The following is a 112,590-nucleotide window of genomic DNA, read 5'->3' on the forward strand; positions in this document are numbered from 1 at the left end:
GTCTGCGCGAGTACCGCGAAGGAGCCGAGACGCGCATCTCCGACCTCGAGGCGAGACTTCGACAAGCGGAAGCCGCGCTCGCCGGACTGAACCAGGCCGTCGAGGCGGCTCGCCGGCATGCCGAGAACGTCGAGCAGCAGGCCGCCCAGCGCATCGCCCAGAGCGAGCAAAACGCCTGGGCCCGCATCACCGAACTGCAGCAGGAGCTGGCAACTGCGCGGGCAGCCGGCACTGACCGCACCACGTTCCGGGACCGCTGGCGCCGGACCTGAAGCGCGCACGGCCCACGTCCCCGTACCTCTGAAGGAACAGCATGGACCCCAGACAGGAACTCGTCGCCTACCTGCACAGACAGCTCGTCGGTCCGGTGGGAGGCGATGAGGAGACGCTCGACGCCCCGCCGGACCGGCAGTACCTGATGGGCACCCTGTATCCCCAGGACGCCGACCTGCAGCGCCAGTTGGACCTGGATGGCGAGGAACCCGACGGCGCCGGTACGGAGCGGGCGGCCGAGGACACCGCTCCCGCCGCCGACCCCGTCCCGGAGTCGAACTCGTGGCTGCCCTCCTCGCTCGGCCTCAGCTTCTACACCGACGCCGCCACCGTGGAGATCCGCTGTTCCGGCGCCCGCTATCAGACCCGCTCCGGTACGGTCGAACGGGGCCGGAGCTGGCAGCGCATCCCGCTGCCAGCCGAGACGCACACCCTCGGCCCCGACCGCGACCAGGTCACCGTCCTCGACGCGCGTGGAGAACTTCGTGTCAGGCGACGCGCGTTCGGCGCCGGACAGCTGGTGACCGTGGCTCTGGTCAACGCGGCCCGGCACGAGCCGGCCATCGGCAAGGCCGCCCAGTGGGACCGCATGTTGTTCCAAGTGGAACTGGAAGTACGGCCCGTCGACGGCAGGGTGCTCCAGTACCCGAGCGTCCGCCTCGCCAGCCGCGACCCGGAGGAGCAGGAACTGCGCCTGCAGTACCGGCACGTGCGCACCCACGCCGTGGGACACGGCTGCGCGGTCGCGGAACAGTACGACGACGCGGGGGACCAGGTCACGGCGCTGCGCGCAGCCGTCATGCCGGAGGCCGAGGTCACCGGTGTACGGGCTGCGGGCCCCAGCGGCACGCCGGTGCTGAACCTCGGGCACCTTGCCGACCCCGACATCTCCGTCGACCAACTTCGTGAGGAGCTGTGGGAGTTCGCAGCGGAGTACCGTGCGTGGTACGTGGGGCAGCTGAACGCGGACATCCCCGAGTGGGGACGGGCCGCCGCTGATCGCGTCCTGGGCCGTGTCGCCGCCGCCGTCGCCCGCATCGAGTCCGGCGTGCGCACCCTCTGCGATCCGTCCCGGCCCGAGCTGCTGCGCGCCTTCCGTACCGCCAACCACGTCATGGCGCTCCAGATGCGCCACTCCGCCCCGGATCTGGCGGGGACGCGCCGGTCCCGCCGCGACGCCGTACCCCCGGATCCCGAACCGGCTCCCGACGCCTCCTGGCGCCCCTTCCAGCTGGCGTTCTTCCTGCTGGCCCTGGACGGAGTGGCCGACCCCCGGCACCGGGACCGGGCCGTCACCGACCTCATCTGGTTCCCGACCGGCGGTGGCAAGACCGAGGCGTACCTGCTGCTCGCGGCCTTCACGATGGCGCTGCGCAGGCGTGAACCCGACGGGGGCGGCACGGCGGTCCTCAGCCGCTACACCCTGAGCCTGCTCACCACCCAGCAGTTCCAGCGCGCGGCCACCACCGTGTGCGCCCTCGAAACGCTCCGTCGGGCGGACCCGGCCGGCTACGGCGAGGAGCCCTTCTCGATCGGCCTGTGGGTGGGTGAGACGACCACACCGAACACGTACGAAAAGGCCCGTGCGGCCTTCGACGACGTACGCGCCGCCGCCCGGCCCGACGACGTGTTCATCCTCGACCGCTGCCCCTGGTGCGGCACCCGCATCCTGCCCGCCCACAAGTCTCCGGACATCGGTGACTACGGCGTGCGCGCCGGAGCGGACTCCTTCGCCTTCTTCTGCCCGCGCGAGGAGTGCGTCTTCCACGACGAACTGCCCGTCGCCGTGGTGGACGAGCACCTGTACGACCGGCCGCCCACGTTCGTTCTGGGCACCGTCGACAAGTTCGCCCGACTGGCCTGGGAGCCCCGTGCCGGACGGCTGTTCGCGGCGGGCGGTACGCAGCTGCCGCCGTCCCTTGTCATCCAGGACGAACTGCACCTGCTCACCGGCCCTCTCGGCACCACGGTCGGCCTGTACGAGGCGGCCGTGCTGGGGCTGTGCACCCGGCCCGACGGCATCGGGCCCAAGATCGTGGCCTCGACGGCCACCATCCGCCGCTCGGGGGAACAGGTCCGTGCCCTCTACGGCGGTGGCGTCCAGCTCTTCCCACCCGCCGGGCTCGACGCCCGCCACTCGTACTTCGCCGAACCGGAGACCTCACGGCCCGGCCGCCGCTACCTCGGCGTCATGGCCCAGGGACACACGGCGGGCCGCGCCGCCGTCGCCGTCGCCGCCGCCATGCTGCAGGGCGCGTGGGAGCTGCCCGAGGAACACCGGGACGCCTACTGGACACTCGTCGCCTACCACCACAGCCTGCGTGAACTCGGCCGGACCGTCACCGCCGCGGCCGATGACATTCCCGCCCAGCTCGCCGGCCTTGGATCCGGCCTGGACACACGGAAGTTGACGGATCACCAGGTGCAGGAGCTGACCAGCAACCTGCCGCGTGCGGAACAGCCCGTGCTGCTCGACCGGCTCGAGAAGCGATGGGACCATCCGGAGTCGGTGTCCTTCCTGCCCTGCACCAACATGCTGTCCGTCGGCGTCGACGTGAAGCGACTGGCACTGATGCTCATGCAGGGACAGCCCAAGACGACGGCCGAGTACATCCAGGCCACCAGCCGTGTCGGCCGCCACGCGGTGCCCGGCCTCGTCATCACGTTCTTCAACGCCACCCGGCCGCGGGACCGTTCGCACTACGAGACGTTCGACGTGTACCACCGCTCGCTGTACCGGCACGTCGAACCGACCAGCGTCACTCCGTGGTCCGTACCCTCGCGCCGTCGTGCCCTGCACGCCGCCTTCGTCATCCTCGTCCGGCATCGCCTCGGCCTCGCTGCGGAGAACCAGGCGGGGGCGATACTGCACCACCTGCCCGAAGCGGAGGCCCTCGTGGCGGAACTGTCGGCGCGCGCCGAGGCCTGCGAACCCGCCGCGGGCGACGCCGTGCGCAAGGAACTGGCGAACCTCCTCGCCGACTGGGAGGAAGCCGCCCGCGCAGCGCGCAAGGACGGCCGGGAGCTGTTCTACCGCAGTCAGGGCAAGGGCCAGTCCAACCTCATCAAGAGCTTCGAGCAGCGATACGGCCTGTGGGAGACACCCAACTCGATGCGCAACGTCGACCGGGAGTGCCAGGTGATGGTGAAGGGAGCCGACCTGTGAGCCGCACACTGCGGGTACGCCAGTCCCAGACGGTGGTGCCCTTCGGGGTCGGAGCCGTCTTCGACATCCAGGGCGAGTCGTTCGTCGCCACCGGGATCGGCGACTGGCCGGGCCGGGGCAGGCAGCACGTCGACTCGCCCCGGCTGGCCTCCCGGCTCGGGGTGACCGGTTTCTTCGCCGCCCCGGCGACGGCCAACGACCGGTTCGACACGCCGGACGCGCCCGGGGCGCCGTACATCCGCTTCCCGTCCTGGCTCTTCTGCGGGGCCTGCCGACGTATGACCAGGTGGCGCATCGCGGACGAGAAACCCGGCCGTCCGCCGCGCTGCCCGTCCTGCTCGCCGGGGCGGGCCCTCGCGCCCATGCGGTTCGTGCAGATCTGCCCGGCCGGACACCTCAGCGACGTCGACTGGTGGTTCTGGGCCCACTCCCGGCAGGACGCGGGCGAGCGCCGGCAATGCGGCGACCGCGAAAAGCTGCGCTTCCTGGTCTCCGAACGCGCCTCCGGTCTCGAGGCGCTTTCCGTGGCCTGCGCCGCCAAGGACTGCGGAGCTGCCCGGGACCTGCTCGACATCCTCGGCACGCATGGCATGCGCTGCTCGGGACGCAACCCCTGGCAGCGGGCGAGCGAGGCCGTGGAGTGCGAGAAGCCGGTGCAGGTGGTGCAGCGCACCGCGGGAAACCTGTACTACCCAATCGTTCACTCGGCGCTCGACATCCCCGAGACCGACGCACCCGCCGTCACCGACGACGCGCTCGCCGCACGAGTGCGCGGACACGATCTGTGGGTGTCGCTGTGCCGAGGCGCCGACTCACCGAGGGCCCAGGTCTTCCGTTCGATGATCCAGGAGGACACCGGCGCCGACGACCAGCTCCTCGACACCCTCCTCGCCGAGGAGACGGGCAGGCCCGCGCCATCGTCCTCCGCTGGGACCGGTACTCCCGACCGGCCAGACTTGAGCCGGGAGGAATGGGCGGCCTTCACCGCTCCGACACCGCCGGCCACCCGCGACTTCGCGCTGCGCGAGACCACCCTCGGTCTCGCCGACGAGACCGCCGAACCCTGGGCGGGTCTCAGCCGCCGGTTCGGCCGGATCGTCCTCGCCGACCGGCTGCGCGAGGTGCGCGCCCTGTCGGGCTTCACCCGAGTTTCCCCGGACGCCACGATCGTCCCCGCGGACACCGCGCGGCGCCTGAGGTGGCTGCCCGCCGTCGAGGTCTTCGGAGAGGGCATCTTCCTCACCCTGGACAAGAACGAACTCGCCGCCTGGGAAGCGGACACCAGGGTCGGACGCCGGGTCTCCGGCATGCGAGCCGACCTCGACCGCTCCTTCCAGAAGGACCGTCTGGAAACCCTGACCGGACCGGAGCTGTCCCCGCGATTCGTGCTCCTGCACACCCTCGCGCACCTGCTGATCCGCCAGCTCTCCTTCGAATCCGGATACACGACCGCGAGCCTGCGTGAACGTGTCTACGCACGCCCTGAGCAGGATCAGTACGGCATCCTCGTGTACACGGCCGCCGGAGACGCGGAGGGAACCCTCGGCGGTCTCGTCCGGCAAGGTGAACCGCCCCGGCTCGCCGAGACCCTGCTCCGGATGACGGAGGCAGCGGCCTGGTGCTCGGCCGACCCCCTCTGCGCCGAGCACACCGGCCAGGGCTTCGACAACCTCAACCGCGCGGCCTGCCACGCCTGCGCGCTGCTCCCCGAGACCAGTTGCGAGACCGGAAACACCCTCCTCGACCGCGCCCTCGTCGTCGGTGGCGAACAGGTGCCCGGTTACCTGGAGTCCATCGTCACCGCGGCCCGCACCGCGGCCGCAGACGCCGTGGAGGAGATGTGACCGTCGCCTATCTCGACCTCACCCAGGAGCAGCGCTCCTGCCTCGATGATCTGCCCTTCGACGGCAACCACCTCATCAGCGGTCCGCCGGGAAGCGGCAAAAGCCTCCTGGCGGCCCAGCGAGCCGTCATGCTCGCCCTCACGGGAACGCCGGTGGTCCTGCTGACCTATTCCAACCTGCTGCACCAGTCACTGGCCGGAGCCGTCCACGCGCTGGGACCCGCGGACCGCAGCGTGCGGGTACGGACCGTGCACGCCTGGCTCACCGATTGGTATGGCGGGAAGCCGCCCGGCGGGCCGGACGGCTGGTTCGACTGGCCCGCCCTGTACGAGCGGGCCGCGGCGACCGACCCGCCGCCCGGACTCACCCTGGTCGTGGACGAGGGCCAGGACCTGCCACCGGAGTTCTACCGCCTGTGCCGACTGCTGGGGGCCCGTACGACGGTGTACGCGGACGAGTGCCAGCGGTTGACCGACACCAACTCCACACTGGCCGAGATCGCCGAGCGCCTGGGCCGCTGCGCGCATCACGAACTCGACGGCAATCACCGCAACACCCGGCAGATCGCCTCCTTCGCGGCTCACTTCCACACCGGAGCCGGCCTGCCTCCGGTCCCCGACCGGGACGGCCCGCCTGCACGGCTGCACCGCCTCCCGCAGCGTGGCGCCGCCGACCTGGTGATGCTGCTGGCCCAGCAGCATCCGCAGCACACCATCGGAGTGATAGTCCACTCCAAGCACACTCAGTTCTCCTTGCTCGGCACCCTGCAGAACAAGGCGCCCAAGCTCAAACCGCAGCTCTACACCTCCGATGCCTGGAAGGGAGGCCGCTACCACCGCCTGGACCTCGGCCGTCCCGGCGTCGTCCTGGTCCATCGAAGAAGCGCCAAGGGCCTTGGCTTCGACACCGTCGTCATCCCTGACACGCACACCGACGCCGCCACCGATCCCACCTCGGCCGCGCTACGCATGGAGTACTACGTCATGGCCACGCGAGCCCGACGCGAGCTGCATCTCGCGTACGAAGGCGACTCCGAGCCACCGCTGTTGGCACAGGTAGGGCCAAGCGAGTTGCTACGTGGCTGACGGATGTCGTGATCGGCGTTGCGTCGTGGGTAGAGAAGACATTGTTGCCAGCGGTTATACGCGTACTCGTGCCCGGGGTGCGGTTCGACCATGGTGATGAGGGCGTGGGCCGGCCGGACGCCGTACGGCCCCACGGCGGCGAGTTCCGCGTACACCTGACTGCGCGTGTCGTTCTCCGTGTGCGTCGAGTCCCCTGTCATGACTCCGGCCTAGCCGACTGGGCGTCAGGTTACGAGAGGGCGATCGAGTGGGTTGATGGTGTGAAGATATTGTTTAACTGGCAAGAAATTGACGGGCGTCACCGGCGCTGGCGAGAATGCGGATCACCTCGCTGTGACCAGAGCGAGTGCAGTGACGCGGGGTCGAGCCACGCCGTCTTCCGTTGGCCTGTGCACACCCCTCACGCACGTCCACCTCCCACACCTAGCTTCCGCAAGGGCACACCGTGACGCGCTTCTCACGCTCCAGAACGTCGGCCACCCTCGCCGCGACGGCCTTCCTCGCCGCCGCGCCCCTCGCCGGGGCCACGACCGCGAGCGCCACCACCGCGAGTGACTGCCAGACGGCCACCGTGCAGTACCGCATCGTCGACGCCGACGGAAACCCGGTCGGCGCCGACTGGACCTCCCAGGGCGGCTTCCACCAGTGGGACTCCGCCCCCGGCACGGTCGAGGTGCGTCTCGCCCCCGGGCAGAACGTCGGCGCCGGCTGCACGTACCCGGTGTCGCTGGCCGAGTACACCACCGAGGGCTCCAACTGGTACACCTCCGGCCACCAGACGCTCGTCGACCACGCCACGGTGTACCTCACCGCCGACGACGTCGCGGGCAGCGACGACGCCAAGCGGACCTGGCAGAAGCTGGCCGTGAAAAGCCCCGACTGCTACGGGCAGATCGACCTGTACGGCGACGACGTCGTCTACGACGGCAAGCCGGGGGACGGGCACGGCCCCGCACCCTACGAACCCGGCAACGTCGTCACCCCGTACCACCTCATAGCCGCCTGGAACGGCGGCGACAAGGCGTGCACCCCGGCCCAGCCGGAGTCCCCCACGCCCTCCGCGTCGACACCGGCCAGTCAGCCGCCCGCCCCGGAGACCTCCGCACCGGCCACCCCGACGCCCTCCACCCCCGCGTCCTCCACCCCGCCGGCCTCCTCCTCCACCCCGCCCACCACCTCCCACGTCCCCCCGATGAAGACGCCGCCGCCCACCACCCCGGCGCCCTCCCCCAGCACCAGCACCCCGCCGCTGGCCGAGACCGGCGCCAGTTCCTCGACGCCTCTGATCGCCGGCGGCGCCGCCCTGGTGATCGCGCTCGGCGCCGGCACGCTCTACGCCACCCGCCGGACCCGCAAGTCCTGAGCCTCTCCGTGAGGCCGTGAACATCCGCCGGCTCCGCCCCTCAGGGCGGAGCCGGCGCCGTTTCGGTCCGCCGCCCCGGCCCCCTTCCACCCTTCCGCGCCCGCCCCTACTCTGACGACCCGTCAGGCGGAGCGGAAGAGCCGGAGGTCATCGATGTCACTGCTCGCGGGCAAGACGGTCGTCGTCTCGGGGGTCGGCGCCGGGCTCGGGCACCAGGTCGCGGCGGCCGTCGTACGGGACGGCGGGAACGCCGTGCTGGGTGCGCGGACCGAGGCGAACCTCGCGAAGAGCGCGGCCGGGATCGATCCGGAGGGCGCCCGGACGGCGTACCGGGTCACCGACATCACCGACGAGGGACAGTGCGAGGCGCTGGCGGGGCTGGCGCGGGAGCGGTTCGGGGGTATCGACGCGGTGGTGCACGTGGCCGCCTGGGACTCCTACTTCGGCGGGGTCGAGGACGCGGACTTCGCGACCTGGGCGTCGGTGATCGACGTGAACCTGCTGGGGACGCTGCGGATGACCCGGGCGTGCCTGCCGGGGCTGAGGGCGGCGGGGGGCGGCTCGGTGGTCTTCATCGGGACGCAGTCGGCGGTCGCCGCGCCCTCGCAGGTGAAGCAGGCCGCGTACGGCGCCTCGAAGGGCGCGCTGACCAGCGCGATGTACTCGCTGGCGCGGGAGCTGGGGCCGTACCGGATCCGGGTCAACACCGTGCTGCCGGGCTGGATGTGGGGGCCGCCGGTGCAGGCGTACGTGCAGTTCACGGCGCACACGGAGGGGGTGCCGGAGGACGAGGTGCTGGGGCGGCTGACCGGGCGGATGGCGCTGCCGGAGCTGGCGACGGACGGGGACGTGGCGGACGCGGCGGTGTTCCTGGCCTCGGACCGGGCGCGGGCCATCACGGGCCAGTCGCTGCTGGTCAACGCGGGGGAGCTGATGCGCTGACCCAGCGGATCCAGCCACTCCGGCCGTTCATGTACATAAATCAAGGTCAGCAAGACGAACGATTTTACCGCCCCTTGACCATACGTCGGCTTGTCGTGCCCTCGTAAACGAACCCACGATGAGCGGGCACTTCGCGGCCTTCCCCGTCCTCGCTCCGCTTATGCGAAGTGCCAGCCAGCTGAGCGGAGTTCAGTAGGCGGACCCTGGAAGGGGGGCGCATGAACGGGCTCGACTGGGCCGTGCTCATCGGCTACTTCGGTGTGATGGTCGCGATCGGCGTCTGGTCGCACAAGCGCGTGGACAACGTCAGCGACTTCTTCACGGCCGGCGGAAAGATGCCCTGGTGGCTGTCCGGCATCTCGCACCACATGTCGGGCTACAGCGCGGTGATGTTCACCGGGTACGCGGGCATCGCCTACACCTACGGCGTGACCTCGTTCGTCACCTGGTCCTTCCCGATCGCCCTCGGCATCGCGGTCGGCTCCAAGCTCTTCGCCCCGCGCATCAACCGCCTCCGCTCACGCCTGCACGTGGCGTCCCCCCTCGAATACCTGAAGAACCGCTACGACCTGAAGACCCAGCAGGCGCTGGCCTGGTCCGGCATGCTGCTGAAGATCGTGGACGTGGGCGCGAAGTGGGCCGCGATCGCGACCCTGCTGTCGGTGTTCACGGGGGTGTCCCTGAACCAGGGCATCCTCATCACCGGCGCGATCACGGCGGTCTACTGCACGATCGGCGGCCTGTGGGCGGACGCGCTGACCGAACTCGGCCAGTTCGTCATCCAGTTGCTGGCCGGCGTGTCGATGTTCGTCGCCGTCGTCCTGAAGCTGAACGACAAGGGCATCGGCATCTTCGACGCCTTCGACCAGCCGGCCCTGCACGGCCACGGCAAGCCGCTGGTCGGCCCCTACGGAACCGTCTTCCTCCTGGCCTTCCTCTTCATCAAGCTCTTCGAGTACAACGGCGGCATGCTCAACCAGGCCCAGCGCTACATGGCGACGGGCAGCCCGCGCGAGGCCGAACGCTCGGCCCGCCTCTCCGCCGCCCTCTGGCTGGTCTGGCCGGTGGTCCTGTTCTTCCCCATGTGGATGTCCCCGCTCCTGGTGCACGCCCAGAAGCCGGACGGCTCCGACTCCTACGGCCTGATGACCGAACAGCTCCTCCCGCACGGCCTGCTGGGCCTGGTCATCGTCGGCTTCTTCTCCCACACGATGGCCATGTGCTCCTCCGACGCCAACGCGATCGCGGCCGTCTTCACCCGTGACGTGGCCCCGGTGATCTCGCGGCAGGCGCGGGCGTGGAACGAGCGCTCGGGCCTGATCGCGGCCCGCGTCACCACGGTCGTCTTCCTCGGCCTGTCCATGGCGGTGGCCACCCAGGTCAACTCCCCCGCCTTCAAGGACATCATCACCGTCGTCATCAAGTGGGTGGCCGGTCTGATGGGCCCGATCGCCATCCCGATGATGCTCGGCCTGCTCCGCCCGTTCCGCCGCTCCGGCCCGACCGCCGCCCTCACCAGCTGGGCGATGGGCCTGCTCGCCTTCTGGCTGGTCAACTACCCCATCAACTGGAACGTCGACGGCGGAGTCCCCCTCCAGTACCAGGTCTCGATCCCGCTGGCCGTCTCCCTGGTCCTCTACATCCTCATCGGCTTCCTGAAGCCCGAGGACAGCCCGGAACGCCTGGCCATCATCGAGACGGTCAACACGGACGGCGACAGCGCGTCGGCGGCGGTGCCGGTCCCGGCCCAGGCGGGCGGGGGCGGCGACGAGGTGCTGCGCGACTGACCGCGTCCCCGGCCGACGAGTGCGCCCCGTTCCACGCCGTCCGTGGAACCGGGCGCACAGCTCCATCATCCTGATTAATCCACTCATATCACTGGTGCGTCGCGACGGTGTCGGCCGGGGCGACTCCTTGCGGTGGCGTGCGCTGCCCGCGTACGGACCACAGAAGGAGTGAGTGTGAAGGCTTGCCACGGGATGAAGAGAAAGATGGCGCTCGGGGCCACGGTGCCGGCCGCGGTCGCCGCCGCGGCCGTCCCGGCGTCGGCCTCGACCGGCCCCGACGGCGGCCGGGGAAGCTCGGACCACTGGGGCGTCATCGCCCGCAACACGATCGGCTCCCCCGTCGCCGCCCTGCGGAGCGGCCCGTGAGTCTCCCCCTCCGTCGCCGTACCGCCCGAGGCCGCGAGGCCGTCCACTTCGGCAACGAGGTCGACTTCTACGGCGCCCCGGTGCCGGGTACTGCACGAGGTCGGTTTCCACGTCTTCCAGACCGGCGAGAACGTCTCCTACGGCGGAACCAGGAACCTGCCGAACATCAAGGCTGAGATCAACCCGAACCTCACCGCGAACCCCACCACGTACTCCTCGTTGGTGTGGAACCCGCCCGCCGTGCCGACGGTGAACCAGTGGAGCCCCTTCCTGGACGCCACCACGACCGGCACGTGGTACCTCACCGGCTCCGCCGGCACCACGACCGGCTGCAACCTGACCACCCAGTGCACCTTCCAGGCCGTGCTGGCCGCACTCGACGACGGCGGCGCGGAGCCGGTCATCTACACCGCCGGGGTGAGCAAGGGCCGCGACTTCCTGTGGGCCGGGGCCGTCGACGGCCTGCGGATCAACCGTCGCGTCCACGACTTCGAACCCGACGGGGTCAGAATCAGCCGAGCCCGCTGAGGACACGGGGACGCGGCCCCGGGCCGACTACCTCGGGTAGCGCGCCAGCCACCCCGGGGCCGCTCCGGCGGGGTTGTGCAGGGCCGGCCCCTGGGTCATCTCCATCGCGAAGTCGTCGGCCAGTTCCAGGATCGTCTGGCGGCCCTCCAGTTCGGCCACCCAGGCCGGCGGGAGGGCCGTCTCGCCGTGCAGGGCGCCCAGCAGGCCGCCGGTGAGGGCCCCGGCGACGGCCGAGGGGCCGGCCTGGTTCACGGCCAGACACAGCCCGTGCCGTACGTCCTCGCCGACCAGCGCGCAGTACACGGCCGCCGCCAGCATCCCGTCCGCCGCTCCGTCCCCGGTCAGCTCCTCCACCCGCCCCGGGGAGGGCATCCCCTGCCGCACGGCACCGAGCGCGTGCTGCAACGCGTCCGACACCGGCTGGTGTCCGGGCCGGGTGGCGAGCAGCGCCAGCGTCCGCTGCACGGCACCGTCCAGCGAGTCCCCCCGGGCCAGCGCGTGCACGATCACCGCGTACGCACCGGCCGACAGGCAGGCGGTGGGATGCCCGTGCGTCTGCGCCGCGCACTCCACCGCCAGCTGTACGACGAGCTGCGGCTCCCAGCCCACCAGCAGCCCGAACGGCGCGGACCGGGCGACGGCCTCCGCCCCCATGTCACCGGGGTTCTTCGGCGACTCCAGCGTCCCCATGTTCTCGTCCCCGAGCCCGAGCAGCAGCGACCGCGTCGGATCCCGCCTGGCGTACAGCCACTCCTCCCGCGCCAGCCACCCGTCGTCCTTGCGCCGCTCGTCGGGCCCCCAGTCCCGCTGGGTGGCCGCCCACCGCAGATACGCCCGGTGCAGGTCGGTGGGCGGATGCCAGGCCCCGGTGTCCCTCCGTACCTGGGCTCTTATCAAGCCGTCCACGGTGAAGAGGGTCAGCTGCGTGTGATGGGTCACGGTCCCGCGCCGCCCGTACCCGAACCCGAGATCGACCAGCCCTTCGGGCCCGTAGGCCGCCCGGATCTCCTCCAGCGTCAGCCCGTCGACGGGCCCGCCCAGCGCATCCCCCACGGCGCCACCGAGAAGAGTCCCTCGCACCCTGCTCCGGAAGTCCTGCTGCTCGGCCCGGCCCCAGACGGCACCCAACGTCGCACTCACCACCATGACCTCCCCACGGGCACCGTCCGTACATACGAGCGCTCAGCACTGTAATCGACCGGGAACGGTCCGTTCAGGGGACAGTTAGGTATGCGAAGTGTGGGTTGTGTGGCCCCGGGTGGGCGGCTTTCGGCCAGGTAGGACCGGTCAGGACGAGAAAGGGATCAGTCGTGTCACAGCCCGGTGCTGGGTCAGCGCCGGGAGCCGAGCGGGCCCGAGGCGTTCGACCGCCGTGCGCACAGCCGCCGGTGTGAGGTCCGGCACGGGGACCGGCGGTTCTGACGAGTCGGCCGTCACGCCTTCGGCAGGAAGCCGCGATCCCGCAGTTCCTGGAGGGCGGCGGCGATCTCGAACTCGCTGTCTCCGAGCTGCCGCGCCAGCGCCTGAACGCTCGTGGGAGCGCCCTCGGGCAGCATCCGGAGGTGGACGCCGACTCCGATCGCCATGAGGGACAGCCCTGGGCAGCGGGCGAGGCCGTCATGGCCTGCGAAGATGCGCGCCTTGGCCGTGGGCCGGTACGTGTACCTGTACGTCATCGGGCAATGCCTCTCCTCTCCTGTAGGGGTCGTAGCCGGTCAGGCCGCTCTCTCGGGCCGCGCCCTGCAGTCACGGCAGCGGCCGGGACCAGCCGCCCGGAACGCCCGCTCGCAGCCCTCGCAGTTCTGGAGCGGATCCGCCCGCGCCGGCGCGGGCGTGTCCCTCGAGGGCGGAGCCGGAAGAGCGGGTGGCAGTTGGCCGGCGAGGCGATGGGCCAGGAACGCCGCCGGGTGTTTGATCGGATCCCGGGGCAGGTCGGCCGTGAGGACGCGTACGACGGCTGTGGGCGGTACACCACGCTCCAGCCACTCCGAGACGGCCGGCGTCAGACGGTGTACGTCCCGTTCGCTGAGGAGCAGGCGGGAGTCGTGCGCACGGAGCCCGGCCAGCAGATCGGCGGCCTTGCGGGGCCCCGCGGTGCCCTCGGCGGGACAGGGGCCTTCGGCTTGGGCTCGGGGGCTCGGGCGGCTTCGACCACCGCACGGCGCGGACCCGTACTTCTCCAACTCGCGCAGGGCCGAGGCGATCCTGATCTCATGGTCGGCGTTTGTCGGGGTCATCCAGCACTGAGTCGGCCGCGCACCCGGTCCCGTACCTCCAGGGCCCACGTGAAGTCGGGGGCCAGCGCGATGGCCTGGTCGAGGTCGGCCAGGGCCTCCTCGGTGCGGCCCAGTTCGTGGAGGGACGCGCCCCGGCCGGCGAGGGCGGACGGGTAGTCGGGCAGCAGCGTGGTGGCCCGGGTGAGTTCGGTGACCGCGTCCGCGAAGCGGCCCGCGCGCCGGTAGGCGTCACCGCGTTCGGAGGCGATCCAGGCCGAGTCGGGGGCGCGTCGGGCCGCCTCGTCGAGGTCGGCGAAGGCCTCGGCCCACTCGCCTCGGGCGCCGCGCAGCCGTGACCTGCGCACCCGCGCCCACAGGTGCCCCGGGTTGAGGCTCAGCGCATGGTCGAAGTCGCCGAGGGCCTCGTCGTACCGCTCCAGGGCATGCCGGCACACGCCCCGGCCGGCGAGGGCGTGGGCGTCGGACGGGTCCAGGGCGACGGCCCGGTCGAAGTCGGCGACCGCCTCGGTGAACCGGTGCGCCAGCCGGTGGGTCTCGCCCCGGGCGCCGATGAACAGCGCGGTGTCGGGGGCGAGTTCGTCGGCACGGTCCAGGTCGGCGAGGGCGCCGTCGAGGTCGTCCAGGGCCCGGCGGCACAGGCCACGGCCGTAGTGGGCCATCGGCCGGTCCGGGTCCAGTTCGATCGCGCGGTCGTACTCGGTCAGGGAGCGGTGGAAGTCTCCGGTGTCGCGGAGTTCCCGGCCCCGGACGACATGGGCCAGTGCCCGGCCGTCGCTGTCCAGGCCGGGCCAGGCGAGGAGCTGGTCCATGGCCCCGGTCACCCCGTCGGCGAGGGCCTGGCTCAGGCGCCGGCCCCAGTCCCGCACGGCCGGGGCGTCGGCGGTGACACCCGCCTCCGCCACGGTGACCGCCCAGCGGCGGCCGACCGCCGGATCCGCGACGCAGGCCAGCAGGACGGTGTTCAGCGCACCTGGCAGAGCGGTCCCCGGCCGGGCGCACAGCCGGTGGTACGTCTCCTCCAGCAGGAGCCGGCGCCAGGGCTCGTGGTCCCATTCGGTGCCGGGGCGCAGGCCGTTCGCGGCCTCCTCGCGCCAGCCGCCGTAGGCCTCCGCGAGCTTCTCGTGCTCCCGTGTCCAGCCGCGTGGCGAGTGCCGTCGGCGCAGCCGGAGCATGGCGTCGCGGACCAGGTCGTGGTAGGTCAGCCGGTCGGGGCGCTCGGTGACGAACGGCAGGCCGCGCAGCCAGTCGAAGAGCGCGTCGGCGTCCTCCGCGGGGCAGTCCACGGCGGTCCGGAAGACATCCAGGTCGAGGCGCCGGGGCAGCGCGCAGGCGAGGGCCACGGACCGGCGGGCCGGGTCGGGCTCCCATTTCAGGAAGCGTTCCACGGCGGTGGCGCTGGGGTCGCCCACGTCGTCCGGGTCGGTGGGACGCTGTTCGGCCAGGGCGGTGACGAGCACGGGCAGGCCGCCCGTCAGGCGCAGCACCTCGGCGACCACCGGCTCGTCCCGCACCCCCTTGTCCGCGAGCAGGCCCCGGGCCTCCGCCTCCGTGAAGGGGCCGAGCGGCAGGTCGGTTCTGAAGTCGGCGAAGCTGCCCCAGCGGGCCGTGTCGAAGGGGTGCTGGCCGGAGGTGACCACGACGACGTTGGCGGGGAGGGCGCCGTACCGGTCGGTGGTCATCACGTCGTGCAGCCAGGGGTCGAGGAACGGGCCGGTGCGCTCGTAGGTGTCGAGGAGGAGGACGATCCAGGGGGCGGTGTCGGCCGCGCCGGCCAGTTCGCCGAGCAGCACCGGGGTCAGCACTTGCTCCGGGGACAGCACCAGTTGGGCGTCCGCCTGGCTGCGGAAGCGGGCCCGGAGCCGGTCGGTGCCCTGAGCGAGGCGGTCCGGGTCCAGGGCGACCGCGAAGGCACCGGCCACCGGCACCATCCCCAGCCCCACCTGCGCCGCCCGTGCCACGGCCAGGCTCCCCGCCGACGGCCCCTCCCGGTCCGCCGGTCCGCCCATCGCCAGGGCGGCCTCCGCCTCGTGCCGCCGCTCCCGGTGCGCGGCCAGCAGCCGCTCCAGCTCCTTGAACCGCCGTCCCTGCGCGGCGAACTGCCGGGCCAGCACCGCCAGCGCCTCGGGCACACCGGCCACGCCCTCGTCTACGTACCCGGTCAGCGCCCCGGCCTCCCGGGCGATCTGCTCCAACTCCCGTACCAGACGGGTCTTCCCGACACCGGCGTCCCCGTGCACATGGAAGAGGAAGCGATGCCGCTCGTCCTCGGGCGCCAGGTCGAGGTTCCGCCGGAACGCCGCCCGCTCCTCGACCCGGCCGACGAATCCGGCCCTCCGCCGCCGCGCGATCAGCTCCTGCATCGACGGCCGCGTCGACCCCATCAGCTGCACCCCCGTAGCCGGTCCGTGCCAAGTCTGGCAGAGGCCCCGGCATCCGGCCCGTCGCCCCTGCGATCGACTTCGGAATACGTTCCGAAGTACCGTTGGGTCATGTCCACTCCCACGGTCGCCTTCTCCGAACTCTCGAAGAACTCGAAGCGGGTCGCGGAGACCCTCGACCGGGCCCAGCGAGTGCACATCACCCGCAGGGACGGCGAGGATCTCTATCTGACGACGGCCCGTCACGACCAGCAGCGCGAGGAGACCGCGGACATCACGGCCCGCCTTCTCGCCGCGCTGGTACGCAGCGACACCGGCGAGCGAGCCATACAGCGCGCGCTCCCGTCCGTCTTCCCGTGGGTCCGCCATCTGTCGGTGGACGAGCTGAAGCAGTTCGTGGCGGAGCTCATCGACGCCACCTACGACGCGGCCCAGCTCGACGTCCACACCAACCTGCACCGGGTCGTCGTCGAATGGCATGCGACGGCCCGCATCCTCGCCGACCCCGAGCTCACCGCCCAGCTCACCCGTCGGCTGCCGGACGAGGACCATGGCGAGGTGACCTCCCCGTGACTCCCAAGCGCGGTGACGACACCGCCCCACCGCCGGTGGGCGACGAATGGCGGCTGCGCTTCGCGACGAACGAAGCGGCGAAAGGCTGGGGCGAGCTGGGCGCGGAGGCACCGGGGAACACGCGACGCTGCTTCGAGGCCCTGCGGAGCAACCCCGAGTCCTGGGCGGACCCCGACCGGCAGCACCGGCTGCGGGGCCGGCCGTCCTCGGGCAACCTCGGCGGTCGCGAGTACCCGCAGTGGGAGTACGAGGTGACGGCAGGCGGTCGCGTGCGCCACCTCGTCGACGAGGCGCGCCGCACCGTCCATCTCGTGTACGCGTCCACCCGCCACCCCAAGGACACCGAATAGTCCCGCGCTTTTGGAACTCCCCCGCTTCCACGTCGGTTTCGGAGCATCGCCGGCCGGGGCCCTGGGCGGCCGACACCTGACATGCTGCCCCCATGCCGATACCGCCCCCGCACCCCGACGTATCCGCCGAGGCACTCCGTCCGTCCGTCAACGGCCTGCGGCTGCGGGCGCGTCGGGTGAGCCGGGAGGTTCGTGGGGCGGGGCGGGTGCTGAACGACGTGTCCGTGGAGGTCGTTCCGGGGCGGGTGACGGCGATCGCCGGGAGCAGCGGGGCGGGCAAGACCGTGCTGTTGCAGACGCTGGCGGGGCTGGTCGCGCCGACCGGGGGCGAGGTGCTGCACGACGGGGCGCGGCCCGGGCCGCCGGGGCCGGAGTTCGGGTTCGTGCCGCAGGAGGACATCATCCACCGCGAACTGCCGCTGCGCCGCACGCTGGTGTACGCGGCGGGGCTGCGGATGGAGCCGGGGACGTCCGCCGGGGAGGTGCTCGACGCCGTCGACCGGGTGCTGGAGACGCTCGGGCTGGCGGAGCGGGCGGAGACTCCGGTGCGGGCGCTGAGCGGCGGGGAGCGCAAACGGGCCGGTATCGCCGTGGAGTTGCTCACCCGGCCCCGGGTGCTCTTCCTCGACGAACCGACGTCCGGGCTGGACCCGGTCACCGGCGCGGCCCTGCTGCGCACCCTGCGGACGCTGGCCGAGGACGGCACCACGGTCGTGCTGACCACGCATGTGCTCGCCGACCTGCTCCGCGCCGATCAGGTCGTGTTCCTCTCCACGGGTGGCGAGGTCGCGTACGCGGGTGAACCGGGCACGCTGTGCCAGGCGTTCGGGGTCGGCACGGTGGAGGAGGTGTACGAGGCGGTGGCGGGCGGTGCGCGCGCCGAGCGGGTCGTGCCCGAGGACGACGCCGGCCGTCCGGACGGTCCGGCACCGGCCGTGCGGCCGCAGCGTGTCGGTGCCGTGCGGCAGTGGGCGCTGCTGACCCGGCGCGGTACCGCGCTGCTGCTGCACAACCGGCTCTCGGTGGCCGTCCTGGCGGGTTCGCCGGTGATGATCGTGGCGATGTTCGCGGTGCTGTTCCGGGCGGGCGCGTTCGATCCGGCGGCGCCGGATCCGGGCTCCACCGCGATGATCATGTTCTGGATCGCGTTCGGGGCGTTCTTCTTCGGGCTGACGTACGGCCTGCTGCAGATCTGCACCGAGCTGCCGGTCCTGCGCCGGGAGTGGCTCGCGGGGCTGCGGATCGGGCCGTACGTCGCCTCGAAGCTGACGACGATGCTGCCGGTGCTGGCGGTCGCGGACGCCTTGCTGCTGGTGGTGCTGCGCGCCCTTGACCGGCTGCCCGCGGCGGGCTGGGACACGTACGGATCGCTGTTCGCGTCGAGCGTGCTGGCCTCGGCCGCCGCCCTCGCGCTGGGGCTGCTCGCGTCGGCGGCGGTGTCGGAGCCGGGGCAGGCGACGCTGATGCTGCCGCTGCTCTGCTTCCCCCAGGTGCTGTTCTCGGGCGCCTTCGTGCCGGTGCCCCGGATGACGCCGGCCGGGAAGGCGATCAGCTGGGCGATGACCAACCGCTGGGCGTTCGAGGCGCTGGGCAGCGGGGTGGGGCTGGAGTCGCTGTGGCGGGCGGGCGGCTCACCGGCGGGGCCGCCGCTGCTGGCGTCGTACGGGGACTCGTTCGGGCATCCGGCGAGCCGCGGGTGGCTGGTCCTGGCGGGCTTCGCGCTGGTGTTCCTGGCCTGGACGTGGGTGGTGCTGGTGCGCAAGTGCCGGGACGGCGTGGCGCGGGACCGGGCGGGGCGGTGAGCCCGGTGGGGTGACGCGGGGGGGGTGACGCGAGGGGCTCAGCAGCCCTCCCGTGCGGCCAGTCCGGTCACGCCCGGCACCCGGTCGCGGTAGGTCTCGGTCACGAACGTCAGGAACGTGTCGATGTCCTCGGGCTGGGACGAGACGCCCAGGGAGACGCGGACGGCACCCGCCGAGGGCAGGCCCAGCAGCTCCAAGTAGTCCTCCAGCGAGCCGAGTTTGCGGCGGGCCGCCGAGCGCAGCCGGGTCAGCGGCAGGGCGAACGCCTCCTCTCCGGCGCCCGGATTGCAGAAGCAGCCGGTGCGCAGGGAGATGCCCCGGGCGGCACTGTCGCGGGTGACGACGCGTTCGTCGACGATCCGGCCGTCCGCGCCGAGCACGTTCAGCGCGACCGTGCCGCCGCGGGCCGCGTCGGCACGGTCGGGGCCGTACACCCGGATCAGCGGGGAGCCGTCGCTGTGCCGCACGGTCCGTAAGCCGGTGAGGAGCCGGTCGGTGAGGCCGGTGACATGGGCGTGGATGCGGTCCATGCCGATGCCGTCGATCCAGGCGAGTGCGGCGGTCACGTCCGGCAGGGACAGGAAGTTGACCGTGCCGTCCTCGAAGGCTGCCTCGTCGGCGGCGAGGACGTGCCACTGGGCGCGGGCGCTGACGGCGTAGATGGTGCCGCCCGAGAACCAGGGGCGGCGCAGCTTGGCGAGGGCCGCGCGGCGGGCGATCAGGCTGCCGACGCCGGTGGGGTGGCCGAAGACCTTGTACCAGCTGACAGCCGTGAAGTCCGGGTGGTGGCGGCTCAGGTCCAGGACGTTGGTCGGTGCGAAGGCGGCCGCGTCGAGCAGGACGTCGTAGCCCTGCGCCTGGGCGGTGGCGATCCAGTCCAGGGAGTGCTGGACGCCGGTGAAGTTGCTCTGCGCGGGGTAGGCGAGCAGGCCGCCGGTCCGCCGGCGCAGCCGGGGCGGGGCCAGGGCTGCGCGCAGCCGGCCCTCGTCGAGGTGGAGGCCGGGCACGTACAGGGTGCTGGCTCCGCGGGCCCGGGCGTACTCCCGCAGGCCGTTGACCGAGTTGTGGTTGTCGAGCGACATCACGAGCCTGCCGCCGCGGGTGAACGGGTACGCCTCGCCGACCAGGCGCAGGGCGCCGGTCGCGTTGGGGGTGAAGATCACGGCGTACTCGTCGGGGTCCGCGTTGAAGTGCCGGAGCACCGCCCGGCGGGCCTCGGCCAGCAGCAGGCCGGAGGCGCGGGAGGCCGGGCTCTCGGAGTGCGGGTTGCCGAACAGTCCGCCGGTGATCCGCCGGGCGCTGCCCGTGACGAGGGAGCGCGGGGGGAGTCCGGCGCCGGTGTGGTCGAGGTAGGTGTGCCCGCCCTCGTCGAGGTAGCCGAACTCCCGGGCTCTCAACTCCGCGAAACCGTCGGGCTCTTCGGTTCCTCCGCCGGGTATGTGTCCGGTGGCGTCCGCCGTGTCCATGAGACCCCCTTCGCATGAAACTTCGACCAAGGTACCGGCGTACGAGGGCCGCACCGCCGCGGCGCGACGCGAGGGATGCGAACGGCGGAGAGCGGGAAGGACCGTGACATGTCCACCTCCCACGCGCCTCGTGCGCTCCCGCTCGCCGCTGCCGTGCTCACCGGCACGGTGGCTCTCTACATCGCCCTCGTCGCCCTCGGGAACATCACCGACTTCGGCACCAACCAGGCCTTCGTCCAGCATGTTCTGGCCATGGACACCACGTTCAAGGACGACGACCTGATGTGGCGGGCCATCACGAACAAGGGGCTCGAGAACACCGCCTACGTCGCGATCATCGTCTGGGAGACCGTCGCCGCGCTCGTGCTGATCGCCGGGACGGTGCTGTGGTTCCGGCGCGACCACGCGCGGGCGCGCCGACTCTCCACCTACGGACTGCTGATGCTCGTGCTGCTCTTCGGCGCCGGGTTCATCGCCGTCGGCGGCGAGTGGTTCGCCATGTGGCAGTCGAAGACCTGGAACGGGCTCGACGCCGCGACCCGGGTGCTGGTGCTCACCGGGGTCGCGCTCGTCGTCGTACAGCTGAGCCCTTCGGATCAGGACGGGTAGGGCACGGTCTCGCGGCCGGTGCGCAACGTCCGTGCCCACCAGGCCAGTTGGTCCAGCACCGTCTTCGCGTGCCCCTCCGTCCCGGGGTCGAGCGGGCGGCCGTCCTGCCACGCGGTGAAGTAGTTCGGGAAGGCCAGGCCGTCCCGGACGGTCACCGCGTGCAGCTCGGTGAGCACGTTCTCCAGATGCAGCACCGCGTGCCGTCCGCCCGCCGCCCCGCCGTAGCTGACGAAGGCGACCGGCTTGGCCGTCCACTGGTCGAAGTGCCAGTCGACGGCGGCCTTCAGCGACGCCGGATAGCTGTGGTTGTACTCCGGGGTGACGACGACGAACGCGTCCGCCGACGCCAGCGCCGCCGTCAGGCCCGCCATACCGGACGGGCGGGGGTAGGCGTCGCCCGCGTACTTCGGTGACTGGGCCGGGAGCGTCAACGGGATGTCGTACGCCGCCAGGTCGACGATCTCCACGTCGAACGCGCCGTGCGCGCCCGCCTGTTCGGCGACCCACCGTGCCACCACCGGGCCGAAACGGCCCTCCCGGACGCTTCCCACCAGAATCACGAGCCTGTACCTGTTGTCATCCATACCGCCCACGATCGGATCACTGCCGGCCGCCGAGCCAGACCGGGCCCAGGCTGGCCCCGGCAGGGCCACGCTGCGTCGGGCCGGGCCTCGTGCGGCGTGCCTATCCTCGACGGCATGGGGACACCACTGGGGGACTTCGTCCGGGCGAAGCGGGACAGCATCCAGCCGGAGGCGCTCGGGCTGCCGGAGCGCGGCCGGCGCCGGTCGCCGGGGCTGCGGCGGCTCGACCTGGCGGGCCGGGCCGGGATCAGCGTCGAGTACCTGACCCGGATCGAGCAGGGCCGGGACCGCCGTCCGTCGGTGGCCGTCCTCAACGCCCTCGCCGACGCCCTCAGCCTCGGTCCCGCGGAACGTGCCCATCTGCGCTACCTCGCGAAGATCACCGGCGGTGAGTGCGTCACGCACCCGCGGCCGGCGCCGCCGCCGCGCGCGGTCCGCCCGGCCGTCCTGGAGAGCCTGCGCCTGCTCGAACCCGGCCTCGCCCTCGTCACCAACCGGCTCGGCGACATCCTCGCCCGCACGAGGTCGTACGAGGCCGTGATGGGCGCGACCGGGCTCCTGGACGCCGAGGTCCCCAATCTCACCCGGTACGTCTTCACCGACGCCCGCGCCCGGGACCTCTTCGCCGACTGGGACACCGTCGCCGACGAGCAGGCCTTCGACCTGTGGCTCGGGCCCTCCGCCGACAGCAGCGAGTGGTTCACGGCGGAACTCGCGCCGTCCGCCGGGACCGACTTCACCCGCCGGATGAACCGGCATGTGGTCCCGGCCCGCGGGGTCCTGCGGCTGCGGCACCCCTCGGGCGCCGCGCTCCGCCTGCGGCGCGTGACGTTCGACCTCACCGAGGAGGCCCAGCAGCTGGTCGTGCTGCTGCCGGCCGACGAGGAGACGGCCGCGGCCGTCGAGCGGCTGCGGCGGGCCCGGCGGCACCAGCGGGCTCAGCAGGCTCAGCCGCTGCGCGTCATCTCGTCCACGGCTACTTGACCACGGTCACCTTGGTGTCCGGCTCCGTGCCGAACGTCCACAGCGCCGCCCCGTCCGCCTTGTGCATGCGGATGCCACTGGTCTGCTTGCCGGCGGCGGGCGGCGGGGAGGAGCCGTCGACCGCGTTGGAGAAGGCGATCGACAGGCCGGACTTGGACGCGAAGTAGAGGATGTGCTCGATCTGGACGCCGTCCGAGCCCGTCGTGGACGCCAGGGTCCCCGAGATCGTGTAGGTGCCGGGGTCGGGGCTCACCGTCCCCGGCCACACCGTGAACGTGCGGGTCGCCTTGTCGGCGGCGTCGACCGTCCACACCCGCTTGGCGCCGAGCGAGTAGACGACCCGGCGGCCGGTGCCGGAGGCCGCCGGTACGGCGGGGGCCTTCGCCGGTGTCGGCGACGCGGAGGGGTGGGCGCCCGCCGACGCGCTCGCCGACGGGCGGACCGCCGCGGCCGTGGGGTGCGGCCCCTTGTCGGCCTGGAGGGCGAGGAAGACGACGGCGACCGTCGCCCCGGCCGTCAGGCCGGTGACCCAGACCCAGGAGGGCAGCAGTCGGGCAGCCACGGGTTCGCATCTCCTCCGCTATGGGCCCCTGTACAGATGACAGAGGTCGGATCATCGTACCGGGCCGCACCCTGTCGCCCTCCCGCTCCGAGCGGCTACTCCAGCACCGGCAGCAGCTCCGGAAGGTGCCCGTCGGAGACCTCCGCCGCCCGCTGCCGCTCCTCGGAGACCGGCCCGTACAGCGTCGTCCGCGGCTTGGCCGGACGTCCGGCGGCCTCGGCCACGGCGATCAGGTCCCGGACCGACTTGTACGAGCCGTACGACGACCCCGCCATCCGCGAGATCGTCTCCTCCATCAGCGTCCCGCCCAGGTCGTTCGCCCCCGAGCGGAGCATCTCCGCCGCACCCTCCGCACCCAGTTTCACCCAGCTTGTCTGGATGTTCGGGATGTAGGGGTGGAGGAGGAGACGGGCCATCGCCGTCACCGCCCGGTTGTCGCGCATGGTCGGGCCCGGGCGGGAGATGCCGGCCAGGTAGACGGGGGCGTTGGTGTGGATGAAGGGGAGCGTCACGAACTCCGTGAAGCCGCCGGTGCGCTGCTGGATGCCGGCCAGGGTGCGCAGGTGGCCCAGCCAGTGGCGGGGCTGGTCGACGTGGCCGTACATCATCGTGGAGGAGGAGCGGATGCCGAGTTCGTGGGCGGTGGTGATCACCTCGATCCAGGTGGCGGCGGGCAGCTTGCCCTTGGTGAGGATCCAGCGGACCTCGTCGTCGAGGATCTCCGCCGCCGTCCCCGGGATGGTGTCGAGCCCCGCCTCCTTCGCCGCGGTCAGCCACTCCCGGATGGACAGGCCGGTGCGGGTCGCGCCGTTGACGACCTCCATCGGCGAGAAGGCGTGCACATGCATGCCGGGGACGCGTTCCTTCACCGCCTTCGCGATGTCGAAGTACGCCGTGCCGGGCAGGTCCGGGTGGATGCCGCCCTGCATGCAGACCTCGACCGCGCCGACGTCCCAGGCCTGCTGGGCGCGGTCGGCGACCTGGTCGAGGGAGAGGGTGTAGGCGTCGGCGTCCGTGCGGCGCTGCGCGAAGGCGCAGAAGCGGCAGCCGGTGTAGCAGACGTTGGTGAAGTTGATGTTGCGGGTGACGATGTAGGTGACGTCGTCGCCGACCGCCGACTTCCGTACGTCGTCGGCGATCCGGGTCAGCGCGTCGAGGGCCGGGCCGTCGGCGTGGAAGAGGGCGAGGGCCTCGGCGTCCGTCAGCTTCGTGGGGTCGTCGGCGGCGGTCGCCAGGGCCGCGCGCACGTCCGTGTCGATGCGCTCCGGCGCCATCCCGGGGGCGGCGGCCTCCCGCAGCGCGCCCCAGTCGCCGTACACCTCGTCGAAGTCGTCGCGGCGGTCGGTCGTACGGCCCTCGGTGTCGATGGCGGTGTGCAGATCGGTACGGCCGCTCGCGACGAAGACCTCCTCCGGCTCCTGCCACGGATGCCCCTCCACGACCGCGTCCGCGACCGCCAGGCCCGTCTCCGGGTCGGCGAGCGCGGCCACGTGCGGGCGCAGCCGGGGGTCCAGCCAGGGCTCGCCGCGGCGGACGAACTCCGGGTACACACAGAGACGTTCCCGCAGCTCGAAGCCTGCCGCGGCCGACCTCTGGGTGAGTTCCTCGATCTGCGGCCAGGGGCGCTCGGGATTCACGTGGTCGATGGTGAGCGGGGAGACCCCGCCCCAGTCGTCGATGCCGGCCGCGATCAGCCGCTCGTACTCGCTGTCGACGAGGTTGGGCGGCGCCTGGATGTTGCCGGCCGGCCCCATGACCAGCCGCGCCACGGCCACCGCCGCGACCAGTTCGTCCAGCTCGGCGTCCGGCATACCGCGCATCGCCGTGTCGGGCTTGGCGCGGAAGTTCTGGATGATCAGTTCCTGGATGCCGTGGTACGACCGGGCCACGCGCCGCAGCGCGAAAAGCGACTCGGCCCGCTCCTCGTACGTCTCGCCGATGCCGATCAGGATGCCGGAGGTGAAGGGCACGGACGACCGGCCCGCGTCCTCGAGCACCCGCAGCCGGACGGCGGGTTCCTTGTCCGGGGAGCCGTGGTGCGGGCCGCCGGGCTCGGACCAGAGGCGGGTGGCGGTCGTCTCCAGCATCATGCCCATGGAGGGCGCGACGGGCTTCAGCCGCTGGAAGTCCGTCCAGGACATCACACCCGGGTTGAGGTGCGGCAGCAGCCCCGTCTCCTCCAGGATGCGGACGGAGATGGCCCGGACATAGGCGATCGTGTCGTCGTAACCGTGCGCGTCGAGCCACTCGCGCGCCTCCGGCCAGCGGTCCTCCGGCTTGTCGCCGAGGGTGATCAGGGCTTCCTTGCAGCCGAGGGCCGCGCCCTTGCGGGCGACGTCGAGCACCTCGTCCGGCGACATGAACATCCCGTGCCCGGCCCGGCGGAGCTTGCCGGGGACGGTGACGAACGTGCAGTAGTGGCACTTGTCACGGCACAGGCGGGTGAGGGGGATGAAGACGCTCTTCGAGTACGTGATGACACCGGGGCGGCCCGCCTCCGCGAGGCCCGCGTCCCGGACCCGGGCGGCGGAGGCGGCGAGATCGGTCAGCGCCTCGCCGCGCGCCTGGAGCAGGACCGCGGCCTCGGCGACGTCGAGGGCGACGCCGTCCCGGGCGCGTTTGAGGGCGCGACGCATGGAGTTCTCGGTGGGGCCGGTTCCGGGGGTCGCGGAAGTCGTCATTCTTTGAGCATACGTTCGGGTTCGGTGGGGTCGGTGAGGCGGCGGTGCGTGGGTATGTGCCGGTGCGTCGTGGCTGATCGCGCAGTTCCCCGCGCCCCTGAAAGCAAAAGGGGCGCTGCAGCAAGCGCCCCTTCAGGGGCGCGGGGAACTGCGCGAGCAACCCCCACGCACCCGCAGCCGACAACGCACCCACTCAGAGGTACTCCGCATACGCGTCCAACGCCCCCAGTACCTCCGCCTCCCCCGCCGGAGGCAACTGCACCACGACCTCCTCGATGCCCAACTCGGCGTAGTGCGTCAGCTTGCCCGGGGTCGGGAAGACGGCGTACGGGACCACCTGGAGCGCGCCCGCGTCCCGTCCCGCGTCGGCCCAGACCGAGCGGAGCACCGGCAGGGACTCGGTCAGCCCGCGTCCCCCGATCGGCATCCACCCGTCCGCGTACTCGGTGATGTGGGCGAAGAGCTTCGGCCCCGCCGCCCCGCCGACCAGCGTGCGGGGACCGGTGACCGGCCCGCGCGGCTTCTGGACGGGCTTGGGGAAGGCGGAGGAGGCGCGTACGCTCCCGAACTCCCCTTCGTAGGCGGTCGGTTCCTCGGCCCACAGCGCCCGCATGAGGGCCATCCGGTCCCGGCCCAGCTCGCGCCGCGTCCGCCACCGCACCCCGTGGTCCGCGGCCTCCTCCACGTTCCAGCCGAAGCCGACGCCGAGGGTGAAGCGGCCGCCGGAGAGGTGGTCGAGGGTGGCGATCTGCTTGGCGAGGTCGATCGGGTCGTGCTGGGCGACCAGGGTGATGCCGGTGCCGAGGCCGAGATTCTCGGTGACGGCGGCGGCCTGGCCGAGGGCGACGAAGGGGTCGAGGGTACGGCCGTACTCGCGCGGCAGGTCGCCGCCCGCCGGGTACGGGGTGGTCCGCTCGACGGGGATGTGGGTGTGCTCGGGCAGGTACAGGCCGGCGAAACCGCGCGCCTCCAGCTCACGGGCGAGCCGGACGGGGGCGATGGTCTCGTCGGTGAGGAAGATCGTGACGGCGATACGCATGACCCATCTGTACCGGGGGTGGCGTGATATGTCCATACCGACTGGTCGGCATCGCGCGCCCCGTCTTTCACACCGCTATGCACATGACATACGGACGCCTGTGGATTCCCTGTCCTTCCGGGGGAGTTCACGTCCAGAGGGGAGAGTGGGCAGCATGTGTGAGGACACGCACGGCATCGGCAGACGCGCGCTGATCGTGACGGGCGCGGCGGCGGCCCTTACGTTGGGACCCGTGAGCTTCGCAGCGGCGGACGACGGTCAGGACCAGGAAACCCGGACCGTGAGCGGCACCCTGCCGCCCGGTTGCCCGGACTTCGTGTACGTACCAGTCGAAGTACCCGCCGGCGTACGGGAGATCAAGGTCTCCTACACCTACGACAGGCCGAGCGTCCCGGCCGGCACCACGGGCAACGCGCTCGACATCGGCCTCTTCGACCAGCACGGCACCGAACTGGGGGGCAAGGGCTTCCGGGGCTGGTCCGGCGGCGCCCGCACGGAGTTCTTCGTCCGCGCCGACGACGCGACCCCCGGCTACATCCCCGGCCCGGTCCACCCCGGCACCTGGTTCGTCGCCCTCGGCCCCTACACGGTGGCCCCGCAGGGCCTGTCGTACGAGCTGACGATCACCCTCACGTACGGCGAACCCGGCACCCCCGTCCGCCCGGTGTACCCGCCCTCCCGTGCCAAGGGCCGGGGCCGGGACTGGTACCGCGGCGACTGCCACCTACACTCCTGGTACTCCGACGGCCGCCGCACCCCCGCGGAGATCGCGGCCCTCGCCCGTGCCGCCGGCCTGGACTTCATCAACTCCTCCGAGCACAACACCCACTCCTCGCACGCCCACTGGGCGGACCAGGCCGGCGACGACCTGCTGATCATGCTGGGCGAGGAGATCACCACGAGGAACGGCCACGTGGTCGCCCTCGGCACCGACCCCGGGACCTTCGTCGACTGGCGCTACCGGGCCCGGGACAACCGCTTCGGCCACTTCGCCCAGCAGATCCACAAGGCCGGCGGCCTGGTCGTACCCGCGCACCCGCACGCCACGTGTGTGGGCTGCGCCTGGAAGTTCGGTTTCGGTGACGCGGATGCCGTCGAGGTCTGGAACGGGCCGTACACCCCCGACGACGAGGTCGCCCTCGCCGCCTGGGACGCCACGCTCGTCGCCTCGGTACGGAACAACCGGCAGTGGCTGCCCGGCATGGGCAACAGCGACGCCCACCGCGATCCCGACGCCGTCGGCTCACCCCAGACCGTCGTCCTCGCCGACGACCTGAGCCGCGAGGCGATCCAGGCGGGGCTGCGCGCGGGCCGCTCCTACGTCGCCGAGTCGAAGAACGTGACGCTGAGCTTCACGGCGACGGGCGGCCGCGGCGAGCGGGCGGGCATCGGCGAACGCCTGGCCGTCGCCGCCGACACCCCGGTGACCGTCCGCCTGGAGGCCTCCGGCGTCCCCCGCTGCACGGTCCGCTTCGTCACCGACGAGGGCGTCCTGCTCACCAGCGACCCGCTCCCGGTGGCCGGCTCGGGCACGGTCGAATGGCAGACCACCCCCTCCTACGCCGCCTACGTCCGCGCCGAGATCCGCCACGAGACGGCAGCGGGCCCGGTCCCCGGCGCCCTCGCGGCCCTCACCAACCCGATCTTCCTGGGGCGGTGACGCAGCACGCCGATTCCGGGGGTGGTGGTCACCGGCGGCCACGGCAGCGCCCCGTAAGGGGCGCTGGGGGTACCCCCGGCCGAAGGCTGGGGGAGGAACTGCGCGACCAGCCACGACGGCGCCGCAGACGACAGACGGCAGACGGCAGATCGCGGCACTTCCCGCAGAGCCCTCAGCGGCGGCCGTCCCGTCCTCGCTCGCTGCGCCGCAACTCGCGCCGGAGGGCGCGCCGCTGCTTTCCCGGCAGGGTGGCGGCCAGCTCGCCCAGCGGGGCGACGTCGTGGCAGGCGCCGTCCGGGCCGCCCCGGCACCACCACACCGGTGGCCCGGCCGCGTCCGTCGCACCCCCGTACCAGTCGCCGGAGGTCCCCGCGGGACGCGGGTGCATGCCGAGCTTGTGTTCCCCGCAGACCGGCCAGACCTGCCAGAGCAGCTCCGCGACGGTCTCCTGCGCCGCGCCCGCGACCACGGTCAGCACCGTCATCTCGTCGTCCGGCTCCAGCGGGTCGCCCTCCTCGGGGTCGTACGCGTTCACCTGGTTGCCGTGCCAACGGCCGTCGGGCATGGCCACGTAGACCTGCCCCCGGTCGATTCCGCCCGGGGGCAGGGACTGTCGCGGGTCGACCATCAGGATCAGCGCGTCCTGCCCCGGCAGGGTCGCCGTCACGTCGCGGTTGACCACGGCGAGCGCGGCCTCCAGCTTCGGCCACTCCCCGGGCTCGACAGGCCTGGGCTCCGGGAGCTGCGGCCGCTCATGGCCGGGACCGATGCGCGAGTACGAGAAGTAGTTCACGGGCGCATCGTGCCATCCACGACAAAACTCGCGTGCCCCGGCCGCCGCACCTCCCTACGCTTCCGGTCATGGACAGCGCCTGGGCCGAGGGGCTCGTCAACGTCGTGGACGTCGAGGCGACCTGCTGGGCCGGTTCCCCGCCGCCCGGCGAGGTCAGCGAGATCATCGAGGTCGGGCTGACCGTCGTCGACCTGGCGGCCGGTGAGCGTCTGGCCCGGCACCGGATCCTGGTGCGGCCCGCCCGGTCCACGGTGAGCGCGTTCTGCACGGAGCTGACCGGCCTCACGCAATCCGAGGCCGACCGGGGGGTCAGCTTCGCCGAGGCGTGCCGGCTGCTGGCCGCCGAGCACCGCGCGGACACCCGGCCCTGGGCCAGCTGGGGCGACTACGACCGCCACCAGTTCACCCGGCAGTGCCAGGCCACCCGGACGCCGTACCCCTTCAACCGCCGGCACACCAACGCCAAGGCCGCCTTCACCGAGGCGTACGGCCTGCGCAAGCGCCCGGGTATGGCACGGGCCCTGGAGATCGCCGGGCTACCCCTCGAAGGCCGCCACCACCGCGGCGAGGACGACGCCTGGAACATCGCGTCCCTCGTACTTCTCCTCTCCGCGCGCGGCCACTGGCCGGCTCCAGCGGAACACCTCGCCTGACGCCAGATCTTCCTCGGCGTCCGAACGCCAGGTGCGGGTGGCCGATCCGGCTCGGTGGAAGACGTCGCCATAGGCGATCACCCGTTTCCCTCCCGCGCTGATCACGTAGCCGGTGCGTCCTGCCTGTGGCTCCTCATGAGCATGACGTGCTCGTTCGACAAGACGACCGGCAGGTTCACCACGGGAGGTTCCCGGATCGGTCGATGAACTGTCCCGTCGGTCCGTCAGGGCCGATCGTCGCGAGGGTCACGATGGCCTGGGCGCCGTCGGCGATGCTCTGTCCGAGGCCGCCGGTGAAGTCGGTCGCGGTCTGCCCGGGGTCTGCGGCGTTGACCTTCACGTCCTTCAGTTCCTTGGCGTACTGGGTCGTGAGCATGGTGACCGCGGCCTTCGAGGCGGAATAGAGGGGCAGGGCATACTGCGCCTCGATCCGCGCCGGGTCCTGGGTCATGCCGAAGGAGCCCATCCCGCTGGACACGTTGACGATGACGGGGTTCGGCGACTTGCGCAGCAACGGGAGAAAAGCGTGCGTGACGCGTACGAGCCCGACGACGTTCACGTCGAGCACGGCGCTCATGTCGGCCGCGGTGTAGTCCTCGACGGGGCCGACCTTGCCGAGGACGCCGGCATTGTTGACCAGGACGTCGATCGTTCCCTCATGAGCGGCGACATCCGCGGCCGCGGCCTGGACCGAGGCGTCGTCGGTCACGTCGATCTGCACGAACCGGGCGCCGAGCGACCGGGCCGCGGCCCGGCCACGCTCACGGTCGCGGGCACCGAGGAGGACGGTGTGCCCTGCCTCGATGAGGCGACGAGCGGTTTCGAAACCGAGGGACTTGTTGGCGCCGGTGATGAATGTGGTGGTCATGCTGGCTCCTCCTGGCCCGAACAACGCGGTGGTGCGCCGTTCACGCACTCCATGCTGGGTGGCCGGGAGGGTTGGCGGGAGCTACGGCACTTCCTGGTACAGCGCGTACCACCCGGCAGCCTGGTCCACCGGACGAGGCGGAACACGGCCCTTCATCCCTGGGGAGACATCCTCTGGACCCCGATGGCGGCGAGGAGTTCGAGTTTGCTGCGGGCGTCGGTGCCCGGCTGCGGCGTGTACACCACCAGACGGAGGTTCGTGTCCTGGGTGTTGAGGATGTCGGAGTTCATGGTGATCTCGCCGACATCCGGGTGCTGGACGATTTTGTGCGCACTCGTGTGACCGCCCACCGCCCGGCGGCTCCACAACTCGCAGAACCGTGGGCTGAGGTTCAGCCTGGACACCAATGCCGCGAGGTCGGGATCGTCGGGGTACCGGCTCGTCGTCGCGCGCAGGTCGGCGACCAGGGACTCCTCGAACGCCGCCCGTTCAACCGCCGACTGCCGGACCCGGGGAAGTTCACCCAGGAACTGCCAGACCAGGACGTTGCGGTCTCCCACGCCGTGGACCGTGGGATCGCCGAACGTGGCCGCGAACAGCGGATTCCAGTGCAGCAACTGCCAGGTGGCGTCGTAGACCGCCAGCGGGTTGCCGGCGAGCTGGTCCACGATGCGGTACAGGCTCCCTGGGATCATGCGTGGCACCCGGCTCGGATCCGCTGCATGACCGGCCATGCGCAACAGGTGAGCATGCTCGTCGTCGGACAGGTGCAGGGCGCGAGCCAGGGCCGAGCAGACCTGCGCCGAGGGTGTCGCCACCCGTCCCTGCTCCAGCCGGACCACGTACTCGACCGAGATGCCGGCCAGCGTCGCCAGCTCCGCGCGTCGCAGACCGGGGACCCGACGCGGTGAGCCGTGCGCGAAGCCCACCGCCGCAGGGTCCAGCCGGTCCCGCCATGCCCGCAGCGCGGCACCGAGTTGATTCATGCACACCATCCTCCCGCGCCCCCCGCCCCGCTGGGTGGTACGCGCTGTACCACGAAGTCAGGGCTCGGCGGCGAGCCGTGAAGGACACCCAACAACCCATCCCCCTGATCCTGCTGGTGTCGCATTATGCGACGTTGTCCGGGCGGCGGTTGGACCAGGTAGTGGTGAGGACTCCGCCCACCGCTTCCTCGCAGGCTCGGCCTCCTCCAACGGGACTTCGTTCACCCGCCGCCTTCGACTCGCGCGTCTTCGAGAGCCGTCATGATCTCGGCCGAGTTCCTGATCAACACCCGGTGCCGGTAGGCCCGGACCACGGCCGCGGCACCGGCGAAGTCATTGGTCGGGGAAGCTCCTATGGCGGCCGCCAGCTCCGCTTCGAAGCGCTCACGATCGCCCGGGAAGCCGTAGCGGCTGAGCGCGCTGCGCAGGTCGTCCACGGTCCGGATATCCGGGAGGGGCATCGCTCCCCAGCCGTGCTCGGGCTGTGCGCTCATGATCAGCTCCTGAGGGACGGACATCGCTCCAGCTCCCAGTACGGCCCCGGTCACCACGCCTCCGCCCCGGCTCCGCACTCCGCCCACATCACCTTGCCGCCCTTCGACGCGCCCAGCTCACGGAGCACGGACGCGCCCCACCTGTCCGCGCAGGCCCGCACCAGGGGCAGGCCGCGGCCGTGCTCGGCGTCGGGTGGGGGCGGTGGGGCGGGGGCGGTCGAGAAGCCGGGCGGGACGTGCGGGTCCGTGTCCCATACGGTCACGCGGAGGCGGCCGGTGTCGGCCGAGCGGAGCCGCAGGGCGCACGGACCCTTCGTGTGACAGTGCGCGTTGGCCAGGAGCTCCGCCGCCACCAGCTCGGCGGTCGGGGCCAGCTCCGGGAGCCCGTGCGCGGCGAGGACCAGTCTCAGGGTGCCCCGTGCGATACGCGGTGCGCGTGGATCGTGCGGAAGGTGCAGGGTGTACGCCCAGGGCGGGGATACGGTGGCCATGGGAAGTCTCCGGTCGCAGAGGGGAGTTCGACAGGTGCCTGGTGTCTGTGCCGTGGCGTCCCACGGTGCGCTTCCAGGCGTGGCGCCTGAGACGAAGATAGGGGCTTCGCAAAGCAGCTTTGCGGGCATTCGAAGGATCTCGGCCTCATCTCCCTCGTGTGAGTGACAAGCTCGCTGTACGTCCGCTAGGAGGAAGCACTCATGACGCCAAGGCCCGCGCCAACGGCCCGACGCGTCCGGCTCGCCACAGAGCTGCGCAAACTCCGCGAGCGGGCGGGCCTGACCTCCACCGAGGCGGCCCAGATGCTCGGTACCAGCTCGGGTCAACTCAGCAACGTGGAGTCGGCCAGGTTCGGAGTGAGCCCTGACCGCGTCCGGGCCATGGCCAACCTCTACTCGTGCACGAACCAGCCCTACGTCGACGCCCTCGCCGACATGGCCGCGGAGAAGACACGCGGCTGGTGGTGGGAGACGTACCGCGAAGTGCTTCCCTCCGGACTGCTCACCCTCGCCGAACTGGAGCACCACGCGACAGCTGTCCGTACCGCCTTCACCGCTCACATCCCGGGCATGCTCCAGACCGCCGAGCACGCCCGGGAGATCTTCAGCAAGGCGATCCCGGCCCCTACCCCGCCGGAAGTCGAGCACCGCGTCTCACACCGCATCAAACGTCAGGACGTGGTGTTCCGGGAGGACCCGAATCCGTACAGCACCGTCATCCACGAAGCCGCCCTGCACATGCGGGTGGGGGGCCGGAGGGTAGCCCGCGACCAGCTCAAGCACCTGATCAGCATGAGCCTGCGGGATCACATCACCCTGCGGGTGCTTCCCTTCGACGTCGGAGCCTTCCCGGGATCAGGCCAGTCCATCAACTACCTGTGCGGGCCCGTGGCGGAGCTGGACACCGTACAACTCGACCAGTTCCACGGTCCCGTACTGCTCGACGCCGAGGCCCACCTGGAGAAGTACCGACGTCTCCTGGACGTCGTCGAAGCCACCGCCCTCAGCCCTGAGAAGTCCCGCGACCTGATCCACGCCATCATCCAGAACATGTGAGGAGTCGGCATGTCCACACACACCTGGCGGAAGTCGTCCTACTGCCAAGAAGGAGAGGCCTGCGTCCACATATCCACCACGCCCACCCTCGTCCACATAGCCGACGCCGACCCGCCCCGACGTGTCCTCACCGTCGGTGCCAGGGCCTTCGGCGGGCTGCTCGACATGGTGAAGTCGTCCGGCGGACGGTGACCGTGCCAGGCAGCCGCCGGGATGTGACCGAGATACGCGCCAAAGGAGCAACGGGAGTCGACGTTGGGCGCCTCCTCACCCACCATCATCCGATCCCTACGGAGAGCGTGCCGTGCGCCCTGTTCCCACCTGCGTCCTCAGCAGCGGGCAAGCCCCCCAGGTCCAGCATGGACACGCCCTGGACTCGTACGTCCAGATCGGCTCTCTGAGCAAGCCGCTCACCGGAACCGTGCTGGCCCGACTGGCTGCGACGGGGGTGCTTCAGTTGGACGCCCCGTTGGAGGAGTTCCTCCCGGTGCCGCGGGGTACCGGCATCACCTTGAGGCATCTCGCCCAGCACACCTCGGGACTGCCACGGCTGCCCCCGCACCTGAACCGGCGCGACCCTTACGCCGCCTTCGACGATGCCGCCCTGCACGCCGTACTCCACGGACTGGACACCCTCGCCACCACCGCCCCCGGCCGCACCGAGGAGTACTCCAACCTCGGGTACGCCATCCTCGGAGCCGCACTCACCTCCGCCACAGGGATGTCCTACCAGGACCTCCTGAACCACTACGTCCTTGCCCCTCTGGACATCACGGAGGTGACCGGCACTCCTCCGCCGGACAGACGCCTGCACAGCCGCGGGCTGTTCGGCCGCCCACGTCGCCCCTGGACCATGACCGGCGCCATCCTGCCCGCCGGAGGCCTCTGGGCCACCCCGCGGGCCGTCGCCGATCTGGTGGTCGCCCTCCTCGTCGACCGGAAACTGGGAGAGCCCGCCCTGTCCTGGCAGAAATCCGGCACCGTGCTCTGGCACAACGGCGCCACCGGTGACGCCTCCGTTTTCGCCGGCGCCGTGCCGGACGGCAGATGGGTAGTGGTGCACCGGCTCACCGGACAAGCAGACCGCACCGACCAACTGGGCATCGAGGTCCTGCAGCAGACCGCACCCGGCAGCACTGTCGAACTTCAGGACGAGTGAGTCCCACGCGCCGCCGACGGATGCTCAGCGCGGTTCGGGGAGCAGAACAGAAGCTCCTTCGGCGTACATCCCGGCACACCCCCACACCGTCGGCCGGGGCCGCAGCCGACGGTGCGGCCCCGGGCCTGGTCAGCGCACCGGCAGCGACCGGGTGTGCTCGATGCGGACGGCGGCCAGGTCGCGCGGGTTCAGGCCGAGCAGCCGCAGCATCGTCGGCGCGATCTGCGTGGTGCGCACCGGGGCGTTGACGCGCACGTCGTGCGGGGTGCCGGCGCCGTAGACGACGAGCGGCACGTCGAGGTCGTCGGCGGCTGCTCCGCCGTGCTCCGCGATCTTGCCCTTGCCGCCGGTGTAGACCACGCCGTACTGGCTGATGCCGAACACGTCGGGCACGCGCGAGTCACCGGGCCGCGCGTGGAAGTACCGGGCGGCCTCCGCACCGGCGTACACGGTCTTCAGGCCGCTCGCCGTGAACGTCTTGGCGGCTCCGTCGATGCCGTTGCCGGTGCCGGATCGGGCGAGCAGGTAGACCTTGGCGAACTCGGCGGCGGCCTGGGAACGGTCGCTGAGCCACAGCAGCATGGCGTCGTCGTCCACGGCGTGGGCGACCAGGTCACCGGCACCGGGGTGGGCGGCCTTCCAGGCGGCGTTCAGCCCGTCGAGCAGCGGCCCGTCGTCGATGCGGGTCAGTGCCTTCGGGTCGGTGGGCGACTGGCCGTGCTTGGAGGACAGGATGACGGTCGTGCTGCCGTCGAGGCCCCGCTTGTGGATCTCGTCGAGGAACGCCCCGACCTCCTGGTCGACGAAGTCGAGGTTCTTCGCGAGCAGCGGGCCGGGGGTGCCGGGCGTGGTGTAACCGCCCGTCAGGCCGTCGGAGACCGGCAGCTTCTGGGCGGTGGACACGGACTGGAAGTTCATCCCGAAGACCGCCGGGACGCCGGTCCTGCGGGCGCCGCTGTGGTCGTGTCCGTCGATCTCGTTGAGGACCGCCTTCACCTTGTACGCGTCGTACTGCTCGGTGGCCGCGTTGTCCTTCGTCCAGTCCTGGCCGGCCGGGTAGCCGATGGCCTGGCTGTTGATCTCGGGGGCGAACAGGTCCTGGATGCCGTCGCCGGACGGCCCGTCGAGGATTTCGTAGGCGACGTGCTTGTCCGACCACGCGGTGCGCAGCCCCGCCTTGCGGGCGACGTCGAAGACCGTGTTCACCTTGAGGTAGGAGTGCGGGTAGACCGGCTTGCAGGTCTTCGGGTCGACGGGCAGCTTCGCCGGGTCGATGAGGCCGGCGGCGTCACCGGTCATGTTCAGGATGCTGCCGGGCAGGCCGGACAGGCCCTGGCCCGCGTCGATGGAGTTCTGGTCCTTGTCGAGGTCCTCGGTGAGGTCGACCTCGGCGCCCGGCCTGACGCCCGCGCAGTCGGTGGTACCGGCCGGGAGCAGGGCGTTGCTGTAGGTGTCGTCGTAGTAGACGCCCGTGACACCCGGGTCCCCGCCGGTCAGCTGTCCCACCATGCCGGGGAAGGAGTCGGAGGGGACGGTGGTTCTGGCGTGGGTGTACTCCACGCCCCCGCCGGCCAGCCGGGCGAGCGCGGAACGCGGGTGCCGGGCCACGTACCAGGCCAGGTCGGACTGGTGCAGGCCGTCGACCGACAGCAGCAGGACGTGCCGGGAGCGGGACGTGGGGGAGGCCGAGGCGGGACCTGCTGTCGCGGCGGTCAGACCGCCGACGGCGGCAAGCGCGGCGGCGGCAGCCGCGACAGGACGGAGGGGGTGTCGGAACACGGTGGTTCTCCTCGAAACTGTGCGGAGCTTGTGACCCTGGCGGGTGACGCACCGACATTCGAGAAGGAGAACGTGTACGGAACCGGACCTGCGTGCCCGATTCTGTCAAAGAACGTCATGTCGGCGCGCAAAGCCCACCGCGCGGGACCACGAAGTCCGACGACCTGTAACTCACCTCGGGAACAGAGGAACCATGTCCGACCGCAGATTCCGGATCACCACCGCCTTCCAGCGGCACGTCGCCAACCCGCTGACCCGGCTCATGCCCTTCCAGACGCTGCTGGAGACCACCGGGCGGGTCTCCGGGCAGCCGCGGCGGACGCCGTTGGGCGGGAAGCGGGTCGGGGACAGTTTCTGGCTGGTGTCGGAGTTCGGGACGAAGTCGCAGTACGTGCGGAACATCCAGGCCGACCCGCGGGTGCGGGTGCGGATCGGCGGGCGGTGGCACCACGGCACCGCCCACCTGCTGCCCGACGACGACCCGGTCGCCCGGCTGCGCACCCTGCCCAAGGGCAACAGCGCCGCGGTGAAGGCGCTGGGCACGCAGCTCCTGACGATCCGGGTCGATCTCACCGACTAGTTCAGCTGGCGGCCTTGTAGAACGCGTACGTCGCCGAGTAAGGAACCGACACCTGGTCCGTGCCGGTGCACGCCGCCGCCGGGGCCACGCCGCCCTCGGTGTCGAGGCGCTGGACGTAGGTGACGCCCTCGAAGGTGCCGGCGCCGCGGGTGGCCGTGGCCTTCAGGAGCAGCTCGGGTACGGCGCCGCCCTTCGCGGAGGTGGCGACCGCGGAGGCGTTGACGGCGCTGCCGTCGACCGTGGAGACCCAGACCGGGCCACGGGAGTGCAGGGCGACCGGGCGGTGGGCGCGGTCCCGCTTGTCGGAGAGGGTGGCGGCGGGCTCCAGGAGCTTCCAGGCACCGTCGGTGCAGGTGTACGTCTGCACGCCGTGCGCGGAGTAGACGCCGGTCAGCTTGTTGCCGTCGGGCACGGCGAGCGCGGCGGGGGCGTGGACGGCCGGGAGGCGGGTGGGCTGCGCGGAGTAGGCCTGGACGGCGGTCGTACCCAGCAGGGTGGCGGCGGCCGCGGCGGCGACGGCCGTGGTGGTCAGAGCGATTCTCTTGGCGAGCTTCATGGAGTGGGCTCCAAGGATGTCGTGCGTGTTCCGGGAAGGGAGAGCGGCCGGACATCGACGATCCGGAAACCGGCCGTCCCCCTTGTCGTGTCCGGACGCTACGGATCCGCCGCCCCTTCCGGAGCCGGTTTCACGATCTCTGCCCGCCCGGGTCACCTCACTGATCCCCAAAGGGCAAGCAGAAGGCCCCGGTTGCCCCCTCACCCCGGCCAGACGATCGCCTGCACCTCGCTGTAGGCGTGCAGCGCGTACGAGCCCACGTCCCGGCCGACCCCGCTCTTCTTGAAGCCACCGAAGGGTGCCTCCATGTTGCGGCCCACCGTGTTGATGCCGACCCCGCCCGCCCGCAGCCGCCGCGCCACCCGGAAGGCCCGGGCCACGTCACCGGACCAGACGTAGTCGATGAGGCCGTAGTCGGAGTCGTTGGCGAGGGCGATGCCCTCCTCCTCGTCGTCGAAGGGGACGACGGAGACGACCGGGCCGAAGATCTCCTCCCGGGCCGCGCGCATGTCGTTCGTGCAGTCGGCGAGGACGGTGGGGGGTACGTAGAACCCCCGTTCCAGCGGCGGGCGTTCGCCGCCGGCCACCACCGTCGCGCCCTCCTTCCTGCCGAGTTCGACGTACGACTCGACGCGCGCCCGGTGCTCGGCGGTGATCAACGGCCCGACCACCGTGTCCGGCGCGGCCGGGTCGCCCACCCTCAACCGCCCCGCGTACGCGACCAGTCCGTCCACCAGCCGGTCGTACAGCCCGCGCTGCACCAGCACCCGCGTCGGCGCCGTGCAGATCTGCCCGCTGTAGAAGGAGAAGGTGGTGCCGATCCCGGCCACCGCCGACCCGACGTCCGCGTCCTCGAAGACGACCGCCGCGCCCTTGCCGCCCAGCTCCATCAACTGGCGTTTCATGTCCCGCCCGCACACCTCGGCGATGCGCTGCCCGACGGCCGTGGACCCGGTGAAGCTCACCATGTCGACGTCGGCCGAGGCCACGGCGGCCTCGCCGACCCCGGTCGACCGGCCGGAGACGACGTTCACCACACCCGGCGGGGCGCCCGCCGCCGCCAGCGCCTCCGCCATCCGGTACACGGACAGCGGATCCTGCGGGGCGGGCTTCACGACCACCGTGTTGCCCATCGCCAGCGCCGGCGCGACCTTGCCCGCCGGGTTGGCCCACGGGTTGTTGTACGACGTGATGCAGCTGACGACCCCGACCGGCTGGCGTACCGCCAGCGCGCCCATCACACCGGCCTTGCCCGCCCCCACTGCCCGAAAGGCGTGGGAGGTGCCCCCAGGCCCGGCCTCGTTGATCTGCGGCGGGATCGCCCACTCGGCCGGTTCGACGGTGGCGTACCGGCGGAACCGGGCCGCCGCCACCCCCACCTGCATCGCCCGGGCGGTGGCCGTGGTCGCGCCCGTCTCGGCGCGGGAGAGGTCCGCGTACTCGGCCAGCCGCCCGCGGATGATGTCGGCGGCCCGCCCGAGGACCGCCGCCCGCTCCCCCGCCGGCGTCCGCGACCACGCCCCGAACGCCTCCCGGGCGGCGGCGCAGGCGGCCAGCACCTGGCCTTCGGAGGCCTCCGGAGCCCAGCCGACGGTCTCCTCGGTCGCCGGGTCGACGACCGCGTAGTGCCCGCCGTCGGGCTCCGTCCACCGCCCGCCGACGAACAGTCGCTGCCCGTCCGCCACGTCACTCACCGGGTGCTCACCGTCCTGGTGTCCCGCCCGGAGCGCAGCACCCTGCCCGGTACGGCCCCGCTCACCACGTCGTCCCGGATGGCCTCGACGCCGTTGACCCAGACCGCCCGCACCCCGATCGCCTTCGCGTCCAGCCGGGGACTGTCTCCCGGCAGGTCGTGCACCAGGGTGGCCTGGCCGGCGGCGATCCGCTCCGGGTCGAAGAGCACGAGGTCCGCATGCCAGCCCTCCGCGATCCGCCCCCGCTCGCGCAGCCCGAAGAGCCGGGCGGGATCGTCGGTCAGCATCTTCACGGCCTGCTCGAGGCCGAGCAGCTTGCGGCCGCGCAGACAGTCCCCGAGGAACCGGGTGGTGTACGGCGCCCCGCACATCCGGTCCAGATGGGCGCCCGCGTCCGACCCGCCGAGCATGACGTCCTCGTGCTGCCAGGTCTCGGCGCGCAGCGCCCAGGAGGCGGGGTCGTTGTCCGTGGGCATGGGCCACAGGACGGTACGGAGTTCGTCGGCGGCGCAGATCTCGACCAGGCAGTGGAAGGGGTCCTGGCCGCGCTCCTGTGCTATGTCACGCACCACCCGCCCCGACAGCCCGGCGTTCGCCTCGCTGTACGTGTCCCCGATGACGTACCGCCCGAAGTTCGCCAGCCGCCGGAACACCCCGGCCTCCTTGGACTGGGCGCGCGCCAGCATCTCCGCCCGTACGTCCGGGTCGCGCAGCTTCTCGATCCGCGCCGGGACCGGCAGCCCGAGTATGGGCCCCCACCCGGGGATGAGGTTCAGCGCGCAGAAGGTCCCGAGCGACATGTTCATGGGCGTGAGGATCGGCATGGTCAGCGCCACGACCCTGCCGCCCGCCTTCCGTGCCCGCTCGCTCGCCTGGAGCTGCCGCGGCACCCGCTCCGGCACGGCCGCGTCCACGGTCAGCACGTTCCAGTTCAGGGGCCGCCCGGCCACCGCGCTCATCTCGGCGAACAGTTCGATCTCGGCGTCGCTGAACTGGTCGAGGCAGCCGGCGACGATCGCCTCGATCTGCGTCCCCTCGTGCTCGCCGACGGCCTTCGACAGGGCCAGCAGCTCGGCGGGGAGCGCGTGCCGCGAGGCGACCGGCTGCCCGTCGCCGTCGGAGTGGGTGCTGGACTGGGTGGTGGAGAAGCCCCACGCCCCCGCGTCCATGGCCTCGTGCAGCAGCCGGACGATCTCGGCGAGCTGCTCCTCACTCGGCTGCCCACCCACCGCGTCCGCCCCCATCACGTACCGGCGCAGCGCACAGTGCCCCACCATGAACCCGGCGTTGACGGCGATCCGCCCTTCGAGCGCGTCCAGGTACTCCCCGAAGGAGTTCCAGCTCCAGGGCGCCCCCTCCTCCAGGGCGACCAGGGACATGCCCTCGACCTTGGACATCATGCGGCGGGTGTAGTCCGCGTCGCCCGGCCGGGCGGGGTTCAACGGGGCGAGCGTGAACCCGCAGTTCCCCCCGGCGACCGTCGTCACCCCGTGATTGAGCGAGGGCGTCGCGTACGGGTCCCAGAAGAGCTGCGCGTCGTAGTGCGTGTGCGGATCGACGAACCCGGGAGCGAGGACGAGCCCCGTGGCGTCCTCGCTGGTCCGGGATTCCTCGGTGACGGCGCCGATGACGGCGATCCGGCCGTCGCGAATGCCGACGTCGGCGGTGAAGGCGGGCGCGCCGGTACCGTCGACGACCTTCGCCCCTTTGATGACGTGATCGAGCATGAACCTTGCCTCCTCAGCATGCGCCGCGGTGACCGACCTGTCTTTTAGGGGCGCGGGGCTGTATCGATTTGCGGCTCCGCCGCGTGGGCGCGACCAGCCACAACGCACCCGCACCCCGCAACGGCGATTACGCGGCACCCCGGAACCGCGTCGTCCGATGCACCGGATCCGTATCGATCTTCGGAATCACGTGCTCCCCGATCAACCGAATCGTCTGCAACGTCTCCTCCTTCGGCACCCCCACCGGCAGCCCGAAGCTCAACTGGTCGGCCCCCGCCTGCTCCCACCGCTTGCACTGCCGCAGCACCTCGTCCGGGTCGCCGCAGATCAGCAGTTCCTCCTCGACCAGCAGCTCCACGAACTCCGGCGTGTACTCGGGCAGCGTCTCCGGCCAGACCGGGAACCCCTCGGGCCGCGGGAACGTGTCGTGGTACCGGAAGACCAGCGAGGGCAGATAGTGCAGCCCGCCGCTCGCCGCGATCCGGATCGCCTCGTCGTGCGTCGGCGCGCAGATCGCGGTGGTGGTCACCATGACGTTGTCGTTGACGAAGTCCCCCACCGGCTCCGCGTTCACGATCGCCGTCTTGTACTGCTCGAGGACCCACTCCATGTCGGAGACCTTCTGGATGCTGAACCCGAGCACCCCCAGCCCCTTCTTCGCCGCCATGGCGTACGACGGCGGCGACCCGGCCGCGTACCACATCGCCGGGTGCGACTTGCCGTACGGCTTCGGCAGCACCTTCCGCGGCGGCAGCTGCCAGTGCTTGCCCTGGAAGCCGACGTACTCGTCCTGGAGCCACATCTTGGGGAACTCGGCGATCGTCTCCTCCCAGATCTCCTTGGTGTAGTTCATGTCGGTCACCCCGGGGATGAACCCGAGGATCTCGTGCGAGCCGGCGCCGCGTCCGCTGCCGAACTCGAAGCGGTTGCCGGTGAGGTGGTCGAGCATGGCGACCTTCTCGGCCACCTTCACGGGGTGGTTGACCTGGGCCAGCGGGTTGAAGATCCCGGAGCCCAGGTGGATCCGCTCCGTCGCGTGGGCCAGGTAGCCCAGGTAGACGTCGTTGGCCGACAGGTGCGAGTACTCGTCGAGGAAGTGGTGCTCGGAGGCCCAGGCGTACTTGAAGCCGGACTGGTCCGCCTGGATGACGTACTCGGTCTCCTCCATCAGTGCCTTGTGCTCGGCCAGCGGGTCGGTCTCGGCTCGCTTGCCCACGTATCCCTGTACAAAGAGCCCGAATTCCAAGGCGGTTCACCGTCCCAAGTCCAGGTGGTCCCTATGAGCCCTGCTGAGTCCTACGACTTTCTGACGTAGCGTCAGAAAGGTCAATAGCTGACGAGCCGTCAGATGACACTGACCCCCGCCAGCCACCCCCCGTCGATCACGAACGGCTGCCCGGTGATGTACGACGAGTCGTCCGAGGTCAGGAAGAGCGCCAGCCGGGCCACCTCCTCCGCCCGCCCGATCCGGCCCAGCGGCACGAGCTTGCGGTACAGCTCGTCCAGGGCCCGGCTCATCTCCTCCGGGTCGACGGTGGGGTCGAGCCGCGCCGGGTTGGACATCGCGGTGTCGATGGCGCCCGGGCAGATCGCGTTGACGCGTATCCCCCGGTCGGCCAGCTCCAGCGCGGCGACCCGGGTGAGCCCGAGCACCGCGTGTTTGGTGGCGGCGTAGGTCCCCACGGCCGCCATCCCGGTCAGGGCCGTGTAGGAGGCCGTGTTCACGATGGTCCCGCCGTCGGCCAGCTCCGGCGCGGCCGTCTTCATCCCCAGGAAACAGCCGACCTGGTTGACCTGCACGACCTGCATGAACTCGTCGAGGGGAGTGTCCACGAGCGCGTTGAACCGCAGGATGCCCGCGTTGTTCACCAGCCCGTCGAGCCGCCCGTACGCCTCCTTCGCGGCGGCGACGGCGGCCCGCCACTCCTCCTCCACGCCCACGTCCAGGTGGACGTACTTCGCCCCGATCTCCTTGGCGAGCGCCTCGCCCTGGTCGTCCAGCACGTCCGCCACGACCACCCGCGCGCCCTCCGCCACGAAGAGCCGCGCCTCCTGCTCACCCTGTCCGCGCGCCGCCCCGGTGACGATGACGACGCGCCCGTCCAGCTTGCCCATGCCGCTCCTCAGGTCAGACGGGGCGCGACCTCCGCCCCGAACGCGTGGATCTGGTCGATGAGTTCGGCCCGGCTCCGGCTGCGGAACCGCACCTGGATCTGGTGCACGCCCATCGCGCCGTAGGCGCGCAGCGACTCGGCGAGGGCGTCCGGGGCTCCGCTGAGCGTGCGGCGGCCCACCTCCCACTCCGGTGTGCCGACGTACAGCGGCTCGGTGATGGCGCCGACGGTCATCGGCGCGTCGACGCCCGCCTCCTCCCGCATCCGCAACAGCCGTTCGATCTGGGCCGGGAGCCGGTCGCGCGGATCGCCCTGCGGCAGCCAGCCGTCGCCCTTCAGCGCGGCCCGGCGTACGGCGGCGGGCGAGGACCCGCCGACCCACACCGGCACCCGCTCCTGGGCCGGCCGGGGCCGCTGCCCGAGCCCCTCGAAGTCGTAGAACTTCCCATGATGGGAAGGGAACTCGTCCGCCCCCAGGGCCGCCCGCAGCGCGTCGATCGCCTCGTCGAGCAGCGGCCCGCGCTGCCGGAAGTCCACCCCCAGCACCTCGAACTCCTCCGCCACATGCCCGGCGCCGACGCCCAGGATCAGGCGGCCGCCGGAGAGGTGGTCGAGGGTCGCGTACTGCTTGGCGGTCAGGAGGGGGTGGCGCAGCCCGACGACGGCGACATGGCTGAGCAGCCGGACCCGCTCGGTCACGGCGGCCAGGTGGGCGAGGGTGGCGACCGGGTCGTACCAGACCGTGCTCATGGCGGGGGCGAGCCGGTGCGGGATCGCCACGTGGTCGCAGACGGCGAGGTAGGCGAAGCCGGCCCGGTCCACGGCGCGGGCGATCTCGACGAGGTCCGCGGCGCCCGCCCCGTCCTCCCAGCCCTCGGCGTAGATCGTGGACTGGGACTGGACGGGGAGCTGGATGCCGTAGGCGAGGCTCACCGCGGACCGCCCCAGAGGCCGTCCTCCGTCAGCCCCAGCAGCTCGATCGCGTTCCCGCGGACGATCCGGTCCACCACGTCCGGGGCCAGGTGGCCCATCTGGGACTCGCCGACCTCACGGGACTTCGGCCAGGTGGAGTCGGAGTGCGGGTAGTCGGTCTCGTAGAGGACGTTGCCGAGGCCGATCGCGTCGAGGTTCTTCAGGCCGAAGGCGTCGTCGAAGAAGCAGCCGTAGACGTGCTCGGCGAAGAGTTCGGAGGGCGGGCGGTGCACCTTGTCGGCGACTCCGCCCCAGCCCCGGTTCTCCTCCCACACCACGTCGGCGCGTTCCAGGATGTAGGGGATCCAGCCGATCTGGCCCTCCGCGTACATCACCTTCAGGTTCGGGAAGCGTTCGAACTTGCCGCTCATCAGCCAGTCGACCATCGAGAAGCAGCAGTTGGCGAAGGTGATGGTGGAGCCGACGGCGGGTGGGGCGTCGGCGGAGGTGGAGGGCATCCGGCTGCTGGAGCCGATGTGCATGGCGACGACCGTGCCGGTCTCGTCGCAGGCGGCGAGGAAGGGGTCCCAGTCGTCGGTGTGGACGGAGGGCAGCCCCAGGTGCGGGGGTATCTCGGAGAAGGCGACGGCGCGCACCCCGCGGGCGGCGTTGCGGCGGACCTCGGCGGCGGCCAGCTCCGCGTCCCAGAGGGGGATGAGGATGAGGGGTATCAGGCGGCCCTGCGCGAGCGGGCCGCACCACTCCTCCACCATCCAGTCGTTGTAGGCCTGGACGCAGAGCAGGGCCAGTTCGCGGTCCTTGGCCTCGGTGAAGGTCTGCCCGCAGAAGCGCGGGAAGGTGGGGAAGCAGAGGGCGGACTGGACGTGGTTGACGTCCATGTCGGCGAGCCGCTGCGGCACGTCGAACGATCCGGGCCGCATCTGCTCGTACGTGATCACTTCGAGCTTGATCTCGTCCCTGCTGTAGCCCACGGCGGTGTCGAGGCGGGTGAGGGGGCGGTGCAGGTCCTCGTAGATCCACCAGTCGCCGATGGGGCCGTCCTCACCCGGCCTGCCCATGACGGGCTTGAAGCGGCCACCGAGGAAGCTCATCTCCCTCAGCGGGGCCCGGACGATGCGTGGCCCGGTGTCCAGGTACTTCTTCGGGAGCCGGGACTGCCAGACGTCCGGCGGCTCCACGGTGTGGTCGTCGACGGAGATGATCAGCGGAAAGGTGCCGTCCTGGGTGTCCATGGCGCTCACGGTAGCGCCGATCTGACGAACCGTCAGCTAGTGGGATGACGGTTCGTCAGCAGTCGCAGGCCGCGTGTCCGGCCAGCACGGCCAGTTCGTCGTCCTCCAGCCTGCGGGTGCGGCGGGCGGTGGGGTCGTAGGCGACACAGGTGCTCACACAAACGCGTTCTGCAACGTCCGGCTGCCCGCGCCGGTGGACCTGTCCGACCCCGCCGCCCGGCTGCGGGCCTGCGCCGGCCTGCTGACGACCGTCACCCGCCCCCCGGGCCGGGCGGAGAGACTCCTCGAAGCGGCCGTCACCGCCCTGCCCGGACCCGCCCAGACGCTGGCCCGCGGCCGTCTCTTCGCCCCGGCCTACGCACCCGCCGCCTGCACCTACGTCCACCTCCGCGAGACCGGCCGGACGCCGGCCGGACGTCCGCTGCGCCGGATCACCCTCGTCCCCATGGTGCCGCCCGACGACACGGTCACCTTCGCCCTCGGCGGCTGCGCCCGCGGCCACACCGTGAGCGTGTGCACCAACTCCGGTGCCGAGGACGCGGACCTGCTCGCGGAGTCCTTCCGGCACGAACTCGCCCTGCTCACGGAGGCCGTCGGCGTGTGAAGAGTGTGTGGACCACCGCGTGTCGCTCTGTGATCGGTGTCTCGCCAGGCTGACGGGACTCCGCCGAACAAGGCAGACTGACGGGGTGAATCGGGATGTCTAGGGGGACGGGCATGGACGGTGGACCGCGGGTACCGGAGCAGCGGCGCCCCCCCTCCTCCGCGGAGGCGGCGGCGCTGCGCTTCAGTGTGCTCGGTCCGGTGCGCGCCTGGCGCGGGGAGGAGCCGCTCAGCACCGGCTCCCCTCAGCAACGCGCGCTGCTCGCGGCCCTGTTGCTGCGCGAGGGCCGGACGGCGACCGCGGCCGAGCTGATCGACGCGCTGTGGGGCGCCGAGCCGCCGTCGCAGGCGCTGGCGGCGGTACGGACGTACGCCTCCCGGCTGCGGAAGGTGCTGGACCCCGGGGTCCTGGTCAGCGAGTCGGGCGGGTACGCGGTGCGGGGGCTCGGCGACGGCGCCCTGGACCTGGCGGCGGCGCAGGACCTGGCGGCGGAGGCGGAGAAGGCGAAGACCGGCGGGGACCTGTGCCACGCCCGGGACCTGCTGAACCGCGCGCTGTCCCTGTGGGACGGCGAACCCCTGGCCGGCGTCCCCGGCCCCTACGCCGACGCCCAGCGGGTCCGCCTGGACGAGTGGCGCCTCCAACTCCTGGAGTCCCGCCTGGACATGGACCTGGAGCAGGGCTGCCACGCGGAGGCGGTCTCCGAACTGACCGCCCTCACCGCCTCCCACCCGCTGCGCGAACGCCTCCGTGAACTCCTCATGCTCGCCCTGTACCGCAGCGGCCGGCAGGCGGAGGCCCTCGCGGTGTACGCCGACACCCGCCGGCTGCTCGCCGAGGAACTCGGCGTGGACCCGCGTCCGGGCCTGCGCGAACTGCAGCAGCGCATCCTCCAGGCCGACCCGGCCCTGGCGGAGCCCTCCTCCCCCGCGGCGGAACCCGCTCCCGTCCCGGTCCGCCCGGCCCAGCTCCCGGCGACGGTCCCCGACTTCACCGGGCGCTCCGCGTTCGTCACCGAGCTGAGCGAGGTGCTGGCCTCGGCGGAGGGCCGGGTGATGGCCGTGTCCGCGCTGGCGGGCATCGGCGGCGTCGGCAAGACGACCCTCGCGGTCCATGTGGCCCACCAGGCGCGGTCGGCGTTCCCGGACGGCCAGTTGTACGTCGACCTGCAGGGCGCCGGGGCGCGGTCGGCGGAGCCGGAGACGGTCCTCGGCTCCTTCCTGCGCGCGCTCGGCACGCCGGAGTCCGCCATCCCCGACTCGCTGCACGACCGGGCGGCCCTGTACCGCTCGGTCCTGGACGGCCGCCGGGTGCTCGTGCTGCTGGACAACGCGAAGGACGCGGCCCAGGTGCGCCCGCTGCTGCCGGGGACCGAGGGCTGCGCGGCCCTCGTGACCTCCCGGGTGCGGATGGTCGACCTGGCCGGGGCCCATCTGGTCGACCTGGACGTGATGTCCCCCGACGAGGCGTTGCAGCTCTTCACGAAGATCGTCGGCGCGGAGCGGGTGGCCTCGGAGCGCGAGGCGGCCCTCGATGTCGTCGCCGCCTGCGGCTTCCTCCCCCTCGCCATCCGCATCGCGGCGTCCCGCCTGGCGGCCCGCCGCACCTGGACGGTCTCCGTCCTCGCGGCGAAGCTCGCCGACGAACGCCGCCGCCTGGACGAACTCCAGGCCGGCGACCTCGCCGTGAAGGCCACCTTCGAACTCGGCTACGGCCAACTCGAACCCGCCCAGGCCCGCGCCTTCCGCCTCCTCGGCCTCGCCGACGGCCCCGACATCTCGCTGGCCGCGGCAGCGGCCGTACTCGACCTGCCGCCGGAGGCGACCGAGGACGTACTGGAGTCCCTGGTCGACACCTCACTCGTGGAATCAGCCGCTCCGGGCCGCTACCGCTTCCACGACCTGGTCCGGCTCTACGCGCGTGCGTGCGCGGAACGGGACGAACAGCCGCCGAGCGAGCGGGAAGCCGCCATGTCGCGGTTGCTGGACTTCTATCTGGCGACGGCGGCGGCGGTGTACGCGATCGAGCGGCCGGCGGAACGCGTTCTGGACCATCTGAGCCGGAGTGCCTACCCGGGCCTCTCCTTCACCGACCGGGACAAGGCGCTGGACTGGCTGTTCACCGAGGCGAGCGGGCTGCTGGCCGCCGTGCAGCAGGCCGGCGCGGCGAGCAGGCTGCGCCGGGCCGCCGACCTCCTCGTCGCGGCCGTCGACCTCGGCGAGTCAGGGATCAGCGCACGCCAGTACGCCCAGGCGGCCACCGCGGTGGTCACGGCGGCCCAGCGGCACGGCGACGCCTACGCCGAGGGCCGGGCCCGCCTCATGCACAGCCATCTGCTCGGCGTCTCGGGCCAGTTCACGGAGTCGGACCGGGAGGCGGGGGCCGCGTTGCGGCTCGGTCTCGCCGCCGGGGATCCCGTGGTCTGTGCGCAGGCACCCAACCAGCAGGGCATCATCGCCCTCTACAACGGGCGGCACGACGAGGCCGAGCAGCACCTCACGCAGGCCCTGGCCGCCTTCCGGGCGGACCGGAACCGGCCCGGTGAGGCCAGCGCCCTGTGCAACCTGTCCCGGGTGCACCTCGCGAGCGGCCGCACCGAGAGCGCCGTCTCCCTGGCCCGTCAGGGGGTGACCATCTACGAACGTGCCGACACCGGCGTGGCGCTGCGGCTCGCCAACGGCAAGTACGCACTGGGGCTCGCGCTGACCAGTGCGGGAGAGCCGCAGTCGGCGCTGGCGGCCCTGACCGACGCCCTGGCCAAGTTCCAGGACGCGCGGCAGCAGTTGTGGCACGGCATGACGCTCTTCCGGCTCGCCGAACTCCACCTGACCGACGACAGCCCCGCCCAGGCGGCGGCCTGCGCGGAGCAGGCGCTGGCCGTGCTGCACGGCATCGGCGGGGAGTGGCGGCGCGCCAACATCCTCACGGCCCTGGGCCGTGGCCTGCACGGCATCGGGCAGACCGACCGCGCCAAGGTCTGCTGGCAGGAGGCGCTGTCCGTCTTCGAGGAGACGGGGGCACCGGAGGCGGCGGACGTACGCGGGCTGCTGGCGTCCGCCCCCGTGGGCTAGGCCGCTTCGAGACCCGTACCTGCGTTCATCATTCGTTTATCGCCGCCCGGCACTCTCAGTGGTGCCGGACCGTCGCGTCGGGGGGCAGACGGCTCGGTGCGCCGGCCTCACCACTAGGGTGAACGGCCGTGCGATGCCCGCCCGGTGACACTCGGGGGAGTGACCGGGCGGGCATACCCCACTTCGTTCTGTCCTGTTCTCAAGGAGCACCTCATGGCCGACACCACCGGGACCGTCAAGCCCGACGACTTCCACGCCACGAGCGGGCCGGCCGACGCTGCCGCCGCTCTCGTCGTCGACCCGAAGCCGGACTTCGACCCGGCGGCCGCTCCGGCCGCCGCCACGAAGCCGGCCACGGACGCCACGACCACGCCGGTCACCGGCAAGGACGACGTCACCAGCAAGGACTTCCACGCCACGTCGGAGCCCCTGAACTCGCCCGACGACTTCCACGCCACGGACGAGAAGGCCTGACCAGACCACACCCGGACGGGGAACGGCCGCGGCGGCGCGGAGGGGGAGCCGCCGCGGCCGAGGTGTGTCCAGGGTGAGGGGGGCCGCCCCTCATACCTCCATGACACGCACGTCGTACTGCGGGATCCACTTGTCGCGCGTCACCAGGGTCATGCCCTCGATCTGGGCCTGGGCGACCAGTATCCGGTCGAAGGGATCCCGGTGATGCGCGGGCAGCCGCCCGGCACGCACTCCGTGGCCGGCCGTCACGGGCAGCCCGGTGAACTGGCTGTCGCGTACCCGCTCGGCCAGGTCCTCGGGACCGTCGAGCTTCCCGAGCGACTGCTTGATCGCGATCTCCCACGGGGTGACGGCGCTCACATAGACGGCGGGCTCGGTGTCGAGCAGGTCCTTGACCTCGCCGGACAGCTCCGGGGAGTCGTCCAGCCACCACAGCACCACGTGGGTGTCGAGCAGGAGCCGCATCACTGCATCCCGAAGGCGTCGGCGATGTCGTCCGGCAGCTCGTCGAAGTCCTCCGGGATGTGGATCCGCCCGCGGAGGGAGCCCCGGCCGGTCCGCCTCACCTTGGGCCGGAGCGGGACCACCTTGGCGACCGGTTCCCCGGCCTTGCTGATCACGACTTCCTCGCCCGTGGCGACCTGTTCCAGGATGCGGGAGAAGTGCGTCTTGGCCTCGTGCACGTTGTACTGGCGGACTGGATCCACGGCGGCCTCACACTCCGGTCAGCGAACCAGGCAAGTGGACTAACTACTGGACTAACCATAACGGACGCGCCCCGGCCCGTGCCAACGGATCCCGCAGCATCCGCGAACGCGCTCCGTCCCGTTCGCCCCGCCGCCACCCGGGCGTCGTGGCCGGCGGCCAGGCTCGGGTGTCATGGGTTCCGACCGGAAAGCACCCGCTGTGGTGGTGAAGGTCGTTCGGTTCGTGCCGCTCGCCGCGCTGGCGGTGCTGTTGCTCGACTCGGCGACCGACTTCTTCCCCGACGACCCGATCGCGGGGATCCTCACGCCGGCCCGGCTCACGCTGCTGCTCGGGCTGGTGGCGCTGCTCGTCCCGCCGGGCCGGGCCCGGTTGCGGGACTTCCGGACGCGGCTGGACCTGCCGGTGGCGCTGCTCGTCGGGGCGGCGGTGGCGGCGACGTACCGCGGCGGGCATCCGACCGCCCCGCTGCGCGGACTGCTGACGGTCGTGGCGACGTACTACCTCGTCGTGGGCGTGCGCCGCACCCGGCCGGAGTCCTGGCGCGCGGTCGGGCTGCTGGCCCTCGCCGGGGTCACCGCGGCGAGCACCAGCGCGTTCTCGCAGGTCACGAACGGCACCTCGACCGGGTTCTGCCGGACCGGCCTGCTCACCGACGTCGCCTGCGACGCGGGCGGCGGTGATGTGCTGATCCGCGCCACCGGCACCTTCGCCAACCCCAACCTGCTCGGCGCCTGCCTGGTGCTGCTGCTGCCGTTCGCGCTGCTCGCCGCGGTCGCCGTGGACGAGAGCACGGCACGGACGGCGATCGTCGTGATGGTCCTCATCGGGTACGGGGCGCTGGTCACCACCTTCTCCCGTGCCGAGTACGTCGCGGCCGCCGCCGGGCTGCTCGTGCTCGGCGGCGCCTACTGGCTGGCGCCCCGGCTCGCCGACCGGGCGCGGCGGCGGGTGCTCGCGGTGGTCGGCGGGCTGGGTCTGCTCGCCGCGGCCGGGGTGATCTGGGGAGTGTCCCGGGCCGGGGACTCGCTGGGGGTGCGGGGGCAGGCCTGGTGGGCCGCGCTGCAGGTGGCCCGGCAGAATCCGCTGGGGGTGGGGCTCGGGCGGTCCGGCGACGCCATCTCCGCGGCCGCGCCCGGCGAGCGGGTGTTCGTGCACGCGCACAACCTGTGGCTCAACTGGCTGGTGGAGACCGGTCCCCTCGGGCTGCTGGCCGTCGTCGCGGTGACCGTCGTCGCGTGGGCGAGCGCGGGCCGGGCCGCGCGCGACAAGTCCGTGCTGGGTACGTTCGGACTGGCCTCGCTGACCGGGTTCTTCCTCGCCGGCATGCTGGACGACCCGGCGAACCTGGACCGGATCAGCATGCTGTTCTGGCTGGTGCTGGGTGTGGTGATGGCCGAGGCTCCGACGGGGTGGCGTCGTCGTCCCGCCGCGCCCGTGGTCCTGGACGACGACACCATCGTCCTCAACGTGCCCCGGCCCCACCTACGGCAGCAGCCCTCGCACGGCCGGCACCGGCCCGTGGCCGCCGCCGCGCGTACGGAGCCGGCCCGGGCCCGGGGGCCGCGCTAGTGCTGCGACCGGAAAGGTTCACCGGCTCGCGACGCCCGGCACGGCACCTCGCCGCGTTGTCGCATCACCCGAGTACGTCCAGTACGCGGGCGATGCTCCGCCTTGCGATGCACCGCACCGGACGCCGCGAGCTTCCCGGCAAACCTTTCCGGTCACAGCACTAGGCGGTGCGCCGGCCGCGCAGTTCGCCCTTGACCACCTTCCCGCTCGCGTTCCGCGGCAGCTCCGCCACGAACTCCACCGTGCGCGGCACCTTGTAGTTGGCCATCTCGCGGCGGGCCCAGGCGATCAGGTCGTCCCCCGTGAGGACCGAGGCCGCCCGGCGCACCACGTACGCCTTGCCGACCTCGCCCAGCCGGGCGTCCGGGACGCCGATCACCGCGACGTCGGCCACCTCCGGGTGCAGGCCGAGCAGTTGCTCGATCTCCGCCGGGTAGGCGTTGAAGCCGCCGACGATGAACATGTCCTTCAGGCGGTCGGTGATCCGGAGGTTCCCGGCCGCGTCCAGGACGCCGACGTCGCCGGTGCGCAGCCAGCCGTCCGGGGTCAGGGCGCCGGCCGTCGCCGCCGGGTCCTCGTAGTAGCCGCGCATCACGTTGAAGCCCCGGACCAGCACCTCCCCGCTCTCGTCCACGCGCACCTCGGTCCCGGGTATCGCCCGGCCCGACGTCGACGCGATCACCGTCGGGTCGTCGCCCCGGCGGCACATCGTCACGATTCCGCTCGCCTCCGAGAGGCCGTAGGCGGTGAGGACCGTCTCGACACCGAGTTCGCCGCGCAGGCGTTCCACGAGCCGCAGGGGTACGACGGCGGCTCCCGTCACCACCAGGCGCAGCGCGGACAGGTCGTGGGCGTCGCGCGCCGGGTGGTCCAGGAGGGACTGGTGGAGGGTCGGCGGGCCGGGGAGCACCGACACCCGTTCCGCCGCCACGTTGGCCAGGACCGTCGCCACGTTGAACACCGGCTGCGGGATCATCGTCGCGCCCCGCATCAGGCAGGCGATCACCCCGGCCTTGTAGCCGAAGGTGTGGAAGAACGGGTTGACGATCAGGTAGCGGTCGTCGCCGCGCAGGCCCGCCAGGTCCGCCCAGACCTCGTAGGCGCGGAGGGTCTGCGCGTGCGTGATCATCGCGCCCTTGGGGCGGCCGGTCGTGCCCGAGGTGAAGACGATATCGGAGAGGCAGTCGCCGTCCAGCCCGGCCGCGCGGGCGGCGACCTCCCGTGCCCCGACCCCCTCCCCGGTCGCCAGGAAGTCCTTCCAGGTGCGGAAGTCGACCGGTGCGTCCTCCGACAGCACCACCACCTCCCGCAGCGCGGGCAGCCCGGGCAGCGGCCCCGGGCCGTCCCCGGTCCCCTCCCCGGCAGCCCTGCGCAGTGACGCCACGTACGAGGTCCCCAGGAAGGTGCCCGTGACGAGCAGCAGCCGGGCCCCGCTCCTGCGCAGCACGTCCGCCGCCTCCGCCCCCTTGAAGCGGGTGTTCAGCGGGACCAGCACCCCGCCCGCCGAGACCGCGCCCAGCGCCGCGACGATCCAGTCCAGGGAGTTGGGTGCCCAGATCCCCACCCGGTCGCCCGTCTCCACGCCGGCGGCCAGGCAGGCGGCCGCCGCCCGTTCCACGCGGGCGCCCAGTTCGGCGTACGTGATCCGGGTACGGCCGTCCACCACCGCCTCGGCGTCCGCGTACCGCTCCGCCGCCGACCGCACCAGTCCCGGAACGGTCCCCCACTCCATGTCACCGCGCACAACCGGCCTCCCCTCACGCATAGCTGACTGTCCGTCAGATTAGCTGTAGCCTGACGCCCTGTCAGCAAGCCGCGAGAGCCGTGGAGGTGCGGGCACATGGCCGGTCCGAAGGGCTTCAAGGGCATCAAGGACGCCACCGCCATCGTCGGGATCGGACAGACCCGCTTCGCGAAACGGCTCGACGAGGACGAGAAGACCCTGGCCTGCCGGGCCGTCCTCGCCGCCCTCGACGACGCCGGGATCGCCCCCGGCGAGGTCGACGCGCTCGCCTCCTTCACCATGGAGGAGACGGACGAGGTGGAGCTGGCGAAGGCGGTCGGCCTCGGGGACCTCACCTTCTTCAGCAAGGTGGGGTACGGCGGGGGCGGCTCCTGTGCCACGGTCGCGCACCTCGCCGGCGCGATAGCCAGCGGCCAGGCGACGGTCGGGGTCGCCTGGCGGTCCCGCAAGCGCGGCTCCGGCCCCCGCCCCTGGACCAACACCACCGTCCAGCTGCCCACCCCCGCCCAGTGGACCCGCCCCTTCGGTCTCCTCCGGCCCGCCGACGAGATCGCCATGCTCACCCGCCGCTACATGCACGAGTACGGCGCCACCCGCGACCACCTCTTCAACGTCGCCCTCGCCTGCCGCAACCGCGCCAACCAGAACCCGGCCGCCGTCATGTACGACCGCCCCCTCACCCGCGAGATGTACATGAACGCGCGCTGGATCAGCGAACCCCTCTGCCTCTTCGACAACTGCCTGGAGACGGACGGCGCGCTGGCCTGTGTGATCGTCAGCAGCGAACGCGCCCGGGACTGCCGGCGGACCCCCGTCTACGTCCACTCCGCCGCCCAGGGCCTGCCCGCCCAGCACCACGGCATGGTCAACTACTGGAACGACGACCCCCTCACCGGCCCCGCCTGGACCGCCGCCCGGCACCTGTGGAAGCACGCCGACCTCACCCCGGAGGACGTCGACGTCGCCCAGATCTACGACGCCTTCACCGCCCTCATACCGCTCTCCCTGGAGGGCTACGGCTTCTGCGGGAGAGGGGAGGGCGGGGCGTTCACCGAGGGGGGCGCCCTGGAGATCGGCGGGCGGCTGCCGGTCAACACCGGCGGCGGAGGGCTCAGCGAGGCCTACGTCCACGGCTTCAACCTCATCACCGAGGGCGTCAAGCAGCTGCGCGGCACCAGTACCGCCCAGGTTCCCGGCGCCGCCACCTGCCTGGTCACCGCCGGCGAAGGCGTCCCGACCTCCGCCCTCCTCCTCACCAACCGGAGCTGAGATGCTGCGACCGGCCATCGACACCGACGGCGCCCCCTTCTGGGAGTACGCGGCGCTCGGCGAACTCCGCGTCCAGGCCTGCGCCGACTGCCACGAACCCCGTTTCCCGCCCCGCCCCTGCTGCCCGCACTGCCAGTCCTTCGCGAGCGAGTGGCGGCCGACGAACGGGCGCGGCCGGATCTGGTCGTACGTCGTCCCGCACCCGCCGCTGCTGCCCGACTACGCGGCCCAGGCGCCGTACAACGTCGTCGTCGTGGAACTCGACGACGCGCCCCGGGTGCGGCTGGTGGGCAACGTCGTCGCCGCGGCCGGGGCGCCGCTCGACTCGACCGGGCCCGAACGGATCCGGATCGGGGCGCGGGTGCAGGCCGTCTTCCCGGACGGGCTGGTGCAGTGGGTCCTGGAGCGGCCGTGAGTCCGCGCCTGGACGTGGACAAGGAGACCGGGGTCGCCGTCGTCACCCTCGACCGGCCCGAGCGGCTCAACGCGATCGACCTGGCGACGGCGGACGAACTGGCGGCCCTCTGGCGGGCGTTGCGCTTCGACGACACCGTGCGGGCCGTCGTCCTCACCGGGGCCGGCACCCGCGCCTTCAGCACCGGCCTCGACCGGGACGCCGTGGTGCCGCAGCCCTCCTCGCCGTACAGCCAGGACGATCCGCTGATCGCCGTCGGCCCCAAGGCGAACGACCTGTGGAAGCCGGTGATCGCCGCGGTGGCCGGGATGGCCTGCGGCGGTGCCTTCTACCTCCTCGGCGAGGCGGACTTCGTCATCGCCGAGGAGGACGCGACCTTCTTCGACCCGCACACCTCGTACGGCATGGTCAGCGCGTACGAGTCCGTGCTGCTGGCCCAGCGGATGCCGTACGGCGAGGTGGCCCGGATGGTGCTCATGGGCAACGCCGAGCGGGTCTCCGCCCGGCGGGCGTACGAGGTGGGGCTGGTCTCCGAAGTGACCCCACCCGGGCGGGCGTTGGAGGCCGCCGTGCGCTGCGCGACCGTCATCGCCGGGTATCCGGCGGCGGGGGTGCAGGGCAGCGTGCGAGCCCTGTGGGCGGCGAAGGAGGCGGCACGGGAGCGGGGCTGGGCGCAGGCACCGCACCTGATCGCCCTGGGCAACCTGCCCGGCGACCGCCAGGCGGAACTCTTCGGCAACCGGGCCCGCACCGCCCCCCGCGTCCGCTGAGCCACACGTGGCGGGGCGAACCACTCGGGCGTAACGTTCGCTGCGGGAGCCGACTCCCGCTCCGAGCGACGGCCGCCGTGCACAGCCCTTCCGTGCGAGTGGTACGACGGCCGTCCCGGTGTACGGAAGTCTTTCGGGTGCGGGTGCGTGGGGGTTGCTCGCGCACGCGCCGCTCAGCCGTCGGCGGCACTCACGTCGTGCGCGCCGTCCCCGTCCCCTTCTCCGCGTCCAGCGCGTACACGCACCGGTCCTTGCTGCACGCGTACACGACCCCGTCCCGCACCACCGGCGACCCGGTGATCTCCCCGCCGGTGGCGAGCTTCCACCGCAGCCGGCCGTCGTCGGCCTTCAGCGTGTACAGCAGATGGTCGGTGGAGCCGAAGTGGATGCGGCCCTCGGCCACCGCCGGCGCCCCCACCACGTCGCCGCCCGCCTGGAAGCGCCACTTGGGCGTCCCGGTGACCGCGTCCAGGGTGTACAGCCCCTTGCCGCTGCCGACGTGGACATGGCCCGCGGCCACCAGCACCGGCTCGATCGACGCGCGGGCCTCCGTCGCGATGCGCCAGCGGTCACGGCCGTCGGTGGCGTCGAGGGCGTAGACGGTGCCGAGGTAGTCGGCCAGGTAGATACCGCCGCCCGTGACCGCGGGTCCCGGCACGAAGGCCGGCGGGGAGAGGAACACCGCCGGCGCCTCGAAGTGCCAGCGCACGCGCCCCGTCGCGGTGTCGAGGGCGATGACCCGGGTGCCCGCGGAGGCGTACACGAAGCCGTCGTCGGCGTGGGTGAGACGGACCGGGACGCCGCCGCAGGAGGCCGCGTCGCCGATCGGGTAGGACCAGCGTTCGTCGCCGGACCGGGCGTCCAGCGCGCGCAGCCGCGCGTCCTGCCAGACGAAGACCGTGCCGTCGTGCAGGGACGGCCCGGACTCGGGGGACTCGAAGTCGGTCTGGGCGCCGGACAGCTCCCAGAGTTTCTGCCCGTTGGAGGCCTCCCAGGCCTGGACCCCGCCGCCCCGGGTACCGGTGACGAGCGTGCCGCGGCCGGCCTTGAGGGAGTACACCCAGGCGTCGGTGGACAGCCGCCACAGGTCGCCGCCCTCGCGGGCCTCCAGGGCGAACAGGGTGGGGCCGTCGGAGGCGTGGATCCGGCCGTCGGCGACCGCCATGGACCAGGCGACGTCGCGGGTCTTGAAGCGGCGGCGGCCGGTGGCCACGTCGAGGGCGTGCACCTCGAAGGAGGTGACGTAGACGAGGTCGCCGTCGACGGACGGGGTGCCCCAGACGTCGTTGGACATCCGGAACCGCCAGGGGCGCCAGCCGGACGCCGTCTCCGGCGGCAGGGCGGGCACCGGCGGTACGGCGGGGTCGACGCCGTTGACGCCGGGGTGCGGGCGGGACCAGCTGGCCACCAGGCCGGCCTCGGGCGGCGGCGCCTTGACGGCGGCGGCGCGGGTGTCGGCGACGCGCGGGCCGGGCCCGATGGGCACCTGGGCGCCGGCCAGGCGCACCGGGCCGGTGTCGGGGGCCGGGCCGGGGGCGCCGACGGGGACCGGGGCCGGGACCACGGGGTCGTAGGAGGGCGGCGGGGGGACGGCGAGACGGCCGCCGCTGCGCCCGCCGGAGGGGTGCGCGGAGGGCTTCACGGCCGGCCGGCCGCCGCGGCGGGACTCGATCAGCCCGACCGCCTTCTCGGGCAGCCAGGCCGAGGCCGTACCGCTGTCGTCGGAGCCGGAGCCGAACAGGTGCGGTGCCAGCTGCGCCTGGAGGTCGGCAGGGTTGGGGCGGGCGGTGGCCTCCATCTGCATACAGGACTCGATGAGCGGACGCAGTTCGTCCGGGAGTCCTTCGAGGTCGGGTCCCTCGCGGAGCAGCATGAAGACGGTCTCGACCGGGTTGGCGCCGTGGAAGGGCGGGTGGCCGGTGGCGGCGAAGACGAGCATGGAGCCGAGGGAGAAGACGTCGCTCGCGCCGGTCACGGACCGGGAGTCCTTCGCCTGCTCGGGCGACATGTAGGCGGGCGTGCCGACCGCGACGTTCGTCATCGTCAAACGTGTGTTCGACACGCCGGACGCGATACCGAAGTCGATGACCCGGGGACCGTCCTCGACGACGAGGACGTTGGAGGGCTTGAGGTCCCGGTGGACCAGTCCGGCGCCGTGGATCGACTGGAGCGCCTCGGCGACGCCCGCGGCGAGCCAGCGCACCGCCTGGGCCGGCATCGGCCCGCAGTCGTTCACTATCTCTTCGAGGGACGGCGCGGGCACGTACGCGGTCGCGAGCCACGGCACGGCGGCGCGCGGGTCGGCGTCGACGACGGCGGCCGTGTAGAAGCCGGAGACCGCCCGGGCCGCCTCCACCTCGCGCGTGAAGCGGACCCGGAACAGCTGGTCCTCGGCGAGCTCGGTCCGGACCGTCTTGATCGCCACGCGCCGGCCGGACGCCGAGCGCGCGAGATAGACCAGCCCCATGCCGCCGGCCCCCAGCCGTCCCAGCACCTCGAACGGCCCGATCCGCCGCGGATCGTGCTGCGTCAGCTGATCCACCACTTGCCTGCCACCTCCCCGTACGGGCCTCGTCCACCCACATATGTACGCGACCCCGTGCAGCGTCTCACCACCGGCACCGCCGTGGCGGCACGCACCCCGATTCTTCCTGGCCCGGGCACAGGTTGCGAACCCGGAGATCAATCGGGGTGTCTTATGACAAAGTGAGACATTTACTCGCCGAGAGCCGTGGTTTCGTGGCTTCTGAGCCGTTGTTCCCTGGCTTCTAGCGTTGCAGCAGCGCGAAGGACGCCCCTTGATTGTCGGTGACGACGGCCACTTTTCCGTACGACGTCTCGAAAGGCGCCGCCTGGACCCGGCCGCCGAGTTCCTGCACGGCGCCGACCGCGGCCGCCACGTCCCCGGTGCGGAAGTGGACGACGAACTGCGGCGGCATCCCGGGATAGAAGACGTCGGAGACGGGGGCCCGGCCGAAGTCCGGGTCGGCGTCCGCGCCGAACAGGGCGTCGGCGAAGAGGTGCCCGTAGAAGGTGTTGGCCACGTCGATGTCCGTGGTGTACAGCTGCGCCCAGGCGAAGCTGCCGGGGGCGTGCCGGACGCCGAAGCCGGGGTGGCCCGCGGCCTGCCAGAGGCCGAAGACGGCACCCTGGGGGTCGGCGACGAGCGCGGCGGTGCCGAGGTCGCGGACGGGCGCGGGATCGCTCACCACCTGCCCGCCGGCCGCGAGGACGCGCCGGGCGAGGTCCCGGGCGTCCGGGGTCGCGAAGTACACCGTCCAGACGGTGGGCATCCGGCCGTCCCGCTTCCGCGCCAGCCTGGCCACCTCCGCGCCGCCGAGCCGGGCCCACACGGAGCCGGGGCCGCCCCCGGCGTCCTCGAAGGTCCACCCGAAGAGCCCGCCGTAGAACCGCTTGCCCGCCTCGAGGTCGGGCAGCTGTACGTCCACCCAGCACGGGACGCCCTCGGTGTATCCGGATGCCCTGTTTTCGGCCATGTCGTCAAAGTAACCGCCCGGCCCGCACCGCGCAGACCGTCCGCGCTCCGGGAGTGACCGGCGCTTTCCCCTCCGGGCAAGCACCCCACACATCCGTGCACCCCATTTGCAGTCGGCCGAATCGCGCTCCGATCACCCCTCGGTAAGCTGACGGCATGACAGGACAAGTGCGTACCGTCGACGGCCGCGTGGCCGGCCGGCGTGGGCAGGCGACCCGGCAGAAGCTGCTCGACTGCCTCAGCGAGATGCTCAGCTCCTCCCCTTACCGGGACGTCAAGGTCATCGATGTCGCCCGGAAGGCGGGTACTTCGCCCGCGACCTTCTACCAGTACTTCCCGGACGTCGAGGGCGCCGTCCTGGAGATCGCCGAGCACATGGCCACCGAGGGCGGCCAGTTGACCGAACTGGTCGCGGGGCGCTCCTGGGTCGGCAAGGCCGGCTGGGCGACCGCCCAGGAACTCGTGGACGGTTTCCTGGAGTTCTGGCGGAAGAACGACGCGATTCTGCGCGTGGTCGACCTCGGCGCGGCCGAGGGGGACAAACGGTTCTACAAGATCCGTATGAAGATCCTGAACTCGGTGAACAACTCCCTGACCGATTCCATCGCGGAGTTGCAGTCCAAGGGCAAGGTCGACAAGGACGTGAACCCGGCGGCCGTCGCCGGTTCGCTGGTCGCGATGCTCGCGGCGGTCGCCGGACACCAGAAGGGCTTCCAGACCTGGGGTGTGAAGCAGGCCGAACTCAAGCCGAACCTCGCGCTGTTGGTGCACCTGGGTGTGACCGGGAAGAAACCCACGAAGTAACCCGCACGGCAACACACCCTCCGGGTCCTGTCTGGCAGGCGGTGGTTCACACGCAGCGGTGAACCACCGCCTGTCGTCCTACGCCGGCAGCGGCCGGTCCCGCACCACGTGCTTCATCACCAGCGTCGAGTTGAGGCGCTGCACCCCCGGCAGGGTCGCGAGCCGTTCGTCGTACAGCCGCTGGAAGGCGGCGAGGTCGGCGGTGGCCACCCGCAGCAGGTAGTCGGGCTCGCCGAACAGCCGCTGCGCGTCCAGCACATGGGGGATCCGAGCGAGCTCCCGCTCGAAGTCGGCGACCGTGTCCCGGTCCTCCTGCCGCATGGACACGAAGACCAGCGCCTCGAAGGTCAGCCCGACGGCGGCCGGGTCCACCACCGCCCGGTACCCGCTGATCGCCCCCGACCGCTCCAGCTCGCGCAGCCGCCGGTGGCAGGGCGAGACACTCAGCCGCACCCGCCCGGCCAGCTCGGTCACGGTCAGCCGCCCGTCCTGCTGGAGCTCGGCAAGAATTTCCCGGTCCACGTCGTCCATGGGGCAGATCTTCCCCCGAAGCCGCCGTTCACGGGCAAACTTCGACAACACTTTCGGGCCATACGCGCTCTCATGTCCCCCTCATGGACACCGGGCGCCGACTGGGCCTACGTGATCGCCGCCGGGGTGCGCGGCCGCTCGGTGGTGCGGGCGGTGGCGGGCCTGATGGCCGGGTACGCGCCGCACACGGCGCCGACGGTGGCGGGGCTCGCGGTGCTGCTGGCGAACTCGCCCGCGCTGCTCACCGTGCTGACGGTGGCGGGCGCCGGGTATCTGGTGTGGCTGGGGTGGGGGGGTGCTGCGACGCCCGGCGGTACCCACGGAAGAGGCGGAGGAGGCGGGGGAGCCCGCCGGGCCGGAGGGCTTCTGGCGAGGCGCGGCGATCAGCGGCCTGAACCCCAAGGCCCTGCTGCTCTACCTGTCCGTGCTCCCCCAGTTCCTGGTCACCCGGTGCGGCCACCCGCCCATAGCCCTCCAGACGGCCGTGCTCGGCACCCTCCACATGGCCTGCCGCACCGCCGTCCACCTGACCGTCGGCACCCTCGGGGGCGGCGATGCCGGGCATCGGCGCCCTGCTGCTGACGCAGCACACCCTGTGATCACCGCGGGTCGAGCCGGAAGACCCGCAGCTCCCGCTCCACCCGCTCCTGGTACGTGGCGTACGGCGGCCAGAACGCCAGCAGCTCCCGCCAGGCGGCCGCCCGCTCCTCCCCCGCCAGCAACCGGGCGGTGACCGGGACGTCCCGCCCCTTCCAGCTGATCTCGGCGTCGGGGTGCCCAAGGAGGTTGTAGGTCCAGGCCGGGTGGTCGGCCCGGCCGTAGTTGGACCCCACGAGGAACCAGCCGTCGCCGTCGGGCATGCACGCGAGCGGCGTACGGCGGGACTGCCCGCTGCGCGCCCCGGTGGACGTGAGGATCACGCCCGGCAGCATCTGGGCGCTGAGCAGCACCCTGCCCCGGCTGAGCCGGTGGACGGCCCGGTCCAGGGCCGGGATCACATGCGGGGCGACCTTCAGGAACCCGCGGGTGCCCGCCACCTTCTGCACCAGCCGTTCGCCGATCACACCGCCACCGCCCCTCGCTCGAACAGCCCCGCCGAGGCGGCCGCGTGGCCGCGCAGCCGGTGCACGGGCCCGAAGAGCAGCTCGTCCCCGGCCGCGCGCTTGAAGTACAGATGCGCCTCGTGCTCCCAGGTGAACCCGATCCCGCCGTGCAGCTGGATCCCCTCCCCGGCGGCGACCCGCAGGGCCTCCAGCGCCTGCGCCAGGGCCAGCCCGCCCACCCGCTCCCCGTGCGCGGTCGCCCAGGCCGCGTAATAGGCGGCCGACCTGGCCGCCCGCACCGCCACATACACATCGGCCAGCCGGTGCTTGACGGCCTGGAAGGACCCGATCGCCCGCCCGAACTGCTCGCGCTGCTTCACGTACTCCACGGTCCGCTCCAGCGCCCGGCCGGCGGCTCCCACGGCCTCGCCCGCGAGGACGGCGGCGACGGAGTCGCCGAGGGCGGCGAGGGCGGGGCGGATGTCGGTGTCCTCGTCCGTCCCGAGCAATTCCGCCCGCACATCCCGTAGTTGCACCCGGGCCTGGCCGCGCGTGGCGTCGAGGGCGGTCCGCCGGGTCCGTACGACCCCCGCCGCGTCGCCCGCCACCAGGAAGAGAAGGACGCGCGAGCGGGCGTACCCACCCGCGTGGGCCGGGACGAGCAGCAGTCCGGCGCTGTGCCCGTCGAGGACCTGGTCGACCTCCCCGTACAGCCGCCATCCGTCGTCCCCGTGCCCGGCCTGGACCCCGCCGGCCCGTCCGCCGCCGGCCCAGTCGCCGCTCTGCGCGTCGGTGAGGGCGAGGGCCGCGCCGAGCCGGGCGCCGGGGACGGCGAGGGCGGCGGTGCGGCTGCCGTCGGCGATCCCCGGCAGCAGTCCGGCGCGCTGGGCGTCGGTGCCGAGGGCGAGCAGCAGCGGAGCGGCGAGGACCGCGGTGGCCAGGAACGGGGAGGGGGCGAGGGCGCGCCCCAGCTCCTCCGCGGCCAGCGCGACCTCGGTGACGGAGCAGCCGGCGCCGCCGTACCTCTCGGGGAGCGCGAGCCCCGGCAGTCCGAGCTGTTCGCCGAGGGCGGTCCAGAGGCCGGGGTCGTGGCCTTCCGCCCGGTCGACGGCGGCCCGCACGTCCTCCGTACCGCATCGCTTGTGGAGCAGTTCACGCAGGGCGCGCCGGATCTCGTCCTGCTCGTCGGTGAAGCGGGCGTCCATGACCGGACCTCCTGACGATCTGACGGCCCGTCATGCTAGGCCTGCCGGATGCAGATGCACAGAGGCGGAGTCCGGCAGATCTGATGTACCGTCAGATTCATGACTGGACCCCGCAAGGTCGCCGTCGTCGGTGTCGCCCTCTCGGACTGCGGTCGTGTGGACGACGCCACCCCCTACGCCCTGCACGCCCAGGCGGCCCGCCGCGCGCTGGCCGACGCGGGCCTCGGCCGGGAGGTGGTCGACGGCTTCGCGTCGGCGGGCCTCGGCACCCTGGCCCCGGTGGAGGTCGCCGAGTACCTGGGCCTGCGCCCCACCTGGGTGGACTCCACCTCCGTCGGCGGCTCGACCTGGGAGGTCATGGCGGCGCACGCGGCGGACGCGATCGCGGCGGGCCGGGCGAGCGCGGTCCTGCTGGTGTACGGCTCGACGGCCCGCGCCGACATCAGGGCGGGCCGCCGGACCGGGAACCTGTCCTTCGGCGCCCGCGGCCCCCTGCAGTTCGAGGTCCCCTACGGCCACACCCTCATCGCCAAGTACGCGATGGCGGCCCGCCGCCACATGATCGAACACGGTACGACCGTCGAGCAGTTGGCCGAGGTGGCGGTCCAGGCGCGGGCGAACGCGGCACTGAACCCGGAGGCGATGTTCCGCACCCCGGTCACGGTCGACGAGGTACTGTCCGGGCCGATGATCGCCGACCCCTTCACCAAGCTGCACTGCTGCATCCGCTCGGACGGCGGCGCGGCGGTGCTGCTGGCCGCCGAGGAGTACGCGCGGGACTGCCGTACAGCGCCGGTGTGGGTGCTCGGCAGCGGTGAGTGCGTCTCCCACGCGACGATGTCGGAGTGGCCGGACTTCACGGTCTCCCCGGCGAAGGTCAGCGGCGAACTGGCCTTCCGGCGGGCCGGGGTCGCCCCCTGCGACATCGACTTCGCCGAGATCTACGACGCGTTCACCTACATGACGCTGGTGACCCTGGAGGACCTGGGCTTCTGTGCCAAGGGCGAGGGCGGGGCGTTCGTGGAGAAGGGGCGGCTGCGCGTGGCCGGAGGGGAGCTTCCCGTGAACACGGACGGGGGCGGTCTTTCGGCCCAGCACCCGGGGATGCGGGGGCTGTTCCTGCTGGTGGAGGCGGTACGGCAGCTGCGCGGCGAGGCCGGTGACCGGCAGGTGCGGCGGCCCGGCGGGGGGCTGCCGGAGCTGGGAGTGGCCTCGGGCACGGGCGGCTGGTTCTGCTCGTCCGGCACGGTGGTGCTGGGACGGGACTGAGCAGAGGGCGACGGCAACCTTTCGCGGAACGGCGGCAACCTTTCAGGCTTCGGCGGCAACTGCCCACCGGTAGCTTCGAAGTTCGAAGGACGTGCACCGCCGACATCGCGTAAGGATTCCTCCGTGGCCTCCTCCTCACATCGCCGACGCCCGCGCCCGGAACAGGACTTCCAGTGGCGACCGGTCCGCGGCCCGCTGCTCGCGGTGGCCGCCGTCGCCGCCGTCGCCCTGGTCGTCACGCTGATCGTGGCCTTCCGGCCGGGCGACGCGTCCGGCGGCGGGCAGGACCGGGCGGTGTCCGACGCCGGGGCGGTGACGAGCGCGACGGTGTCGGATTCGGCGTCCCCGACCTCGCCGAAGCCCTCGGCGACGGCATCGACCCCGACGGCGGGCAAGCACACCACACCGCCCGCGTCCGCGACCCCGTCCACCACCGCCACCCGGCGAGCGACGAGCGGCACGGCCCGCACCCCGTCCACCACCACGGCCCCGGCGGCCGGCCGGATCCGCCCCGGGACGACGTACGACGGGGTCGCCACCTCCTACGACGTCGGCAACGGCGACGGCGCCTGCTTGTTCGGCCCGACCGACGACGTGATGACCGCGGCCATGAACACCGCGGACTACGAGACGGCGAAGGCCTGCGGGGCGTACGTGTCCGTCCGCGCGGCGAGCGGCAAGTCCGTCACGGTACGGATCACCAACGAGTGCCCGGCGCCCTGCGCGGTCGGCCAACTCGACCTCAGTCAGCAGGCGTTCGCGAAGCTCGCGCCCCTGTCGGCGGGCCGGATCCCGATCACCTGGAGCCTGCTCAGCCCCGCCACCTCCGACACCATCTCGATCCGCTACAAGACCGGCTCCACCCAGTACTGGTGCGGCATCCAGGCGATCGGCCACCGCAACCCGCTGGCCCGCCTGGAGGTCCGCACCGGCGGCGGCTGGCTGGCGCTGACCCGTACCGCGTACAACTACTTCCTCTCCGAACAGGGCACCGGCTGCGGCGCCGAGCTCCGGCTCACCGACATCTACGGGGAGCAGCTCGTCGTACCCGCCCTCGCGGTGCGCGCGGACGTGGTCCAGCGGACCGGGGTGCAGTTCGCCCGGCACTGAGCGGCCGTCAGCCGCGTACCGGCACGATCCGGTGGCCGCGGCGGGGTCCAGGGGCGTCGAGGAGGGTGACGCCGAGGTGGCCGCGGCCGATCAGCCACGCGGCGGGGGTGACGACCAGGGTCACACAGGCCACGGCCACGCTCACCGGGAAGAGCGGCGGCGACTGCCCCGCCGGGAGGGCCCGGCCGCTCTCGTGGACGGCGTAGGCGAGCGCGGCGGCGAAGGCGGCGAGGGAGAGCAGGGAGACGGCCCGCCAGGCCGCGCGGACCCGCCGAGTGCGGCCGTGGTCACGGACCTCGGCGAGGACCGCGACCACGCAGACGGGGCACTCCAGTTCGACCCGGTCACGGCCCACGGCCGGCCGGACCAGCCGGACGTCACGGGTGGCCCAGGCGGCGGACCGCGTCCTGGGCCGCCCGGTATCGCCCGCCCTATGGCGTACGGCCACTTTCACGGTCCTGGGTCCCTTCATGCCGGACAGTGTGATGCCGGGGCACAGGTGTGCGCAGCGGTTTGCCCGGTCGGGTTTGCGACCGGGTCCGGCGGGGAACGTCCGGCCGCCGTACGACCCCCTGATGACACGGCTGCCGGAGGTGCCCGAGTGATACTCGGCACATGGCAGCCACGGATCTCCACACGCTCCTGAAGTCGCTCCGCGTCTGGTCCCCCGAGACCACGGAGCTACGGCCGTTCGACCCGGCGTCGGCGCCCGACGCCCCGCTCCCGCTCTTCACCACCTGGTTCGCGGAGGCGGTGGCGGCCGGACAGCCCGAGCCGCACACCGTGTCGCTGGCGACGACGGACGAGGAGGGCCGGGCGGACGTACGGATCGTGATGCTGCACGGCGCGGACGCGGACGGCTGGTCCTTCGGATCGCACGTGACCAGCCGCAAGGGGCACCAGCTGAACGCCCGCCCGTACGCGGCCCTCGCCTTCTACTGGCCGGTGCTCGGCCGCCAGATCCGGCTCCGCGGCCCGGTCACCGCCGCCCCCTCCGAGGAGAGCCAGGCGGATCTGCACGCCCGCTCGACGGGCGCCCTGGCCGCCGCGCTCACCGGCCTGCAGAGCGGACCCCTGTCCTCGCTGGAGGAGCTGCGCGAGGCGTCCGACGCGGCCTGGGAACGCGCCCGCACCGACCCGGCCGCCCTCTCCCCGACCTGGACGCTCTACCGGCTGCGCCCGGAGGAGGCGGAGTTCTTCCAGGGCGACCCGGAACGGCGGCACGTACGCCTGCGGTACACCGGGCAGGCGGACGGGACCTGGCAGCGGCAGCTGCTGTGGCCGTGAGCGGCGGCGCTCACCCCGCCCGCTCCCCGAACGCGTACTCCGCCCAGTCGGCCACCCGCCGGTAGCCGATGCGCTGATACAGAGCGTTGCTCGTGGGGTTGGCGAGGTCCGTGAAGAGCAGGAGCTCGCCGACCCCCGAGGCCAGCGCCGCCCGGCTGACCTGCGCCGTCACCGCCCCCGCGTAACCACGGCCGCGCAGCTCCCGCGGGGTGTAGACGGGTGCGATCCGGGCCTGTCCTGCGACCGTCGGGGTGACACCGGCCATGGAGACGGGGGTGCCGTCGGGGGTCTCCCAGAGGGTGACGCCGCCGTACGAGAGCCGGAAGTCGGCCCAGTCCGCGCCGCCCCGGCCGCCGTGCGTGCCCGCGTCCTCGACGAACCCGCCGTACCAGCGGACCAGCAGCTCCCGGTCGGCCTCGCCCGCGACCCGGGCCCGGCCCTCGGGCATCGGCGACGGGTCCGTCAACTCGGCGAGCCGGTACAGCCGGTGCCGTTCACGGAGCGGTGCGGACGCCCCGGTCCGCCGCTGCCACGCCGCCGCGAACGCCTCCGCCGTGGCCCGCTCGGAGGCGAAGCCGGTGACAGGGTGGCCGAGGTCGAGGAGAACGGCGACCAGGGTCTCGGCCTCGTCGGCGGTGAGCCGGGTGGTGCGCACGGCGTACGGCGGGGTGTGCAGCAGCGTGGCGCTGACGCCGCCGTCCTCCCGGACCAGGTGTCCGAGGAGCGGCGGCCGGTCGCCGTAGGCCTGCGGGCCGCTCCGCCGGAGCCGCTCCGTCACCGTCAGCTGGACGGTGTGCAGGTCGGGGCGGGAGTGGAGGAAGTCCTGGGTGTGGGCGAGGAATTCGTCGACATCGGAGGTGAAGTGCCAGTCGGCCGAGCGTGTTTCGGGGTCCATGGTCGATGGTCCCGTCCGACCGCCTTGCCCGGCACCCGAATTAGGCCCCGGCGGCGGTCCCGGGGTCCGTCGCGAGACGGGCGTGCAGGTGGACGTCGCGGAACGCGTTCTGGCGGCCCGCCTCGAACATCGCGCCGCGCAGCGTTCCCTCGTAGAGGAAGCCGCACGTCTGCGCTATGCGGCAGGAGGCCTCGTGGCCGAGAGCGTGGCCCAGCTCCAGGCGGTACAGGCCCAGTTCGGTGAAGGCCCAGTCGGCGGCCAGGGCGAGGGCGCGGGTGGCGACCCGGCGGCCGCGCGCCTCGGGCAGCACCCAATAGCCGACCCGCGCCGACCGGAACACCCGGTCGATCACGTTGATGCCGATGTGCCCGAGGGTCGTATCGCTCTGCGCGTCCGCGATCCGGAACGGCGCGCAGGTGCCGTCGGTCGCCTGTGCCAGTTGCCTGACCATGGCGGCCCGGGCGCCGGCGAGGTCGATGTCCGGGGTGAGCGGGGTGTTCCAGCGGAGGAAGTCCGGGTCCGCGCGGCCGTGCCACCAGGCCTGGACGTGGGACTCCTGGTCCGGGTCCCAGCGGTCCAGCCGCAGGCCGTTCCCGTGGGGGACGGCGTCGGGGCGGTGGCTGGCGGGCTGTTCGTCGGTCTGGGCCATGAGGCCATTGAAACTCCTGTGCGGGGTGACGGCCCAGCCTGTTTCAGCGCACCTCGGGACGGAACACCGGCACGCCCTCCCGGAAGACGACCTCCAGCCGAAGCCCGGCGCGCGGCTCGGGGACGTCCACCAGCTCGGTCATCATGCGCGGGCCCTCCGCCAGGTCGACCACGGCGGCCACGTAGGGGACCCGGTCGCCGAACGGCGGGAGGTCGTTGCGGTGCACGACGGACCAGGTGTAGAGGGTCGCCCGGCCGGTCGCGGGCTCCCAGTCGACGTCCTCGCTCCAGCAGTGCGGGCAGAACTCCCGGGGGTAGTGGTGCGCCCGGCCGCAGGCACGGCAGCGGCGCAGCAGCAGCCGGCCCTCGGCCGCCGCCTCCCAGTAGGGGAGGGTGAAGGCGTCCGGTTCGGGGAGGTCGAAGCGGGGGGCATCCATGGATCTGACGGTACGTCAGGTGACTTGGAAAACCGAGAGCCGGATCGGACACAAACTGCGGGGCCCGTGGACAAGGAGCCACGAGCCGAGAAGTAGGTGAAGCACAGGTCATTGAATCCTCCCCTTCCCTGAGGGAGGGGATTCCTGGCTCAGGCCACCTCCTGGAGCGGCGCTCCAGGAGGTCTTGCGCCATCGGCACCAGCCGGGTTGAGACCAGCCCGGACGAGCATCACGCGTGCGGAGTTCTTGTCCCGTGGGGACGCAATTCCGCATGCGGTGCAGGTGTACGTACGCTCACCCAGCGGCAGTGCGTGCTTGGCTCTCGCTCCGCAGTGCGCGCAGTCCATCGTGGTGTACGCGGGGTGGACCAGGCGGATGTCCCGCCCGTGCTTGCGGCCCATCTCGATCAGGGCCGTCTTGGTGGCGCCGATGGCGGCGTCAGCGGCTTTGCGGGCCATCGTGGTCCCGCCATCGCCCGCCCCTGCCACCACGCGACCATACGAGCGAGATTCGCACACCCACACCCAACTCCCGCCACGCCCACCCCTACCAGCGAACATGGGAACACACGTTCCTTTTCGCCTTCGGTCGAACACGATGGCGCTCCGCACCCGGGGGCCGGATAGGCGAGACTCCGCATCAATGCGGTGCGATCCCTCCCCGGCGCGAACGCTGCGGCCGCCTCATAGGACCCCCACGTTCGATCCGGACACCCTCCTCGACTCCATCACCCCGACCGCCAAGGTCACCGACTTCAGCAAGGACAAGAAGGGCAAGCGGAATTAACAGGCCGCCGCGGAAGTAAGAAGCTCTCACAATCGAGAAAGAGCTCTAACAGCCGCGATAGCCTCACCGAACGCGGTGTTCTTTCCCGTCTGTCTAAGGACACCGCCCACCCGTGACGTCGGGCCCCAGCGCACCGGGGCCCGACGTCACGGGTCTTTCTTTTTCCGCCGGATGTGCTCCGGATGAGGTGGGCTACGTCACAGGTCCCACCCACTTCTCCTACCGGTGTGATCAATCCGCAACCAATTCCGGTCTTGACCGAGACCCATCAACGTGAAGCGTGATTACGCTCGCGCTCATGGCCGTGTTTCCCCCCACCGTTTCCCCCGTCTACGTCATCGGCGCAGGCCCGGGAGGGCTCGCCGCCGCGTATGCGCTGCGGGCCCGGGGCATCCGCGCCGTAGTCCTGGAGAAGTCGGACGAGGTCGGCGCGTCCTGGCGCCGGCACTACGACCGGCTCCACCTCCACACCACCCGCCGGCTCTCCGCGCTCCCCGGCCTGCCCATGCCGCGCCGCTTCGGCCGCTGGGTCTCCCGCGACAACGTGGTGCGCTACCTGGAGAAGTACGCCGAGCACCACGAACTGGAGATCGTCACCGGTGTCGAGGTCTCCCGCGTGGAGCGCTCGCCCGACGGCGAGGGCTGGCTGCTGCACGCCACCGGCGGCCGGGAGCTGACCGGCTCGGCGGTGGTGGTCGCCACCGGCTTCAACCACACGCCCCGCATCCCCGACTGGCCCGGCCGGGACGGCTTCGGCGGTGAGTTCCTGCACGCCGGCCGGTACCGGGACGCCGGGCCCTTCGCCGGCCGGGACGTCCTGGTCGTCGGCCCCGGCAACACCGGCGCCGAGATCGCCGTCGACCTGGTGGAGGGCGGCGCGGCCCGGGTCCGGCTGGCCGTCCGCACGGTCCCGCACATCGTGCGCCGCTCCACCGCCGGCTGGGCCGCCCAGTACAACTCCATCCTGGTACGACGGCTCCCGACCCGTCTGGTCGACCGGCTCGCCCGGACCATGGCCAAGGTCAGCGTGCCCGACCTGGCCGCCCAGGGCCTGCCCCGCCCCGACAGCGGGCTCTACAGCCGGGTCAAGCAGGGGGCCATCCCGATCCTGGACGTCGGCCTGATCGACGCGGTGCGCCAGGGCAGGGTCGAGATCGTGGCCGCCGTCGACGGGTTCGAGGACGGCAAGGTCGTCCTCGCCGACGGCACCCTCCTCTCCCCCGACGCGGTGATCGCCGCGACCGGGTACGCCCGCGGGCTGGAGGGCCTCGTCGGCCACCTCGACGTCCTCGACGAGCGCGGCCGCCCCACCGCCCACGGCCCCCGCACCCCGAAGAACGCCCCCGGCCTCTACTTCACCGGCTACACCAACCCCATCAGCGGCATGTTCCGCGAGATGGCGATCGACGCGGAGAAGATCGCCAAGGCGGTCGCCAAGCGGCAGCGGATAGCGTAGAAAACCTCAGCCTCCTTACGTACGGCCTCTGTTACGCATGTGACCGATGCGACGAGAGTTCTTTGTTACCTGCGGTAGCACTTCGCCCGTGTGCGAGACCAGAATGTGAGCCCTGCTCAACTTTCCGGCTCCACCCCTCTCGCTCATGACGGAGGACGCACGTGGCACGTGAAAGACAGCTCCGACCCGCCAAGCCCCTGTCCCGCCGCACCCTGCTCGGCGGTGCCGCCGCCGGGGCCGTGGGCCTCACCGCGGTCTCCGCGGGCACCGCGTCCGCGGCGAGCTCCCGGACCGTCGACGTCGCGATCGTCGGCGGCGGCCTCGCCGGGCTCACCGCGGCCCGCGACCTGGTGGCGGGCGGCAAGACGGTCGCCGTCCTGGAGGCCCGGGACCGGGTCGGCGGCCGGGTGGTGAACCTGAAGCTGGCCAACGGCGGATTCACCGAGGGCGGCGGCGAGTTCATCGGCCCCACCCAGGACCGCATCAAGGCGCTGGCCGACTCCCTGGGCGTGGCGACCTTCACCACCTACAACACGGGCGACAACCTCCTCTACAAGGACGGCACCCGCACCCCGTACGACACCAGCGGCCTGCTCGGCTCGGTCCCGCCGGTGGACGCGGCCGGGCTCGCCAACGCGGCGATCGTGCAGTCCGAGCTGGACAGCATGGCCACGAAGGTGCCGGTGGACGCGCCCTGGACCGCCGCCAAGGCCGCCGAGTGGGACAAGCAGACCTTCGAGAGCTGGCTGAACGCCCACGCGATCGTGCCCTCCGCCAAGTTCCTCCTGGACCTGGCCTGTACGTCGATCTTCTCGGCCCAGCCCCGCGAACTCTCCCTTCTCTATGTCCTCTACTACATCGCCGCCGCCGGCAACGCCTCCACCGCCGGCACCCTGGAACGCCTCACCGACACGGCCGGCGGCGCCCAGGAGTCCCGCTTCGTCGGCGGCTCCCAGCAGGTCCCGATCAAGCTCGCGGCGACCCTCGGCGACCGGGTGGTGCTGAGCGCGCCCGTCCGCTCCATCACCAAGTCCGGCGGTTCCTACGTCGTCACCGCGGACGGCGTCACGGTCAACGCAACCCGGGTCGTCGTCGCCGTACCGCCCCCGCTGGCCGCCCGGATCACCTACGACCCGCTGCTGCCGGCCGCCCGCGACCAGCTCACCCAGCGGATGCCGATGGGTTCGATCGGCAAGGCCATCGCCGTCTACGACAGCCCCTTCTGGCGGGCCGACGGCCTCAACGGGCAGGCCGTCAGCGACTCCGGCGTGGTCCGCTCCACCTTCGACAACTCCCCGCCGGACGCCTCCTACGGTGCGCTGATGGGCTTCATCGAGGCCGACGAGATGCGGGCCTACGACGCGGCGAGCACCGACGACGTCAAGGCCGCCGTCCTGGCCGACTACGTCAACTACTTCGGGGACAAGGCCAAATCCCCCACCTCCTTCGTGCTGCAACGCTGGGACAATGAAGGCTTCTCACGGGGCGGCCCGGTGGCCTACGCGCCGCCCGGTGTGCTGACCGAGTACGGTGCCGCGCTGCGCGAGCCGGCGGGCGGCATCCACTGGGCCGGCACGGAGACCTCGACGTTCTGGACGGGCTTCATGGACGGAGCGGTGCGCTCGGGCGAACGGGTGGCGAAGGAGGTGCTGGCGGCGCTCGGGTGACAGCGCGGGCACCTCCGGCTGTTTTCGGCCTCAACTTTGCGTGCACGGCCGTTCCTGACGCAGTGTCAGTTCAGTAATCTGACACTGCGTCAGTTAATGTTGCTGTCACACAGGAGCGGGCGGAACGATGCTTGGATCAACCCACGGCACCCTCACCACCGACTCCCGCCGGGCCAGGACCATCGCCTGCGGTGAGCAGCGTCCCGGGCCCGCCGTCCACGGACGGGCGGCCGATTCGGACGAGCTGGACGTCAGCGGACGGCCGCTGTACGCGGACGTACCGGATCTGGACAGGTTCTTCCGGCCCGAGTCCGTCGCCGTGGTCGGCGCCTCGGATACCGACGGGCGGCCCAACACCGGCATCACCCGGCAGATTCTCGACTGGGCCGGGCGGGTCGGGGCCCGGGTGCACCCGGTGCATCCGACCCGGCCGTCGGTCTTCGGCATCCCCTGCGCTCCTTCCGTCGCCGACCTGCCCGAGCAGGTCGATCTCGCCGTACTCCTGGTCGCCGACCCCCTTCCGGTGATCGAGGAACTGGCCGAGGCCAAGGTGAAGTTCGCCGTCGCCTTCGCCTCCGGGTTCGCGGAGACCGGCGAGGAGGGCGCGGCCGCCCAGACCCGGCTCGCGGCCGCCGTCCGCCGCTCCGGTCTCCGCCTGCTCGGCCCGAACACCAACCTCAACGCCTTCGAGCGGTTCCGGGACGACCTGGACGGCCCGGCGATCGCCCTGATCACCCAGTCCGGACACCAGGGCCGGCCGGTCTTCGCCGCGCAGGAACTCGGCATCCGCCTCTCGCACTGGGCCCCGACCGGCAACGAGGCCGACCTGGAGACCGCCGACTTCATCTCCTACTTCGCCGAACGCCCCGAGGTCGGCGCCATCGCCTGCTACGTCGAGGGACTGAAGGACGGCCGCGCCTTCCTGCTGGCCGCCGACCGCGCGGCCCGCCGCCAGGTGCCGGTGATCGCCGTGAAGGTCGGCCGCACCGAGGCCGGCGCCCGCACCGCCGCCTCCCACACCGGCAAGCTGACCGGCGCGGACGACGTGGTCGACGCGGCGCTACGGCAGTACGGGGTGATCCGCGTCGACGGCCTCGACGAACTCCAGGACACCGCCGCCCTGCTGGCCCGGGCCCGGGCACCGCGCGCCGACGGGGTCGTGGTCTATTCGATCTCGGGCGGCACGGGCGCGCACGCCGCCGACCTGGCGTCGGGCCTGGGGCTGCGGCTGCCGGTGCTGTCCGAGGCGCGCCAGGCCGAGCTGCACCAGTGGATACCGGAGTACCTGAGCGTGGCCAACCCGGTGGACAACGGCGGGCACCCGGTGGGCGACTGGCGCGGCCGGAAGATCATCGACTCGATCCTCGCCGACCCGGAGGTCGGGGTGCTGATCTGCCCGATCACCGGCCCCTTCCCGCCGCTGAGCGACCGGCTCGTCCAGGACCTGGTCGACGCGGCCGAGGCCAGCGACAAGCTGGTGTGCGTGGTGTGGGGCTCGCCGGTCGGCACCGAAGCCGCCTACCGCGAGGTCCTCCTCGGCTCCTCCCGGGTGGCCACCTTCCGCACGGTCGGCAACTGCCTCACCGCCGTCCGCGCCTACCTCGACCACCACCGCTTCGTGAGCACCTACCGCTCCCCCTTCGACGAGGCCCCGCGCACCCCCTCGCCCTCCTACCGCAAGGCGCTCGCGCTGATGCGGCCGGGGCAGCAGCTGAGCGAGCACGCGGCGAAGCAGCTGCTGCGCGCGTACGGCATACGGGTGCCGCGCGAGCAGTTGGTGACCAGCGCGGCGGCGGCGGTGCGCGCGGCGGGGCTGGTCGGCTACCCGGTGGTGATGAAGGCGTCCGGCGGGCAGATCGCCCACAAGACCGAGCTGGGCCTGGTGAAGATCGGCCTGACCTCCGCCAGCCAGGTCCGGGACGCGTACCGGGAGCTGACCGACATCGCCCGCTACGAGGGGGTGACCCTCGACGGGGTGCTGGTCTGCCAGATGGTCGAGCGGGGCGTGGAGATGGTCGTCGGGGTCACGCACGACGACCTGTTCGGGCCGACCGTGACCGTGGGTCTGGGCGGGGTGCTGGTGGAGGTGCTGCACGACGCGGCGGTGCGGGTGCCGCCGTTCGGCGAGGAGCAGGCCCGGGACATGCTCGCCGAGCTGCGCGGGCGGGCCCTGCTGGACGGGGTCCGGGGGCGGCCGCCGGCCGATCTCGATGCCCTCGTCGAGGTGATCCTCCGCGTCCAGCGCATGGCCCTGGAACTCGGCGGCCAGCTCGCCGAGCTCGACATCAACCCGCTGATGGTGCTGGACCAGGGGCAGGGCGCGGTGGCGCTGGACGCGTTGGCGGTGTGTCGCTGAGATGGCCGAGAAGACGACCGCTGAGATGAACATGCCCGATTCCCCCCGAGAGTCGGAAAAATCCGTTGAGTCATTGGTACTGCACGCCACTGACAACCGGGTCGCCCAGCTCACCCTCAACCGCCCCGAATCCCTCAACGCCATCACCCCTGACCAGCGAGAACGCATCATCCAACTGCTCGCCGAGGCCTCCGCCGACCCGGAGACGGGAGCCGTGGTCATCACCGGCACGGGCCGCGGTTTCTGTGCCGGCGCCGACCTCCGCGGCGGCGCCGGAGCGGCCGAACGCCTCCCCGGCGACGTGGCCCGCACCCTCCGCCTCGGCGCCCAGCGCCTGGTCTCCGCCGTCCTCGACTGCGAGAAACCGGTGATCGCGGCGGTCAACGGCACCGCCGCCGGCCTCGGCGCCCATCTCGCGCTCGCCTGCGACCTGGTCCTGGCCGCCGAATCGGCCCGCTTCATCGAGGTGTTCGTCCGCCGCGCCCTGGTCCCCGACGGCGGCGGCGCCTACCTCCTCCCGCGCCTGATCGGCCCGCACCGCACCAAGGAGCTGATGTTCTTCGGCGACGCCCTGTCGGCGCCGGACGCGGAACGCCTGGGCCTGGTCAACCGCGTCGTACCGGACGAGGAGCTGGCCAAGACGGCCCGCGACTGGGCCACCCGGCTGGCCGCCGGCCCGACCCGGGCCCTCGCCCTCACCAAACAGCTGGTCAACGCCTCCCTGGAGGCCGACCGCGGCACCGCGTTCGCGGCCGAGGCGGCGGCCCAGGAGATCAACATGACGACGCGGGACGCCCAGGAGGGTCTGCGGGCTTTCGTGGAGCGCAGAAGCCCGGACTTCCGGGGCCGGTGAGACCGCACGGGCCGGCCGTGCGGTGGGCCGGTCAGCCGTCGGTCCGTTCGAGGATGCGGAGGGTGCCCGCGTCCGGGTCGCCGAAGAGTACGAACAGCTGGGGGGACTTCTCACTGCCGCCGATGGACCAGTGGGTGTTCTCGCCGCAGTCGGCGTCGAGGCTGAGCAGTACGCCGTCACGGCCGGTGCCGGAGCTGTCGGCGTCGGGCCGCCAGGTACCGGACCCCTCGCACACGACGTAGTCACGGAACTCGCCGTCGCCGACGGGAGGCTGGGCGGGCAGCCCCACGGCCTCGGCGCTGCCGTCGGCGCGCAGCCGCAGCTCGGCTCCGTCGTCGCCCCGCCAGACCCCGGTCAGCTGGGCGGCGGTCAGCTTCGGCGGCTCGTACTGCCGGATCAGGCCGGCCTCGGTGGCCACCGCGCCGCCGCCGAGGGCCAGGAGGAACAGGGCGACCGAACCGGGCACCGCCCACCGCCAGACGGCCGCCGGCCGCCAGGAGCGCCTGCGGACGTACCCGACGCCGAGGGTGGGCAGCAGGCCCAGTGCGGCCAGGACCGGGACCATCGTGGTGAGCGGCCAGGACCACAGCAGCGCGGCCAGTCCGCCCCAGAGGACGGCGGGTGCCGCCGGGGCCGCCAGGTGCCACGCCCAGGACGGGCCGCCCGGGCGCCGGGATGCGAGCCGGGCGAGCACCACCGCGGGCCGGGTCAGGACAAACGCCTGCACCACGCCCAGCACCGGCAGCAGCAGCCACCCGAAGACCAGGAAGCACGCGGCGCCCAGGGCACCGCCGGACCCGGCGCCGTAGTCGTCGCCGGTGGCGCTCCCGGCCCACCACAGCACCGCCGCCGCGGGCAGCTGGGCCGCGCCGAGGGCCGCGGCCGCGCCCAGATCGTCGCGCGACCAGGACACCTCGCCACCGCACAGTCGTTCACGTATGTTTCCCCGCCCCATGAGCGCAGCGTAGGTGCACGTATCACGCCCCCTCACCACCCTTCCCATCTGACGATGCGTCAGCTTCAATGAAGAGGTGATGGGACACGCAGGGGCGGCGGCCGCCGCCGTCCGTTATCTCAGGTCGACTCCCGGGCCGGGCCCCGTGGAGGCGCTGCCACGCCCGGAGTTGCGGTGTGTACGCGCCGGCGAGCGGGCCCCGCTCGACCAGACGGAGTTCCGGCGCGTCCTCGGGAACTTCGCGACCGGGGTGACCGTTGTCACGGCATCGGCCGCCGAAGGCGAATCCTCCCCCGCCGGTTTCGCCTGCCAGTCCTTCTCCTCCCTCTCCCTCGACCCGCCCCTGATCTGCTTCATGGTCGGCCGTACGTCGGCCACCTGGCCGCGCATCGCCCGCGCGGGCGTGTTCTGTGTGAACGTACTGGGGGCGCACCAGGGCCAGTTGTGCCGCGGGTTCGCGGTGAGCGGGGCGGACAAGTTCGCCGGTGTCGTGTACGACGCGGCGCCCGTATCCGGTTCGCCGCGTCTCGCGGGCGTCGCCGCCTGGGTCGACTGCACGATCCAGGCGGTGCACACCGGCGGGGACCATCTGATCGTGGTGGGCCGGGTGGACGCGCTCGGCGCGAGCGCCGCTGACGACGTCGCGCCGCTGCTGTTCCACAAGGGGCGGTTCCTCTAGTTCCGCGGCAGGCGACGTTCGCCCGTAAAGGCGCGTGGTGGAGAGGCGTCCGGGTACCGTCGCGCTCACGTCACCCGAGGCCGGTCTGCTGCAGTGCCGTCGCGGAGACTGCCTGCTGCGCCTCCGTCGCGGCTTCGGCCTGTTCCGCCTCTCCCTTCGCGGCCAGGGCGTTGGTCGCGGAGTTGAAGCACTCCATGGAGGTGGGACGGTCGGGGCCCAGGACGTACTCCTTCAGGGTGCGGCGGTCGGGGACCATCGGGTCGGTGTGCGGAGCGCGGACCGAGTCGAGGATCTCCGGGAGGCGGGCGCACTGGCGGTCCAGGAGGTAGGCGCCGCCCGCTGTGGTGTAGGCGGCCCGGAACTCGTGGTCGGGCAGGTCGCGCGCGTTGGTGAGGACGTATGGCTTGAGGCTGGCCACGAAGTCGGCGACCACCGAGGAGACGTCGCTGATGAGGATGTCCGCCTGGTTGAAGCACTCGTAGAGGTTCGGCAGTTGCTTGAGGATCACGTTGTGGCGGACGGCTCCCTGGCTCTCCCAGAAGATCCGGTGCCACTCCGCGCGCAGTTCCTGCCACTCGGCCGCCGCGGCACGGTCGGGGACCCGGGCCTCGCGCATCTGCTCGGCGTCGTCGCCGCCGTGCCGGCCGGCCAGTTCGTCGAGGCGGGCCTGGATCTCCCGCAGCCGGGGCCGTGCGGCGGCGTTCGCGGCCTCCGCCGCCGCGGGGTCGCGCCGCTCGTTGTCGGCGCGCAGCAGCTCGCGGATCACCTTGTCTGCGGCCGCCGCCTCGGCCGAGCGCTTGCCGGTGAGCGGGTGCGGCTTGTAGACGATCCGTACGTTCTCCGCCAGGAGCTTCTCGATGAGGGGCACGCCCATCGGGATCAGAGAGGTGTGGCAGTCGTCGTCGCTCCAGCCCTCCCAGGTGGGCGCGTAGAGGACGACGGGCAAGGGGCCGGGGACGTGTTCGGCGTGCAGGCGGATCGGGGACAGCTGCGGGCGGCCCACCTCCACGATCGCGCTGTCGCTGATCGCGTGCCGCACCCGCTGGTAGCGGTCCCGGCCCGCGCGGCCGGCCACCCAGATCTCGTCATACACCTTGCTGACCCGGTTGCTGCTGGCGAGCTTGTCGCTGTCGCCGTGCCCGATGAAGACGTGCTTGGCCTCGGCCACGCGGAGCATGTGAACGTTCTTGCCCGCGTTGCCGGGATACAGCACGACCCGGACGCCGGACAGTTCGAGCTCGGCCAGGTCGTCGGCCTTCGGTACGCAGACCACCGGGATCCAGGTACGGCTCAGGTAGCGGAACGAGGCACGCTCCCGAAGGATGATCACCGGACGCAGGTCGAGCTGCTCGAGCGTCTCGATCCACATGTTGACCTGGTACATGAAGTCACGAGAGACGGCCGCGAAGCTGAAATAGAGCGCCACCTGCGGTCGGTATCCCTCCAGTTGGCGGTTGACCTCGGCGAACACGTCGTCCCGTGCGGGCACCCGGCGCGCCCTGCGGTACTGGCCCAGCAGCGCGAGGACGGCCGCCGCGGTCACACCGACGGTGAGCGCGAAACCCGCGTAGGCCGACTCCCAGGTACCGGCGATGAGCGCGGCGAGGAGCCCGGCGTGGGCCGGCAGGTCCAGGTGGAGGAGCTTGCGCAAGTGGCGTCTGTACAGGAGGGCGGGCGGCTGCTGCGGTATCCGCAGCTCGCTCAGGTCGAGGTTGCGCACCACCAGCGGCAGCACCCGGCGCCGGCGGATGGCGTGGTGCACCGCCGTGTACAGCATCATCATCGCGAAGTGACCGCTGAAGACGGCGAGGGCGGTGACCAGCACCACGTCCGGCGCGTCCATCCGGCTCGCCAGCGCGAGCAGCATCACCGTACGAACCGCGAACCGCATGGTGCGATCGAGATGCAGCGCCGCCAGCCGGCGCACGAAACTCGCGGCGCGCACATGCAGTACCTCGTCCACCGCATACGTCACGGCCGTGGCCGCCACGAAACCCCACAGGGACGGCAGCAGGGCGAAAACCGGCAGCGCGGCGAAACCGACGCCGAGCAGGAGCACAAGGAGCAGGTCGATCACCCTGTGCACACGTAGAACTCCACACAACCGACGGATCATCATGGGCACGGCTTCCCCCTACGAGACCGTCCACCCGGACAGGCGAACTGGTGTGTCCGCCGGTTCGACCCGGAAAGCAAGGAAAGAGTTGTACACCTGACTCACATGAAAAATTCACCTTCCGTACGGCCTGGTGGACACGTTCGGCGTGAACGACGGTGAGGACGCCGGGCCGCCCGGGGGGGTCCATATGTGGTTGTCAAGCCGCAGCTGCGGCGGGAGCTGGCTCGGGATGCCGGTAGTGGGTGCCGTTGCGCAGCATCGCGTAGAGGACGTCGCAGCGTCGGCGGGCCAGGCAGATCAGCGCGGCGTTGTGCTTCTTGCCTTCGGCGCGTTTGCGGTCGTAGTAGGTCCTGCTGGTCGGGTCCGACAGGGCGGCGAACTCGGCGAGGAAGAACGCGCGTTTGAGCTTGCGGTTGCCGGTGCGGGCGGGGTGCTCGCCTTTGATGCTGGAGCCGGAGCTGCGGGTGACCGGGGCGATGCCGGCGTAGGCCGCGAGATGTCCGGAGCTGGCGCGGCGGAACCGGGCGACCTGGTCCCGCAGGCGCGTCGGCAGTCCTGCCGGAGCCCATCGCGCCAACGGCGCCACGATGGCGTCGCTCGCGAACGCGCTCCGGACGGGCTCGCTGGTGAGCATGATCCCGGAAGGCACGACGTGGTGCGGCCTGGCATCCGGTCGTTTCACGACGGCGACGTTCCAGGCGGCCATCGACGGCGGCGTCCCGGTCCGCCCGATCGCGCCGAGGTACCGCCTGGCCGACGGCCGCGAGACGAACCGTCCCGCGTTCATCGGCCCGGAGTCGCTGATCGCGTCCCTGCACCGGGTCGCGGCCCTGCGCGGGCTGGTGCTCGAGATCCACATCTGCCCCGGAGATCGCCGCGGGCCGCGCGGAGAGCCGTCGTGAGCTGGCGGCGCTCGCCGAGGCTGCGGTGCATTCGGCGCTGGGGACGGTGCAGATCCCGGCCCAGCGGCGCCGGAGCACCCAGCGGGTCCCACTGGCTTCGCCTCCTGCGAAGTGATCCGGGCCTGTCGCCGCGATCCGGCGACAGGCCCGGGTTAGGAGGCTTTCGCGGTTTTGCGCGCGGGCCTGTCATCGTGATCCGATGACCGGCCCGTTCGCCGATCTTCCGCGTGGACTTCGACGGCGGCTGCGGCTCGCTTGGCCGGCTCGGCCTGGCTCGGCCCGTCCGGTCGGCTCGGCTTACCCGACCCCGTCCGAACTCGGTCCAACCCGATCGGCCGGCCCGTCCGGTCGGTTCGCCCGTCTGAGCTCGGTCCAACCCGGCTGGCTCGGACCGTCAGGCCGGACACGTCCCGCTGACTCGGCGCGCTGGACTGATCGGTCTGTCGCGCGCGCCCGGTTTGCGCCGGGCACGAAGCCGCGCTCTCGTTCAGCTGATGGCGAGCGTGAGCTTCCCGCCGGGGTGACCGTCCTCGCTCTCGATCTGCGCGGCGGCCGCGTCCTCGAGTGGGTAGCTCTTGCCTTGCGCGATCCGGACCCCGCGGTCGGTGACCCAGCCGACGATCGCGGTCAGCACCTCCCGCGACTGCTCGGGACCCGAGTACGGGATCCCCAGCTCGTAGGCGGCCTCATCGGCGATGGTGACGATCCGGTCCTTCGTGCCCCGCAGCTTGACCGACCCGGGCAGCACCCCGTGCCCGGCGGCGTCGAACACGGCGTCCACCGGTCCCGGCGTGGCCTCGCGAACCCGCTCCTCCCAGCCGTCGCCGTAGAGGACGGGCACGACCCCCAGCGACTTCAGGTCGTCGAGGTTCCGGCTGCCGGCGGTGCCGATGACGGTAGCGCCCTGCGCGACGGCCACCTGCGCGGCGAAGCGCCCGACCGTGCCGCTGGCGCCGTGGACCAGCAGCGTCTCGCCTTCGCGGACCTCGAGCAGTCCGAGGACGCGAAGCGCGGTCTCGCCGGCGACCGGCAGCGCCGCCGCGTCTGCCCACGAAATGCCTGCGGGCTTGGGCGCGAGCGCCTTCGCCAGCGCGTACTCGGCGTAGCCGCCGGTCTCGGGCCAGCCGAACACCTCGTCGCCGACAGCGAACTCCGCGCCCTCGCCTGCGGCGTCGACGACGCCGGCCACTTCGAAACCGGGGGTGTGTGGGAAGGAAACCTGGAAGTTCTGCCGCTTGGAGCCGTTGCGGATCTTCCAGTCGAGAGGGTTGATCCCGGCGGCCCGGACGGCCAGCCGCACCTGCCCCGGGCCGGGTTCCGGCACCGGGACCTCGGACAGCTGCAGGACTTCCGGCCCGCCGTAGGCGGAGAAGGTGATCGCTCGCATGGGTTCTCTGCGTTCCTCGAGTTGTGACTTCGAATGTCGGCGGATGCGTTGCCGTGCCCAGAGCGCCGAGACCGTGGGCACGATCGCGAGGCGTTCATCGCGGCCGGAGGCTCAGGAACCAGCCACGTTCGTGGGCGCGGTCCAGCCGGTGGATCGGATCCACTCGGCCAGGTCCAGGGTGGCCGGCTCGATCGCCCGCACAACCGCAAGATCCGACGGGTGTTCCGCCGCCTTCGCGAACTGGCGGAACATCGCCCTGTCGAGGTCGCTGGGAAGCACGCTCAACGGGAGGGCCTCGTAACGTGCCGGGAGCCCGGCGCGCGCGCCGAACGCCGCGGCGATCTGAGGGCCCGTGAGCTCGTCGCCGACGAGCTCGACGGCTCCGCCGGGTGCCTCCGCGGTGTCGAGCAGGAGCGCGGCGGCGACCCGGCCGACGTCCCTGAGCGAGATCATCTTCAGGGCGACGTCCTCCGGCAGCGGCAGCCTCAGCACGATCTCTCCGTGCTCCAGGCTCGGTGCCATCTCCTCCATGAAGGGGGCCGGGCGAACCATCGTGGCCCTGAGGCCGGACTTCCTCAGGTGCTCCTCGATCGAGTGCTTCGAGTCGTGGTGCGGCACACCCCACTCCCGGTCCGCGCCGATGACCGAGTTGAACACGACGTGCGGGACGCGTGCCGCGACCGCCGCGTCGACGAGCGCGGTGCCGATGCGGATCTCCGTCTCGACCTCTTCGAGGCTGTTCGCCTCCGGGGTCATGAAGTAGAACCCCTCGACCGCCGTCAGCGCGGCGGCCAACGACGCCGGGTCGTCGGTCCGGATGGCCGCCAGCTCGACGCCGCGGGCGGCCAGCGCCTGAGCCCGGTCGGACTGCGGGTTGCGGACCAGGGCCCGCACCGGGGCCTTGTGATCCAGCAGCGCGTCGACCACGAGCCCGCCCTGTCGCCCCGTCGCGCCGAAGACTGCGATCGTGCCGGTCGTCTGTGTGCTCATCGCTGCCACCCTTCACCAGCGGCCTCGACCTTGATCTTTTGTGACATGTCTCTACGGTGCGGTCCGCGGCGCCAGGCGCACCACCGGTATCACGCCAGGTTCTTCCGATAACCCGCCAGTGGCGGGTAGCCTCGATGGCGTGTCCGACTCCAGCGGCGAGCCGAGCTTCTGCACCGACGATGCGCCGTTGTCGGTGCCGCTGGCCCATGGCGCCGAGGTGGCCGCGCACTTCCACGACTACGGCCAGCTCCGCTACGCCGCGCGTGGGGCCCTGGTCACAGCGACCCAGGTGGGCACCTGGGTGGCGCCGGCCAGTCGGATCATGTGGGTGCCGCCCTTCTCGGTGCACAGCAGCAAGGCGTACGGCGAGACGGACATCCGGGTGCTGTCGCTGCCCGTGACGCTGACCGGACAGCTGCCGGCCGAGCCGTCGGTCTTCGTGGCGAGCGCGTTGCTGCGCGAGGCCTATCTGGCGCTGATGAGCGAGGGCGAGCCGCTGGAGAGCCCCCGTGCGCGGCTGCTGATCGACGTCGTACTCGCCGAGCTCGCCCGCGCCGCACAGGAGCCGCTGCGCCTCCCGGAGCCGAGCGACCGGCGTCTCAAGGCGGTCACCGACCTGCTCCACGTGGACCCAGCAAGCCCGGCGACCCTGGCCGAGCTGGGCCACCGCGCCGGCGCCAGCGAACGCACCCTGAGCCGACTGTTCGGCAGCGAGCTGTCGATGAGCTTCCACCAGTGGCGCACCCTGCTGCGCATCCAACGGGCGCTGATCGAGCTCAGCGACGGTGCCTCGGTCACCGCCACGGCGATCCGGCTGGGCTGGTCGAACCCCAGCAGCTTCATCGACGCCTTCACCGAGCTGGTCGGTCAGACACCCGGCCGCTATCGCTCGTCGGCTCGGTCCTCCGGCAGTCCTACTCAGCGATACCCATGGGCCCGCAGCTCCTCATCAGTGGTCGAGTCGTCGTGCGGCCCCGGGCGGCCAGGTGTCACAGGAACCATTGAAGGCAACCACCCCCAAGCCATACCCGGGGCCACTGGATCCTCCGGACCGTACGACAGCCCATCCGACCCATCAACAACGTAGGACCACCCCCCGGATCATGCCTTCGACTGGGGGCGTTAGTCATGCCGGGCCTGGCGACCACAGCTCCTTGAACAGGAGCTACGAAAAAGGTGACGGGGGCGGAGTGCCCGAGCGCCGGAGCCGTCAGGCCGTCGCGGGGAGCACGGGGGTGCCTGCGGCGGGGCGTCGCCGGATCAGCAGCGCCATCAGCGCCGCCGCCGCGCACAGGGTGCCGGAGGCGTACCAGACCATGTCGTAGGTGCCGAAGACATCGCGGGCGACACCGCCGAGGAAGGCGACGAGGGCCGCGCCGACCTGGTGGGAAGCGAGGACCCAGCCGAAGACGATGGCGCTGTCCTCGCCGTAGTGCTCCCGGCACAGGGCCAGGGTGGGCGGGACGGTGGCGACCCAGTCGAGGCCGTAGAAGACGATGAAGAAGATCATCGGGGGGTGGATCGAGGGGCCGAGGAGCATCGGGAGGAACAGCAGGGAAATGCCGCGCAGGGCGTAGTAGACGGCGAGCAGGCGGCGCGCTTCGAAGCGGTCGGTGAACCAGCCGGAGGCGATCGTGCCGACGACGTCGAAGACACCGATGACCGCGAGCAGCGAGGCCGCCGCCGTGATCGGCAGGCCGTGGTCGTGGGCGGCGGGCACGAAGTGGGTCTGGATCAGGCCGTTGGTGGAGGCCCCGCAGATCGCGAAGGTACCGGCGAGCAGCCAGAAGGGCCCGGTGCGGACGGCGGAGGACAGGACCGCGAGCGTCCGGCGGGCGGCCCCGGTGACCGGTGCCGGCTTCGGTACGAAGTCGACCGCGCCGTACGGCTTCAGGCCCACGTCGGCCGGGTGGTCGCGCAGCAGCAGCCAGACGAAGGGGACGACCGCGAGGGCGGCGAGGGCGACGGTGACGGCGGCCGGACGCCAGTCGTACGTCTCGACCATCCAGGAGAGGAGAGGGAGGAAGATCAGCTGACCCGAGGCGGAGGCCGCGGTGAGGATGCCGCTGACCAGGCCGCGGCGGGCGGTGAACCAGCGGTTGGTGACCGTGGCGGCGAAGGCGAGCGCCATCGAGCCCGAGCCGAGGCCGACCAGCAGGCCCCAGCACAGCAGCAGCTGCCAGGCCGCCGTCATCCACACGGTCAGGCCCGAGCCGACCGCGATCACGGTCAGGGCCACGGCGACCACCCGCCGGATGCCGAAACGGTCCATCAGCGCGGCCGCGAAGGGCGCGGTGAGCCCGTACAGCGCGAGGTTGACGGAGACGGCGGCACCGATCGTGCCACGCGACCAGCCGAACTCCCCGTGCAGCGGGTCGATGAGCAGGCCCGGCAGGGAACGGAAGGCGGCCGCGCCGATGATCGTGACGAAGGTGACGGCGGCGACGAACCAGGCACGGTGGATACGCGGGGAACGGGTCGGCTTCGGGCCCTCCGAGTCCTCGGCGGGGGTGGCTGCGGCTGCGCTTGTCTGGGTCACGCCACAAATATCCGGCCGGCCGGTTCATTCCATCGAGTGGCCGAGCGGACAGCATTCGCTAGGATCGGGCCATGAGCAGTGACCCCGGCTTCCGCCCGCACCGCGTCGTCGTCCTCGCCCTGGACGGCCTGCTCCCCTTCGAGCTGGGCATCCCGCACCGCATCTTCGGCCGCCCCAAGGACGCCCGGGGCCGGCATCTGTACGAGGTCGTGACCTGCTCCGTCCGGCCGCCGGGCCCGGTCGAGACCGACGCCGACTTCGCGATCCACGTACCCAACGGCCCGGAGACGCTGGGCACCGCCGACACCGTGATCATCCCGGCGTCGTACGAGCTCGGCCCGGTCTTCGAGGAGGGCGTCCTCACCCCCGAACTGGCCGCCGCCCTGGCCCACATCCGCCCCGGCACCCGGCTCGCCTCCATCTGCACCGGCGTCTACGTGCTGGCCGCCGCCGGCTACCTGGACGGCCGCCCGGCGACCACGCACTGGGCCGAGGCCGACCATCTCCAGCGGCTGTTCCCGCAGATCGAGGTGGACGCGGACGTCCTGTTCATCGACGACGGCGATGTGCTGACCTCCGCCGGGGTCGCCGCCGGCATCGACCTGTGCCTGCACATGGTCCGCCACGACCACGGCACGGCCGTCGCCAACGAGGTGGCCCGCCGCACCGTCGTCCCCCCGCACCGGGACGGCGGCCAGGCCCAGTACATCCACCGCCCGGTCCCCGACCTCCAGGTGGCCACCACCACGGCCGCCCGCGCCTGGGCGCTCGGCCGCCTCCACGAACCGATCCAGCTGCGCGACATGGCCGAGCAGGAGGCCATGTCGGTACGGACCTTCACGCGCCGCTTCCGCGAGGAGACCGGCGTCAGCCCCGGCCAGTGGCTCACCCAGCAGCGGGTGGAACGCGCCCGCCACCTCCTGGAGTCCACCGACCTCTCCGTCGACCAGGTGGCCCGGGACGCCGGTTTCGGCACCGCCCAGTCCATGCGCCAGCACCTGCAGACCGCGCTCGGCGTCACCCCGACCGCCTACCGCCGGACCTTCCGCACCTCACCGGCGCACGTCAGAACGTGAGCACCCCCCGGGCCACCCGCCCCGCCTCCGCGTCCGCGCGGGCCTTCTCGAAGTCCTCCACCGGGTAGGTCGCGGTCACCAGCTCGTCGAGCAGCAAGGTCCCCTGGCGGTACAGCTCGGCGTAGAGCGCGATGTCGTGCTGGGGGCGGGAGGAGCCGTAACGGCAGCCCAGGATGGACTTGTCGAGGAACATGGAGGCGACGACGAAGGACGCCTCGGCGGTGGCGGCGGGCATGCCGAGCAGGACGGCCTGGCCGTGCCGGTCGAGGAGGTCGACGGCCTGCCGGACCAGCTCGACCCGGCCGACGCACTCGAACGCGTGGTCCACCCCGGTCGGCAGCAGGTCCCTGACGCCCTCCGTCGAGGTCAGGAAGTCGGTCGCCCCGAACTGCCGGGCCGCCTCCTCCTTGGCCGGGTTGGCGTCCACGGCCACGATCCGGCGCGCGCCCGCGATCCGCGCGCCCTGGATGACGTTCAGCCCGATCCCGCCCGTGCCGATGACCGCCACCGTGTCGCCGCGGTCGACACGGGCGCGGTTCAGTACGGCGCCCACACCGGTGAGCACCCCGCACCCGATGAGGGCGGCCGAGGTCAGGGGGATGTCCTTCGGGATCCGCACCGCCTGCACGGCCTTGACGACCGTCCGTTCCGCGAAGGCCGAGTTGCACGCGAACTGGTAGACGGCCCCATCGCCGCGCGTGAACGGCTTCTGCGGCCGTCCTATGGCTTTGCGGCACATGGTGGGCCGCCCCCGGTCGCAGTCGGCGCAGGCACCGCAGTTGGCGAGGGTGGACAGCGCGACATGGTCTCCCGGCGCCACATGGGTCACGCCCACACCGACGGCCTCGACCACGCCCGCACCCTCATGTCCGAGCACCACAGGAACGGGGAAAGGTATGGTCCCGTCCACCACGGACAGATCGCTGTGGCAGAGCCCGGCCGCGGACACCGCGACCAGCACCTCACCCGGCCCCGGCTCCCGGATGTCCAGATCGTCGACGACCTGCACCTGTTTCCCGTCGAACACGACTCCACGCATCACGACTCGACCCCCTTCGGTTCCCTCGGCAGACCGAGCACCCGCTCGGCGATGATCGTGCGCTGCACCTGGTCCGAACCGCCGTAGACGGTGTCGGCCCGGGAGAAGAGGAAAAGGTGCTGGGCGGCGTCCAGTTCGTACGGCGCGGCGGCCGACCAGTCGGCCGGGCCCACGCTCGCCGCCGCGCCCCGCACCAGCACGGCGAGCTCACCGAGCCGCTGGTGCCAGCCGCCCCACAGCAGCTTGGCCACACTGGGCGCACCCGGCTCCGCCGCCGAACCCCCGAGCGTCCGCAGGGCGTTCCACCGCATCACCCGCAACTCGGCCCACTGTCGCACCAGCCGTTCCCGTACGACGGGATCGTCGACGGCCCCCGTCCGTACGGCGTCCCGGACCACCCGCCCCAGCTCCTCGGCGAACCCGATCTGCTGGGCGAGGGTCGACACCCCGCGCTCGAAGCCGAGCAGGCTCATGGCCACCCGCCATCCGTTGCCCTCACCCCCGACGACATGCTCCGCACGCGCGTGCGCCCCGTCGAAGAAGACCTCGTTGAAGTCGCTGGTGCCGGTCATCTGCCGAATAGGACGGACCTCGACACGCCCCGGCTGGTCCATCGGCACGAGCAGGAAACTCAGCCCGTGGTGGCGCCTGGAACCGGGCTCGGTCCGCGCCAGCACGAAACACCAGTCAGCCTCGTGCGCCAGCGAGGTCCAGATCTTCTGCCCGCTGACCCGGTAGCCGTCCGCCTCCCGCACGGCCGCGGTCCGCACACCGGCGAGGTCCGACCCGGCGCCCGGCTCGCTGTACCCCTGGCACCACAGCTCCTCGCCCGCGGCGACGGGCGGCAGAAAGCGGGCCTTCTGCTCACTGCTGCCGTGGGCGATGAGCGTCGGGGCCAGCAGGTTCTCCCCGATGTGCCCGGAGCGCGGCGGCGCGGCCGACCGCGCGTACTCCTCCGCCCACGCGACCTGCTGAGTCAGCGTCGCGGTCCGGTTCCCGTACCCGCCCTCCGCCCACCCCAGCCCGATCCACCCGGCGGCCCCGAGCGCACGCTCCCAACTGCGCCGGTCCACATCTGCTTTGGCGTGCGCACCGAGCCAGGCCCGGACTTCGCCGCGAAACGCCTCGTCCTCCGGCGCTGAGCCGAACTCCACGGTGACCTCCAAAGATGGTTCGCACTACGGCCGTACGGAAAACCGCCGGTCACCGCCGTGGGGGCCGATCGCCGTCGCGGCGGAGAGAAGAAGAGGGGCCGACAGGGTGCACGGCCGACGAAAGCGACTGCGCGGGTGGACCAGGGGGCCGGGAGAGACCGGAGGGTCTGAAGGGAGCGAAGGGGCGAACCCGTGAACGCCGGCGCGGACAGCCGACCCAGGGACGCTGGGGGTACCCCCGGCCGAAGGCTGGGGGAGGAACTGCGCGAGCAGCCACGACGGCGCCGCACCCGCAAACGCACCGCACCGCGCAACGGCGCCGCACCCGCAAACGCACCCCACCGTCCCCCTTCACGTGTTCGGCCGCTCCCCCGCCCGCGCAGCGACCTCCATCGCCGCCACCCGCGCCAGCATCGGCATCGGATCCGCCCCCACACTCCCGGGCAGCACCTCCGCGATCCGCTCCGGCGTCCAGGCCCCTTCCGACGCGTACGCGGCCCGCAACTCCCGCGGCTGCGCCCACACCGCGATCTTCGGCCCGGCCACCGTGTACACCTGCCCGGTGATCGCGGCGTCCCGCGCGGCGTCCGACAGCAGGTAGACGACGAACGCCGCCACGTCCTCCGGCTCGCCGATCTCCGTCAGTTCCGTCGGTACGCCCGCCGACATCCGGGTCCGGGCCACCGGCGCCACCGCGTTCGCGGTCACCCCGTACTTGTGCAGGCCCAGCGCAGCGCTCCGCACCAGCGAGATGATCCCGCCCTTGGCCGCGCTGTAGTTGGCCTGGGAGACCGAGCCCTGGTGGTTGCCGCTGGTGAAGCCGATCAGCGTGCCCGCGCGCTGCTTCCGCATCACCGCCGACGCCGCCCGGAACACCGTGAACGTGCCCTTGAGGTGGGTGGCGACCACCGGGTCCCACTCCTCCTCGGTCATGTTGAACAGCATCCGCTCGCGCAGGATCCCCGCCACGCAGACGACCCCGTCGAGACGGCCGTAGGAGGCCAGCGCGGTGTCCACGACCCGCTGCCCGCCCGCCATCGTGGAGATGTCGTCGGCCACCGCGACCGCGTCGCCGCCCGCCGCCTCGATCTCCTTGACGACGGCCTCGGCGACCTCGCTCGTGGGCGAGCCGCCGTCGACCGAGACGCCGTAGTCGTTGACGACGACCTTCGCGCCGTCGGCCGCCGCCGCCAGCGCGACCGCCCGTCCGATACCGCGCCCGGCACCGGTCACGGCGACGACCTTGCCTGCCAAGAAGTTCCCCACGCCCGGCCCCTTCCCGCGGTTTCTGACGGACCGTTAGATTTTATGGCGCGTCAGATGTGCGGACACAAGCCCCGGGGAGGAACCGGATGTCACTGCCGACACTTCATCCGGCGTTTCACGACATCGCCAAGCGCGTCAACAACTGGGGGCGCTGGGGTGCCGACGACGAGATCGGCACGCTGAACCTGATCACCGACGACGTGGTGCGGGAGGCCGCGCGGACGGTCCGCTCGGGCCGGCGCGTCCCCCTCGCCCTGCCCCTTCAACAGGACGGGGTGCAGACCGGGATGATCCCCGGGCGGGTCAACCCGCTGCACGCCATGGTGCAGATCAACCAGGAACTCTTCGGCCCGGGCACCGTCGCGTGCAGCGACGACGCGGTGACCATGGGGCTGCAGGCCGGTACGCACTGGGACGCGCTGACCCATGTCTCGCACTCGGGGAAGCTGTACAACGGCCGTCCGGCGGGCACGGTGACCGCGCACGGCGGGGCGGAGTTCAGCGGGATCGCCACGGCCCGGCACATCGTGTCGCGCGGGGTGCTGCTCGACGTGGCACGCGCGCGGGGTGTGCAGCGGCTGGAAGGGGGGCACGCGGTCACACCCGAGGACCTGGACGCGGCCGAGGAGCTGGCCGGGACGACGGTCCGGGCGGGGGACGTCGTGCTGGTGCGGACCGGGCAGGTGCAGGTGTATCTCGCCGGGGACAAGCACGGCTACGGCTATCCGTCGCCGGGTCTTTCGGTGCGTACGCCGGAGTGGTTCCACGCGCGCGACGTGGCCGCCGTCGCCAACGACACGCTCACGTTCGAGATCTTCCCGCCCGAGATCGAGGACCTGTGGCTGCCCGTGCACGCTCTCGACCTGGTGGAGATGGGGATGCTGCAGGGCCAGAACTGGAATCTGGAGGAGTTGTCCACAGCCTGTGGAGAAACCGGCCGGTACGCGTTCCTGCTGTCGGCGATGCCGGAGCCGTTCGTCGGGGCGACGGGCACCCCTGTCGCACCCGTGGCCGTCCTCTGAAGCCGAACCCGGCCATCCACGTGAAGGCGAAGCCGGTGTCACGCCGAACCCGGCGTGACACCGGCCTTCCCCCATTCCCCCCGGAATCCGAACGGCTGCACGCGCCGGCCCGCCCCGAGCCCGGTCCCGCGCGCCGCCGTCCGACTCGACCCACACTCGACGAGGACTTCCGTCATCAAGGCCCCCGCCGTCCCCTCGCGGCGAATCGCAGACCTCAAGCGTGATCAAACGGTCACAAGGCGTCAACACCCATGTGGAGTTTTACGGCTTATGCCCCGGTTCACCGAGGGCGCGCACGGATGCAACCCCCCGGCGCATCACCGCGCACCGGGGTCAGACCGCCTCGAAGGCCAGCCCCTCGAACGAGGCCAGGCCGCCTCCGTACGCCACCGCCGCGCCCTGCCGGGGCTGCGAACACCGGTCGAGTTCGCACCAGATGCGCTTGCCGGCGCCGTCGGGGCTCCATCCCCAGCGGTCGGCGAGCCCGTCGACGAGGGCCAGGCCCCGGCCGCCGGTCGCGTCGCCGTCGGCGCACCGGGGTACGGGCGCGCGGTTGCTGGTGTCGGCGACCTCCAGTCGTACGGTGACCGACTCCTCGGCGCTCCCGCGGTCCGCGCCGGGCAGCGAGAGCCGCAGCACGGCGGGCCGGCCGGTGTGCACCACGGCGTTGGTGACCAGCTCGGAGACAAGCAGGATCAGCGTCTCGGCCAGCGGTTCGTCCGCCGCTATACCGGACCCGGCGAGGCGCGAGCGGGCCCACCTTCTGGCCCGCCCCACCTCCTCGGGGTCGGGCCGGATCTCCAGCTGCACTTGAAGCACCTGCACCGCTCACACCATCCGAACCGGCGGACACATGAACCCGCACCGAGCGAGCGCCACGGCGAGGACCGCGACGAGCAGAACGGCGAGGGCCACGATCGTAGCCATTTTCTGCATGGCCAGAACAACGGCCAGAGCAAGGGTCACGGAACGTGATTCCCTTACGAGACAGCATGGTTGACGTACAGTCACCCCAACAAGCGCTTCGGGCATATTCCAGCGCGAAGGAGTACGCGTCCGGCATACTGTGCGACGCTCGCTGCGGGGAGTCGAACAGGCGGGGGCGCAAGCCCTTACCGCCGTGCGAGCAGCGGCGTGCACCATGAATCGCGGGGCCGCTTCGACGGCACCGCCGGCATGGCTCGTCCTCGGAACCACTCGCATCCCACAGAAGGTACCCGAGGGGACACTCGACTCCAGGCCGTGACGAGTCACGCGTTGGACACAACCCGGTATCAACGCTCCGTGATTCCGGTATGCCACAATCCGCGACATCCGACCCACCCGCACCATCGATCCCGCAGGCCAGAGCCGTTTCGAACGCTCACCCGAGCAACTCCACGGCGAGCAACTCCTCACTCTCCGTGTTCCCTCCGCCACGCTGCGCCCGCACCCAGGCCCGTTTCAGGTGCAGGTGCACCTCCGCCTCCCAGGTGAAGCCCATCCCGCCGTGCACCTGGAGGCAGTCCCGGGTGCCGCGTACGGCGGCCTCGTCGGCGAGCAGCCGGGCCGCCGCGATGTCCACGGGGTCGGCGGTCACCGCGGCCGCGTAGACGGCCGCCCGCGCGGTCTCGGCGCGCACCAGCATCTCGGCGCACAGGTGCTTGACCGCCTGGAACGCCCCGATCGGCTGCCCGAACTGCTCGCGGGTCCGCGCGTGTTGCACGGCGAGCTCGCACGCGCGCGTGGCCGTGCCGAGCTGCTCGGCGGCGGTGAGCAGCACGGCCACCGGGTCGGGGGGCGCGGCGGAGGCCGGCCCGGGGATCCGGTACAGGGGCGTCAACGGGTCGACCGAGCGCACCGCCACGGCCCCGGACGCGTCCCCGGTCACCGCGTCCGCCTCGGCCAGCCACTCCACCAGGCCACCGTCCACGCGGGCCACCACGGCCTCCCCGTCGGCCGCGCCGGGCACCTCGGCCGCCGCGAGGTGGGTGGCGGCCAGCGGGCCGGTCAGCAGCGCCCGCCCGGCCTCCTCGAAGACCAGGACCGCCTCGGGCAGCCCGAGTCCGACCCCGCCGTCCGCCTCCGGCAGCCGCAGCGCGAAGAACCCGGCCGCGCCCAGCTCCCGCCACAGGTCCCGGTCGAGGCGGCCGGGCGCGCCGGCCGCCGCCCGCAGCGCCTCGCCGTCGAACCGCCGTGCGAGCAGCTCCCGCATCCCGTCCCGCAACGCCCGTTGGTCCTCGGTCAGTTGGAAGCGCACGTCATCGCCCCTTCGGCAGCCCGAGGATCCGCTCGGCCACGATGTTCCGCTGGATCTGCGAGGTCCCGGCCGCGATGGTGTACGAGAGGGAGGAGAGCCGGTCCAGGACCCACGGCCGGTCCAGGTCGAGCGCGTCCGGGCCGAGCACGTCGGCCGCCGCGTCGTACAGCTCCTGACGCGCGTGCGAGTAGCGGAGCTTGAAGACCGAGCCGCCGACGCCGGGCACGCCCGTGCCCTCGGCCTCGCTGACGTTCCACTGGGTGAGCCGCCACAGCGCCCGGAACTCGGCGTTCAGCCGGCCCAGGCGGCGGCGCAGCGCGGGGTCGTCCCAGGTGCCGTTCGCGCGTGCCGCGCGCGCGAGGTCGCCGAGGACCCGGCGGCAGGCGACGACCTCGCCGACGAAGGCAGTGCCGCGTTCGAAGGAGAGGGTGACCATGGTGACCCGCCAGCCGTCGTTCTCGGCCCCCACCCGGTTGGCCACGGGCACCCGCACCTCGTCGAGGAACACCTCGGCGAACTCGGCCGACCCGGCGAGCGTGCGCAGCGGCCGTACCGTGATGCCCGGCGCGTCCATGGGCATGCCCAGCCAGGTGATCCCGCGGTGTCTGGGCGCCGCCGGGTCGGTGCGCACCAGGAGCTCGCACCAGTCGGCGACCTCGGCGTGCGAGGTCCAGATCTTGGAACCGCTCACCACGTAGTCGTCCCCGTCGCGCCACGCGCGCGTGCGCAGCGCCGCCAGGTCGGAGCCGGCGTCCGGTTCGCTGAAGCCCTGGCACCACACCTGCTCGCCGCGCAGGATCGGCGCCAGCCAGCGCGCCCGCTGCCCCTCGGTGCCCTCGGCGGCGATCGTCGGGCCCGCGTGCAGCAGTCCCACGAAGTTGGCGCCCACATAGGGCGCGCCGGCCCGTTCGGTCTCCTCCAGGAAGATCAGCCGGGTGGTCGGGGAGGCGTCCCAGTGGACGTCGGCGTACCCGGCGTCGTACAGCATCCGCTGCCAGCCGAGGTCGTAGGCGCGGCGGCCCGGCCAGTCCTGCGGGCGCGGCTTCGGCGGGAGGCCGGGCAGTGCCTTGGCGAGCCACTCCCGCAGCCGCGCCCGGAAGTCCTCCTCCTCGGGCGTGTAGGACAGATCCACCGGCGGACACCCCCACGGAGCTGATGGTTCGTCAGATCTCGCAGGCTAGCCCCGCGCCTCTGGACCGACAAGGCGGCAGGACCTACGATCTGACGACTCGTCAGCTCTGCTGGGCAGGGGGACTCCATGAACGCCACCGCACACGGACTGAGCGCCTCGCGCACGCTCTGGGACCTGGCCGCCCGCCGCGCGGAACTCACCCCCGAACGCCCGGTGTTCCTCCAGGGCGACCGCACCCTGTCCTTCGGCGGACTGCGCGCGCGTGCCGAGCGGGTGGCGGCCGGCCTGTACGGCATGGGCGTGCGCCCCGGCACGGTCGTCGCCTGGCAACTGCCGACCCGGATCGAGACGGCCGTGCTGTCCTTCGCGCTGGCCCGGCTCGGCGCCGTTCAGTCCCCCGTCATCCCCTTCTACCGGGACCGCGAGGTCGGCTTCGCGCTGCGCGAGTCCAGGGCCGAGTTCTTCGCCGTGCCGGGCGTCTGGCGCGGCTTCGACCACACCGGGATGGCCCGGCGGCTGGGCGCGAAGGGGATCTTCGAGGCGTACGACGACCTGCCCGACGGCGATCCGGCCGTGCTGCCCGCCCCGCCCGCCGAGGGCACCTCCGTCCGGTGGATCTACTGGACCTCGGGAACCACCTCCGACCCCAAGGGCGTTCTCCACACGGACCGTTCGCTGATCGCGGGCGGTTCGTGCCTCGCGCACGCGCTGCGGCTCACGGCGGCGGACGTGGGCTCGATGGCGTTCCCGTACGCGCACATCGCCGGCCCCGACTACACGGTGATGCTGCTGCTGTACGGCTTCCCTGCGGTGCTGTTCGAGCAGTTCGCGCTGCCGGACGCGCTGGACGAGTACCGCGGGCACGGGGTGACGGTGGCGGGCGGCTCGACGGCGTTCTACTCGATGTTCCTGGCCGAGCAGCGCAAGCAGCCGGGGGTCCCGGTGATCCCCTCGCTGCGGCTGCTCGCCGGGGGCGGGGCGCCCAAGCCGCCGGAGGTGTACCACGCGGTGGTGCGGGAGATGGGGGTGCAGCTGACGCACGGGTACGGCATGACCGAGGTGCCGATGATCACGATGGGGGCGCCGGACGACACGGCGGAGAACCTGGCGACGACGGAGGGGAAGCCGCCGCCGGGGATGGAGATACGGATCGCCGAGGGCGGCGAGGTGCGGTTGCGCGGGGAGGCGGTGTGCCAGGGCTATCTGGATCCGGGGCAGACCGCCGACGCCTTCGACGCGGAGGGCTTTCTGCGCACCGGCGACCTGGGCCACCTGACCGGAACCGGCCATCTCGTCCTCACCGGGCGGCTCAAGGACGTGATCATCCGCAAGGGCGAGAACATCTCGGCGAAGGAGATCGAGGATCTGCTCGCCGCGCATCCGGCGGTCGGCGAGGCCGCGGTGGTGGGGCTGCCGGACGCGGAGCGCGGGGAGCTGGTGTGCGCGGTGCTCGAACAGCCGCCCGGGACCGCCGCGTTGACGCTCCCGGAGGTGGTGGCCTACCTGCGCGCGGCGGGCCTGTCGGTGCACAAGCTGCCTGAGCGGCTGGAGGTGGTGGACGCCCTTCCGCGCAACGAGACCCTGCGCAAGGTGCTCAAGTACAAGCTGCGCGAGCGGTTCACGGGGTCGGCCACCACGGCGTGAGCGCTACTCGGGGATCGTGAAGTAGCGGGCGAACGCCGGGACGATCTCCGTCTCCGCGACCCTGCCGTCACCGTCGATGTCGAGACCCGACGCGACCGCCTGCGCGATCTCCGGGGGCACCCCGAGGACGCGCAGCACGCGCGCGGTGTCGGCGACGGTGGCCGTGCCGTCGCCCTCGGTGTCCGCGAGGGCGAGGGCCGCGTGCAGGAAGGGGCGGGCGATCTCGCCGAACCGGTCGGGGTTGTCGTGCAGCCGCTTGACCGCGCCGCTCACGAACTCCTCGCGGGTGATGCGCTGGTCGCCGTCCCGGTCCGCCATGCCGGCCATGCCCTGCCAGAAGGCCTCCGCACCGGCGTACAGGGCCTGGCCCCGATCGGAGCGGGCGGGGGTGCCGAACTCGGTGAGCAGCGCCTTGGTCGCCGCGTTGAAGTCCCCGCGGTCGATCCAGCCGTTGCCGTCCTGGTCGAAGGTTGCGAACCGGGCGGCGATCCGTCGCTCGTACTCGGTGCTGACCATGTCTGTTCGGGCCGCCTTACGTGACGTGGGGGTTCATCTCGCAGGGAGCGTACGACGCCGGCGGCGGCCGGGGAGCGGGAAAACCACGCTTGTGCCAAGACCGGGGGAATTCTGCGACAACAATGTGGCACTGCCGTGATCGTCGGCTATGGGCGTTCCGGAACACCGGGGCGGCGGGCGGCTACGCGGAGAGCGGGTCCTCCTCGTCGTCCGCCGTCGCGCTGTCGATGTCGGGGTACACGTCGAACAGCCGCCGTACGCCGAGGGCACCGAGGACCCGGTTGACGTGAGAACCGTCACTCGCGCCCTGGGCGGGCAGTATCAGCCGCAGCCGGCCCCGGCAGGAGCGGATCAGGCGGCGGGCGGCGATGAGCACGCCGACGCCGCTGGAGTCGCAGAAGAAGACGTCGGACAGGTCCAGGACCAGGCTGTGATGGCCCTCGGCCACCGCGTCGTGGACCCGCTGGCGCAGCGCCGGCGAGGTCACGAGGTCCAGTTCGCCCGACACCCCGAGCACGGCCCACTCACCCTGCTCGACGCCGGTCACCTTGAAAGCCACGGCTCAGCCCTCCGCTCGCCGGATCTCCGGAACCGCCTGGAAACGGAGCAAGTTCCTACGCTTCTTTTCGCGCGGCTGCCCAGCGGCGGTGCCCCGAAACACCGGATGACAAACGAGCGACGATCAGGAAGGGTCTTGTTTCAGTCACTGCCGATCCTGTTCGATCGGAAATGGAAGGGTCGACCGGGCACAGCGGTGGCACCGGAGGACCACTCCGAGGAACACCCGGAGGACCACAGGGAGGGCCCACTACCATCCACCGTCCGTCAGGGGGCGCGCATTGCCACAAAGGGGCGTGCGTTGTCCGACGTGCCGACTACATTCGAGGAGACGGTGGAGACACGCTGGACACGGGCACGGGGAGGGGGCCGCATGGCGAAGAAGGACGTACCGCCCCGCTGGGACCGCAAGATGCAGCAGCGGCTCGCGCGCGGCGAGGCGGCCGCCCTCGGTGAGCTCTACGACCGTTTCGCCTCGCTCGTGCACGGCCTCGCCCACCGCGTCCTCGGCGACGAGACCGCCGCCGACGGCATAACCCGCGAGGTCTTCGCCCATGTCTGGGAGCATCCCGACGCCTACGACCCCAAGCAGGGCCCGTTGCGCACCTGGGTCGCCGCGCTGACCCACCGGCTCGCCGTGCAGCGGCTGCGGGCCGCCGAGACCGCCGCGCTCGGCCCCGGCGAGACCGGCTCCGCCGAGGCCACGCAGGAGCTGGAACGCAAGGTGCTGCGCGCCTCCGTCGCCGCACGCGCCGACTACATCGTCCACTCCATGCCGACCCCGCTGCGCGCCGCCCTGGAACTCGCCTACTTCCAGCGCCGCGACTACCGGCAGACCGCGACCGACCTGGGCGTCACCGAGGACGAGGCGCGCCGCCGGCTCCGCCTGGGCCTGCAGCTGCTGTCCACCGCGCACGACGCCGGGACTCCGCCGGGATACGGAGGTGGCGTGTGAGCGACGCCTTCGAGGCACACGACGGCCCCGGCTCCGGGGGCGGTGATGCGCCGGGCAACGGCGGTGGCGGCCTGGGCCGGCCGCCGCGCATACCGCTGCCCCGGGCCTCCGTCGAGGACGGCGGGCAGCCGCTGCCCGCGCCGGCCGACCTGCCGCCCATACCGCTGGAGTTGCCGCACGACGTCCTGAAGTCGCTCCTCGGGGCGTGGGCGCTGGCCGCGTGCTCGACGGCGGAGTCCCTCGCCGTCGAGGTCCACCTCGGCGACTGCGGCGCCTGTGCGGACGAGGCGCGGCGGCTGCGCGAGGCGGTCGGCCTGCTGCACCAGCCGGAGAGCCTCGACCTCGACCCGGGCCTGCGCACCCGCGTCCTGGAGAGCTGTCTGGACCGCCGTCCGGCCCGGATCCCGATCCCCCCGTGGGCGGCGCCCTACGACGCCGAGACGGCCCGCCTGGACGCCCTGCTCCAGGACATCGGCGACGCGGAGTGGCACGCCCCGGTGCGGCTGCGCTGGTTCGACGGCGCGGCAGCCGCGACCCGCCGTACGACGGTCGCCGGGGTCATCGCGCATCTGCTGTCCGTGGACGGCCTGGTGGCGGTGGCGCTGGGCCTGGACGACCCGCTGGGCGAGACGCCCGGCCAGGGTCCCGCGGGGCGCACCGAGGCCTTCTGGCAGGGCTCGCACTTCCCGCCGACCCGCGCGGTGCGGGTGCCCTGGCGGGAGCAGAGCCACCAGCTCGTACAGACCGTCTCCTTCACGGGCGGCGGCGCCGGGCGGCTCGGGGTGTCGTACGGCGACTTCGCGCTGCCCCTGCACGACGCGATGCTGGACCGCGCCTTCGAGTGCTGGGTGCACGCGGAGGACATCGCGGAGGCCGTGGACTACCCCTACGGGCCGCCGGCCCCGAAGCACCTGCACAAGATGATCGACCTCGCCGCCCGCATGCTGCCGGAGGCGCTCGCCGCCCGGCGCCGGGCCGGGCTGGCGTCCCCCGGCCAGGTTCCCCACCTGGTCCCCGCGGGGGCGCCGGGCCGCAGCCTGCGGCTGGAGATCGAGGGCAACGGCGGCGGCCAGTGGCTGATCCCGCTGGACTCACCGGGCGCGGTGGGCTCGGAGGACTTCGAGGTGGCCCACGTGGCCCTGGACGACGTGGAGTTCTGCAGGCTGGCCGCGGGCCATGTACCGCCGGAGGAGGCGGCCGCGGGTCAGCTGGGTGACAGGGTCGCGATCAGAGACGTGCTCTTCGCGGCGGCGAGCCTGAGCCGTATGTAGCCCACGGGGGAGGTGGGTTGCGGATTCGTCGGCGGCTGCGGGTGGGTGGGAACTGCGCGAGCAACCACGAACCACCCGCAGCCGCCCTACGACCGAACCGACCCGCCCCTTAGGCGAACACGACCGTCCGGCGGCCGTTCAGCAGGATGCGGCGCTCCGCGTGCCACTTCACGGCCCGCGCCAGCGCCTGGCACTCGACGTCGCGGCCGATCGCGACCAGCTGGTCGGGGGTGACGTCGTGGCCGACCCGCTCGACCTCCTGCTCGATGATCGGGCCCTCGTCGAGGTCGGCGGTGACGTAGTGCGCGGTCGCGCCGATCAGCTTGACGCCGCGCGCGTGCGCCTGGTGGTAGGGCTTCGCACCCTTGAAGCTCGGCAGGAACGAGTGGTGGATGTTGATGATCCGGCCGCTGAGCTGCTTGCACAGGTCGTCCGAGAGGACCTGCATGTAGCGGGCCAGGACGACCAGCTCGACGTCCTGCTCCCGGACGAGGGCGAGGAGCTGGGCCTCCGCGTCGTCCTTGGTCTCCTTCGTCACCGGGATGTGGTGGAAGGGGATGTGGTACGAGTCCACCAGCTCCGCGAAGTCGGTGTGGTTGGAGACCACGGCGGCGATCTCCACCGGGAGCGCGCCGATCCGGGCGCGGAAGAGCAGGTCGTTCAGGCAGTGGCCGAACTTGCTGACCATGAGGACGATGCGCATCTTCTCGTCGGCCCGGTTGAGCTGCCAGTCCATGTGGAAGGAGTCGCCGACCGCCGCGAAGCTGGCCCGCAGCTTGTCGACCGTCACCGGTGCCTCGGCCGAGAAGTGCACGCGCATGAAGAACAGACCCGTGTCGTGGTCCCCGAACTGCTGGCTGTCCTCGATGTTGCAGCCGGTCATGAACAGGTAGCTCGACACGGCGTGCACGATGCCCTGCTTGTCCGGGCAGGAGAGGGTGAGGACGTACTGGTCGGCCAGGGCGGCCTGCGCTCGGGTGGGCTGATCGGTCATGCACCACAGAATCTCATGCCCCGCCGCCCCCGGCGGCCCCCGTCCGCCACGCGGACGCCCGGGGACCGGCGCCGGGACCTGCTCCGGAACCTGCGTCGGGTCCTCGCCGGGCTATGCCGCCCGCGTGATGATCCGCAGCACCTCGAGGCTGCGCGGCGGGGCGTCCGGGTCGTCGCCGTCGCTCGTCGCCAGACGTATGTGCGCGTCCCGGGAGGCGCGGACGGCGTCCGGCCACCCCTGGTGGTCGAGGTACGCGGAGACCGGCGCGTCCGGCCCCACCTGGTGCATGATCCGCAGCACCCGCAGCACGGCGGTGTCGACGAGCGCCGCCTCCTGCGAGTCGCGGAATATCGTCCCGACGTACTTCTCGGCCGACCAGCTGTCCAGCCAGGTGTCCTCGACCAGCCGGTAGACCGCGTCGGTCACATCGCCGTACCCGTCCTGGCCGGCCAGCCAGACGTTCCGCTGGAACTCCGGGTCGGAAAGCATGTGCAGCGCGGAGCGCACATTGCTGCGCCAGCGCCACCACGGCATGTCATTGAGTGGCATGTCGCCCATGGTGGAGGAGCGACGGCCACGACGGGAAGAGTTCTCCGAACCTTGCACGGTCATCGATCGTACGTTCCGCGTCACACCGCCGTAACCCGCCCCCGCAATTCACCTGCGCGTCACCTTTCGTTGACCGAGGGTCACTTCCGGGTTAGTGATGTGGCGGAATCGTGCGTGTCCATGACCGGCAGGCGAGACCAGCGCAGCACCTTCCCCCCTTCGGCCCACCGGCGCCGCAGATCCACCGCCCTGTCCGCGGTGGCCATGGCGGCCTGTGCGTCGCTCGCCGCCGGCTGCGGCGTCGTCCCAGGGCTGCCCGGCGCGGCGGACGACGAGATCAGGGTCATGACCTGGGCCCCGCAGCAGACCAGCGCGACCAACAAGCCCGGCATGCCCGCCATGGCGTCGGCCATCGTCCGCTGGCTCAACTCCCAGGGCGGGGTCAACGGGCACAAGCTCAAGCTGCTCACCTGCAACGACCACAACACCAGCGTGGGCGCGGCGAACTGCGCGCAGCGCGCGGCCGACCAGAACGTCGTCGCCGTCGTCGGTTCCTACAGCCAGTTCGGCGACTCCTACTTCGCCCCGCTGGAGGGCGCGGCCACCCCCTACATAGGCGGCTACGGGGTGTCGAACGAGGAGTTCACCAGCCCCGTCTCCTACCCGGTCAACGGCGGCCAGCTCACCCTGCTGGCCGGACTCGGGGAGGCGCTGGCCGACTCCTGCGGCCCGGTCACCCTGGTCCGCCCGGACAGCATCGCCGGCGACCAGCTGCCCCAGCTGCTCGACTCGGGCCTGCAGGCCGGCGGCCACGCCAAGTCGATCGACCAGCTCGCGGCCGAGGATCTCACCGAGTACGACAAGCAGTCGCAGAAGGCCCTGGAGAACGCCACCTCGGACGCGACGAAGACGGGCTGCGTGGTGCCCGAGCTCGGTGACCGCACGGCCACCTTCATGGACAACTTCCAGCGCGCCCGCCAGGACTACCCGAAGGTCAAGACGGCCGCCGAGGTCGGCAGCGTCGACCAGACGGTGATCAACTCCACCGGTGGCGCGTCCGGCCCGTACGAGGGGTCGTACATCACCGGCTGGTACCCGGTGGCCTCGGACTCCCGCTGGGACCAGATGAAGAAGGTCATCAGCAAGGAGGCCTTCGGCGACAACCGGATCGACCCGGCCGACGCCGGTGTGCAGACCACCTGGATCGCCTACCAGGTCCTCATCGCCGCCCTGAAGAAGATCGGCGACGGCGAGGTGAGCGCCGACAGCGTGCGGCGCACCCTCAACGACGGCCTGAAGGTCTCCACCGGCGGCCTCACCCCGACCCTGACCTGGCCCTACCAGGGCAAGCTGGCCGCGGCCGGCTTCTCCCGGCTGGTCAACGCGGACGTGAACGTCCAGACCGTCAAGGGCGGCCTGCTGCAGTCCGCGAACAAGGACGCCCTCGACATGACCAAGATCCTGGAGAACGCGGACCTCACCTGATCCGCCCCCGCCGGCCCGCGCTCAGCCGCTCAGAGCTGGGTCGGCTGGCGCTGGGTCAGCCCGTACTTGCTCGCGATCGTGTTCCACAGTGCGGCCGCCTTCGCCTTCTGGCTGCTGGCGGTGCCGCTCTCGCGGTTGCCGGCCAGGGTCTGGCCGGTGGTGCGGGCCTGGCCCTTGCGGCAGCCGTGCTTGCCCCTGGCCTGGTCGGCCCAGGACGCGTAGTGGCTGTCGGCGTTCGCGGAGGCCTGCCACGCCTTGGTGAGGGAGGCGGTCAGCTCGGCGTTGTTCGGCAGCTTGTCGACGGACAGCTGCGAGAGCCGGGTGACCAGCGCGGTGCGCTGCTTGGCCGCGTCGCGCAGGTCGGAGGCGGCGCCGTCCAGGTCCTTGCACTGCTTCACATTGGCGACGGCGCCGATCACGGTGGCCCGGCTGCTGCCGCTGTCGGCGAGCAGCTTGTCCAAGGCGACGGCCTGCGCCTTCGCCGGGTCGGCCGCGGCCGACGAGGAGCCGTCGGTGGCGGGGGCGGACGCGGCGACCGTCTTGTTGCCGTCGTCCGAGCTCCCGCCGCCCCCGCTGAGCAGGGCGCCGGCCCCGATGCCGAGGACGGCGATACCGACCCCGACGACCGCGATCAACGGCACCTTCGACTTGCCACGACCGCCCCGGCCGTCGTCGTCGTAGTCGTCGTACGAGGACGGGCCGGCCGGCGGCGGGGTGTACCCCGGCTGCTGCTGGAAGTGCTGGGGCTGCTGGAAGCGGGGCAGCTGGGCGGTGGACGCGGCCGGCGGCTCGCCGCCCGGCGCGCTGCGGAAGAGGTTGTCGAACTCGGCGGGCGGCTGCCGGTCGGCGCCCTGCGGGGCACCGGCCGGGTACGGCGCTATGTACTGGGTGGCCTCGGCGTCGGAGTGCGCCGGGGGCGCGGACTGCCGGCCGAGATAAGTGGTCTGCTCATTGGATCTCTCCGGCGGCAGCGCACCGGGGCCGACCGGCGGGATCAGCTGGGTGGCCCCCTCGTCCACCGGCGCGGCGGGCACCGGCGGGATGAACTGGGTGGCGCCCTCGTCGACGGGCGGCAGGGACCCGGGATACCCGCCGTGACCGCCGTACGGGACGGCGGGCGGCAGCGCGGCTCCCGGAGCGCCGTAGGGGTCCTGCCCGGCGGCCGGCGGCAGCGCGTCGCCGGCCGTGCCCGGGGCACCGTACGACTGCTGGGGCTGGGCGCCGTAGCCGTACGACTGCTCGTAGCCGCCGTACGACGGTGCGGGCGCCGTCTCCGGCGGGAGCGGACCGGCGCCGGAGGCGTCGGAGTGGGCCTGCGCGCGGGCGGCGTGGGACTGCGCGTTCCAGGCGGGCGGCAGCTCCGCGGAACCCCACTCCTGGCCGGCCGCCTGCGGCCACTCCTGCTGGGGCTCCGGGGCGCCCTGCTGGTGCCCGGGACCCCACGGCTGTCCCCAGGCCTGGCCCTCGGGGGGCGCGGCGGCCGGCGGGGCCGGGGCCTGGGTGGGGGCTATCGGCACGGGACCGCCCGTCATGCCCGGCAGCAGGGGCTCGCCTCCGTCGGAGGGCAGCACGATGCCTTCGCGTGCGGGCTCGCCCTGTCCACTCTGCGTCACCGGGACTCCTACTAATGGGGGACCTTGTGAATCGTCGGCTCACGCTACCGGGTCCCCTCAGCAAGGTGCCACGCAGCCAAGGGTGCGATCTTGTTTCCTGTGACGGCGGTAACAGAACCGCCCCGCGGTGCGCTGTATATGCCACCTCTTGCACGGCAAGGTGTGGTTTCCCGCACGTTCACGCAACCGCAGGGCATGAATTCACGCGGCCGCCTGCAGATCCAGACGCGCCCCGAACTCCCTGACCACCGGTTCGTCCCGGAACGGCTCCAGGCGCTGCTGGAAGTCCTCCAGGTACTCGGCGCCCCGGTTGGAGCGGACCGTCTCCAGGAGCTCCACCGCCTTCGTCCCGGTGGCACAGGCCTGTTCGATCTCGCGCTGCTGCACCTGGGCTGTGGCGAGAAGCACATAGCCGATCGCCCGGCGCCGCGCCCGCTTCTCCGGGTGTCCGTCCAGCGACTGCCGAGCACACCGCGCGGCCGCCTCGGCCTGGCCCAGGTCCCGGTGGCAGTGCGCCAACTCGTCGGCCAGATAGGCCTCGTCGAAGTGCGCGATCCACGCCGGGTCGTCCCCGGAGGACGGATCGGCCGCCTCCATCGCGGAGACCGCCCGCCCGGACGCCAGCTGCGCCGACCGCACGTCGCCCAGCAGGGCGTGGCCGCGGGCCTCGGCCGCGTAGAACATCGCCTCCGCACGCGGGGTGACGCGACCCCGCGCCCCCTCCTGCGCCGCCCGCGCCAACTGGGCGATCTCCCGCGGGTTCCCGAGCTGCGCGGCGAGGTGGCTCATGGAGGCGGCGAGCACATAGCCGCCGTAGCCGCGGTCCCCGGCCGCCTGCGCGAGCCGCAGCGACTGGATGTAGTACCGCTGGGCGAGTCCGGGTTGGCCGGTGTCGACGGCCATGTACCCGGCGAGCTCCGTGAGCCGGGCGACGGCGGCGAACAACTCCCGCCCCACGGCCTCCCGGTAGGAGCCGGCCAGCAGCCCGGACACCACGCTGTTGAGGTAGTGCACGACGACCGGCCGCACATGCCCGCTGCCGAACTGGTGGTCCAGGTCGGTGAGCGCCTGCGTCATCGCCTTCACGGCCGCGACGTCCGACTGCCCGACCCGCGGCCCCGCCTGCCGCGCCACCTGCGCGTCCGGCGCCGAGATCAGCCAGTCCCGGCTGGGCTCCACCAGCGCGGACGCGGCCACCGAGGAACCGGACAGGAAGTCCCGGCGCCCCACGTCGCTGCGCCACAGCTCGCAGACCTGCTCGATGGCCCCCAGTACCGTCGGCGAGAACTGGAGACCGACGCCCGACGCGAGGTTCTTGCCGTTGGCCATGCCGATCTCGTCGATCGTGACCGTACGGCCCAGCTTCCGCCCCAGCGCCTCGGCGATGATCGCGGGCGCCCGGCCCCGCGGCTGCTGGCCGCGCAGCCAGCGCGCCACGGACGTCTTGTCGTACCGCAGGTCGAGACCGTGCTCGGCGCCGCACATGTTGACCCGGCGGGCGAGCCCGGCGTTCGAGCACCCCGCCTCCTGGATGAGCGCCTGCAACCGTTCGTTCGGCTGCCGCGCGACAAGCGGCCTTGCGGCCATGGCGTACCCCCTGCGAACTCCCTGTAGGGAAAAGATCCGGCCTTTGCGATCACTGCCCAGCGGACATACCGAAAATGCGGGACATGCGAGGATTGCCGGGTAAAGGCAGCGGAACTGCGGGGACGACCGCCGCCAACCCCCCACTTGTGACTACCCGCTCACGCCCCGGTTCCTCCTGCGCGCCCCCACACGTGCATCCATGCGCCCCAGTTGCGGAAGAGATGCTCCTCCCCCGCGCGCGTTACGGCCGTAACTCCAGGTGGGTGCGGGAGTTGTGTTGAGCGTGGAAGAGACGATCGTCGGAACCGAAGCCGCTCAGATTCCGAAGCAGCGCGGGGAAACGCTGCTGGAGACCGCCGTACGCTACGCCGAGGAGCGCCACTGGGACGTCTTCCCCGGCACGTGGCTGGAAGCGGTCGAGGGGGTGCAACGCTGTTCCTGCGGGGAGGTCGCGTGCGGCGCGCCCGGCGCGCACGCGGCGCGCCCGGACTGGGCGACGCAGGCCACCGGTAGTGCGACGGTCGCGCGCCGGATGTGGCAGAAGCAGCCGACGGCGTCGATCCTGCTGCCGACGGGGCGGACCTTCGACGCGCTGTCCGTCCCGGAGACGGCGGGGTTCCTCGCGCTCGCCCGTATGGAGCGGATGGAGCTGACGCTCGGGCCGGTGACGCTGACCCCGGACCGCCGGATGCAGTTCTTCGTGCTTCCCGGGGCCTCGGTGAAGGTGCCGGAGCTGGTACGGAAGCTGGGCTGGTCCCCGGCGTCGCTCGACCTCGTGGCGCTGGGCGAGGGGGCGTACGTGCCTGCGCCTCCTACGCGGTACGGGTCGCGGGGGGCGGTGCAGTGGGCCTGCCGGCCGACGGCGGCGAACCGGTGGCTGCCGGATGCGGAGGAGTTGATCTCGCCGTTGGCTTATGCGTGCGGGAGGGATCGGTAGCGGTTTCGTCTGCCGCGTTCGGTTTCGTCGGTGGCTGCGGGTGCGTTGTGGCTGGTCACGCGGTTCCCGCCCCCCTGACGGGGCGCTGCGGTCCCGTCAGCTACATAGCTGCGGGTACTCACCGTAGGGTTCACCCATGACCGATGCCGTGCGTGTTCGTGGGCTCTGGAAGCGGTTCGGGCAGCAGGTCGCCGTCGCCGGTATCGATCTGTCGCTGCCTGCCGGGAAGTTCGTGGGGCTGGTCGGGCCCAACGGGGCCGGGAAGACGACCACCCTCTCCATGGTGACCGGGCTGCTGCGGCCGGATCAGGGGTCCGTCGAGGTGGTCGGGCACGACGTGTGGCGGGACCCGGTGGCGGTGAAGGCCCGGATCGGTGTGCTGCCCGAGGGGCTACGGCTCTTCGAGCGGCTTTCCGGACGCGAACTGCTCGGCTACTCCGGGCGGCTGCGCGGCCTCCCCGGCCCGGAGGTCGACAAGCGGGCCGCCCAGCTGCTGGACGTGCTCGATCTCGCCGGGGCCCAGCACAAACTCGTCGTCGACTACTCGACCGGCATGCGCAAGAAGATCGGGCTCGCCGCCGCTCTCCTCCACAATCCCGAAGTCCTCTTCCTGGACGAGCCGTTCGAGGGCGTCGACCCGGTGTCCGCGCAGACCATCCGGGGCGTGCTGGAGCGCTACACGGCCTCCGGCGCGACCGTCGTCTTCTCCTCCCACGTCATGGAGCTCGTCGAGTCGCTGTGCGACTGGGTCGCGGTGCTGGCGGCCGGACGGATCCGCGCGACGGGGACGCTGGAGGAAGTGCGCGGGGAGCATCCCCACCTCCAGGCCGCCTTCCTGGAGCTGGTCGGGGCGAGCGGCCGGGACACGGCCTCCGACCTGGACTGGCTGGGCGGCGGGGCGGCCCGATGACGGACGTAACCTCCACCGTCGTACGGCTGAAGCTGTCGCTGTTGCGGAACGGGCTGCGGCAGTCCGGCGGCCGGCGGGCCGCGTTCGTCGCGTCGGCCGTCGTCGCGCTGCTGTTCGCGGCACTGCAGCTGCTCGGCCTGGTCCTGCTGCGCGGGCACGCGCACGCGGACGCGGTGGCCGTCCTCGGGACCGCCGTACTGGCCCTGGGGTGGGCGTTCATGCCGCTGTTCTTCCCGAGCGGCGACGAGACGCTGGACCCCACCCGCCTGGTGCTGCTCCCGCTGCGGCCGGCCCCACTGGTCCGGGCCCTGCTGGCGGCCTCGCTGGTCGGCATCGGCCCGCTGTTCACGCTGGTGCTGCTGGTGGGCTGCGCGGTGTCCGTGGCGCACGGGGCGGCGGGGTACGGCGTCGCGGTCGTCGGCGTCGTCCTCGCGCTGCTGGTCTGCGTGGCCCTCGCGCGGTCCGTCGCCGCCGCGAACGTACGGCTGCTGACCAGCCGCAAGGGGCGAGACCTGGCCGTACTGAGCGGCCTGGTCATCGCGGTGGGCGCGCAGCTGGTCAACTTCGGGGCACGGAGCCTGGGTTCGGCCGGGCTCGGGGAGCTCGCGCCGGTGGCCGACGTGGTGCGCTGGCTGCCGCCGGCCTCCGCGATCGGGGCGGTGCACTCGGCGAGCGAGGGGGCGTACGGGCGGGCGGTCCTCCAACTCGCCCTGTCCGTGGCCGCGCTGGCGTTGCTCGTCGGCGCCTGGGCGCGGACGCTGACCCGGCTGATGACCGCGCCGGACGGCTCGACGCTCCAGGAGCCCGACTCCGCCGGGCGGGGCGCGTCGTCGGGCGGCGGTCCGGGGCGGCTGCTGCCCTCCGGGCGCACCGGTACGGTCATGGCGCGCAGCCTGCGTTATGTCTGGCGCGACCCCAAGACCAAGGCCGCGTGGGTGACCTCGCTGGCCATCGGCCTGATCGTCCCCGTCTTCAACGCCCTGCAGGGCACCGGCTCGATCTACTTCGCCTGTTTCGCCGCCGGAATGCTCGGCATCCAGATGTACAACCAGTTCGGCCAGGACACCTCCGCCTTCTGGATGGTGGCGATGACCATCTCGTCCCCGCGCGACGCCTACGTCGAACTGCGCGGGCGCGCACTGGCCCTGCTGGTGATCACCCTGCCGTACGCGACCCTGGTGACCGTCCTGACCACGGCCATGCTGGGCGACTGGCCCCGGCTGCCCGAGGTGCTCGGCCTCTCCTTCGCCCTGCTCGGCGCCATGCTCGCCACCGGCGCCTGGACCTCGGCCCGCTTCCCCTACTCCATCCCCCAGGAAGGCCACCGCAACGTCGCCGCCGGCCAGACCGGCCTCGCCTGGATCGCGATCTTCGGCGGCATGGTCTCAGCAGCCCTGCTGTGCGCCCCCGTCATCGCCCTGACGATCGCCCTGAACGTGAGCGCGGGGGGTGGGGAGTGGACTTGGGTGCTGCTGCCGGTGGGGGCGGTGTACGGGGCGACGATCACCTGGGCGGGGCTGCGGGGGGCGGCACCGCGTACGGCGGCCCACTTGCCGGAGATCCTTGCAGCTGTCAGCAGGGGATAGCCCCTTCAGGGGCGCTGGGGGTCCCCCGGCCGAAGGCTGGGGGGAGGAACTGCGCGACCAGCCACATCCCACCCGCACCCGCCGAAGTACCCGCTCCCCCACCCCACTGGGCGCGACTACTCCCCCACCCGGTCAAGAAACGGCTCCACAGCCGCCCTCCACGCCTCCGGCCGGTCGTACGGCAACAAGTGACCGGCATCGGCCACCTCCGCGTACTCCCCCCTGGGAAGGACCCGCACCATCTCCTGCGCCTCCGCCCGCCCCAGCTCCCCGTCCACTCCGCGCACGACCAGCGCGGGGCACGGCACCTGGGCCAGTTCCTCCCAGTGCGCGTCGTACACCCAGGTCTCCCGGGACCTCAGCATCTGATCGGGGTCGAAGACGGGCCGCCAGCCGTCGCCGCTCTCGTGCATGACCTCGGCGTAGAACTCCCCGCGCGCGGGGTTCGGCCGCTCCACCCAGGGATCGTCCTCACCGAACCACTTGCGGACGTCGGCCAGCGTGGCGAAGGGCACGGGCCAGGACCTGAACCAGTCGGCCCACTCGCGCTGCGAGGCCGCGCCCAGCGCGGAGGCCCGCATGTCGCAGATGATCACGCCCCGGACCAGTTCGGGGCGCTTGGCGGCGAGCTGCCAGGCGGTCAGCGCGCCCATGGCGTGGCCGATGAGCACGGCGGGGGCGAGACCCAGCTGCTCGATCGCGGCCGTGGCGTCCTCGACGTACGCCTCACGGGTGTACACGGCCTGTGGGGGCTTGTCGCTCTGGCCGTGGCCGCGCTGGTCGAGCGCGACGGCCCGGTGCCGCTCGGAGAGCCAGCGGGCGGTGGACGCCCAGTGCGAGGCGCGGCCCATCAGGCCGTGCAGTAACAGCACGCCGTGCGTCGACCGCTCCGGGTCGTCCTTCTTGGGCGGGTCCGCGAACTCCCAGGCGGCGAGGTGTACGCCGCCGGCTCCTGTCACGTCGATGCGCCGTGCCATGGGCCTGGCACCCCCCTAGCTCCGCGTGCCTAGTGTCGCCTCGGATCGCTTCGGATCGCTTCGTGATGTCGCTTCGTGATGCTTCGCTACCACTGCAGAGTATCGAATGCCTATTCGAAGATCGGGCTTCTGCGGGCAACACCCCTCGTTCGAGTGACCCCTCTCCAGGCATGATCGGCGCCGCCGAGGGGATCTGTTCTGCGGGGGGCGGACCGCTCGGGGAAAGCGGTCCGAGGGGATGACCCTGAGAGCTCGGGGCTCCGGGTCAGCACTGGGGAGGACAGGCCCCGGCACCGCAAGGTGCCGGGGCCAAGCCCAGGCCCATCTCCACGTCTTCGGCACATCCTCCCCGCCCCCCTCAGGTCATATGCCTCTCGCGACAGCCTCGCACGCGAAACGGTCGGACGCTGCGATTCGACGCACAGGATCTCCGATTCGACGCGTTCGGCACACCGGGGAGGGACGCGGAAAAACAGCCGTCAACTTCCCCACGAACAACGGAAGTTGAACGGCACTCCGGCTACGGTGCTCAGCGCTTGGCGACGAACACATGGGAGGCGATGCCCGCCTCCAGCTCGGCCGCCTCACCACCGCTGCCCACCAGCACCCCGCCGGCCGACTCCGTCACGCTCACCACCGAACCGGGCTGCACACCCGCCCGCCGCAGCGTGTACATCAGCTGCGCGTCGGTCTGGATGGGCTCCCCGATCCGGCGTACGACCACGGTCTTGCCGTCCGCGCCCGGGTCCAGGTCGGCCAGCGACACCATGCCCTCGTCGAGGAACGGGTCCGCGCCGTCCTTCTCGCCCAGCTCCTCCAGCCCCGGGATCGGGTTGCCGTACGGCGACTCGGTCGGGTGCCGCAGCAGCTCCAGCACCCGCCGCTCCACCGCCTCGCTCATCACGTGCTCCCAGCGGCACGCCTCCGCGTGCACCTGCTCCCACTCCAGGCCGATCACGTCGACCAGCAGGCACTCGGCGAGCCGGTGCTTGCGCATCACCCGCGTCGCCAGCCGGCGGCCCTCGTCGGTCAGCTCCAGATGGCGGTCGCTGGCGACGGACACCAGACCGTCCCGCTCCATCCGCGCCACCGTCTGGCTCACCGTCGGCCCACTCTGGTCGAGCCGCTCCGCGATGCGGGCGCGCATGGGGACCACGCCTTCCTCTTCGAGCTCGAGGATGGTGCGGAGATACATCTCCGTGGTGTCGATCAGTCCGGACATTCGTGCCCCTCGATTACCTCTGCCGGAAGCCCGGCCGCGTGCGCTGGCCCTGACCCCAATTCTGCCGGATCCCACTGACAAGCGGGGGACACCGGCAGAACGGGCACCAGAACGGGAGTCCGACAACCCTGTGCGGCCGCCGCCGCACCGGCCGTATTGACACCGAGATGGTCCAGACCGGAGGGTGATCCGCGACACAGACGCTGCGAAGGGGCACCGCATGAGCGACGGCACGCCGGCCGACCTGTTCTTCGACGCCGCCATCGGCCTCCTGCAACGGGTCCGCGCCGAGGAGGCCGAGGCCATCGGCGCCGCCGCCACCCTGCTCGCCGACACCGTCACGGCCGGCGGCCGGCTGTTCGCGTTCGGCGCCGGACACTCCTCCCTCGCCGCCCAGGACGTGGTCTACCGCGCGGGCGGCCTCGCCCTCATGAACCTGCTCGCCGTCCCCGGCGCCGTCGGCGTCGACGTGATGCCCGCCACGCTCGGCTCCCGCCTGGAACGCGTCGACGGACTCGCCACCGCCGTCCTGGACACCTCACCCCTGCGCGCGGGCGACGCCCTCGTGATCATCTCCCTGTCCGGCCGCAACGCCATGCCCGTCGAGATGGCCATCGGCGCCCGCGACCTCGGCGCCCGGGTCATCGGCGTGACCTCGGTGGCGTACGCCGACCAGACCACCTCCCGGCACTCCTCCGGCACCTACCTCAAGGACCACTGCGACGTCGTCCTCGACTCAAAGATCTCCGTCGGGGACGCCGAGCTGACCCTCGACACCATCCCGGCGCCCTTCGCCCCCGCCTCCACGGTCGTCACCAGCGCCCTGCTCCAGGCGGTCCTCGCCACCACCGCCGCCACCCTCGCCGACCGCGGCACCGAACCCCCGCTGCTGCGCTCCGGCAACGTCGACGGCGGCCACGAGTGGAACGCGCGCGTCTTCGAGGAATACCGCGACCGGATCTTCTACCAGCACTGACGGACCAGCCCCGACAGCCCCACCGGGCTCCCGGGAACCCTCCTCAGCGCTCCCTCAGGAGCCCCGCCAGGTCCAGCGCCGTGGCGATCCGCACGGCCACGTCCTCGGCGTACGTCGCGTCCGGGCGCTCGAAACGGTTACGGCCCGACCCGCGCAGGAACGTCACCACGCCCAGCGTCCGCCCCCGGCTGCGCAGCACCGCGCACAACGCGTGCACCGCGTCACCCGGCCACTGCCGGTCCAGCGCCCACGCCCGCGCCCGGTCCGGCGGCACCGAACCCGCGTCCGCCCGCACGCTCCCGGCCCGCTCCACGCACTGCAGCGCCGGATGCCCGTCCTCGTACCGCACCGGCAGCCCCGCCGCCCCCGTCAGCAGACTCGGCCCCGGCGTCCCCGCCGGCGTGGCCGCGATCCGCACCAGCCGCACCGGCCCCACGTCCCCGTCACCCC

At 72.2% G+C, this 112,590-nt stretch carries 103 protein-coding genes and 3 pseudogenes (2 of these 106 cut by a window edge); 50 read left to right on the plus strand and 56 right to left on the minus strand.

The features are described from left to right. The 9 genes from ACFZDK_RS23375 to ACFZDK_RS23415 form a co-directional block, all read left to right on the plus strand. Nucleotides 1-272, plus strand: the final stretch of a protein-coding gene (locus ACFZDK_RS23375) for a sigma-70 family RNA polymerase sigma factor (protein ID WP_390975211.1). The gene continues 2,890 nt to the left of window position 1, outside the view; only the last 272 of its 3,162 coding nucleotides appear in the window; its start codon lies beyond the left edge, outside the window; its stop codon occupies nt 270-272. Nucleotides 273-313: 41 nt separating this feature from the next. After that, nucleotides 314-3,439: a helicase-related protein gene (locus tag ACFZDK_RS23380; protein WP_390975213.1), complete on the plus strand. Its 3,126-nt coding sequence runs from the start codon at nt 314-316 to the stop codon at nt 3,437-3,439. Beyond that, nucleotides 3,436-5,283, plus strand: coding sequence for a DrmB family protein (gene drmB / locus ACFZDK_RS23385; RefSeq protein ID WP_390975215.1), 1,848 nt, complete (start codon nt 3,436-3,438; stop codon nt 5,281-5,283). The genes ACFZDK_RS23380 and drmB overlap by 4 nt, the downstream gene beginning before the upstream one ends. Continuing rightward, nucleotides 5,280-6,368, plus strand: coding sequence for a DNA helicase (locus ACFZDK_RS23390; RefSeq protein ID WP_390975217.1), 1,089 nt, complete (start codon nt 5,280-5,282; stop codon nt 6,366-6,368). Before drmB ends, ACFZDK_RS23390 begins: the two co-directional genes overlap by 4 nt. 445 nt (nt 6,369-6,813) lie before the next feature. Then, the gene (locus tag ACFZDK_RS23395; protein ID WP_390975218.1) at nt 6,814-7,731 is read left to right on the plus strand and encodes an LAETG motif-containing sortase-dependent surface protein; all 918 of its coding nucleotides are present in this window, start codon (nt 6,814-6,816) and stop codon (nt 7,729-7,731) included. A gap of 153 nt (nt 7,732-7,884) precedes the next feature. Then, nucleotides 7,885-8,673, plus strand: a complete 789-nt coding sequence (locus tag ACFZDK_RS23400) for an SDR family oxidoreductase (protein ID WP_390975220.1) — start codon at nt 7,885-7,887, stop codon at nt 8,671-8,673. Nucleotides 8,674-8,891: 218 nt separating this feature from the next. Beyond that, nucleotides 8,892-10,460: a sodium:solute symporter family protein gene (locus tag ACFZDK_RS23405; protein WP_390975222.1), complete on the plus strand. Its 1,569-nt coding sequence runs from the start codon at nt 8,892-8,894 to the stop codon at nt 10,458-10,460. Between the two features lie 192 nt (nt 10,461-10,652). Further along, nucleotides 10,653-10,826: a hypothetical protein gene (locus ACFZDK_RS23410; RefSeq protein ID WP_390975224.1), complete on the plus strand. Its 174-nt coding sequence runs from the start codon at nt 10,653-10,655 to the stop codon at nt 10,824-10,826. Between the two features lie 240 nt (nt 10,827-11,066). Beyond that, nucleotides 11,067-11,354 carry a hypothetical protein gene (locus ACFZDK_RS23415; RefSeq protein ID WP_390975226.1) on the plus strand — a complete coding sequence of 96 codons (288 nt, stop codon included), beginning with the start codon at nt 11,067-11,069 and terminating at the stop codon, nt 11,352-11,354. 27 nt (nt 11,355-11,381) lie between these two features. Here the strand turns inward: ACFZDK_RS23415 and ACFZDK_RS23420 are convergent, their stop codons facing one another. The 4 genes from ACFZDK_RS23420 to ACFZDK_RS23435 form a co-directional block, all read right to left on the minus strand. Continuing rightward, nucleotides 11,382-12,494: an ADP-ribosylglycohydrolase family protein gene (locus tag ACFZDK_RS23420; protein WP_390975228.1), complete on the minus strand. Its 1,113-nt coding sequence runs from the start codon at nt 12,492-12,494 to the stop codon at nt 11,382-11,384. A gap of 293 nt (nt 12,495-12,787) precedes the next feature. After that, nucleotides 12,788-13,030, minus strand: a complete 243-nt coding sequence (locus tag ACFZDK_RS23425) for a hypothetical protein (RefSeq protein WP_390975229.1) — start codon at nt 13,028-13,030, stop codon at nt 12,788-12,790. A gap of 39 nt (nt 13,031-13,069) precedes the next feature. Next, entirely contained in the window at nt 13,070-13,591 is a 522-nt protein-coding gene (locus ACFZDK_RS23430) for a hypothetical protein (RefSeq protein WP_390975231.1), read from the minus strand. Then, entirely contained in the window at nt 13,588-15,972 is a 2,385-nt protein-coding gene (locus tag ACFZDK_RS23435) for a tetratricopeptide repeat protein (protein WP_390975233.1), read from the minus strand. Before ACFZDK_RS23435 ends, ACFZDK_RS23430 begins: the two co-directional genes overlap by 4 nt. Before the next feature lie 108 nt (nt 15,973-16,080). Here ACFZDK_RS23435 and ACFZDK_RS23440 point away from each other — a divergent pair, with 108 nt between their 5' ends. The 3 genes from ACFZDK_RS23440 to ACFZDK_RS23450 all read left to right on the plus strand — a co-directional run bounded on the left by ACFZDK_RS23440 (nt 16,081) and on the right by ACFZDK_RS23450 (nt 18,694). Beyond that, nucleotides 16,081-16,542 carry a prevent-host-death family protein gene (locus tag ACFZDK_RS23440; protein ID WP_390975234.1) on the plus strand — a complete coding sequence of 154 codons (462 nt, stop codon included), beginning with the start codon at nt 16,081-16,083 and terminating at the stop codon, nt 16,540-16,542. Further along, complete coding sequence (locus ACFZDK_RS23445; RefSeq protein WP_390975236.1) at nt 16,539-16,892, plus strand: hypothetical protein; 354 nt, start codon at nt 16,539-16,541, stop codon at nt 16,890-16,892. Before ACFZDK_RS23440 ends, ACFZDK_RS23445 begins: the two co-directional genes overlap by 4 nt. Nucleotides 16,893-16,984: 92 nt before the next feature. Next, the gene (locus ACFZDK_RS23450) at nt 16,985-18,694 is read left to right on the plus strand and encodes an ATP-binding cassette domain-containing protein (protein ID WP_390975238.1); all 1,710 of its coding nucleotides are present in this window, start codon (nt 16,985-16,987) and stop codon (nt 18,692-18,694) included. A gap of 38 nt (nt 18,695-18,732) precedes the next feature. Here ACFZDK_RS23450 and ACFZDK_RS23455 read toward each other — a convergent pair whose 3' ends face one another. Further along, nucleotides 18,733-20,160 carry an aminotransferase class V-fold PLP-dependent enzyme gene (locus ACFZDK_RS23455; RefSeq protein ID WP_390975239.1) on the minus strand — a complete coding sequence of 476 codons (1,428 nt, stop codon included), beginning with the start codon at nt 20,158-20,160 and terminating at the stop codon, nt 18,733-18,735. 108 nt (nt 20,161-20,268) lie between these two features. On the opposite strand from ACFZDK_RS23455, the gene ACFZDK_RS23460 reads away from it, so the two are divergent. Continuing rightward, entirely contained in the window at nt 20,269-20,769 is a 501-nt protein-coding gene (locus tag ACFZDK_RS23460; protein ID WP_390975240.1) for a DUF2165 family protein, read from the plus strand. On the opposite strand, the gene ACFZDK_RS23465 is transcribed toward ACFZDK_RS23460, so the two are convergent. Next, the gene (locus ACFZDK_RS23465; protein ID WP_390975241.1) at nt 20,757-21,353 is read right to left on the minus strand and encodes an NAD(P)H-dependent oxidoreductase; all 597 of its coding nucleotides are present in this window, start codon (nt 21,351-21,353) and stop codon (nt 20,757-20,759) included. The two genes, ACFZDK_RS23460 and ACFZDK_RS23465, sit on opposite strands and share 13 nt — an antisense overlap. A gap of 114 nt (nt 21,354-21,467) precedes the next feature. Here ACFZDK_RS23465 and ACFZDK_RS23470 point away from each other — a divergent pair, with 114 nt between their 5' ends. Beyond that, on the plus strand, nt 21,468-22,337 hold the full coding sequence (locus ACFZDK_RS23470; RefSeq protein WP_390975242.1) for a helix-turn-helix domain-containing protein: 870 nt from the start codon (nt 21,468-21,470) through the stop codon (nt 22,335-22,337). Here ACFZDK_RS23470 and ACFZDK_RS23475 read toward each other — a convergent pair. The 3 genes from ACFZDK_RS23475 to ACFZDK_RS23485 form a co-directional block, all read right to left on the minus strand. Then, entirely contained in the window at nt 22,330-22,899 is a 570-nt protein-coding gene (locus ACFZDK_RS23475; protein WP_390975243.1) for a hypothetical protein, read from the minus strand. The two genes, ACFZDK_RS23470 and ACFZDK_RS23475, sit on opposite strands and share 8 nt — an antisense overlap. A gap of 95 nt (nt 22,900-22,994) precedes the next feature. Continuing rightward, nucleotides 22,995-25,580: a bifunctional FO biosynthesis protein CofGH gene (locus ACFZDK_RS23480; RefSeq protein WP_390975245.1), complete on the minus strand. Its 2,586-nt coding sequence runs from the start codon at nt 25,578-25,580 to the stop codon at nt 22,995-22,997. 193 nt (nt 25,581-25,773) lie between these two features. After that, on the minus strand, nt 25,774-26,619 hold the full coding sequence (locus tag ACFZDK_RS23485) for a TIGR03619 family F420-dependent LLM class oxidoreductase (RefSeq protein ID WP_390975246.1): 846 nt from the start codon (nt 26,617-26,619) through the stop codon (nt 25,774-25,776). A 154-nt stretch (nt 26,620-26,773) separates the two neighbouring features. Here ACFZDK_RS23485 and ACFZDK_RS23490 point away from each other — a divergent pair, with 154 nt between their 5' ends. Further along, nucleotides 26,774-28,279 carry a CehA/McbA family metallohydrolase gene (locus tag ACFZDK_RS23490; RefSeq protein ID WP_390975248.1) on the plus strand — a complete coding sequence of 502 codons (1,506 nt, stop codon included), beginning with the start codon at nt 26,774-26,776 and terminating at the stop codon, nt 28,277-28,279. A gap of 172 nt (nt 28,280-28,451) precedes the next feature. On the opposite strand, the gene ACFZDK_RS23495 is transcribed toward ACFZDK_RS23490, so the two are convergent. Further along, on the minus strand, nt 28,452-29,072 hold the full coding sequence (locus ACFZDK_RS23495) for a hypothetical protein (protein WP_390975250.1): 621 nt from the start codon (nt 29,070-29,072) through the stop codon (nt 28,452-28,454). Between the two features lie 68 nt (nt 29,073-29,140). Between ACFZDK_RS23495 and ACFZDK_RS23500 the strand changes: the two genes are divergently transcribed. Beyond that, entirely contained in the window at nt 29,141-29,725 is a 585-nt protein-coding gene (locus tag ACFZDK_RS23500) for an exonuclease domain-containing protein (RefSeq protein ID WP_390975251.1), read from the plus strand. Nucleotides 29,726-29,900: 175 nt separating this feature from the next. Here the strand turns inward: ACFZDK_RS23500 and ACFZDK_RS23505 are convergent, their stop codons facing one another. From ACFZDK_RS23505 to ACFZDK_RS23520, 4 genes are all read right to left on the minus strand, one after another. After that, nucleotides 29,901-30,593 carry an SDR family NAD(P)-dependent oxidoreductase gene (locus tag ACFZDK_RS23505; RefSeq protein WP_390975253.1) on the minus strand — a complete coding sequence of 231 codons (693 nt, stop codon included), beginning with the start codon at nt 30,591-30,593 and terminating at the stop codon, nt 29,901-29,903. Nucleotides 30,594-30,745: 152 nt separating this feature from the next. Next, on the minus strand, nt 30,746-31,579 hold the full coding sequence (locus ACFZDK_RS23510) for a helix-turn-helix domain-containing protein (RefSeq protein ID WP_390975254.1): 834 nt from the start codon (nt 31,577-31,579) through the stop codon (nt 30,746-30,748). Between the two features lie 221 nt (nt 31,580-31,800). Further along, complete coding sequence (locus tag ACFZDK_RS23515) at nt 31,801-32,073, minus strand: hypothetical protein (RefSeq protein ID WP_390975255.1); 273 nt, start codon at nt 32,071-32,073, stop codon at nt 31,801-31,803. Between the two features lie 50 nt (nt 32,074-32,123). Continuing rightward, complete coding sequence (locus ACFZDK_RS23520) at nt 32,124-32,564, minus strand: ATP-binding protein (RefSeq protein WP_390975256.1); 441 nt, start codon at nt 32,562-32,564, stop codon at nt 32,124-32,126. Between the two features lie 201 nt (nt 32,565-32,765). On the opposite strand from ACFZDK_RS23520, the gene ACFZDK_RS23525 reads away from it, so the two are divergent. From ACFZDK_RS23525 to ACFZDK_RS23535, 3 genes are all read left to right on the plus strand, one after another. Next, nucleotides 32,766-33,620 carry a Scr1 family TA system antitoxin-like transcriptional regulator gene (locus ACFZDK_RS23525; RefSeq protein ID WP_390975258.1) on the plus strand — a complete coding sequence of 285 codons (855 nt, stop codon included), beginning with the start codon at nt 32,766-32,768 and terminating at the stop codon, nt 33,618-33,620. A gap of 9 nt (nt 33,621-33,629) precedes the next feature. Continuing rightward, complete coding sequence (locus ACFZDK_RS23530) at nt 33,630-33,812, plus strand: DUF397 domain-containing protein (RefSeq protein ID WP_390975259.1); 183 nt, start codon at nt 33,630-33,632, stop codon at nt 33,810-33,812. Nucleotides 33,813-33,924: 112 nt separating this feature from the next. Beyond that, complete coding sequence (locus tag ACFZDK_RS23535; RefSeq protein WP_390975261.1) at nt 33,925-34,779, plus strand: serine hydrolase; 855 nt, start codon at nt 33,925-33,927, stop codon at nt 34,777-34,779. A gap of 129 nt (nt 34,780-34,908) precedes the next feature. Here the strand turns inward: ACFZDK_RS23535 and ACFZDK_RS23540 are convergent, their stop codons facing one another. Continuing rightward, nucleotides 34,909-36,558 (minus strand): alkaline phosphatase family protein, encoded by a 1,650-nt coding sequence (locus ACFZDK_RS23540; protein ID WP_390975263.1) that lies wholly within the window; start codon nt 36,556-36,558, stop codon nt 34,909-34,911. A gap of 193 nt (nt 36,559-36,751) precedes the next feature. Here ACFZDK_RS23540 and ACFZDK_RS23545 point away from each other — a divergent pair, with 193 nt between their 5' ends. After that, a complete protein-coding gene (locus ACFZDK_RS23545; protein WP_390975264.1) occupies nt 36,752-37,138 on the plus strand; it encodes a nitroreductase/quinone reductase family protein in 387 nt (128 codons plus the stop codon). A gap of 1 nt (nt 37,139) precedes the next feature. On the opposite strand, the gene ACFZDK_RS23550 is transcribed toward ACFZDK_RS23545, so the two are convergent. The 7 genes from ACFZDK_RS23550 to ACFZDK_RS23580 all read right to left on the minus strand — a co-directional run bounded on the left by ACFZDK_RS23550 (nt 37,140) and on the right by ACFZDK_RS23580 (nt 45,394). Then, nucleotides 37,140-37,694 carry a DUF3455 domain-containing protein gene (locus ACFZDK_RS23550; RefSeq protein ID WP_390975266.1) on the minus strand — a complete coding sequence of 185 codons (555 nt, stop codon included), beginning with the start codon at nt 37,692-37,694 and terminating at the stop codon, nt 37,140-37,142. Between the two features lie 200 nt (nt 37,695-37,894). Next, the gene (locus ACFZDK_RS23555; protein ID WP_390975268.1) at nt 37,895-39,388 is read right to left on the minus strand and encodes an aldehyde dehydrogenase family protein; all 1,494 of its coding nucleotides are present in this window, start codon (nt 39,386-39,388) and stop codon (nt 37,895-37,897) included. Continuing rightward, the gene (locus ACFZDK_RS23560; RefSeq protein ID WP_390975269.1) at nt 39,385-41,115 is read right to left on the minus strand and encodes an amidohydrolase family protein; all 1,731 of its coding nucleotides are present in this window, start codon (nt 41,113-41,115) and stop codon (nt 39,385-39,387) included. The genes ACFZDK_RS23555 and ACFZDK_RS23560 overlap by 4 nt, the downstream gene beginning before the upstream one ends. Nucleotides 41,116-41,242: 127 nt before the next feature. Beyond that, on the minus strand, nt 41,243-42,361 hold the full coding sequence (locus ACFZDK_RS23565) for an LLM class flavin-dependent oxidoreductase (RefSeq protein WP_351484111.1): 1,119 nt from the start codon (nt 42,359-42,361) through the stop codon (nt 41,243-41,245). Nucleotides 42,362-42,459: 98 nt separating this feature from the next. Next, entirely contained in the window at nt 42,460-43,230 is a 771-nt protein-coding gene (locus tag ACFZDK_RS23570) for an SDR family oxidoreductase (RefSeq protein ID WP_390975271.1), read from the minus strand. A gap of 8 nt (nt 43,231-43,238) precedes the next feature. Further along, nucleotides 43,239-44,162, minus strand: coding sequence for a TIGR03619 family F420-dependent LLM class oxidoreductase (locus ACFZDK_RS23575; RefSeq protein WP_390975272.1), 924 nt, complete (start codon nt 44,160-44,162; stop codon nt 43,239-43,241). Beyond that, nucleotides 44,159-45,394 carry an amidohydrolase family protein gene (locus ACFZDK_RS23580; protein ID WP_390975274.1) on the minus strand — a complete coding sequence of 412 codons (1,236 nt, stop codon included), beginning with the start codon at nt 45,392-45,394 and terminating at the stop codon, nt 44,159-44,161. Before ACFZDK_RS23580 ends, ACFZDK_RS23575 begins: the two co-directional genes overlap by 4 nt. Before the next feature lie 193 nt (nt 45,395-45,587). On the opposite strand from ACFZDK_RS23580, the gene ACFZDK_RS23585 reads away from it, so the two are divergent. From ACFZDK_RS23585 to ACFZDK_RS23595, 3 genes are all read left to right on the plus strand, one after another. Beyond that, nucleotides 45,588-45,998, plus strand: a complete 411-nt coding sequence (locus ACFZDK_RS23585; RefSeq protein WP_390975276.1) for a hypothetical protein — start codon at nt 45,588-45,590, stop codon at nt 45,996-45,998. A gap of 113 nt (nt 45,999-46,111) precedes the next feature. Continuing rightward, complete coding sequence (locus ACFZDK_RS23590) at nt 46,112-49,069, plus strand: BTAD domain-containing putative transcriptional regulator (protein ID WP_390975277.1); 2,958 nt, start codon at nt 46,112-46,114, stop codon at nt 49,067-49,069. Between the two features lie 213 nt (nt 49,070-49,282). Further along, nucleotides 49,283-49,543, plus strand: coding sequence for a hypothetical protein (locus ACFZDK_RS23595; protein WP_390975279.1), 261 nt, complete (start codon nt 49,283-49,285; stop codon nt 49,541-49,543). A gap of 90 nt (nt 49,544-49,633) precedes the next feature. On the opposite strand, the gene ACFZDK_RS23600 is transcribed toward ACFZDK_RS23595, so the two are convergent. Together ACFZDK_RS23600 and ACFZDK_RS23605 are read right to left on the minus strand one after the other, a co-directional pair. Then, nucleotides 49,634-50,008, minus strand: coding sequence for a PIN domain-containing protein (locus ACFZDK_RS23600; protein WP_390975281.1), 375 nt, complete (start codon nt 50,006-50,008; stop codon nt 49,634-49,636). Next, nucleotides 50,008-50,250: a type II toxin-antitoxin system prevent-host-death family antitoxin gene (locus ACFZDK_RS23605; RefSeq protein WP_390975283.1), complete on the minus strand. Its 243-nt coding sequence runs from the start codon at nt 50,248-50,250 to the stop codon at nt 50,008-50,010. The genes ACFZDK_RS23600 and ACFZDK_RS23605 overlap by 1 nt, the downstream gene beginning before the upstream one ends. Nucleotides 50,251-50,422: 172 nt before the next feature. Between ACFZDK_RS23605 and ACFZDK_RS23610 the strand changes: the two genes are divergently transcribed. Continuing rightward, on the plus strand, nt 50,423-51,820 hold the full coding sequence (locus tag ACFZDK_RS23610; RefSeq protein WP_390975285.1) for an O-antigen ligase family protein: 1,398 nt from the start codon (nt 50,423-50,425) through the stop codon (nt 51,818-51,820). Nucleotides 51,821-51,980: 160 nt separating this feature from the next. On the opposite strand, the gene ACFZDK_RS23615 is transcribed toward ACFZDK_RS23610, so the two are convergent. Next, nucleotides 51,981-53,552, minus strand: coding sequence for a FadD3 family acyl-CoA ligase (locus ACFZDK_RS23615; protein ID WP_390975894.1), 1,572 nt, complete (start codon nt 53,550-53,552; stop codon nt 51,981-51,983). 108 nt (nt 53,553-53,660) lie between these two features. Here ACFZDK_RS23615 and ACFZDK_RS23620 point away from each other — a divergent pair, with 108 nt between their 5' ends. From ACFZDK_RS23620 to ACFZDK_RS23630, 3 genes are read left to right on the plus strand one after another with little or no spacing between them, the layout of a single operon-like run. Further along, nucleotides 53,661-54,833, plus strand: coding sequence for a lipid-transfer protein (locus tag ACFZDK_RS23620; RefSeq protein WP_390975287.1), 1,173 nt, complete (start codon nt 53,661-53,663; stop codon nt 54,831-54,833). A gap of 1 nt (nt 54,834) precedes the next feature. Next, entirely contained in the window at nt 54,835-55,248 is a 414-nt protein-coding gene (locus tag ACFZDK_RS23625; RefSeq protein WP_390975289.1) for an OB-fold domain-containing protein, read from the plus strand. Next, entirely contained in the window at nt 55,245-56,018 is a 774-nt protein-coding gene (locus ACFZDK_RS23630) for an enoyl-CoA hydratase-related protein (protein WP_390975290.1), read from the plus strand. Before ACFZDK_RS23625 ends, ACFZDK_RS23630 begins: the two co-directional genes overlap by 4 nt. Before the next feature lie 190 nt (nt 56,019-56,208). Here ACFZDK_RS23630 and ACFZDK_RS23635 read toward each other — a convergent pair whose 3' ends face one another. Then, nucleotides 56,209-58,563, minus strand: a complete 2,355-nt coding sequence (locus ACFZDK_RS23635; protein WP_390975292.1) for a PQQ-binding-like beta-propeller repeat protein — start codon at nt 58,561-58,563, stop codon at nt 56,209-56,211. Nucleotides 58,564-58,786: 223 nt separating this feature from the next. After that, nucleotides 58,787-59,515 (minus strand): VOC family protein, encoded by a 729-nt coding sequence (locus ACFZDK_RS23640; RefSeq protein WP_390975294.1) that lies wholly within the window; start codon nt 59,513-59,515, stop codon nt 58,787-58,789. 155 nt (nt 59,516-59,670) lie between these two features. On the opposite strand from ACFZDK_RS23640, the gene ACFZDK_RS23645 reads away from it, so the two are divergent. Then, the gene (locus ACFZDK_RS23645) at nt 59,671-60,318 is read left to right on the plus strand and encodes a TetR family transcriptional regulator (RefSeq protein WP_390975296.1); all 648 of its coding nucleotides are present in this window, start codon (nt 59,671-59,673) and stop codon (nt 60,316-60,318) included. Nucleotides 60,319-60,396: 78 nt separating this feature from the next. On the opposite strand, the gene ACFZDK_RS23650 is transcribed toward ACFZDK_RS23645, so the two are convergent. Beyond that, nucleotides 60,397-60,849 carry an Lrp/AsnC ligand binding domain-containing protein gene (locus ACFZDK_RS23650; RefSeq protein ID WP_390975298.1) on the minus strand — a complete coding sequence of 151 codons (453 nt, stop codon included), beginning with the start codon at nt 60,847-60,849 and terminating at the stop codon, nt 60,397-60,399. A gap of 72 nt (nt 60,850-60,921) precedes the next feature. Between ACFZDK_RS23650 and ACFZDK_RS23655 the strand changes: the two genes are divergently transcribed. Further along, nucleotides 60,922-61,431, plus strand: coding sequence for a LysE family transporter (locus ACFZDK_RS23655; protein ID WP_390975299.1), 510 nt, complete (start codon nt 60,922-60,924; stop codon nt 61,429-61,431). Between the two features lie 17 nt (nt 61,432-61,448). On the opposite strand, the gene ACFZDK_RS23660 is transcribed toward ACFZDK_RS23655, so the two are convergent. Next, complete coding sequence (locus ACFZDK_RS23660; protein WP_390975301.1) at nt 61,449-61,913, minus strand: nitroreductase/quinone reductase family protein; 465 nt, start codon at nt 61,911-61,913, stop codon at nt 61,449-61,451. After that, nucleotides 61,910-63,097: an acyl-CoA dehydrogenase family protein gene (locus ACFZDK_RS23665; RefSeq protein WP_390975303.1), complete on the minus strand. Its 1,188-nt coding sequence runs from the start codon at nt 63,095-63,097 to the stop codon at nt 61,910-61,912. The genes ACFZDK_RS23660 and ACFZDK_RS23665 overlap by 4 nt, the downstream gene beginning before the upstream one ends. A gap of 99 nt (nt 63,098-63,196) precedes the next feature. Here ACFZDK_RS23665 and ACFZDK_RS23670 point away from each other — a divergent pair, with 99 nt between their 5' ends. Continuing rightward, nucleotides 63,197-64,366 carry an acetyl-CoA acetyltransferase gene (locus ACFZDK_RS23670; RefSeq protein ID WP_390975304.1) on the plus strand — a complete coding sequence of 390 codons (1,170 nt, stop codon included), beginning with the start codon at nt 63,197-63,199 and terminating at the stop codon, nt 64,364-64,366. A 123-nt stretch (nt 64,367-64,489) separates the two neighbouring features. Further along, a complete protein-coding gene (locus ACFZDK_RS23675) occupies nt 64,490-65,476 on the plus strand; it encodes an expansin EXLX1 family cellulose-binding protein (protein WP_390975306.1) in 987 nt (328 codons plus the stop codon). 7 nt (nt 65,477-65,483) lie between these two features. On the opposite strand, the gene ACFZDK_RS23680 is transcribed toward ACFZDK_RS23675, so the two are convergent. Then, nucleotides 65,484-65,948, minus strand: coding sequence for a hypothetical protein (locus ACFZDK_RS23680; protein WP_390975307.1), 465 nt, complete (start codon nt 65,946-65,948; stop codon nt 65,484-65,486). 143 nt (nt 65,949-66,091) lie between these two features. Between ACFZDK_RS23680 and ACFZDK_RS23685 the strand changes: the two genes are divergently transcribed. Then, nucleotides 66,092-66,763: a pyridoxal 5'-phosphate synthase gene (locus tag ACFZDK_RS23685; RefSeq protein ID WP_390975309.1), complete on the plus strand. Its 672-nt coding sequence runs from the start codon at nt 66,092-66,094 to the stop codon at nt 66,761-66,763. A 10-nt stretch (nt 66,764-66,773) separates the two neighbouring features. Here ACFZDK_RS23685 and ACFZDK_RS23690 read toward each other — a convergent pair whose 3' ends face one another. The 4 genes and pseudogenes from ACFZDK_RS23690 to ACFZDK_RS23705 all read right to left on the minus strand — a co-directional run. Continuing rightward, the gene (locus ACFZDK_RS23690) at nt 66,774-67,658 is read right to left on the minus strand and encodes a GNAT family N-acetyltransferase (protein WP_390975311.1); all 885 of its coding nucleotides are present in this window, start codon (nt 67,656-67,658) and stop codon (nt 66,774-66,776) included. A gap of 40 nt (nt 67,659-67,698) precedes the next feature. Continuing rightward, nucleotides 67,699-68,307 carry a GNAT family N-acetyltransferase gene (locus tag ACFZDK_RS23695; RefSeq protein WP_390975313.1) on the minus strand — a complete coding sequence of 203 codons (609 nt, stop codon included), beginning with the start codon at nt 68,305-68,307 and terminating at the stop codon, nt 67,699-67,701. Between the two features lie 43 nt (nt 68,308-68,350). Continuing rightward, a complete protein-coding gene (locus tag ACFZDK_RS23700) occupies nt 68,351-68,743 on the minus strand; it encodes an OB-fold domain-containing protein (protein WP_390975314.1) in 393 nt (130 codons plus the stop codon). Nucleotides 68,744-68,892: 149 nt separating this feature from the next. Beyond that, nucleotides 68,893-69,207 (minus strand): annotated as a pseudogene (locus tag ACFZDK_RS23705) (zinc ribbon domain-containing protein); the annotation flags it as partial. A 178-nt stretch (nt 69,208-69,385) separates the two neighbouring features. Here ACFZDK_RS23705 and ACFZDK_RS23710 point away from each other — a divergent pair. The 5 genes from ACFZDK_RS23710 to ACFZDK_RS23730 all read left to right on the plus strand — a co-directional run bounded on the left by ACFZDK_RS23710 (nt 69,386) and on the right by ACFZDK_RS23730 (nt 75,861). Beyond that, on the plus strand, nt 69,386-69,529 hold the full coding sequence (locus ACFZDK_RS23710) for a hypothetical protein (protein WP_390975316.1): 144 nt from the start codon (nt 69,386-69,388) through the stop codon (nt 69,527-69,529). A 298-nt stretch (nt 69,530-69,827) separates the two neighbouring features. Continuing rightward, nucleotides 69,828-70,985, plus strand: a complete 1,158-nt coding sequence (locus tag ACFZDK_RS23715) for an NAD(P)-binding domain-containing protein (protein ID WP_390975317.1) — start codon at nt 69,828-69,830, stop codon at nt 70,983-70,985. A gap of 161 nt (nt 70,986-71,146) precedes the next feature. Then, on the plus strand, nt 71,147-72,652 hold the full coding sequence (locus tag ACFZDK_RS23720; RefSeq protein WP_390975319.1) for an FAD-dependent oxidoreductase: 1,506 nt from the start codon (nt 71,147-71,149) through the stop codon (nt 72,650-72,652). 127 nt (nt 72,653-72,779) lie between these two features. Continuing rightward, nucleotides 72,780-75,008 (plus strand): acetate--CoA ligase family protein, encoded by a 2,229-nt coding sequence (locus tag ACFZDK_RS23725; RefSeq protein ID WP_390975321.1) that lies wholly within the window; start codon nt 72,780-72,782, stop codon nt 75,006-75,008. Between the two features lie 31 nt (nt 75,009-75,039). Continuing rightward, on the plus strand, nt 75,040-75,861 hold the full coding sequence (locus tag ACFZDK_RS23730) for an enoyl-CoA hydratase-related protein (protein ID WP_390975323.1): 822 nt from the start codon (nt 75,040-75,042) through the stop codon (nt 75,859-75,861). A 31-nt stretch (nt 75,862-75,892) separates the two neighbouring features. On the opposite strand, the gene ACFZDK_RS23735 is transcribed toward ACFZDK_RS23730, so the two are convergent. Next, the gene (locus ACFZDK_RS23735) at nt 75,893-76,816 is read right to left on the minus strand and encodes a hypothetical protein (protein ID WP_390975326.1); all 924 of its coding nucleotides are present in this window, start codon (nt 76,814-76,816) and stop codon (nt 75,893-75,895) included. Nucleotides 76,817-76,895: 79 nt separating this feature from the next. On the opposite strand from ACFZDK_RS23735, the gene ACFZDK_RS23740 reads away from it, so the two are divergent. Next, nucleotides 76,896-77,495 carry a flavin reductase gene (locus tag ACFZDK_RS23740; protein WP_390975328.1) on the plus strand — a complete coding sequence of 200 codons (600 nt, stop codon included), beginning with the start codon at nt 76,896-76,898 and terminating at the stop codon, nt 77,493-77,495. A gap of 70 nt (nt 77,496-77,565) precedes the next feature. Here ACFZDK_RS23740 and ACFZDK_RS23745 read toward each other — a convergent pair whose 3' ends face one another. Beyond that, complete coding sequence (locus tag ACFZDK_RS23745) at nt 77,566-79,581, minus strand: hypothetical protein (protein WP_390975330.1); 2,016 nt, start codon at nt 79,579-79,581, stop codon at nt 77,566-77,568. A gap of 229 nt (nt 79,582-79,810) precedes the next feature. After that, a pseudogene (locus tag ACFZDK_RS23750) lies at nt 79,811-80,125 on the minus strand (transposase); the annotation flags it as partial. Between ACFZDK_RS23750 and ACFZDK_RS23755 the strand changes: the two are divergent. Next, nucleotides 80,121-80,516 carry a 1-acyl-sn-glycerol-3-phosphate acyltransferase gene (locus ACFZDK_RS23755; RefSeq protein ID WP_390975896.1) on the plus strand — a complete coding sequence of 132 codons (396 nt, stop codon included), beginning with the start codon at nt 80,121-80,123 and terminating at the stop codon, nt 80,514-80,516. The pseudogene ACFZDK_RS23750 and the gene ACFZDK_RS23755 sit on opposite strands and share 5 nt — an antisense overlap. Before the next feature lie 487 nt (nt 80,517-81,003). Here ACFZDK_RS23755 and ACFZDK_RS23760 read toward each other — a convergent pair whose 3' ends face one another. Beyond that, a complete protein-coding gene (locus ACFZDK_RS23760; RefSeq protein WP_390975331.1) occupies nt 81,004-81,903 on the minus strand; it encodes an alcohol dehydrogenase catalytic domain-containing protein in 900 nt (299 codons plus the stop codon). Nucleotides 81,904-82,014: 111 nt separating this feature from the next. Next, complete coding sequence (locus ACFZDK_RS23765; RefSeq protein ID WP_390975333.1) at nt 82,015-82,893, minus strand: NmrA family NAD(P)-binding protein; 879 nt, start codon at nt 82,891-82,893, stop codon at nt 82,015-82,017. A gap of 139 nt (nt 82,894-83,032) precedes the next feature. On the opposite strand from ACFZDK_RS23765, the pseudogene ACFZDK_RS23770 reads away from it, so the two are divergent. Further along, nucleotides 83,033-83,800: pseudogene (locus ACFZDK_RS23770) on the plus strand (AraC family transcriptional regulator); the annotation flags it as partial. A gap of 303 nt (nt 83,801-84,103) precedes the next feature. Here ACFZDK_RS23770 and ACFZDK_RS23775 read toward each other — a convergent pair. Then, entirely contained in the window at nt 84,104-85,432 is a 1,329-nt protein-coding gene (locus tag ACFZDK_RS23775) for an MFS transporter (RefSeq protein WP_390975336.1), read from the minus strand. Nucleotides 85,433-85,503: 71 nt separating this feature from the next. On the opposite strand from ACFZDK_RS23775, the gene ACFZDK_RS23780 reads away from it, so the two are divergent. Next, on the plus strand, nt 85,504-86,508 hold the full coding sequence (locus ACFZDK_RS23780; RefSeq protein ID WP_390975338.1) for a helix-turn-helix domain-containing protein: 1,005 nt from the start codon (nt 85,504-85,506) through the stop codon (nt 86,506-86,508). On the opposite strand, the gene ACFZDK_RS23785 is transcribed toward ACFZDK_RS23780, so the two are convergent. From ACFZDK_RS23785 to ACFZDK_RS23795, 3 genes are all read right to left on the minus strand, one after another. After that, a complete protein-coding gene (locus ACFZDK_RS23785) occupies nt 86,498-87,547 on the minus strand; it encodes an alcohol dehydrogenase catalytic domain-containing protein (RefSeq protein WP_390975340.1) in 1,050 nt (349 codons plus the stop codon). The two genes, ACFZDK_RS23780 and ACFZDK_RS23785, sit on opposite strands and share 11 nt — an antisense overlap. After that, entirely contained in the window at nt 87,547-88,701 is a 1,155-nt protein-coding gene (locus tag ACFZDK_RS23790; RefSeq protein WP_390975341.1) for an acyl-CoA dehydrogenase family protein, read from the minus strand. The genes ACFZDK_RS23785 and ACFZDK_RS23790 overlap by 1 nt, the downstream gene beginning before the upstream one ends. Nucleotides 88,702-89,052: 351 nt before the next feature. Then, nucleotides 89,053-89,967, minus strand: coding sequence for an SDR family NAD(P)-dependent oxidoreductase (locus ACFZDK_RS23795; protein WP_390975343.1), 915 nt, complete (start codon nt 89,965-89,967; stop codon nt 89,053-89,055). Nucleotides 89,968-90,053: 86 nt separating this feature from the next. On the opposite strand from ACFZDK_RS23795, the gene ACFZDK_RS23800 reads away from it, so the two are divergent. Next, complete coding sequence (locus ACFZDK_RS23800; protein ID WP_390975345.1) at nt 90,054-90,989, plus strand: cyclase family protein; 936 nt, start codon at nt 90,054-90,056, stop codon at nt 90,987-90,989. 333 nt (nt 90,990-91,322) lie between these two features. On the opposite strand, the gene ACFZDK_RS23805 is transcribed toward ACFZDK_RS23800, so the two are convergent. The 3 genes from ACFZDK_RS23805 to ACFZDK_RS23815 all read right to left on the minus strand — a co-directional run bounded on the left by ACFZDK_RS23805 (nt 91,323) and on the right by ACFZDK_RS23815 (nt 94,360). Then, on the minus strand, nt 91,323-91,799 hold the full coding sequence (locus ACFZDK_RS23805) for an ATP-binding protein (protein WP_390975898.1): 477 nt from the start codon (nt 91,797-91,799) through the stop codon (nt 91,323-91,325). 553 nt (nt 91,800-92,352) lie between these two features. Continuing rightward, the gene (locus tag ACFZDK_RS23810) at nt 92,353-93,228 is read right to left on the minus strand and encodes an acyl-CoA dehydrogenase family protein (protein WP_390975347.1); all 876 of its coding nucleotides are present in this window, start codon (nt 93,226-93,228) and stop codon (nt 92,353-92,355) included. A gap of 1 nt (nt 93,229) precedes the next feature. Next, nucleotides 93,230-94,360 carry an acyl-CoA dehydrogenase family protein gene (locus tag ACFZDK_RS23815; protein ID WP_390975350.1) on the minus strand — a complete coding sequence of 377 codons (1,131 nt, stop codon included), beginning with the start codon at nt 94,358-94,360 and terminating at the stop codon, nt 93,230-93,232. A 126-nt stretch (nt 94,361-94,486) separates the two neighbouring features. On the opposite strand from ACFZDK_RS23815, the gene ACFZDK_RS23820 reads away from it, so the two are divergent. Beyond that, nucleotides 94,487-96,004 (plus strand): AMP-binding protein, encoded by a 1,518-nt coding sequence (locus ACFZDK_RS23820; RefSeq protein WP_390975353.1) that lies wholly within the window; start codon nt 94,487-94,489, stop codon nt 96,002-96,004. Between the two features lie 3 nt (nt 96,005-96,007). Here the strand turns inward: ACFZDK_RS23820 and ACFZDK_RS23825 are convergent, their stop codons facing one another. Both ACFZDK_RS23825 and ACFZDK_RS23830 read right to left on the minus strand, forming a co-directional pair. Then, on the minus strand, nt 96,008-96,520 hold the full coding sequence (locus tag ACFZDK_RS23825) for an EF-hand domain-containing protein (protein WP_390975354.1): 513 nt from the start codon (nt 96,518-96,520) through the stop codon (nt 96,008-96,010). 181 nt (nt 96,521-96,701) lie between these two features. After that, nucleotides 96,702-97,079, minus strand: a complete 378-nt coding sequence (locus ACFZDK_RS23830; RefSeq protein ID WP_355708872.1) for an STAS domain-containing protein — start codon at nt 97,077-97,079, stop codon at nt 96,702-96,704. A 372-nt stretch (nt 97,080-97,451) separates the two neighbouring features. On the opposite strand from ACFZDK_RS23830, the gene ACFZDK_RS23835 reads away from it, so the two are divergent. Both ACFZDK_RS23835 and ACFZDK_RS23840 read left to right on the plus strand, forming a co-directional pair. Further along, on the plus strand, nt 97,452-98,033 hold the full coding sequence (locus ACFZDK_RS23835) for a sigma-70 family RNA polymerase sigma factor (RefSeq protein WP_390975355.1): 582 nt from the start codon (nt 97,452-97,454) through the stop codon (nt 98,031-98,033). Further along, nucleotides 98,030-99,304: a maleylpyruvate isomerase N-terminal domain-containing protein gene (locus ACFZDK_RS23840; RefSeq protein ID WP_390975356.1), complete on the plus strand. Its 1,275-nt coding sequence runs from the start codon at nt 98,030-98,032 to the stop codon at nt 99,302-99,304. The genes ACFZDK_RS23835 and ACFZDK_RS23840 overlap by 4 nt, the downstream gene beginning before the upstream one ends. A 109-nt stretch (nt 99,305-99,413) precedes the next feature. On the opposite strand, the gene purU is transcribed toward ACFZDK_RS23840, so the two are convergent. After that, entirely contained in the window at nt 99,414-100,298 is an 885-nt protein-coding gene (purU, locus tag ACFZDK_RS23845) for a formyltetrahydrofolate deformylase (protein ID WP_355708877.1), read from the minus strand. A 111-nt stretch (nt 100,299-100,409) separates the two neighbouring features. Next, nucleotides 100,410-100,910 (minus strand): hypothetical protein, encoded by a 501-nt coding sequence (locus tag ACFZDK_RS23850; RefSeq protein WP_390975358.1) that lies wholly within the window; start codon nt 100,908-100,910, stop codon nt 100,410-100,412. A gap of 117 nt (nt 100,911-101,027) precedes the next feature. Between ACFZDK_RS23850 and ACFZDK_RS23855 the strand changes: the two genes are divergently transcribed. Beyond that, on the plus strand, nt 101,028-102,332 hold the full coding sequence (locus ACFZDK_RS23855) for an ABC transporter substrate-binding protein (protein WP_390975359.1): 1,305 nt from the start codon (nt 101,028-101,030) through the stop codon (nt 102,330-102,332). Between the two features lie 29 nt (nt 102,333-102,361). On the opposite strand, the gene ACFZDK_RS23860 is transcribed toward ACFZDK_RS23855, so the two are convergent. After that, on the minus strand, nt 102,362-103,945 hold the full coding sequence (locus ACFZDK_RS23860) for a hypothetical protein (protein ID WP_390975362.1): 1,584 nt from the start codon (nt 103,943-103,945) through the stop codon (nt 102,362-102,364). Between the two features lie 201 nt (nt 103,946-104,146). After that, nucleotides 104,147-105,532 (minus strand): transcriptional regulator, encoded by a 1,386-nt coding sequence (locus ACFZDK_RS23865; protein WP_390975364.1) that lies wholly within the window; start codon nt 105,530-105,532, stop codon nt 104,147-104,149. A gap of 274 nt (nt 105,533-105,806) precedes the next feature. On the opposite strand from ACFZDK_RS23865, the gene ACFZDK_RS23870 reads away from it, so the two are divergent. From ACFZDK_RS23870 to ACFZDK_RS23880, 3 genes are all read left to right on the plus strand, one after another. Further along, nucleotides 105,807-106,469, plus strand: a complete 663-nt coding sequence (locus ACFZDK_RS23870) for a bifunctional DNA primase/polymerase (RefSeq protein ID WP_390975367.1) — start codon at nt 105,807-105,809, stop codon at nt 106,467-106,469. Nucleotides 106,470-106,605: 136 nt separating this feature from the next. After that, the gene (locus ACFZDK_RS23875; RefSeq protein WP_359207219.1) at nt 106,606-107,379 is read left to right on the plus strand and encodes an ABC transporter ATP-binding protein; all 774 of its coding nucleotides are present in this window, start codon (nt 106,606-106,608) and stop codon (nt 107,377-107,379) included. Beyond that, nucleotides 107,376-108,965 (plus strand): transporter, encoded by a 1,590-nt coding sequence (locus ACFZDK_RS23880; RefSeq protein WP_390975369.1) that lies wholly within the window; start codon nt 107,376-107,378, stop codon nt 108,963-108,965. The genes ACFZDK_RS23875 and ACFZDK_RS23880 overlap by 4 nt, the downstream gene beginning before the upstream one ends. A 116-nt stretch (nt 108,966-109,081) precedes the next feature. Here ACFZDK_RS23880 and ACFZDK_RS23885 read toward each other — a convergent pair whose 3' ends face one another. Together ACFZDK_RS23885 and ACFZDK_RS23890 are read right to left on the minus strand one after the other, a co-directional pair. After that, nucleotides 109,082-109,942 (minus strand): alpha/beta fold hydrolase, encoded by an 861-nt coding sequence (locus ACFZDK_RS23885; RefSeq protein WP_390975371.1) that lies wholly within the window; start codon nt 109,940-109,942, stop codon nt 109,082-109,084. Between the two features lie 529 nt (nt 109,943-110,471). Next, nucleotides 110,472-111,164 carry an iron dependent repressor, metal binding and dimerization domain protein gene (locus tag ACFZDK_RS23890; RefSeq protein ID WP_390975373.1) on the minus strand — a complete coding sequence of 231 codons (693 nt, stop codon included), beginning with the start codon at nt 111,162-111,164 and terminating at the stop codon, nt 110,472-110,474. Nucleotides 111,165-111,384: 220 nt separating this feature from the next. Here ACFZDK_RS23890 and ACFZDK_RS23895 point away from each other — a divergent pair, with 220 nt between their 5' ends. Beyond that, complete coding sequence (locus ACFZDK_RS23895; RefSeq protein WP_390975375.1) at nt 111,385-112,140, plus strand: sugar isomerase domain-containing protein; 756 nt, start codon at nt 111,385-111,387, stop codon at nt 112,138-112,140. A 43-nt stretch (nt 112,141-112,183) separates the two neighbouring features. Here the strand turns inward: ACFZDK_RS23895 and ACFZDK_RS23900 are convergent, their stop codons facing one another. Then, nucleotides 112,184-112,590 carry the end of a PAS domain-containing protein gene (locus ACFZDK_RS23900; protein ID WP_390975377.1) on the minus strand. The gene runs 1,009 nt beyond the window's last position, so only the last 407 of its 1,416 coding nucleotides appear in the window; its start codon lies off the right edge, out of view; the stop codon is at nt 112,184-112,186.

It is taken from the genome of Streptomyces sp. NPDC007901, from assembly GCF_042959465.1.
In the GTDB taxonomy this organism is placed as follows: Bacteria; Actinomycetota; Actinomycetes; order Streptomycetales; family Streptomycetaceae; genus Streptomyces.

Bases quoted from the DNA above. Each gene is read 5' to 3' on its own strand.
- ACFZDK_RS23480 (WP_390975245.1), bottom strand. From the start codon at position 25,580: ATGACGACTTCCGCGACCCCCGGAACCGGCCCCACCGAGAACTCCATG.
- ACFZDK_RS23640 (WP_390975294.1), bottom strand. From the start codon at position 59,515: ATGGCCGAAAACAGGGCATCCGGATACACCGAGGGCGTCCCGTGCTGG.
- ACFZDK_RS23730 (WP_390975323.1), top strand. From the start codon at position 75,040: ATGCCCGATTCCCCCCGAGAGTCGGAAAAATCCGTTGAGTCATTGGTA.
- ACFZDK_RS23470 (WP_390975242.1), top strand. From the start codon at position 21,468: ATGGGGACACCACTGGGGGACTTCGTCCGGGCGAAGCGGGACAGCATC.
- ACFZDK_RS23525 (WP_390975258.1), top strand. From the start codon at position 32,766: ATGACGCCAAGGCCCGCGCCAACGGCCCGACGCGTCCGGCTCGCCACA.
- ACFZDK_RS23655 (WP_390975299.1), top strand. From the start codon at position 60,922: ATGTCCCCCTCATGGACACCGGGCGCCGACTGGGCCTACGTGATCGCC.
- ACFZDK_RS23865 (WP_390975364.1), bottom strand. From the start codon at position 105,532: ATGGCCGCAAGGCCGCTTGTCGCGCGGCAGCCGAACGAACGGTTGCAG.
- ACFZDK_RS23515 (WP_390975255.1), bottom strand. From the start codon at position 32,073: ATGAGCGCACAGCCCGAGCACGGCTGGGGAGCGATGCCCCTCCCGGAT.
- ACFZDK_RS23590 (WP_390975277.1), top strand. From the start codon at position 46,112: ATGGACGGTGGACCGCGGGTACCGGAGCAGCGGCGCCCCCCCTCCTCC.
- ACFZDK_RS23625 (WP_390975289.1), top strand. From the start codon at position 54,835: ATGCTGCGACCGGCCATCGACACCGACGGCGCCCCCTTCTGGGAGTAC.
- ACFZDK_RS23765 (WP_390975333.1), bottom strand. From the start codon at position 82,893: ATGAGCACACAGACGACCGGCACGATCGCAGTCTTCGGCGCGACGGGG.
- ACFZDK_RS23570 (WP_390975271.1), bottom strand. From the start codon at position 43,230: ATGGGCAAGCTGGACGGGCGCGTCGTCATCGTCACCGGGGCGGCGCGC.
- ACFZDK_RS23435 (WP_390975233.1), bottom strand. From the start codon at position 15,972: ATGGGGTCGACGCGGCCGTCGATGCAGGAGCTGATCGCGCGGCGGCGG.
- ACFZDK_RS23800 (WP_390975345.1), top strand. From the start codon at position 90,054: ATGTCACTGCCGACACTTCATCCGGCGTTTCACGACATCGCCAAGCGC.
- ACFZDK_RS23520 (WP_390975256.1), bottom strand. From the start codon at position 32,564: ATGGCCACCGTATCCCCGCCCTGGGCGTACACCCTGCACCTTCCGCAC.
- ACFZDK_RS23685 (WP_390975309.1), top strand. From the start codon at position 66,092: ATGGCAGCCACGGATCTCCACACGCTCCTGAAGTCGCTCCGCGTCTGG.
- ACFZDK_RS23850 (WP_390975358.1), bottom strand. From the start codon at position 100,910: ATGACCGTGCAAGGTTCGGAGAACTCTTCCCGTCGTGGCCGTCGCTCC.
- ACFZDK_RS23855 (WP_390975359.1), top strand. From the start codon at position 101,028: ATGACCGGCAGGCGAGACCAGCGCAGCACCTTCCCCCCTTCGGCCCAC.
- ACFZDK_RS23530 (WP_390975259.1), top strand. From the start codon at position 33,630: ATGTCCACACACACCTGGCGGAAGTCGTCCTACTGCCAAGAAGGAGAG.
- ACFZDK_RS23550 (WP_390975266.1), bottom strand. From the start codon at position 37,694: ATGAAGCTCGCCAAGAGAATCGCTCTGACCACCACGGCCGTCGCCGCC.
- ACFZDK_RS23650 (WP_390975298.1), bottom strand. From the start codon at position 60,849: ATGGACGACGTGGACCGGGAAATTCTTGCCGAGCTCCAGCAGGACGGG.
- ACFZDK_RS23785 (WP_390975340.1), bottom strand. From the start codon at position 87,547: ATGCGTGGAGTCGTGTTCGACGGGAAACAGGTGCAGGTCGTCGACGAT.
- ACFZDK_RS23430 (WP_390975231.1), bottom strand. From the start codon at position 13,591: ATGACCCCGACAAACGCCGACCATGAGATCAGGATCGCCTCGGCCCTG.
- ACFZDK_RS23690 (WP_390975311.1), bottom strand. From the start codon at position 67,658: ATGGACCCCGAAACACGCTCGGCCGACTGGCACTTCACCTCCGATGTC.
- ACFZDK_RS23645 (WP_390975296.1), top strand. From the start codon at position 59,671: ATGACAGGACAAGTGCGTACCGTCGACGGCCGCGTGGCCGGCCGGCGT.
- ACFZDK_RS23560 (WP_390975269.1), bottom strand. From the start codon at position 41,115: ATGCTCGATCACGTCATCAAAGGGGCGAAGGTCGTCGACGGTACCGGC.
- ACFZDK_RS23835 (WP_390975355.1), top strand. From the start codon at position 97,452: ATGGCGAAGAAGGACGTACCGCCCCGCTGGGACCGCAAGATGCAGCAG.
- ACFZDK_RS23620 (WP_390975287.1), top strand. From the start codon at position 53,661: ATGGCCGGTCCGAAGGGCTTCAAGGGCATCAAGGACGCCACCGCCATC.
- ACFZDK_RS23505 (WP_390975253.1), bottom strand. From the start codon at position 30,593: ATGACCACCACATTCATCACCGGCGCCAACAAGTCCCTCGGTTTCGAA.
- ACFZDK_RS23405 (WP_390975222.1), top strand. From the start codon at position 8,892: ATGAACGGGCTCGACTGGGCCGTGCTCATCGGCTACTTCGGTGTGATG.
- ACFZDK_RS23885 (WP_390975371.1), bottom strand. From the start codon at position 109,942: ATGGCACGGCGCATCGACGTGACAGGAGCCGGCGGCGTACACCTCGCC.
- ACFZDK_RS23700 (WP_390975314.1), bottom strand. From the start codon at position 68,743: ATGGATGCCCCCCGCTTCGACCTCCCCGAACCGGACGCCTTCACCCTC.
- ACFZDK_RS23615 (WP_390975894.1), bottom strand. From the start codon at position 53,552: ATGGAGTGGGGGACCGTTCCGGGACTGGTGCGGTCGGCGGCGGAGCGG.
- ACFZDK_RS23680 (WP_390975307.1), bottom strand. From the start codon at position 65,948: ATGAAGGGACCCAGGACCGTGAAAGTGGCCGTACGCCATAGGGCGGGC.
- ACFZDK_RS23485 (WP_390975246.1), bottom strand. From the start codon at position 26,619: ATGCGTATCGCCGTCACGATCTTCCTCACCGACGAGACCATCGCCCCC.
- ACFZDK_RS23580 (WP_390975274.1), bottom strand. From the start codon at position 45,394: ATGGACACCCAGGACGGCACCTTTCCGCTGATCATCTCCGTCGACGAC.
- ACFZDK_RS23760 (WP_390975331.1), bottom strand. From the start codon at position 81,903: ATGCGAGCGATCACCTTCTCCGCCTACGGCGGGCCGGAAGTCCTGCAG.
- ACFZDK_RS23695 (WP_390975313.1), bottom strand. From the start codon at position 68,307: ATGGCCCAGACCGACGAACAGCCCGCCAGCCACCGCCCCGACGCCGTC.
- ACFZDK_RS23895 (WP_390975375.1), top strand. From the start codon at position 111,385: ATGAGCGACGGCACGCCGGCCGACCTGTTCTTCGACGCCGCCATCGGC.
- ACFZDK_RS23780 (WP_390975338.1), top strand. From the start codon at position 85,504: ATGAGCAGTGACCCCGGCTTCCGCCCGCACCGCGTCGTCGTCCTCGCC.
- ACFZDK_RS23610 (WP_390975285.1), top strand. From the start codon at position 50,423: ATGGGTTCCGACCGGAAAGCACCCGCTGTGGTGGTGAAGGTCGTTCGG.
- ACFZDK_RS23710 (WP_390975316.1), top strand. From the start codon at position 69,386: ATGCGGTGCGATCCCTCCCCGGCGCGAACGCTGCGGCCGCCTCATAGG.
- ACFZDK_RS23545 (WP_390975264.1), top strand. From the start codon at position 36,752: ATGTCCGACCGCAGATTCCGGATCACCACCGCCTTCCAGCGGCACGTC.
- ACFZDK_RS23735 (WP_390975326.1), bottom strand. From the start codon at position 76,816: ATGGGGCGGGGAAACATACGTGAACGACTGTGCGGTGGCGAGGTGTCC.
- ACFZDK_RS23380 (WP_390975213.1), top strand. From the start codon at position 314: ATGGACCCCAGACAGGAACTCGTCGCCTACCTGCACAGACAGCTCGTC.
- ACFZDK_RS23725 (WP_390975321.1), top strand. From the start codon at position 72,780: ATGCTTGGATCAACCCACGGCACCCTCACCACCGACTCCCGCCGGGCC.
- purU (WP_355708877.1), bottom strand. From the start codon at position 100,298: ATGACCGATCAGCCCACCCGAGCGCAGGCCGCCCTGGCCGACCAGTAC.
- ACFZDK_RS23465 (WP_390975241.1), bottom strand. From the start codon at position 21,353: ATGGATGACAACAGGTACAGGCTCGTGATTCTGGTGGGAAGCGTCCGG.
- ACFZDK_RS23740 (WP_390975328.1), top strand. From the start codon at position 76,896: ATGGGACACGCAGGGGCGGCGGCCGCCGCCGTCCGTTATCTCAGGTCG.
- ACFZDK_RS23500 (WP_390975251.1), top strand. From the start codon at position 29,141: ATGGACAGCGCCTGGGCCGAGGGGCTCGTCAACGTCGTGGACGTCGAG.
- ACFZDK_RS23670 (WP_390975304.1), top strand. From the start codon at position 63,197: ATGACTGGACCCCGCAAGGTCGCCGTCGTCGGTGTCGCCCTCTCGGAC.
- ACFZDK_RS23715 (WP_390975317.1), top strand. From the start codon at position 69,828: ATGGCCGTGTTTCCCCCCACCGTTTCCCCCGTCTACGTCATCGGCGCA.
- ACFZDK_RS23400 (WP_390975220.1), top strand. From the start codon at position 7,885: ATGTCACTGCTCGCGGGCAAGACGGTCGTCGTCTCGGGGGTCGGCGCC.
- ACFZDK_RS23595 (WP_390975279.1), top strand. From the start codon at position 49,283: ATGGCCGACACCACCGGGACCGTCAAGCCCGACGACTTCCACGCCACG.
- ACFZDK_RS23820 (WP_390975353.1), top strand. From the start codon at position 94,487: ATGAACGCCACCGCACACGGACTGAGCGCCTCGCGCACGCTCTGGGAC.
- ACFZDK_RS23440 (WP_390975234.1), top strand. From the start codon at position 16,081: ATGTCCACTCCCACGGTCGCCTTCTCCGAACTCTCGAAGAACTCGAAG.
- ACFZDK_RS23825 (WP_390975354.1), bottom strand. From the start codon at position 96,520: ATGGTCAGCACCGAGTACGAGCGACGGATCGCCGCCCGGTTCGCAACC.
- ACFZDK_RS23890 (WP_390975373.1), bottom strand. From the start codon at position 111,164: ATGTCCGGACTGATCGACACCACGGAGATGTATCTCCGCACCATCCTC.
- ACFZDK_RS23875 (WP_359207219.1), top strand. From the start codon at position 106,606: ATGACCGATGCCGTGCGTGTTCGTGGGCTCTGGAAGCGGTTCGGGCAG.
- ACFZDK_RS23410 (WP_390975224.1), top strand. From the start codon at position 10,653: ATGAAGAGAAAGATGGCGCTCGGGGCCACGGTGCCGGCCGCGGTCGCC.
- ACFZDK_RS23880 (WP_390975369.1), top strand. From the start codon at position 107,376: ATGACGGACGTAACCTCCACCGTCGTACGGCTGAAGCTGTCGCTGTTG.
- ACFZDK_RS23665 (WP_390975303.1), bottom strand. From the start codon at position 63,097: ATGGACGCCCGCTTCACCGACGAGCAGGACGAGATCCGGCGCGCCCTG.
- ACFZDK_RS23455 (WP_390975239.1), bottom strand. From the start codon at position 20,160: ATGGACACGGCGGACGCCACCGGACACATACCCGGCGGAGGAACCGAA.
- ACFZDK_RS23510 (WP_390975254.1), bottom strand. From the start codon at position 31,579: ATGAATCAACTCGGTGCCGCGCTGCGGGCATGGCGGGACCGGCTGGAC.
- ACFZDK_RS23450 (WP_390975238.1), top strand. From the start codon at position 16,985: ATGCCGATACCGCCCCCGCACCCCGACGTATCCGCCGAGGCACTCCGT.
- ACFZDK_RS23460 (WP_390975240.1), top strand. From the start codon at position 20,269: ATGTCCACCTCCCACGCGCCTCGTGCGCTCCCGCTCGCCGCTGCCGTG.
- ACFZDK_RS23425 (WP_390975229.1), bottom strand. From the start codon at position 13,030: ATGACGTACAGGTACACGTACCGGCCCACGGCCAAGGCGCGCATCTTC.
- ACFZDK_RS23600 (WP_390975281.1), bottom strand. From the start codon at position 50,008: ATGCGGCTCCTGCTCGACACCCACGTGGTGCTGTGGTGGCTGGACGAC.
- ACFZDK_RS23490 (WP_390975248.1), top strand. From the start codon at position 26,774: ATGTGTGAGGACACGCACGGCATCGGCAGACGCGCGCTGATCGTGACG.